General features: G+C 62.4%; 109 protein-coding genes, 21 tRNA genes and 1 pseudogene (1 of these 131 only partly in view). 52 read left to right on the top strand and 79 right to left on the bottom strand.

Annotated elements, in window-relative coordinates; all coding sequences use genetic code 11:
- Positions 1 to 37 precede the first annotated feature (37 nt).
- The 4 genes from ABIE49_RS39695 to ABIE49_RS39680 form a co-directional block, all read right to left on the bottom strand.
- Positions 38 to 883 carry a phosphatase PAP2 family protein gene (locus tag ABIE49_RS39695; protein ID WP_192735820.1) on the bottom strand — a complete coding sequence of 282 codons (846 nt, stop codon included), beginning with the start codon at positions 881 to 883 and terminating at the stop codon, positions 38 to 40.
- A gap of 1 nt (position 884) precedes the next feature.
- Complete coding sequence (locus ABIE49_RS39690) at positions 885 to 2627, bottom strand: ArnT family glycosyltransferase (RefSeq protein WP_192735819.1); 1743 nt, start codon at positions 2625 to 2627, stop codon at positions 885 to 887.
- A 96-nt stretch (positions 2628 to 2723) separates the two neighbouring features.
- Positions 2724 to 4787 carry a penicillin-binding protein 1C gene (gene pbpC / locus ABIE49_RS39685; RefSeq protein ID WP_502916017.1) on the bottom strand — a complete coding sequence of 688 codons (2064 nt, stop codon included), beginning with the start codon at positions 4785 to 4787 and terminating at the stop codon, positions 2724 to 2726.
- Positions 4788 to 4840: 53 nt separating this feature from the next.
- Complete coding sequence (locus ABIE49_RS39680) at positions 4841 to 10048, bottom strand: alpha-2-macroglobulin family protein (RefSeq protein WP_192735818.1); 5208 nt, start codon at positions 10046 to 10048, stop codon at positions 4841 to 4843.
- A gap of 290 nt (positions 10049 to 10338) precedes the next feature.
- Between ABIE49_RS39680 and ABIE49_RS39675 the strand changes: the two genes are divergently transcribed.
- A tRNA-Arg gene (locus tag ABIE49_RS39675) sits at positions 10339 to 10415 on the top strand.
- A 405-nt stretch (positions 10416 to 10820) separates the two neighbouring features.
- On the opposite strand, the gene ABIE49_RS39670 is transcribed toward ABIE49_RS39675, so the two are convergent.
- Complete coding sequence (locus ABIE49_RS39670) at positions 10821 to 11024, bottom strand: hypothetical protein (protein ID WP_192735817.1); 204 nt, start codon at positions 11022 to 11024, stop codon at positions 10821 to 10823.
- A 1052-nt stretch (positions 11025 to 12076) separates the two neighbouring features.
- On the opposite strand from ABIE49_RS39670, the gene ABIE49_RS39665 reads away from it, so the two are divergent.
- The 4 genes from ABIE49_RS39665 to dctP all read left to right on the top strand — a co-directional run bounded on the left by ABIE49_RS39665 (position 12077) and on the right by dctP (position 15112).
- A complete protein-coding gene (locus ABIE49_RS39665) occupies positions 12077 to 12445 on the top strand; it encodes a hypothetical protein (protein ID WP_192735816.1) in 369 nt (122 codons plus the stop codon).
- 270 nt (positions 12446 to 12715) lie between these two features.
- The gene (locus ABIE49_RS39660) at positions 12716 to 12940 is read left to right on the top strand and encodes a hypothetical protein (protein WP_192735815.1); all 225 of its coding nucleotides are present in this window, start codon (positions 12716 to 12718) and stop codon (positions 12938 to 12940) included.
- A 258-nt stretch (positions 12941 to 13198) separates the two neighbouring features.
- Positions 13199 to 13558: a DUF6481 family protein gene (locus ABIE49_RS39655; RefSeq protein WP_192735814.1), complete on the top strand. Its 360-nt coding sequence runs from the start codon at positions 13199 to 13201 to the stop codon at positions 13556 to 13558.
- 531 nt (positions 13559 to 14089) lie between these two features.
- A complete protein-coding gene (gene dctP / locus ABIE49_RS39650; protein WP_192735813.1) occupies positions 14090 to 15112 on the top strand; it encodes a TRAP transporter substrate-binding protein DctP in 1023 nt (340 codons plus the stop codon).
- A gap of 10 nt (positions 15113 to 15122) precedes the next feature.
- Here the strand turns inward: dctP and ABIE49_RS39645 are convergent, their stop codons facing one another.
- Positions 15123 to 15821 carry a GntR family transcriptional regulator gene (locus ABIE49_RS39645; protein WP_192735812.1) on the bottom strand — a complete coding sequence of 233 codons (699 nt, stop codon included), beginning with the start codon at positions 15819 to 15821 and terminating at the stop codon, positions 15123 to 15125.
- Between the two features lie 188 nt (positions 15822 to 16009).
- On the opposite strand from ABIE49_RS39645, the gene ABIE49_RS39640 reads away from it, so the two are divergent.
- The 4 genes from ABIE49_RS39640 (at position 16010) to ABIE49_RS39625 (ending at position 19911) form a co-directional block, all read left to right on the top strand.
- Positions 16010 to 16633: a TRAP transporter small permease gene (locus ABIE49_RS39640; RefSeq protein WP_192735811.1), complete on the top strand. Its 624-nt coding sequence runs from the start codon at positions 16010 to 16012 to the stop codon at positions 16631 to 16633.
- Complete coding sequence (locus tag ABIE49_RS39635) at positions 16633 to 17898, top strand: TRAP transporter large permease (protein WP_192735810.1); 1266 nt, start codon at positions 16633 to 16635, stop codon at positions 17896 to 17898. Before ABIE49_RS39640 ends, ABIE49_RS39635 begins: the two co-directional genes overlap by 1 nt.
- Before the next feature lie 26 nt (positions 17899 to 17924).
- The gene (locus ABIE49_RS39630) at positions 17925 to 18908 is read left to right on the top strand and encodes a TRAP transporter substrate-binding protein (protein WP_192735809.1); all 984 of its coding nucleotides are present in this window, start codon (positions 17925 to 17927) and stop codon (positions 18906 to 18908) included.
- A gap of 76 nt (positions 18909 to 18984) precedes the next feature.
- Positions 18985 to 19911, top strand: coding sequence for a dihydrodipicolinate synthase family protein (locus tag ABIE49_RS39625; protein ID WP_192735808.1), 927 nt, complete (start codon positions 18985 to 18987; stop codon positions 19909 to 19911).
- A gap of 5 nt (positions 19912 to 19916) precedes the next feature.
- Here the strand turns inward: ABIE49_RS39625 and ABIE49_RS39620 are convergent, their stop codons facing one another.
- Genes ABIE49_RS39620 through ABIE49_RS39610 form a run of 3 tightly spaced genes read right to left on the bottom strand, consistent with a single transcriptional unit; the run spans position 19917 to position 24458 of the window.
- Positions 19917 to 20825 (bottom strand): hydroxymethylglutaryl-CoA lyase, encoded by a 909-nt coding sequence (locus tag ABIE49_RS39620; protein WP_192735807.1) that lies wholly within the window; start codon positions 20823 to 20825, stop codon positions 19917 to 19919.
- Positions 20826 to 20832: 7 nt separating this feature from the next.
- Positions 20833 to 22839: an acetyl/propionyl/methylcrotonyl-CoA carboxylase subunit alpha gene (locus tag ABIE49_RS39615; RefSeq protein ID WP_192735806.1), complete on the bottom strand. Its 2007-nt coding sequence runs from the start codon at positions 22837 to 22839 to the stop codon at positions 20833 to 20835.
- A gap of 14 nt (positions 22840 to 22853) precedes the next feature.
- Complete coding sequence (locus ABIE49_RS39610; protein ID WP_192735805.1) at positions 22854 to 24458, bottom strand: carboxyl transferase domain-containing protein; 1605 nt, start codon at positions 24456 to 24458, stop codon at positions 22854 to 22856.
- 341 nt (positions 24459 to 24799) lie between these two features.
- Between ABIE49_RS39610 and ABIE49_RS39605 the strand changes: the two genes are divergently transcribed.
- Both ABIE49_RS39605 and ABIE49_RS39600 read left to right on the top strand, forming a co-directional pair.
- Positions 24800 to 25447: a TetR/AcrR family transcriptional regulator gene (locus ABIE49_RS39605; RefSeq protein ID WP_192735804.1), complete on the top strand. Its 648-nt coding sequence runs from the start codon at positions 24800 to 24802 to the stop codon at positions 25445 to 25447.
- A 33-nt stretch (positions 25448 to 25480) separates the two neighbouring features.
- Positions 25481 to 25975 (top strand): Lrp/AsnC family transcriptional regulator, encoded by a 495-nt coding sequence (locus ABIE49_RS39600; protein WP_192735803.1) that lies wholly within the window; start codon positions 25481 to 25483, stop codon positions 25973 to 25975.
- 13 nt (positions 25976 to 25988) lie between these two features.
- Here the strand turns inward: ABIE49_RS39600 and ABIE49_RS39595 are convergent, their stop codons facing one another.
- Complete coding sequence (locus ABIE49_RS39595; RefSeq protein ID WP_192735802.1) at positions 25989 to 26294, bottom strand: ETC complex I subunit; 306 nt, start codon at positions 26292 to 26294, stop codon at positions 25989 to 25991.
- A gap of 269 nt (positions 26295 to 26563) precedes the next feature.
- On the opposite strand from ABIE49_RS39595, the gene ABIE49_RS39590 reads away from it, so the two are divergent.
- Positions 26564 to 27712 carry an OpgC domain-containing protein gene (locus tag ABIE49_RS39590; protein WP_192735801.1) on the top strand — a complete coding sequence of 383 codons (1149 nt, stop codon included), beginning with the start codon at positions 26564 to 26566 and terminating at the stop codon, positions 27710 to 27712.
- 40 nt (positions 27713 to 27752) lie between these two features.
- Here the strand turns inward: ABIE49_RS39590 and ABIE49_RS39585 are convergent, their stop codons facing one another.
- Positions 27753 to 29561: a carbamoyltransferase family protein gene (locus ABIE49_RS39585; RefSeq protein ID WP_192735800.1), complete on the bottom strand. Its 1809-nt coding sequence runs from the start codon at positions 29559 to 29561 to the stop codon at positions 27753 to 27755.
- A gap of 381 nt (positions 29562 to 29942) precedes the next feature.
- On the opposite strand from ABIE49_RS39585, the gene ABIE49_RS39580 reads away from it, so the two are divergent.
- Positions 29943 to 30248, top strand: a complete 306-nt coding sequence (locus ABIE49_RS39580) for a hypothetical protein (RefSeq protein ID WP_192735799.1) — start codon at positions 29943 to 29945, stop codon at positions 30246 to 30248.
- A 344-nt stretch (positions 30249 to 30592) separates the two neighbouring features.
- Here ABIE49_RS39580 and ABIE49_RS39575 read toward each other — a convergent pair whose 3' ends face one another.
- Both ABIE49_RS39575 and ABIE49_RS39570 read right to left on the bottom strand, forming a co-directional pair.
- Positions 30593 to 31369 (bottom strand): cyclase family protein, encoded by a 777-nt coding sequence (locus ABIE49_RS39575; protein WP_192735798.1) that lies wholly within the window; start codon positions 31367 to 31369, stop codon positions 30593 to 30595.
- Positions 31370 to 31426: 57 nt separating this feature from the next.
- The gene (locus ABIE49_RS39570; protein WP_192735797.1) at positions 31427 to 32410 is read right to left on the bottom strand and encodes a fumarylacetoacetate hydrolase family protein; all 984 of its coding nucleotides are present in this window, start codon (positions 32408 to 32410) and stop codon (positions 31427 to 31429) included.
- Between the two features lie 97 nt (positions 32411 to 32507).
- On the opposite strand from ABIE49_RS39570, the gene ABIE49_RS39565 reads away from it, so the two are divergent.
- From ABIE49_RS39565 to ABIE49_RS39545, 5 genes are read left to right on the top strand one after another with little or no spacing between them, the layout of a single operon-like run.
- Positions 32508 to 33422, top strand: a complete 915-nt coding sequence (locus ABIE49_RS39565; RefSeq protein WP_354067727.1) for an ABC transporter substrate-binding protein — start codon at positions 32508 to 32510, stop codon at positions 33420 to 33422.
- A gap of 10 nt (positions 33423 to 33432) precedes the next feature.
- Complete coding sequence (locus ABIE49_RS39560) at positions 33433 to 34131, top strand: GntR family transcriptional regulator (RefSeq protein WP_192735795.1); 699 nt, start codon at positions 33433 to 33435, stop codon at positions 34129 to 34131.
- A 4-nt stretch (positions 34132 to 34135) separates the two neighbouring features.
- Positions 34136 to 34939 carry an ABC transporter ATP-binding protein gene (locus ABIE49_RS39555; protein ID WP_192735794.1) on the top strand — a complete coding sequence of 268 codons (804 nt, stop codon included), beginning with the start codon at positions 34136 to 34138 and terminating at the stop codon, positions 34937 to 34939.
- The gene (locus ABIE49_RS39550; RefSeq protein ID WP_192735793.1) at positions 34936 to 35712 is read left to right on the top strand and encodes an ABC transporter permease; all 777 of its coding nucleotides are present in this window, start codon (positions 34936 to 34938) and stop codon (positions 35710 to 35712) included. The genes ABIE49_RS39555 and ABIE49_RS39550 overlap by 4 nt, the downstream gene beginning before the upstream one ends.
- On the top strand, positions 35709 to 36482 hold the full coding sequence (locus tag ABIE49_RS39545; protein ID WP_192735792.1) for an ABC transporter permease: 774 nt from the start codon (positions 35709 to 35711) through the stop codon (positions 36480 to 36482). The genes ABIE49_RS39550 and ABIE49_RS39545 overlap by 4 nt, the downstream gene beginning before the upstream one ends.
- Before the next feature lie 116 nt (positions 36483 to 36598).
- Here ABIE49_RS39545 and ABIE49_RS39540 read toward each other — a convergent pair.
- The 5 genes from ABIE49_RS39540 to ABIE49_RS39520 form a co-directional block, all read right to left on the bottom strand.
- Positions 36599 to 36675: transfer RNA gene (locus tag ABIE49_RS39540), tRNA-Pro, on the bottom strand.
- 196 nt (positions 36676 to 36871) lie between these two features.
- Positions 36872 to 37366, bottom strand: a complete 495-nt coding sequence (locus ABIE49_RS39535; protein WP_502915972.1) for a DUF192 domain-containing protein — start codon at positions 37364 to 37366, stop codon at positions 36872 to 36874.
- Between the two features lie 165 nt (positions 37367 to 37531).
- On the bottom strand, positions 37532 to 38197 hold the full coding sequence (locus ABIE49_RS39530; RefSeq protein WP_192735791.1) for a cold-shock protein: 666 nt from the start codon (positions 38195 to 38197) through the stop codon (positions 37532 to 37534).
- Positions 38198 to 38396: 199 nt separating this feature from the next.
- Positions 38397 to 39158: an SIR2 family NAD-dependent protein deacylase gene (locus ABIE49_RS39525; protein ID WP_192735790.1), complete on the bottom strand. Its 762-nt coding sequence runs from the start codon at positions 39156 to 39158 to the stop codon at positions 38397 to 38399.
- Between the two features lie 164 nt (positions 39159 to 39322).
- Positions 39323 to 39559, bottom strand: a complete 237-nt coding sequence (locus tag ABIE49_RS39520) for a hypothetical protein (protein ID WP_192735789.1) — start codon at positions 39557 to 39559, stop codon at positions 39323 to 39325.
- A gap of 193 nt (positions 39560 to 39752) precedes the next feature.
- On the opposite strand from ABIE49_RS39520, the gene ABIE49_RS39515 reads away from it, so the two are divergent.
- A complete protein-coding gene (locus tag ABIE49_RS39515; protein WP_192735788.1) occupies positions 39753 to 39920 on the top strand; it encodes a hypothetical protein in 168 nt (55 codons plus the stop codon).
- Positions 39921 to 40352: 432 nt separating this feature from the next.
- Here ABIE49_RS39515 and ABIE49_RS39510 read toward each other — a convergent pair whose 3' ends face one another.
- The gene (locus ABIE49_RS39510) at positions 40353 to 40538 is read right to left on the bottom strand and encodes a hypothetical protein (protein WP_192736132.1); all 186 of its coding nucleotides are present in this window, start codon (positions 40536 to 40538) and stop codon (positions 40353 to 40355) included.
- Between the two features lie 605 nt (positions 40539 to 41143).
- On the opposite strand from ABIE49_RS39510, the gene ABIE49_RS39505 reads away from it, so the two are divergent.
- Positions 41144 to 41290, top strand: a complete 147-nt coding sequence (locus ABIE49_RS39505; protein ID WP_192735787.1) for a hypothetical protein — start codon at positions 41144 to 41146, stop codon at positions 41288 to 41290.
- Between the two features lie 48 nt (positions 41291 to 41338).
- Here ABIE49_RS39505 and ABIE49_RS39500 read toward each other — a convergent pair whose 3' ends face one another.
- Complete coding sequence (locus tag ABIE49_RS39500; protein WP_192735786.1) at positions 41339 to 41635, bottom strand: putative quinol monooxygenase; 297 nt, start codon at positions 41633 to 41635, stop codon at positions 41339 to 41341.
- A 137-nt stretch (positions 41636 to 41772) separates the two neighbouring features.
- Here ABIE49_RS39500 and ABIE49_RS39495 point away from each other — a divergent pair, with 137 nt between their 5' ends.
- A complete protein-coding gene (locus ABIE49_RS39495; protein ID WP_192735785.1) occupies positions 41773 to 41970 on the top strand; it encodes a hypothetical protein in 198 nt (65 codons plus the stop codon).
- Between the two features lie 202 nt (positions 41971 to 42172).
- Here ABIE49_RS39495 and ABIE49_RS39490 read toward each other — a convergent pair whose 3' ends face one another.
- On the bottom strand, positions 42173 to 42301 hold the full coding sequence (locus ABIE49_RS39490; protein WP_283815167.1) for a hypothetical protein: 129 nt from the start codon (positions 42299 to 42301) through the stop codon (positions 42173 to 42175).
- 173 nt (positions 42302 to 42474) lie between these two features.
- On the opposite strand from ABIE49_RS39490, the gene ABIE49_RS39485 reads away from it, so the two are divergent.
- Entirely contained in the window at positions 42475 to 42699 is a 225-nt protein-coding gene (locus tag ABIE49_RS39485) for a hypothetical protein (RefSeq protein WP_192735784.1), read from the top strand.
- Between the two features lie 69 nt (positions 42700 to 42768).
- Here the strand turns inward: ABIE49_RS39485 and ABIE49_RS39480 are convergent, their stop codons facing one another.
- Entirely contained in the window at positions 42769 to 42906 is a 138-nt protein-coding gene (locus ABIE49_RS39480; RefSeq protein ID WP_192735783.1) for a hypothetical protein, read from the bottom strand.
- Between the two features lie 899 nt (positions 42907 to 43805).
- A complete protein-coding gene (locus ABIE49_RS39475; RefSeq protein ID WP_192735782.1) occupies positions 43806 to 44303 on the bottom strand; it encodes a hypothetical protein in 498 nt (165 codons plus the stop codon).
- Here ABIE49_RS39475 and ABIE49_RS39470 point away from each other — a divergent pair.
- The 3 genes from ABIE49_RS39470 (at position 44302) to ABIE49_RS39460 (ending at position 46019) form a co-directional block, all read left to right on the top strand.
- Positions 44302 to 44754 carry a VOC family protein gene (locus ABIE49_RS39470; protein ID WP_192735781.1) on the top strand — a complete coding sequence of 151 codons (453 nt, stop codon included), beginning with the start codon at positions 44302 to 44304 and terminating at the stop codon, positions 44752 to 44754. The two genes, ABIE49_RS39475 and ABIE49_RS39470, sit on opposite strands and share 2 nt — an antisense overlap.
- Positions 44755 to 44907: 153 nt before the next feature.
- Complete coding sequence (locus tag ABIE49_RS39465) at positions 44908 to 45030, top strand: hypothetical protein (protein WP_354067328.1); 123 nt, start codon at positions 44908 to 44910, stop codon at positions 45028 to 45030.
- Positions 45031 to 45374: 344 nt separating this feature from the next.
- Positions 45375 to 46019, top strand: coding sequence for a glutathione S-transferase family protein (locus ABIE49_RS39460; protein ID WP_502915971.1), 645 nt, complete (start codon positions 45375 to 45377; stop codon positions 46017 to 46019).
- 3 nt (positions 46020 to 46022) lie between these two features.
- Here the strand turns inward: ABIE49_RS39460 and ABIE49_RS39455 are convergent, their stop codons facing one another.
- Positions 46023 to 46277: a hypothetical protein gene (locus tag ABIE49_RS39455; protein WP_192735779.1), complete on the bottom strand. Its 255-nt coding sequence runs from the start codon at positions 46275 to 46277 to the stop codon at positions 46023 to 46025.
- A gap of 31 nt (positions 46278 to 46308) precedes the next feature.
- Entirely contained in the window at positions 46309 to 46566 is a 258-nt protein-coding gene (locus ABIE49_RS39450) for a PilZ domain-containing protein (protein WP_192735778.1), read from the bottom strand.
- Between the two features lie 248 nt (positions 46567 to 46814).
- On the opposite strand from ABIE49_RS39450, the gene ABIE49_RS39445 reads away from it, so the two are divergent.
- Positions 46815 to 46889: transfer RNA gene (locus ABIE49_RS39445), tRNA-Glu, on the top strand.
- A 104-nt stretch (positions 46890 to 46993) separates the two neighbouring features.
- Here the strand turns inward: ABIE49_RS39445 and ABIE49_RS39440 are convergent.
- The 3 genes from ABIE49_RS39440 to ABIE49_RS39430 form a co-directional block, all read right to left on the bottom strand.
- A tRNA-Trp gene (locus tag ABIE49_RS39440) sits at positions 46994 to 47069 on the bottom strand.
- A gap of 165 nt (positions 47070 to 47234) precedes the next feature.
- Positions 47235 to 47312: transfer RNA gene (locus ABIE49_RS39435), tRNA-Gln, on the bottom strand.
- Between the two features lie 4 nt (positions 47313 to 47316).
- Positions 47317 to 47393 (bottom strand) — tRNA-Glu (locus ABIE49_RS39430).
- Positions 47394 to 47400: 7 nt separating this feature from the next.
- On the opposite strand from ABIE49_RS39430, the gene ABIE49_RS39425 reads away from it, so the two are divergent.
- The gene (locus ABIE49_RS39425) at positions 47401 to 47712 is read left to right on the top strand and encodes a hypothetical protein (RefSeq protein WP_192735777.1); all 312 of its coding nucleotides are present in this window, start codon (positions 47401 to 47403) and stop codon (positions 47710 to 47712) included.
- Position 47713: 1 nt separating this feature from the next.
- Here the strand turns inward: ABIE49_RS39425 and ABIE49_RS39420 are convergent.
- The 18 genes from ABIE49_RS39420 to ABIE49_RS39335 all read right to left on the bottom strand — a co-directional run bounded on the left by ABIE49_RS39420 (position 47714) and on the right by ABIE49_RS39335 (position 50585).
- Positions 47714 to 47787, bottom strand: a tRNA-Gly gene (locus ABIE49_RS39420).
- 70 nt (positions 47788 to 47857) lie between these two features.
- Positions 47858 to 47936 (bottom strand) — tRNA-Pro (locus ABIE49_RS39415).
- A 7-nt stretch (positions 47937 to 47943) separates the two neighbouring features.
- Positions 47944 to 48022 (bottom strand) — tRNA-Arg (locus ABIE49_RS39410).
- A 28-nt stretch (positions 48023 to 48050) separates the two neighbouring features.
- Positions 48051 to 48126, bottom strand: a tRNA-Asn gene (locus ABIE49_RS39405).
- 190 nt (positions 48127 to 48316) lie between these two features.
- Positions 48317 to 48390, bottom strand: a tRNA-Gly gene (locus tag ABIE49_RS39400).
- A gap of 15 nt (positions 48391 to 48405) precedes the next feature.
- Positions 48406 to 48490: transfer RNA gene (locus tag ABIE49_RS39395), tRNA-Tyr, on the bottom strand.
- A gap of 74 nt (positions 48491 to 48564) precedes the next feature.
- Positions 48565 to 48640: transfer RNA gene (locus ABIE49_RS39390), tRNA-Arg, on the bottom strand.
- A gap of 25 nt (positions 48641 to 48665) precedes the next feature.
- Positions 48666 to 49202, bottom strand: coding sequence for an HNH endonuclease (locus ABIE49_RS39385; protein ID WP_192735776.1), 537 nt, complete (start codon positions 49200 to 49202; stop codon positions 48666 to 48668).
- A gap of 55 nt (positions 49203 to 49257) precedes the next feature.
- Positions 49258 to 49333: transfer RNA gene (locus ABIE49_RS39380), tRNA-Asp, on the bottom strand.
- A gap of 40 nt (positions 49334 to 49373) precedes the next feature.
- Positions 49374 to 49456 (bottom strand) — tRNA-Leu (locus ABIE49_RS39375).
- A 48-nt stretch (positions 49457 to 49504) separates the two neighbouring features.
- A tRNA-Lys gene (locus ABIE49_RS39370) sits at positions 49505 to 49590 on the bottom strand.
- A gap of 43 nt (positions 49591 to 49633) precedes the next feature.
- The gene (locus ABIE49_RS39365) at positions 49634 to 49777 is read right to left on the bottom strand and encodes a hypothetical protein (protein WP_192735775.1); all 144 of its coding nucleotides are present in this window, start codon (positions 49775 to 49777) and stop codon (positions 49634 to 49636) included.
- A gap of 17 nt (positions 49778 to 49794) precedes the next feature.
- Positions 49795 to 49868: transfer RNA gene (locus ABIE49_RS39360), tRNA-Ile, on the bottom strand.
- A 6-nt stretch (positions 49869 to 49874) separates the two neighbouring features.
- A tRNA-Val gene (locus ABIE49_RS39355) sits at positions 49875 to 49949 on the bottom strand.
- Positions 49950 to 49954: 5 nt separating this feature from the next.
- Positions 49955 to 50029, bottom strand: a tRNA-Val gene (locus ABIE49_RS39350).
- A gap of 4 nt (positions 50030 to 50033) precedes the next feature.
- Positions 50034 to 50118, bottom strand: a tRNA-Leu gene (locus ABIE49_RS39345).
- Positions 50119 to 50149: 31 nt separating this feature from the next.
- Positions 50150 to 50224: transfer RNA gene (locus ABIE49_RS39340), tRNA-Thr, on the bottom strand.
- Positions 50225 to 50390: 166 nt separating this feature from the next.
- A complete protein-coding gene (locus ABIE49_RS39335) occupies positions 50391 to 50585 on the bottom strand; it encodes a hypothetical protein (protein ID WP_192735774.1) in 195 nt (64 codons plus the stop codon).
- Between the two features lie 118 nt (positions 50586 to 50703).
- Here ABIE49_RS39335 and ABIE49_RS39330 point away from each other — a divergent pair, with 118 nt between their 5' ends.
- From ABIE49_RS39330 to ABIE49_RS39320, 3 genes are read left to right on the top strand one after another with little or no spacing between them, the layout of a single operon-like run.
- Positions 50704 to 51054, top strand: a complete 351-nt coding sequence (locus tag ABIE49_RS39330; RefSeq protein ID WP_192735773.1) for a hypothetical protein — start codon at positions 50704 to 50706, stop codon at positions 51052 to 51054.
- Between the two features lie 5 nt (positions 51055 to 51059).
- The gene (locus ABIE49_RS39325) at positions 51060 to 51443 is read left to right on the top strand and encodes a nuclear transport factor 2 family protein (protein ID WP_354067323.1); all 384 of its coding nucleotides are present in this window, start codon (positions 51060 to 51062) and stop codon (positions 51441 to 51443) included.
- 24 nt (positions 51444 to 51467) lie between these two features.
- On the top strand, positions 51468 to 52700 hold the full coding sequence (locus ABIE49_RS39320) for a Zn-dependent hydrolase (protein ID WP_192735771.1): 1233 nt from the start codon (positions 51468 to 51470) through the stop codon (positions 52698 to 52700).
- Between the two features lie 184 nt (positions 52701 to 52884).
- Here ABIE49_RS39320 and ABIE49_RS39315 read toward each other — a convergent pair whose 3' ends face one another.
- A complete protein-coding gene (locus tag ABIE49_RS39315; protein ID WP_192735770.1) occupies positions 52885 to 53661 on the bottom strand; it encodes an outer membrane protein in 777 nt (258 codons plus the stop codon).
- A 279-nt stretch (positions 53662 to 53940) separates the two neighbouring features.
- Here ABIE49_RS39315 and ABIE49_RS39310 point away from each other — a divergent pair, with 279 nt between their 5' ends.
- On the top strand, positions 53941 to 54978 hold the full coding sequence (locus ABIE49_RS39310) for a PrsW family glutamic-type intramembrane protease (RefSeq protein WP_192735769.1): 1038 nt from the start codon (positions 53941 to 53943) through the stop codon (positions 54976 to 54978).
- A gap of 110 nt (positions 54979 to 55088) precedes the next feature.
- Positions 55089 to 55676, top strand: a complete 588-nt coding sequence (locus ABIE49_RS39305) for an HdeD family acid-resistance protein (RefSeq protein ID WP_192735768.1) — start codon at positions 55089 to 55091, stop codon at positions 55674 to 55676.
- 103 nt (positions 55677 to 55779) lie between these two features.
- Here the strand turns inward: ABIE49_RS39305 and ABIE49_RS39300 are convergent, their stop codons facing one another.
- A complete protein-coding gene (locus ABIE49_RS39300; protein WP_192735767.1) occupies positions 55780 to 55938 on the bottom strand; it encodes a hypothetical protein in 159 nt (52 codons plus the stop codon).
- Between ABIE49_RS39300 and ABIE49_RS39295 the strand changes: the two genes are divergently transcribed.
- A complete protein-coding gene (locus ABIE49_RS39295; RefSeq protein WP_192735766.1) occupies positions 55925 to 57010 on the top strand; it encodes a 3-deoxy-7-phosphoheptulonate synthase in 1086 nt (361 codons plus the stop codon). The two genes, ABIE49_RS39300 and ABIE49_RS39295, sit on opposite strands and share 14 nt — an antisense overlap.
- A gap of 112 nt (positions 57011 to 57122) precedes the next feature.
- Here ABIE49_RS39295 and ABIE49_RS39290 read toward each other — a convergent pair whose 3' ends face one another.
- From ABIE49_RS39290 to epmA, 4 genes are read right to left on the bottom strand one after another with little or no spacing between them, the layout of a single operon-like run.
- A complete protein-coding gene (locus tag ABIE49_RS39290) occupies positions 57123 to 57362 on the bottom strand; it encodes a hypothetical protein (RefSeq protein WP_192735765.1) in 240 nt (79 codons plus the stop codon).
- A 26-nt stretch (positions 57363 to 57388) separates the two neighbouring features.
- Complete coding sequence (locus ABIE49_RS39285; RefSeq protein ID WP_192736131.1) at positions 57389 to 57595, bottom strand: hypothetical protein; 207 nt, start codon at positions 57593 to 57595, stop codon at positions 57389 to 57391.
- A gap of 7 nt (positions 57596 to 57602) precedes the next feature.
- Positions 57603 to 58694, bottom strand: coding sequence for a lysine-2,3-aminomutase-like protein (locus tag ABIE49_RS39280; protein ID WP_192735764.1), 1092 nt, complete (start codon positions 58692 to 58694; stop codon positions 57603 to 57605).
- A complete protein-coding gene (epmA, locus tag ABIE49_RS39275; RefSeq protein WP_192735763.1) occupies positions 58691 to 59743 on the bottom strand; it encodes an EF-P lysine aminoacylase EpmA in 1053 nt (350 codons plus the stop codon). The genes ABIE49_RS39280 and epmA overlap by 4 nt, the downstream gene beginning before the upstream one ends.
- A gap of 248 nt (positions 59744 to 59991) precedes the next feature.
- Here epmA and ABIE49_RS39270 point away from each other — a divergent pair, with 248 nt between their 5' ends.
- From ABIE49_RS39270 to ABIE49_RS39260, 3 genes are all read left to right on the top strand, one after another.
- Positions 59992 to 60768 (top strand): hypothetical protein, encoded by a 777-nt coding sequence (locus tag ABIE49_RS39270; protein ID WP_354067317.1) that lies wholly within the window; start codon positions 59992 to 59994, stop codon positions 60766 to 60768.
- A 167-nt stretch (positions 60769 to 60935) separates the two neighbouring features.
- On the top strand, positions 60936 to 61502 hold the full coding sequence (efp, locus tag ABIE49_RS39265) for an elongation factor P (protein WP_192735762.1): 567 nt from the start codon (positions 60936 to 60938) through the stop codon (positions 61500 to 61502).
- 64 nt (positions 61503 to 61566) lie between these two features.
- Entirely contained in the window at positions 61567 to 63147 is a 1581-nt protein-coding gene (locus tag ABIE49_RS39260; RefSeq protein ID WP_354067315.1) for a M23 family peptidase, read from the top strand.
- Here ABIE49_RS39260 and ABIE49_RS39255 read toward each other — a convergent pair.
- Positions 63144 to 63623 (bottom strand): carboxymuconolactone decarboxylase family protein, encoded by a 480-nt coding sequence (locus ABIE49_RS39255; protein WP_192735760.1) that lies wholly within the window; start codon positions 63621 to 63623, stop codon positions 63144 to 63146. The two genes, ABIE49_RS39260 and ABIE49_RS39255, sit on opposite strands and share 4 nt — an antisense overlap.
- Positions 63624 to 63844: 221 nt before the next feature.
- Here ABIE49_RS39255 and ABIE49_RS39250 point away from each other — a divergent pair, with 221 nt between their 5' ends.
- Positions 63845 to 64312: a MarR family transcriptional regulator gene (locus tag ABIE49_RS39250; RefSeq protein WP_192735759.1), complete on the top strand. Its 468-nt coding sequence runs from the start codon at positions 63845 to 63847 to the stop codon at positions 64310 to 64312.
- A gap of 90 nt (positions 64313 to 64402) precedes the next feature.
- On the top strand, positions 64403 to 65638 hold the full coding sequence (locus ABIE49_RS39245) for a lytic murein transglycosylase (RefSeq protein WP_192735758.1): 1236 nt from the start codon (positions 64403 to 64405) through the stop codon (positions 65636 to 65638).
- Positions 65639 to 65660: 22 nt separating this feature from the next.
- On the opposite strand, the gene ABIE49_RS39240 is transcribed toward ABIE49_RS39245, so the two are convergent.
- From ABIE49_RS39240 to recJ, 3 genes are all read right to left on the bottom strand, one after another.
- Complete coding sequence (locus ABIE49_RS39240) at positions 65661 to 66458, bottom strand: transporter substrate-binding domain-containing protein (protein ID WP_192735757.1); 798 nt, start codon at positions 66456 to 66458, stop codon at positions 65661 to 65663.
- A gap of 69 nt (positions 66459 to 66527) precedes the next feature.
- On the bottom strand, positions 66528 to 67334 hold the full coding sequence (locus ABIE49_RS39235; protein WP_192735756.1) for a glucose 1-dehydrogenase: 807 nt from the start codon (positions 67332 to 67334) through the stop codon (positions 66528 to 66530).
- A 48-nt stretch (positions 67335 to 67382) separates the two neighbouring features.
- Positions 67383 to 69224, bottom strand: a complete 1842-nt coding sequence (recJ, locus tag ABIE49_RS39230; RefSeq protein WP_192735755.1) for a single-stranded-DNA-specific exonuclease RecJ — start codon at positions 69222 to 69224, stop codon at positions 67383 to 67385.
- An 895-nt stretch (positions 69225 to 70119) separates the two neighbouring features.
- On the opposite strand from recJ, the gene ABIE49_RS39225 reads away from it, so the two are divergent.
- The gene (locus tag ABIE49_RS39225) at positions 70120 to 70332 is read left to right on the top strand and encodes a dodecin (protein WP_192735754.1); all 213 of its coding nucleotides are present in this window, start codon (positions 70120 to 70122) and stop codon (positions 70330 to 70332) included.
- A gap of 49 nt (positions 70333 to 70381) precedes the next feature.
- On the opposite strand, the gene ABIE49_RS39220 is transcribed toward ABIE49_RS39225, so the two are convergent.
- The 3 genes from ABIE49_RS39220 to ABIE49_RS39210 form a co-directional block, all read right to left on the bottom strand.
- Positions 70382 to 70663, bottom strand: a complete 282-nt coding sequence (locus ABIE49_RS39220) for a hypothetical protein (protein WP_354067309.1) — start codon at positions 70661 to 70663, stop codon at positions 70382 to 70384.
- A 157-nt stretch (positions 70664 to 70820) separates the two neighbouring features.
- Entirely contained in the window at positions 70821 to 71681 is an 861-nt protein-coding gene (locus tag ABIE49_RS39215; RefSeq protein ID WP_354067307.1) for a hypothetical protein, read from the bottom strand.
- A 325-nt stretch (positions 71682 to 72006) separates the two neighbouring features.
- On the bottom strand, positions 72007 to 72936 hold the full coding sequence (locus ABIE49_RS39210) for a hypothetical protein (RefSeq protein ID WP_354067305.1): 930 nt from the start codon (positions 72934 to 72936) through the stop codon (positions 72007 to 72009).
- 536 nt (positions 72937 to 73472) lie between these two features.
- Between ABIE49_RS39210 and ABIE49_RS39205 the strand changes: the two genes are divergently transcribed.
- Positions 73473 to 74348, top strand: coding sequence for an ornithine carbamoyltransferase (locus ABIE49_RS39205; protein ID WP_192735751.1), 876 nt, complete (start codon positions 73473 to 73475; stop codon positions 74346 to 74348).
- Positions 74349 to 74490: 142 nt separating this feature from the next.
- Here the strand turns inward: ABIE49_RS39205 and ABIE49_RS39200 are convergent, their stop codons facing one another.
- The 3 genes from ABIE49_RS39200 to ABIE49_RS39190 form a co-directional block, all read right to left on the bottom strand.
- The gene (locus ABIE49_RS39200; RefSeq protein WP_192735750.1) at positions 74491 to 75597 is read right to left on the bottom strand and encodes a DUF2336 domain-containing protein; all 1107 of its coding nucleotides are present in this window, start codon (positions 75595 to 75597) and stop codon (positions 74491 to 74493) included.
- A gap of 76 nt (positions 75598 to 75673) precedes the next feature.
- Positions 75674 to 76714 carry an HD-GYP domain-containing protein gene (locus ABIE49_RS39195; RefSeq protein ID WP_192735749.1) on the bottom strand — a complete coding sequence of 347 codons (1041 nt, stop codon included), beginning with the start codon at positions 76712 to 76714 and terminating at the stop codon, positions 75674 to 75676.
- A 204-nt stretch (positions 76715 to 76918) separates the two neighbouring features.
- Positions 76919 to 77344 carry a hypothetical protein gene (locus tag ABIE49_RS39190; protein ID WP_192735748.1) on the bottom strand — a complete coding sequence of 142 codons (426 nt, stop codon included), beginning with the start codon at positions 77342 to 77344 and terminating at the stop codon, positions 76919 to 76921.
- A gap of 285 nt (positions 77345 to 77629) precedes the next feature.
- On the opposite strand from ABIE49_RS39190, the gene ABIE49_RS39185 reads away from it, so the two are divergent.
- The 3 genes from ABIE49_RS39185 (at position 77630) to ABIE49_RS39175 (ending at position 80326) form a co-directional block, all read left to right on the top strand.
- Positions 77630 to 77764, top strand: a complete 135-nt coding sequence (locus ABIE49_RS39185) for a hypothetical protein (RefSeq protein WP_354067302.1) — start codon at positions 77630 to 77632, stop codon at positions 77762 to 77764.
- Between the two features lie 249 nt (positions 77765 to 78013).
- Positions 78014 to 79096, top strand: a complete 1083-nt coding sequence (locus tag ABIE49_RS39180) for a methyl-accepting chemotaxis protein (RefSeq protein ID WP_192735747.1) — start codon at positions 78014 to 78016, stop codon at positions 79094 to 79096.
- A gap of 189 nt (positions 79097 to 79285) precedes the next feature.
- Entirely contained in the window at positions 79286 to 80326 is a 1041-nt protein-coding gene (locus ABIE49_RS39175; RefSeq protein ID WP_192740894.1) for an IS110 family RNA-guided transposase, read from the top strand.
- Positions 80327 to 80700: 374 nt separating this feature from the next.
- Here ABIE49_RS39175 and ABIE49_RS39170 read toward each other — a convergent pair whose 3' ends face one another.
- From ABIE49_RS39170 to ABIE49_RS39145, 6 genes are all read right to left on the bottom strand, one after another.
- Positions 80701 to 81420: a haloacid dehalogenase type II gene (locus ABIE49_RS39170; protein WP_192740847.1), complete on the bottom strand. Its 720-nt coding sequence runs from the start codon at positions 81418 to 81420 to the stop codon at positions 80701 to 80703.
- Between the two features lie 37 nt (positions 81421 to 81457).
- Complete coding sequence (locus tag ABIE49_RS39165; RefSeq protein WP_192740848.1) at positions 81458 to 81907, bottom strand: GNAT family N-acetyltransferase; 450 nt, start codon at positions 81905 to 81907, stop codon at positions 81458 to 81460.
- 11 nt (positions 81908 to 81918) lie between these two features.
- Complete coding sequence (gene glpX, locus ABIE49_RS39160; RefSeq protein WP_192740849.1) at positions 81919 to 82917, bottom strand: class II fructose-bisphosphatase; 999 nt, start codon at positions 82915 to 82917, stop codon at positions 81919 to 81921.
- Positions 82918 to 83024: 107 nt separating this feature from the next.
- Complete coding sequence (locus ABIE49_RS39155; RefSeq protein ID WP_192740850.1) at positions 83025 to 84344, bottom strand: homoserine dehydrogenase; 1320 nt, start codon at positions 84342 to 84344, stop codon at positions 83025 to 83027.
- Between the two features lie 79 nt (positions 84345 to 84423).
- On the bottom strand, positions 84424 to 85644 hold the full coding sequence (locus ABIE49_RS39150; RefSeq protein WP_192740851.1) for an LL-diaminopimelate aminotransferase: 1221 nt from the start codon (positions 85642 to 85644) through the stop codon (positions 84424 to 84426).
- 279 nt (positions 85645 to 85923) lie between these two features.
- Complete coding sequence (locus ABIE49_RS39145; RefSeq protein ID WP_192740852.1) at positions 85924 to 86217, bottom strand: hypothetical protein; 294 nt, start codon at positions 86215 to 86217, stop codon at positions 85924 to 85926.
- 297 nt (positions 86218 to 86514) lie between these two features.
- On the opposite strand from ABIE49_RS39145, the gene ABIE49_RS39140 reads away from it, so the two are divergent.
- Together ABIE49_RS39140 and ABIE49_RS39135 are read left to right on the top strand one after the other, a co-directional pair.
- Positions 86515 to 88320: a PHA/PHB synthase family protein gene (locus ABIE49_RS39140; protein WP_192740853.1), complete on the top strand. Its 1806-nt coding sequence runs from the start codon at positions 86515 to 86517 to the stop codon at positions 88318 to 88320.
- Between the two features lie 70 nt (positions 88321 to 88390).
- Positions 88391 to 88789 carry an MAPEG family protein gene (locus tag ABIE49_RS39135; RefSeq protein WP_192740854.1) on the top strand — a complete coding sequence of 133 codons (399 nt, stop codon included), beginning with the start codon at positions 88391 to 88393 and terminating at the stop codon, positions 88787 to 88789.
- Between the two features lie 24 nt (positions 88790 to 88813).
- Here ABIE49_RS39135 and ABIE49_RS39130 read toward each other — a convergent pair whose 3' ends face one another.
- The 6 genes from ABIE49_RS39130 to ABIE49_RS39105 form a co-directional block, all read right to left on the bottom strand.
- On the bottom strand, positions 88814 to 90022 hold the full coding sequence (locus ABIE49_RS39130; protein WP_502916016.1) for an MFS transporter: 1209 nt from the start codon (positions 90020 to 90022) through the stop codon (positions 88814 to 88816).
- 1 nt (position 90023) lies between these two features.
- Positions 90024 to 90617 (bottom strand): class I SAM-dependent methyltransferase, encoded by a 594-nt coding sequence (locus tag ABIE49_RS39125; RefSeq protein WP_192740856.1) that lies wholly within the window; start codon positions 90615 to 90617, stop codon positions 90024 to 90026.
- A 182-nt stretch (positions 90618 to 90799) separates the two neighbouring features.
- Entirely contained in the window at positions 90800 to 91849 is a 1050-nt protein-coding gene (gene argC / locus ABIE49_RS39120) for an N-acetyl-gamma-glutamyl-phosphate reductase (RefSeq protein WP_192740857.1), read from the bottom strand.
- Positions 91849 to 92532: an FMN-binding negative transcriptional regulator gene (locus tag ABIE49_RS39115; RefSeq protein ID WP_192740858.1), complete on the bottom strand. Its 684-nt coding sequence runs from the start codon at positions 92530 to 92532 to the stop codon at positions 91849 to 91851. The genes argC and ABIE49_RS39115 overlap by 1 nt, the downstream gene beginning before the upstream one ends.
- A 284-nt stretch (positions 92533 to 92816) precedes the next feature.
- Positions 92817 to 93806 carry an MBL fold metallo-hydrolase gene (locus ABIE49_RS39110; protein ID WP_192740859.1) on the bottom strand — a complete coding sequence of 330 codons (990 nt, stop codon included), beginning with the start codon at positions 93804 to 93806 and terminating at the stop codon, positions 92817 to 92819.
- A gap of 235 nt (positions 93807 to 94041) precedes the next feature.
- On the bottom strand, positions 94042 to 94572 hold the full coding sequence (locus tag ABIE49_RS39105; protein ID WP_192740860.1) for a DedA family protein: 531 nt from the start codon (positions 94570 to 94572) through the stop codon (positions 94042 to 94044).
- Between the two features lie 289 nt (positions 94573 to 94861).
- On the opposite strand from ABIE49_RS39105, the gene parE reads away from it, so the two are divergent.
- A complete protein-coding gene (gene parE / locus ABIE49_RS39100) occupies positions 94862 to 96919 on the top strand; it encodes a DNA topoisomerase IV subunit B (RefSeq protein WP_192740861.1) in 2058 nt (685 codons plus the stop codon).
- A gap of 37 nt (positions 96920 to 96956) precedes the next feature.
- Here parE and ABIE49_RS39095 read toward each other — a convergent pair.
- Positions 96957 to 97714 (bottom strand): annotated as a pseudogene (locus ABIE49_RS39095) (IS5 family transposase).
- A gap of 298 nt (positions 97715 to 98012) precedes the next feature.
- Between ABIE49_RS39095 and ABIE49_RS39090 the strand changes: the two are divergent.
- The 3 genes from ABIE49_RS39090 (at position 98013) to ABIE49_RS39080 (ending at position 100207) form a co-directional block, all read left to right on the top strand.
- A complete protein-coding gene (locus ABIE49_RS39090) occupies positions 98013 to 98837 on the top strand; it encodes an outer membrane protein (RefSeq protein ID WP_192739464.1) in 825 nt (274 codons plus the stop codon).
- A 294-nt stretch (positions 98838 to 99131) separates the two neighbouring features.
- A complete protein-coding gene (locus ABIE49_RS39085; RefSeq protein WP_192739465.1) occupies positions 99132 to 99317 on the top strand; it encodes a hypothetical protein in 186 nt (61 codons plus the stop codon).
- 119 nt (positions 99318 to 99436) lie between these two features.
- Positions 99437 to 100207 carry an SDR family NAD(P)-dependent oxidoreductase gene (locus ABIE49_RS39080; protein ID WP_192739466.1) on the top strand — a complete coding sequence of 257 codons (771 nt, stop codon included), beginning with the start codon at positions 99437 to 99439 and terminating at the stop codon, positions 100205 to 100207.
- 77 nt (positions 100208 to 100284) lie between these two features.
- Here the strand turns inward: ABIE49_RS39080 and ABIE49_RS39075 are convergent, their stop codons facing one another.
- From ABIE49_RS39075 to ABIE49_RS39060, 4 genes are all read right to left on the bottom strand, one after another.
- Positions 100285 to 101076 carry an outer membrane protein gene (locus ABIE49_RS39075; RefSeq protein ID WP_192739467.1) on the bottom strand — a complete coding sequence of 264 codons (792 nt, stop codon included), beginning with the start codon at positions 101074 to 101076 and terminating at the stop codon, positions 100285 to 100287.
- A gap of 200 nt (positions 101077 to 101276) precedes the next feature.
- Positions 101277 to 102536, bottom strand: a complete 1260-nt coding sequence (locus tag ABIE49_RS39070; RefSeq protein WP_192739468.1) for an FAD-dependent oxidoreductase — start codon at positions 102534 to 102536, stop codon at positions 101277 to 101279.
- Positions 102537 to 102684: 148 nt separating this feature from the next.
- On the bottom strand, positions 102685 to 104214 hold the full coding sequence (locus tag ABIE49_RS39065; protein ID WP_192739469.1) for a caspase family protein: 1530 nt from the start codon (positions 104212 to 104214) through the stop codon (positions 102685 to 102687).
- A 133-nt stretch (positions 104215 to 104347) separates the two neighbouring features.
- The gene (locus ABIE49_RS39060; RefSeq protein WP_192739470.1) at positions 104348 to 106225 is read right to left on the bottom strand and encodes a winged helix-turn-helix domain-containing protein; all 1878 of its coding nucleotides are present in this window, start codon (positions 106223 to 106225) and stop codon (positions 104348 to 104350) included.
- Positions 106226 to 106383: 158 nt separating this feature from the next.
- Between ABIE49_RS39060 and ABIE49_RS39055 the strand changes: the two genes are divergently transcribed.
- From ABIE49_RS39055 to ABIE49_RS39045, 3 genes are all read left to right on the top strand, one after another.
- Positions 106384 to 107421 carry an AraC family transcriptional regulator gene (locus ABIE49_RS39055; protein WP_354067292.1) on the top strand — a complete coding sequence of 346 codons (1038 nt, stop codon included), beginning with the start codon at positions 106384 to 106386 and terminating at the stop codon, positions 107419 to 107421.
- Between the two features lie 317 nt (positions 107422 to 107738).
- Positions 107739 to 109280: a DEAD/DEAH box helicase gene (locus ABIE49_RS39050; protein WP_192739471.1), complete on the top strand. Its 1542-nt coding sequence runs from the start codon at positions 107739 to 107741 to the stop codon at positions 109278 to 109280.
- Positions 109281 to 109422: 142 nt separating this feature from the next.
- Positions 109423 to 110176 carry the 5' portion of a GGDEF domain-containing protein gene (locus ABIE49_RS39045; protein WP_192739472.1) on the top strand. The gene runs 314 nt beyond the window's last position, so 754 of the gene's 1068 nt are visible here — the first part of the coding sequence; the start codon lies at positions 109423 to 109425; the stop codon falls past the right edge of the window.

The following is a 110176-nucleotide window of genomic DNA, read 5'->3' as shown; positions in this document are numbered from 1 at the left end:
CGGAACCGGTTCCATCGGGCCTTTGCGGCGTCCGCTTTTATGGGGCGAATGCGCCCCGGGCAACCCTTTTGAGGCGTCCCGAGGAAGGCCCTACCAGTGGCAGAATTGTGCCGTCGCGGTGGATTGCAAAGCCGAGCCGCCGCGCTGCGAACCAGTAGCGCACGAACATCGCGCCGATGGTGCCGACCAGCGCGCCCGCGACCACGTCGCTGGGATGATGGGCCAGCAGCACCAGGCGGGTTACACAGATGACGAGGGCATAAATGAGCATCGTGGTCCGCGCCTGCGGCCAAAGCGCCGACACGGCAAAGGCCAGCGCGAAAGCACAGGTCGCATGGCCCGAGGGGAAGCTCGAATACGCCCCTGTTCCGTTGAAGTGCGAGAAATGGAACACGTTGCCTTCGCCGCCGACGAACGGCCGGCCGCGGCCGACGGCCCATTTGATGACTTCGGTAATCAGTGCGGACACCATCACGGCGCAGAATAAAAACTGCAAACGGGTGCCGAGACCGAGCAACAGGGACCGCTGAATGCCTCGGAACGCGGGTGCTGCTATCGCAACCAGGATCAAGAGCGCGCCCAGCGCCGCCAGCACATATTCATCCTTGCCGAAATCGGTGACAATGCGCATCCACCACAGCGAGGGCGTGCCCCGCTTCGGCATCTGGCCGATCTCCCAGGCATCGAGCACGAACATCAACGCGATGATGGCGGCCCCGAGGCCGGCCGACAGCAGCAATGCGTGACGCGCCGCCCGGCGGCCCGCCTCGGCCCGCCGCGAGTGCGACGGCGTACGCACGAGTTGGACCAGCGAGCGCCACCCCAGCACCACAAAGCGCGAAAGATAGTTTTGGGATTCGGCGATGACGGTCGGCGCTGGCATCTTATTCTGTGCCTTCGGAGCGGAAGATTGCGATTGAAACCGCCTTGCCCTGCGAGATGTTATAACCCTCGACACGCGTCGCAACGTTATAGCGCAGCCCGATCGCTTCGGCGCGCTGGACAAAACCGCGCTCCGAGCGCGATTCCACCAACGCAAAGCGGCAGGTGCCCTGCCCCAGGAAATCCGCGGCGCCCGATCCGTCGGTCAACAGCGTACTGGTTCCGGTCATGAAGACGAGACTTGGTTCGTGGAAACCGGCAGCCGCGGCCTTCGGTCCGACGCAGACGACGTTGCGCAGCGCTCGTGCGATGCCTGCGCTAGGAAACAGCGTCGTCAGCGACGGCAACACGATGCCATAGACGGCGATCGCCAAGCACATCGCTGCAATCACGGCATGCAACAGCGAGCGCTCGGCGCGGCTTTCCTCGAACAGCCACCAGGCGATCAGGCCGAAGATCATCGCCGCCGCCAGCACCGGCCAGGCCGGAAACACCGGCTGATGCGTCAGCTTGATCGCCGCAACGATCGCGATCACGGCCGTACTCACGGGGATTATAAACCACCAGGCCGCGCCGCGCCTCAGCCAGGAGCGTGACAACACGCGGCGCTCCAGCGCCCCGACGGTCAGGATGGCGATGGCCGGATAGAGCGGCAGCACGTAGTGCGGAAGCTTGGTCATCACCAGTTCGAACACGATCCACGACGGAACCAGCCACGCCAGCAGGTACTGCGCGCCGGGCTCGCGCCGAGCCCGCCAAACAGCCGGGGCCGCCATCCCCGCCAGCGGCGCACCGGGCCAGAACGTCACCCAGAACAGCAGCAGATACAGGCCGGGAGGCGCGCCATGGGACTCCTGCGCGGCGAGCTTGCTCAGCATGTCGCCGCCGAGCGAGTTGGTGAAGAACGCATCGCCCGCGCGCCAGAAAATCGCGACGAACCACGGCAGGACCAGTACCAGCGTCCACATCAGGCCCCAGACCGGGCGCATGCGCCACAGCCAGACCGCCGAGCGGTCGAGGATCGCCAGCGCCGCGATGGTCAATCCCACGAACATCAGGATCAGCGGGCCCTTGAGCAGAATGCCGCCGGCCAGCGCCGTCCAGAAAATCGCGGGCGAACTCCACGGCGGCCGCGCCGGGTCCTCGCCGCGCTGCCAGGACAGATAGACCCGCGCCATCGCCCCCATCGCGGCGGTGACTGACAGCAGCAGCATCGCATCGGTCTTGGCCAGCCGCGCTTCGGCGCCGAGCAAGACGCAGCTGCACATCATCAACGCCGCCAGCGCGGCGCCGCTCCGGGTCACAAAGGCGAGCGCCGTCCAGTAGGTCAGCAGGACCGCGCCGATCGCGCCGATCAGGGAGGGAACGCGATAGAGCCAGATGCGCAATTCCGCCCGCGGCAGGCCGAGCTTTGAGGCGGTTTCGACCACGGCGGCCTGCATCCAGTAAATGCCGACCGGCTTCTTGTAGCGGACGTCATCCTGAAAGCGGATGTCAACATATTCGTCGCTTTCGACCATCTGCTTGGTCGCCTGCGCAAACCGCGCCTCATCGCGGTCGATGGCCGGAATCGTGAAGAAACCGGGCACGAAAAGCACGATGGCGCACAGCGTCAGGAAGATGATCGCGCGGAAATGGCTGGCCGTGGCGAAGTCAAACGCGGCGAGCAGCCTGCGGCTGGAATTCGCAGGTTTCACAGACTGTTGGCCTGCTCCAAATCGCCGGGGTTGCACGGTTTCAACCATCTTGTTCGCATACGATGAAACCGCACTGCAAACAACACCGCAGTTCCCGCTATCCGGCGGTGTCCCCGGGCGCCTGATCGGTCAAATTGTACCTGTTCATTGCACCCGGATCACCACCGTGTCGGCGGCGCCGGTCGCGTCGATGACGGTGAGGCGTGCAAAGCCCGGTCCGGGCGGCTCGACCAGGCGTTGACGCCGGCTGCCGATCTCGCCGACCGCGATACCGTTCACCAGCATGGTCAGCGGCAGCACACCGCCGGCGACCTTGACCGGCATCGCCGAGAATTGCCCATCGTTGGAACGGTCGACATCGATCCGTGAACCGTTCAGCGGAAACTGGATGCGCGGCGCCTGATCGCTGCCGGTGCGGACCAGTTCGCCGACGGGGCGAAAGCGCCGGAGCGGCACCGGAAGCTTGGCGTTACCAGCGATCAGCGCGCCCTTCGGCGGTTTCGGCAATGCCGCCGGTATCTTTCCGGTGCGGGCGAAAGCGTCGAACAGGATCGGCGCGGCGGCGGTACGGCCGGCCAGCCCGGCCACCGGCGCGCCGTCGGGACGCCCGACCCATACGCCGATGGTGATGCGGCCGTCGAAGCCGACCGACCAGGCGTCGCGATAGCCGTAGCTGGTGCCGGTCTTGAACGCGATGCGGTTGTGCACGCCGTTTTCCGGCGGCGGCGTGCCGATCAGGACGTTGCCGACCTGCCAGGCGGCGGCCTGATCCATCAGGCGCATCGGATCGCGCTCGTCCTTGTCGATCACGATCTCACGCAGCGGTTTGGTGGTGCCGAGCCGCGCCAGCCCTGCATAGAGTTGCGCCAGATCCTGCAGGGTAACGCCGACGCCGCCGAGTCCCATGGCAAGGCCCGGCGCTTCATCCTTTGGCAGCACCAGATTGCCGCCGGCCTGCTTCAGCCGCGACGACAGCCGGCTGGAGCCGACGCGGTCGAGCAGCGCGATCGCCGGCACGTTGAGGGACAGTTGCAGCGCCTTGCGCACGGGAACCGTGCCCTGAAACGTCATGTCGAAATTTTCGGGCGCGTAGGAGCCGAACCGGATCGGACGATCGTCGATCAGGCTCTCCGGATGCACAAAGCCGTCTTCGAAGGCGAGACCGTAGATGAAGGGCTTTAGCGTCGAACCCGGCGAGCGCACCGCGCGGGTCATGTCGACCTGTCCGGCGCGCCGCTCGTCGAAATAATCCGATGAGCCGACCCGCGCCAATACGTCGCCGCTTTCGTTGTCGACCGCGATCATCGCTACCGAAATGTTCGGTCCCTGCGCAATCGCGCGGTCGCGCGCCAGCGCTTCAAGGGTCTTCTGCAGGCCTGCATCCAGCGTCAGCTTGATGACCAGCGTATCCTTCACCGTCGCCATCGACTGATCGGAGGAATGCGGCGCCAAGATCGGCATCGGCTTGCGCAGCCGGGGCACGGCGACGGCCCTGGCCTGAACGGCATCCTCTTCGCTTACGCGCTGTTCATTCACCATGCGTTCCAGCACGCGATCGCGCGCGGCGCGGGCGACCTCGGGATGGCGGTCGAGGCGGCGCGTCTCCGGCGATTGCGGCAGCGCCACCAAGAGTGCCGCTTCCGCCAGCGACAGCCGCTTCGGCTCCTTGCCGAAATAGGCGATCGACGCGGCGCGGACGCCCTCGAGATTGCCGCCGAACGGCGCCAGCGCCAGATAGAGATCGAGGATCTGATCCTTGTTCAGTTGCCGTTCGATCTGGATCGCGCGCACCATCTGGCGCAGCTTGGCGTAAACCGAACGCTCGCGCCGCGGCTCCATCAGCCGCGCCAATTGCATCGTAATCGTCGAACCGCCGGACACGATGTGACCGCGCGTCACCAGTTGAAGCGCGGCACGGCCAAGCGCCAGCGGGTCGACGCCGCGATGCGCGTGGAAGCGGCGGTCTTCGTAGGCCAGCAGTAGCTTGAGATATCCGGGGTCGACACCGGTTTTGGCATCGACCGGCAACCGCCAGCGCCCGTCGGGCATCGCATAGGCGCGCAGCAATTTGCCGTTGCGGTCGATGATCGAGGTCGAGACCTTGCGCGCCTGCTCCAGCGGCAGCGGGCCGAGCGAGGCGACCCAGCCGGTGAACGCGCCGACCGTCATCAGGCTGACGACGGCCGATATCGCCGCTGCCTTCCTGATCCATCGCCAGCGGCCCTTCGGAGGGCTTGCCGGTGCTATGGGCCCCATCTCGCTCATTTGGCCGGACGCACCTCCACAGTGCCGGTGCCGGTGCGGCCGTAGCGCGAGGGGTTGTACATGTCCTCGACATAGGCCTGCGGCAGCACGTATTTGCCGGGGGAAACCGCGCGCACGACATAGGCGACGGTGAACACCGCCGTATCGTCGCTGGCGCGATCGATGGCCGCGGTGAAGCGGTCATCGCGGAACTCGGTATTCTCGGGCTCCTCACCGTCCTCGATCCAGTCCAGCGTGCCTTTGTCGCCGGAAGACACCAGGCGCGGGTTGTCGATCTCGAGGCCGGCCGGGAGATAATCGGCCACCATGATGTGCCCGTATTCCGGCTTGGCCTCGGTGATCTTCAGGACGACCGCGAAGCGATCGTTCTGCTTGGCCTTGCTGATATCGGCGGGCCTGCCGTCGAGCGTGAAGTAATTGCGCTCGACCTTGAAGCCGTTCGAAGCCGCGGGCTCCGGCGTGACCGGCGAACCCGAGACCGAGACCACGGCCTGCACCGGTGCGTCGCCGGTGTTGGTGATCTTGACCGGCTTGCCGACCATCTGCTCGGCCTTGTAGCTGCGATAGGCCGCCGTCTTGATCGGCGAACCATCGATATCGAGCGCCATCGTCTCCTTCGACAGCGCGCGCGAGGCCAAGACCAGCCAGGCGTTTTCCTGCGTCGAGGTGTAGGGCGAAAGGCCCCGCGCAACTTCGACCCGCTGCACCGCCTGCGTCAGCGTCGCCCGCGGGGCGTTGCCTTCGCTGGCGAGCGAGACCAGCGCTGCGGCATCGCGTAAAGCGCTGCCATAGTCGACGCGGCCGAACTCGATCACAGGCTTCGGCGCCAGTGCATCGAGCGCTGCGCCGTAGACGCGTTCCGCCCTCGCCTTGTCGCCGACCAACGCCAGCGCCGCCGCCAGTTGCGATTTTGCAATCGGCGTCGCCAGATTGTTCAGCTTGGTGTCGGCGAGATAGCGCAGATCGCCGATCGGGGCGGCGCCATTGCGGGCGAGCACGTAAAGGCCGTAGGCCAGATCGCGGCCGCCGTCCTTTTCGGGCTCGTTAGCGTTGACAACGGAGTTGCGGATCCGGTCGAGCGCGCTCTTGAACAGCACATCCGGCACCGCAAAGCCCTTTTCACGGGCGCGGGTCAGGAAATCAGTCACATAGGCATCGAGCCAGGCGTCATCGCCGCCCGCCGACCACAGGCCGAACGAGCCGTTCGAGCCCTGGCGTGCGAGCAGCCGCTCAATCGCGTCCCGGATGCGCTGATCGACCGCGGTATCCATCGCCAGATGGGCACCTGCGGCGAGATCGTTGACGTAGAGCAGCGGCAGCGCGCGGCTGGTGATCTGTTCGGAACAGCCGTGCGGATAGCGATCCAGCGCTTTGAGGATGGTCGCCGCATCGAGTGCGGTGGACAGGCTGACGGAGAGCGACACGCTGCCCGTTCCCGACACCAGGTCGGTGAACATGTCCGAGGTCAGCGTCAGGCTCTCGCCCTTGGCCAGGGTCCGGATCGAACGGCGCGCCAGCACCTGCGTCGCCGCCTTGACGTCGAGCGCATAATGCCGCGCCAGCGCCAGGCCGTTCGGACCCTTGATGTCGACGTCGAAATTGGCGGTGCCGGCGCCGCCGCCGTCGATCGCCAGCGACATCGAGGTCCGCTGCTTGGCGGCGAGCTTCACCGTGGTGCTCGGATTACCCGACACCCTCACCGGGCCCGTCGTCTTGACGCTGATGGTGTAATCGCCGGGTGCACCTTCAACGTTGTCGAGATCAAAGCTCATGGTGCCGCGGTCGCCATTGAGCAGGAAGCGCGGCAATGTTGCGGTCAGCACCACGGGATCACGCACGGTGACGTCTGTCGTGGCGCGGCCCAGCCGGGTCGAACTCCACGCTACCGCCATGACACGCGCGGTACCGGCGAACTCCGGAATGTCGAAGCTGATCTCGGCAGACCCGTCAGGGCCGACCGTGACGATGCCGGAATAGAGCGCGAGCGGTTTCTGGGTGGGCGGTGAGCCCTGCAGCTCGGCGCCGGCACCGTCACCGCCGGTCTTGAGCTGGCCACGGGTGCCCTGCATGCCGTCGATCAATTGCCCATAGAGGTCGCGGATCTCGGACGTGAGGCGGCGCTGGCCGAGATAGAAATCATCCGGCGCCGGCGGCTTGTAATTGGTCAGGTTGAGAATGCCGACATCGACGGCGGCGACGACGATCTTGGCGTCTTCGCCGGGGTTGAGCCCGCCGAGCTTGACCGGAATCTTCAGCGCGGTGCCGGGGCGGACCAGCGGCGGCGGCGAGAGCGCCACCTGCAGGGTGCGGGCCTTCTTGTCGATGCCGAACCATTTCAGGCCGATCGCCCGTCCGGGCATCCGCAAGGCTGCGGCGTCGAGCGGACGGCGCAGCGTCGCCAGCACATAGGCGCCGGTGCCCCAATCCTTGCCGACTGTCAGCTTGACCTGCTGGGTGCCTTCCTTGACGTCCACGGTCTGGGTGGTGAGCAGGCGGTCGCCCAGGACGTTGATGGTCAGCTTGCCGGCCGTGCGCGCGTTGACCGACACCACCATGGTATCGCCGGAGGCGTATTCCGGCTTGTCGATCGAGGTTTCGAGCAGATCGGGGGTGTCGGCGCTGCCGTCGGAATACCAGCCGACGTCGAACTGGACCGAGGTGACCGGCCCATCGGCCTCTGATGATTTGACGTCGAGGCGATAGCGGCCAGGCTGCGGCGCCAGCGACACGCGCGCCGCCTTGTCGGCTGACAGCCTCAGGTCGCCATCGGCGACGCGCGAGGTCGATTTGACCGGCTCATATTCCCAGGACGAATTCTGCCGGTACCACTGGTAGCGGGATTCCATCTTCAGGAGCTCGTAACGCAGGCCGTCGCGCGGCAATTGCTTGCCGTCGGGGGCGACGAACACCACGTCGAACTCGGCCTTGTCGCCCTCCGCGACGCTCTTCTCGCCAAACAGCGGCTTGATGCCGATCAAGGGCGTGGCGGGCGCCACCGGGAGCACCAGCTTACGCTCGACGGCGCGGCCACCGGCCTCCGCCATCCGGACGAAGATTTGCGCCTCCTGCGGGCGGGTCGAAGTTGGCGCCTTGGCCAGCGACACCGGGAACGTCGCCACGCCATTGGCGTCGGCCTCCGGCAGGTTCTCAATCGGGGTGCGCTCGTTGCTGGCGGTTTCCTCGTCGGCAACGCCGAACTGGTAGCCGGGATAGCCCGGCCGCCCGGAGGCTGCCGAGGTGACCAGCATGTCGCCTTCGAGCTGCAAACCGGAAGCCGGCGCACCGTAGAGGAAACGACCATCGACCTTAAGTTCAACTGGAACTTCAGCTTTGATCATCTTCTCCTTGCTGGAGATGTTGAATTCGATCCGTTCGGGGATGTAGTCCTCGACCATGAAGGTGGTCTCGCCGACCGCCGACCCCTTGGGGTCGGTGAAGGCGCGCACCCGCCAGGTCCCGGTCGGGACCGCGGAATTGAGCGGAACCACCATGCTCCGGCCGCCGGCTCCCTGGTCAGGCAGCACGGCGCGGCGGAATTCGACGCCATCGGGCCGCTCGATCACCAGCGTCAGCGGCCCGCCGGTCATCGCGTTGCCCTGCCCGTCGCGCAGCAGCGCGGTGAGGTAGACGGTCTCGGTGGAACGGTAGACGCCGCGCTCGGCATAGACGAAGGCGTCGGCACCTGATGGCACCATCCGGCCCGACACGCCGCGGTCGGTGAGGTCGAACGCGTTGGTCTTGAGGCTGAGGAAAGCGTAGTCCGACTTCTCGCTCATGACCGTCAGCAACGCCGGCGACAGCCCGCCCTCGCCGCGCGCCAGTCCCGCCTCGAACAGCACGTGGCCGGAATCGTCGGTCTTGCGGGTAGCCAGGATCTCGTTATTGCGCGCAATCAGCCGCACCTCGGCCTTGCCGACCGCCTCGGTGGATGCCAGCGAATTGACGAACACGTGGATGCCGTCATTGCCTGAAAACGCCGACAGGCCCATGTCGGAGACGATGAACCACTGCGTCGCCAGCCTTCCGTCATCATCGCTGCCGGGGCCTTTGGCTGACGCCGTCATCACATAGACGCCGGGCTGCAGGTCGCCCAGCGCCTGATCGACCGGGAACGCGGTAATGACATCCTGGTTGAGCGTGCTGGCGGTGGCGAGTTCGCCGGTCCAGACCTTGACGCCCTTCTCGTCACCGAGATCGCTCAATTGGTAGCTCGACAGCGTCTTCTGGAAGTCGCTGTCGATCACAGTATTGATCAGGTTGCGGTCGCCGATCCGGAACACGTTGACGTTCACCGCAGGCGTATTGACGCTGACCAGCGGGATGCCGCGCTGGCCGGTACGCGGCAGCACATAGGCGCGCCCGGTAAAGCGCACGAACGGCTTGCGGTCGCGGACATAGATGTTGAATTCGGCCGATTTCGGCAGGGTTTCCTTGACCGTGGACGGCAGGCCGGCACGCAGATTGATGTTGTAGCGCTCGCCGTGCTTCAGGCCATCGACGCAAAGCTGCTTGCCCTCGGCCGACAGCGCCGGCTTGTCGGTGCCGGCCAGCGCCAGGAACGGCGCAAAATCGACCCGTTTTGCCAGATCTTCAGAGAACTGGAAGCACGCCCGCGGTGACGCGCCGTCGGAGTCCACGGTGTAATCCAAAAGACGAAAACCGTGCTGATCGCGCATCTTCTCATATTGGCCGCGCACCTCGGCGACCTCGCGCATATCGAGCGACAGCCGCAGCGCATCCAGCGCCGGGCGCCAGAGCTTGCGGTCGGACATCGCCCGGCCCAGCACAGCCAGCGCATCGGCCTCCTCGGCGGCGTTGCCGGCGCGCTGATAGGCGATGTAGGCCGCGGTCGAGGCGCGCTCGAGCAGGAAGGTCTGTTCGCTCGAGCTTGCGGAACGGATCTGGAAGATGGTCTTGGCGAGTTTGAGCCAGTTGGCGCTGTCCTCGGGCGTGGTGGCCGCGATCTGTCCGAGGATTTGCAGGCCGGTGCGGAAGTCGGAACGCTTGAAGGCGGTATCCGCATCGGTTCGCAGCGTCGCGCTGGATTTGGCGACCGGCCCCGCCTCGCTCTTGATCTGGGCCTCCAGCTTGACCGCGGAATCCGCAAGATCGTCGCGTTTGAAGGCTTTATCTGCTGCCTGCGCTGCGACCAGGCCAAGCGCCATCGTGGCGCAAACGACTGCGGCGCGAACCAAACCGATCATGATGGAGCTCCTTGGGCGGACGACCGCCTCGCAACGGACGAAAAGTGCGCGAAAAGGTGACGGACTGATGGCGATGGTGGAGGCTTGCGAAAAAGTCGCATGCGGCATGGCTTTGGCAGTCCAAGGTCCCGGACCGCACCGGCGGGGGTTGCCGGCGCAGCATTGATTGATGGGCGGACCGATGGCAATGGTCCGCCGTCTGGCTTTGTCGCAGCCTGAAGGAAATCGGTTCGGAACGGACTTGGCTCCGAAGCGGATTTTTCATAATGGCAGTGCTAGAAAGACTCGACGGTCCCATAGCTCAACTGGATAGAGTAACGGATTTCTACTCCGTGGGTTGCAGGTTCGAATCCTGCTGGGATCGCCAATGATTTCAAAGGGGTAGACGGCACGCCCTCGAAAGAGTCGTGTCGCTTCTGTGTCGAAAAAGCTTCACGAGCATCTTGGCTACGAGATCGATATGGTCGCCGGAGCATTAGAGGCTATCGCGGCAGGCCATCCGGTTTGGTTTCGGAGGATGAGTGCCATTGCCGGAGTGAATGGCAGAGCATCAGTCGCATTTTGCCGCAAGGGAATCGGGCAAGAAAGAGCGCCAGTTGCTGTGCGCCGTTGATGTCGAGCGAGTATGGCGAACGGAGCGCGGTCTAACCGTGAGGCGGCTCACATACGATAAACCCGCCGGCGTGACCCGGCGGGCCTTTTTCAAAGACATCCAGTAGCGCACCGGGGTAGCGATGGATGGAGTTCGATCTAATGCGCTCGCCCGCGCGGATCAGATGCAACCGCCGCCGACGCCCTTCAGCACCCCACAGGCATACCTCCCGATCGCGACACCGCCAACACCGTTTATGTAGATGCCTAATGCGACACCGTTCTCGCCAATGTCGATACCAAGTCCACCGAGCTGCAACTTCAAGCCACCCGAGACCACGTCGAGTTCGAGTGCTGACAAGCTGCCGTCGTTTAGCTCACTCATTGAAATCTCCTGTTTCCTGAGAAGAGACCATTCCCTTCTCAAGCCGAGTAGTCGCAGGAGTGTCGGTCGTGCCCCTGTTCCCTAGGTGACAGATCACGAGTGCTAGTGTGAGCGAGATCACCTCACATGGACGAAACCAACCTGCGCGGCCACGCCCCAAGTGGTTAGCTACTGACCGGGTTGTGATTTGCGCGGCATGGCTTGAATGCCTCTTAATGGGCAGAACTCTGGCAGCTAGGTTGCATCAAAACATCATGACCACCCGAAAGTCTGTTAACGTCGCTGATGTTATCGCGAGGGAAGCGCTCCGCGCCCAGACTGAACGGCGTCGTTTCATCCATGTCGACCCTCTGGACAAGCCCCTTTTGAAGGAGGCTGAGCGTCGCTGGAAAAAAGCCCGAAGCGCACTGCTTGGTTTAGAGTGCAACGAGCCTACAAGCAAAGCGCGACGATAAGAAACCAGCCGCCTGATCATTGGCATGCACGCTTCGGTCTCGCTCGGTACTAATACCAAGTTTTCCCGAATCTACTTCCCGGCAATAAACTCCGCTGTTAGACTTTACGGTGGCGCTCATCAAAACGCCGCCGGGAGCGCTTTGGAATGACCCCGTCCGCGCTAGCCCCCCGGACGGGGTTTTTATTTGTCTACACTGCCATTTCAGTGTGACGTTGGGATCGGTTTACCGACTTGGGGTATGATCCACCGGATGAGCCAACCTGCCAAAGACCAACCATCGATGGTCGAGATACTGCACCGCATTAGCGAGCAGTACGCTGAGCAAGTCCGCGAAGCCGCGAACATACCGGAACATACCTACCCCTTTGGAGATACCCGCGCGCTCTAAACGGGAACGCTCGCGGATCATGGGTGGAACTTAAAGCGTCCTAAATTCGGCTTGCAAGTGTTCGAATTAGGACCGCACCAAACCCGCCGGCGTGAACCGGCGGGCGTCCGACGGGACAAACTCAGTTAGCCGGTTCTCAGATTTTTCGCGGACGTTTTGCCCGGTTCTCGGTTTCTTCGTAACCCGCCGGCGTGATCCGACAGGTTCATGGACCAGCAGCGCGGCCGCAACGCGCCCAATCGCCGCCCGGTGACGTCGCACCAGCATCGCGCCTACGTCCGGCTTCGCGTGCAGGCCGGTTCCCTCGTTACACGAACCGATGCAGATTTGGCGTGCGTCAGCCTCCTGCAGGTGGTCCAGACAAACGCCATCCGGCTGCACTGCCAATCCGGCCCGAGCGCGGCGCTGGACACCGGCTCCGGATACGCCAGTCCAACCGCGACACCGCCCGCGACGCAGGCGAACAAAACGATCGCTGCGGCAAGAACGACATTTTTAAGGGTGCACCAATTCGGGATCATGGCGGTCACTCCATTCAGGACCTGCCGCAACATAGGCTCGCGCCTGCCTTCCTAATGTGAGCGAACTCACAGATTTTCAGCATTCGGGTGCGACCGATTGCACCCGGCAGGTTCCGGCCCAGCCCGGACGGCGTTACCGATCGTATCGGGCTCCTCTCCTGACGTCCGACCGCGCCACAACCTGTGCGCTATCTGCCGGATCAATTCTGCAACACTCGCACGCCAAGATGCGCGGCAAGGGGGATAAGTCCCGCAAATGCGTTGCGCGCCTGGAGGGGTTAATCAACAGTGTTGGTTTGGGGAAAGCGCGTGTGCGGAGCGTGCCATGAGCAAGCAGGAAGTGGGCTACGACTACGATCGCTATCGAAAACTACTGGCTGAAGCGACCGACGATGCCAAGCGGCTCGAACTCATCGATCTCATGATCAAGGAGAGAGCTCGCGACAGGCTGGAAGCCCAGCGAACTTCCGATCGCGTGGCGATGACGGCCGTTACGGTTGCGAAAATTCTCGGCCCGGGCGGCCGCCGCGACCAATTCAGGGACGATTAGAACAGCCACTGCCTGGCCCGGCTCGGAACCGGTTTTAGCCGGCGCTGCTGTCGCTTGTGTCGAGGCACACGCCATCGGCGCTCCGGCCAGGGCAGCCAGCGCGCTCACTGGCATCGGCCGACCAACCGGGCCGTTCACGGAAATCTCCCTGTTTGCCCCCTTCGGCGCTGGCATTTTGTCGCCGGTTCACCTACTGAAGCGCAAACCGCCAATCCCCTGTGTTTCACAACCAATCAAGAAAACGACAAGGCCCCTTTTATGAGTGGATTCAAGGAACCCAGCTTCGCCGACCGCCAGAAGGCCGCCCAGCAAGCGAGACAGAACATCCTGAACAAGTTCAAGGCCCAGCCCGGCCCTGACGATCCGGAGGTGAAGCAGCGTCAGGCCGAGCGCGAAGCGCAGGCGGCCGCCCGCGCCAAGGCCAAGGAAGCCCGCGAAGCCGCCAAGGCCGAAGCCAAGGCGCGCGAGGAAGAAGCTGCAGCCGCGGCTGCCGCCCAGCTCGCCCGCGAAAAGGAAGAAGAGGCCGCCAGACAGGCAGCCCTCGAGGCCGAAGCGAAGGCCAAACGCGATGCGCGCTACGCGGCCCGCAAGAGCGGCGGCAAAGGCAAGAAGAAGTAACGCGCTCGTTCGGACGCGGGCATCCGCGCCGGAAATCGCAAGCCGCCGCGCGGGCGAGCCCGACTGAAAAAACAAACGACGGCCTGGCCATTGTTCATGCCGTCTTTCACCATCCCGCCGTCCTTTCATGGCGTCCGTCTTCCCGTCCCTACTCGTGGCACTCCTGGACGTATCGAACAGCGGCCGTTCTTCGTGAGTCGTCCCTGCGCTTATTGTCCTGAACGGCGGCAGGCGCGACCTAAAAGGGATATGCGTCATTACCGGCCATAGCGGATAATTGAAGCAGCCAGCGCACGCATCCCAGGAAACGGAGGCGGACGCATGGTTGACGAGTCCTTCGTAAAACACTCCCCCTTCCTACGTGTGCACTGCGGCAGACCTTGAAGTCTGGCTCTGGAATCAGCCACTGCTGCCTTGAGCGACAGGCTGGTTCGAACGATCAGAACAGAAAATCTACGCACGGCAGCCGGTTAAGCTGCGCTCAAGGCCGGCTTGGTCACGTCGATCAAGGATGGAATTCAGGGGAGAACCATGCTCACACGCCGCCATGTTCTCGGATCCGCGCTCGCCGCGCCTGCCATCCTTCGCTTCGGCACGGGTACCGCACACGCCGCAACGAGGCTGAAGATTTCGCATCAATTTCCGGGCGGCAGCATCGACAGGGGTGATTTCCGCGACCGCCTGTGCCGTACGTTCGCGCAGGAAGTCGCTAGGCGCAGCGGCGGCGAGATCGCGGCCGAGGTTTATCCGAACTCCTCACTGATCAAGGCCAACGCGCAATTCTCGGCGATGCGTAAAGGTGATCTTGATCTGAGCCTCTATCCCCTTCCCTATGCCGGCGACGAATTGCCGGAAACTAATATCGGCCTGATGCCTGGACTGGTTTCGACCTACGATCAGGGCTTGCGCTGGAAAACGCACCCCGTCGGCAAGGCGCTGACCGATTTCCTGGCCGACAAGGGCATCATCTTGCTGAGCTGGGTCTGGCAGGCCGGTGGCGTCGCCAGCCGTTCCAGGCCGATCGTCGCTCCGGAAGACGCCAAGGGCCTCAAGGTTCGCGGCGGTTCGCGCGAGATGGACATGGTGCTGCTGACCGCGGGCGCAGCGGTGCTTTCGGTACCGTCCAACGAACTCTATGCGGCGATGCAGAGCGGCGCCTGCGATGCCGGAATTACTTCGTCCACCAGTCTGATCTCGTTCCGTCTGGAGGAGGTCGCACAATCGCTGACCTCGGGCGCGGGCGCCTCCTACTGGTTCATGCTGGAGCCGCTGTTGATGTCGAAAGCGCGCTTCGACAAGCTGCCGAAGAACCAGCAGGACATCATTCGCGCGGTCGGCGCTGACCTCGAAGCCTTCGGCAAGACGGGTGCGCAGGACGACGATATCGAAGTCGCCAAGGTCTATGAGAAGGCCGGCGCCCAAGTCACCGCGCTCGATGCGGCAACCGTGGCCATGTGGCGCGACATCGCGCGCGATACCGCGTGGAAGGACTACAGTGCCGCGACGGCGACGTCGGCCAATCTGCTGAAGCTCGCAAGCGACGTCGCAGCCTGATGCGTTCGCACTACTCGCCTGCCCGCGTTCCCCGCTTGGAACGAACTGCGATCGAGCCGCCGCCGACGACGTGCAACAGATCCGCTCTCACGGATTCGATATGCTGCTCCAGAAACCGGCATGCCTCGTCGATTTGCTGTGCCCGGCACAGCGCGATCAGATGGGCGTGCTCCTTTTCAGCGATCCCCATTGCCTTGGTATTGGATAGTTGCAGGCGCGTGTAGCGGTCGCTGGTTTGCAGCAGCGCGATGACGATCGCCTTGGTCCGCGGCTGGCGTGCCTGCGCGTAGAGCGCCATGTGAAACTCGGCATTGAGCTGCCCCCATTCGCTGACGTTGCGTGCCTTGATCGCCTTCTCGAAGCGCTTCTGGATATCGTCCAACCCGTCGAGGTCCTTGGCGGCAAAGCAAGGTGCGGATTGCGCCAGCAGCCGCGGCTCCAGGATCCGGCGCAGATCGAACACGTCGTTGATTTCGTCGAGCGACAGTTCCGAAACGATCGCCCCCTTTTGCGGCACGATCCGTACCAGGCCTTCGGCTTCGAGCTGAAACAGCGCTTCACGAACCGGAATGCGGCTCACGCCATAAGCATCGCCCAGCGCGTCCTGCCGCAGTTGGGATCCCGCCGGATAGGTGCCGTCGAGAATCGATTGTCTGAGCTGGTCGACGATCGCAGCCGACAAGGTCCGGTGCTTTAGCGGGACTTTCATTTGATCTTCCGTCTTCATCGCCGGCCCTCCAGTCGAGGCGGTCTTGTTTCGCACGTTGAAGTGGTCCGCCCCAGCACAAAGCCGGTGCGAGGTCCACGATTCACCCCGCAATCTCCATTGACAGCAAGATTGTATAAATTATACATTTTGCGAATGCACGGCAAATTTCGCGGGCTGCGGGGCTCCCCATGATCGAACAAACGGCTTCCGATGCGCCGGCGTTCAGCGCCCGCAGCGTCGCGGTCTGGGCCTCCGGCGCCCTGCTCGCATGCGAGCGCCTTGCCCTGATGGGCTTGATGTATCTGCTGACGGCCCTGATCCTGGTGAACGTCGTCACCCGCTATTCGCATTTTCCGATCTACTGGATCGATGAATCGGCCGTCTATTGCGTGGTCTGGCTGACATTTATCGGCGCCTCCGCGATGACCCGGCTGAGACTCGATTTTGCCGTCACCATGCTCACCGAACGGCTTTCGGCACGAACTCAGAAGCTTGCCAAGGTGATCGCAACCGGCATGGTCGTGGTGTTCGGCGTGTCGCTGATCGCCACCTGCTGGCTCTGGATGGACCCGGTTGGCCTCGCCCGTGCCGGCTTCGACGCCCGCAAATTTGCCGGCGAGACCTTCAACTTCCTCTACACCGAGCGCACCCAGACGCTGAATTGGCCGACCTGGGTGGTGTATCTGACGCTGCCGATCTTTGCCGTGTCGATCACGATCCACGGCATCGCCAATCTGCTCGAGGACCTCGAACTCGTGCCACGAACGGCCTTGAAGGGCTTCCAGCTCTCCGAGCTCGACGGGGTCAACTGATGATCACGTCGGCGGCCTTCATGGTGATCATGCTGGTCGGCGTGCCGATCGGTCTATGTCTCTGTCTCGCCGGCTTCGTCTACATCATCGCGTCGGGCAATCCGGTGCTGTTTCAATCCTATCCGCTGCAATTGTTCGGCGGCGTCGACAGTTACGGACTGATCGCGATACCGCTGTTCATCCTGATCGGCGAAATCATGAATGGCGGCGGCATTACCCGGCGCATCGTCGACATGGCGATGGCGTTTGTCGGTTCGCTGAAGGGCGGGCTGGCCTACGTCAACATCCTCGCCAACATGTTCATCTCCTCCATCCTCGGTTCGGCGACCGCGCAGGTCGCGATCATGGCGCAGATCATGGTCCCGGAAATGGAGAAGAAGGGCTACGACCGGACCTTTGCAGCGGGCCTGACCGCCTATGGCGGCATGCTCGGGCCGATCATTCCGCCATCCGTGATGTTCGTGGTCTACAGCGTGCTGGCGCAGGTCTCGGTCAGCGACATGCTGATCGCCGGCATCGTGCCCGGCGTGATCCTCACGGTGATGTTCTGCCTCGTCATTGCGCTGATGGGTTACGTCTACAACTACCCGCGCGCCGAATATCAGACGCCGCGGCAGCGCGTGGCGACGATCCTGCGCACCTGTCCGACACTGCTGATTCCGATCGTCATCGTCGGCTCGATCCTTGGGGGCCTCGCCAATGCGACGGAGTCGGCGGCCGTCGGCGCAGTCGCGGCGGCCCTGATCGGAAAATACTGGACCAGGGAATTCGAATTCTCGCAGCTGCCGCAGATGATGCTGCGCTCCGGCATCTATTCGGCCATCGTGCTGTTTCTGGTGGCGGCCGCCGCCGTGTTCTCCTGGGTGCTGATCTTCGGCAAGGTGCCGCAGGAAACCGCGGCGTGGATCCAGTCGGTTGCCAAGGATCCGATCAGCTTCATGCTGCTTTGCAACGCCATCCTGCTGGTGATCGGCACGGTGATTGACGGAATTCCCGGACTGATCATGACGGTGCCGATCCTGCTGCCGGTCGCCACCGAGATCTATCACATCGATCCCCGGCATTTCGGCGTGGTGGTGGTCATCAATTTGGTGCTTGGCCTGTTGTCGCCGCCGGTGGGCCTTTGCTTCTTCGTCGCCGCCGCCGTCACCGGTGCCAAGCCGGGAAAGATGTTCATCGTGACGCTGCCTTTCTTTGGGATCTCCTGCGTCCTGCTGGTGCTGCTCTCGCTCTATCCCTCCCTGTCCCTCGTCCTCATCAAGTGAATCGCCCAACTTAACGGAGCCTTGTCATGACTATTTCACGTCGCCGATTTCTTGCCGCCAGCGCGGCCGTGCCGTTGTTCGCGCCCTCGCTCGCGCTGGCGCAGGCCAAGGAGTTTCGCCTCGGCCTCATCACGCCCAACGGGCACTCCTGGAACAAGGCCGCCCTCAAGCTCGGCGAGGACCTGAAGGCTGCCACCAGCGGCCGCCTGACCATGACCGTGTTTCACTCCGGGCAGCTCGGCAACGAGCCGGCCATGATGCAGCAGCTGCAATCCGGCGCGCTCGACATGGGCTTCATCCAGGCCGCCGAACTCGGTTCACGCGTGCCGCACATCGCCGCGATCAACGCGCCCTACATCGTGCGTTCGACGCCATCGGTGGCCAAGTTCGTCCGCCATCCCGCGGCGGTCAAACTGTTCGACGTGCTGCCGCAGGAAACCGGAACGATCGGTCTGGGCTGGGGCATCACCGGCATGCGCGCGATCTTCTCGGCCAAGGACCTGACTGGTCTGGCCGATATCAAAGGCATGAAGCTGCGCATCAATCCGACGCCGGTCTATCGCGACTTCTATTCTTCGCTGGGTGCTGCGCCGACACCGATCCCGACGCCGCAGGTGTTCGACGCCATGTCGAACGGCCAGGTCGATGGCCTCGAGGCCGACCTCGAATTCTCCTGGAACCAGCGCTTCGACAAGGTCGCCAAGGTCATCCTGCAGATGAACGCCGTCTTCATGCCGATGGCGGCCGTCGTCTCCGGCCGCGTGTGGCAGTCGCTGCCGGCAGCCGACAAGGAGCTGATCGCCAAGACCGTCAAATCGACGCTCGATGCCCAGATCGACGAACTCGCCGGCAACGAGCCCAAGCTGATCGAGAACTTCCGCAACGCGCCGATCCCGATCCGGCAGGTCGCGACGGCGGATACCGAGGCTGTCATTGCCGAGTTCGACAAGATCTGGCTGCCCAAGGCGCCGGTTCTCGCCGAGCTGCGCAAGGTCGGCGCGACGCTCTGACCCTTACCATCGTTCTTCCAGTCAAATCTCGGCGGATTCAGCGAATCCGCCGGAAAAACCCTATCGGAGCGAAACAATGAGCCCACGCATTTCCTGGGAAGGCGTCTTCCCGGCTGTTACCACGCAATTCCATGACGATCTGTCGCTCGACATCAACGCGACGGCGAAGGTGATGGACGGCCTGATCCGCGACGGGGTCTCCGGACTGATCATCTGCGGTTCGGTTGGCGAGAACACCTCGCTCGAGCGCAAGGAAAAGATCGCAATCATGGAGACGGCAAAGTCGGTTGCGGCCGGCCGCGTCCCTGTGTTGTGCGGCATCGCCGAGTTCACGACGGCCTTTGCGGTGGAAACCGCCAGGGAAGCCGCGCGGGTCGGGATCGACGGCATCATGGTGATGCCGGCGCTGGTCTATTCGTCCAAGCCGCACGAGACCGCCGCGCACTTCCGCTCGGTTGCTACCGCCACCGACCTGCCCGTGATGCTCTACAACAACCCGCCAATCTACAAGAACGACGTGACGCCGGATATTCTCGCCACGCTCGCGGACGTCGAGACGGTGGTGTGCTTCAAGGATTCTTCCGGAGACACACGGCGTTTCATCGACACCCGCAACATGGTCGGCGATCGCTTCGTGCTGTTTGCAGGGCTCGACGACGTCATAGTCGAGAGCGTGGCCATGGGCGCGGTCGGCTGGGTATCCGGTATGTCGAATGCCTTCCCGCGCGAGGGCGAGACCCTGTTCCGCCTCGCCAAGGCCGGCCGCTACGCCGAGGCGATGCCGCTTTACGAATGGTTCATGCCGCTGCTGCATCTCGATGCCCGCCCGGACCTTGTCCAGTGCATCAAGCTGTGCGAGCACATCATTGGCCGTGGCACCGCGCTGACCCGTCCGCCGCGGCTGGCCCTGCTGCCGCACGAAAAGGCGGAGGTCGAAGCCATCATGGCCACGGCGCTGAAGAACCGGCCGATGCTGCCGAATGTCGGCTTGAAGGCCGCCTAAGCGGTCTATTTCGCGGCGCGCATCTTTGCGTTCAATGCCGACGCAACGCGGCTGACCGGAGGCCTGCCAATCAAGCGGCTGACCTCATTGGTCGCAGCTAACAGCTTTGGCATGTCCACGCCGGTCGCGATCCCCAAGCCCTCGAGCATATAGACAACGTCCTCGGTCGCGACATTGCCGGTCGCGCCGGGGGCGTAGGGGCAGCCGCCGAGGCCGCCGGCGGCGGAATCGATCACGCGCGCGCCCTCCTCCATTCCAGCATAGAGATTGGCCAGCGCCTGCCCGTAGGTGTCATGGAAATGCATCGCGAGCTTTTCCATCGGCACGCTGCCGGCCACCGCACGCAGCAGCTGCCGGGCCTTCATCGGCGTACCGACGCCGATGGTATCGCCGAGCGACACCTCGTAGCAGCCGAGGTCCCACAGCGTTTTGGCGACGTCCACCACGGCCTGCGGCTTGACCTCGCCATCGAAGGGACAGCCGAGCACGCAGGAAATATAGCCGCGCACCCTGATGCCATCGGCCTTGGCGCGGGCGACCACCGGCTTGAAGCGCTCGATCGATTCCGCAACCGAGCAATTGATGTTGGCGCGGGAAAATCCTTCCGAGGCCGAGGCGAACACGGCAATGACCTTGGCGCCGGCGGCTTGCGAGGCCTCGTAACCCTTTTCGTTCGGCACCAGCACGTGGAATTCAGCGCCCGCGATATGGCTGACGCCGCGCAACACCTGGTCCGAACCGACCATCTGCGGGATCGCCTTGGGCGACACGAAAGCGCCGACCTCGACGGTGTGCAATCCTGCGCCGATCAACGCCTCGATGAAGGCAATCCGATCAGCCACACTGATCGGAGTCTTTTCGTTCTGCAGGCCGTCGCGCGGCCCGACTTCGACGATCCGGACAGCGTCGCTCATTTCGGCCTCACGAGGCTGCAGGTTCGACTTCGGCGAGTTCGACGCCTTCGCCGACGATATCGCCGACCTTGCATTTGATCTTCTTCAACACGCCGGCAAACGGCGCGCGCAGGGTCTGCTCCATCTTCATGACTTCCAGCGTCAGGATCGCAGCCCCCTTCTCCAGGGTCGCGCCCTCCTCGGCTAGCAACGCCACAACCGTGCCCGGCAACGGCGCCACGATCTTGTCCTCGCCGACATGTTCCTCGGTCTCGCCGCCGAACGGATCGACCCAATGCAGGTCAAAGCGCCCGTTGCGGGTGCGAAGATACAGTTCGTGACCCTCGATGACCGCGACGATATGGGATTTCATCCCGTCGAGCGTCAGATCAAAACCACCATCATCCGGCGGCGTCGTTGTGAAAACGAATTGGCGCTCGCCGATCGACAGCGTCGACGCCCCGTTGCCATAGTCCAGCGTGACCTTCTGCTCGGCGCCCTGGCCCTGGCGAAGCGCGAACACCCGCTGCCGCTGGCCGACCGGCTGCCAGCCAAAGGCCTGCCACGGCGAATGGGCCTCCTTGGCTGCGACCTTGCGCTCTTCGACGACGATAGCGGCGACCGCTGCACAGAGTTCAAGATGGCCGCACGCGTGTTTCGGGTCCGTCAGGCCCTTCAGTTCGCGTTCAATAAAACTGGTGTCGATGGTATTCGCCCGAACCTGCGGATGCGTCACCAGCGCCGACAGGAACGGGATGTTGGTCACGATGCCGCGGACGTCGGTCTCTTCCAGTCCGCGGTTGAGCCTCTCAATCGCGGCCTGCCGCGTCGGCGCCCACGCGATCACTTTGGCGAGCATGGCGTCGTAATAGGGCGATACCGCATCGCCGCTGCGATAGCCGGCGTCGATACGCAGGCCGTCAACGGCGTCGGGCGTGCGCCAGGTCTTGATCCGGCCGACCGATGGCATGAAGTTCTTCTGCGGATTTTCCGCGTAGACCCGCGCCTCGATGGCGTGGCCGTTCAGTTTGATCTCATTTTGAGCCAGCGGCAGCTTCTCGCCGAACGCCACCCGCAACTGCCATTCCACAAGGTCGACGCCGGTGATCAGTTCGGTCACGGGATGCTCGACCTGCAGGCGCGTGTTCATCTCGATAAAGAACACCTCCTTGCCGTCGGAGACGAATTCGATGGTGCCGGCGCCGACATAATTGACCGCCGCAGCCGCCTTGCGCGCGGCGGCACAGACCGCCTCGCGCTGGGTGGCGTCCAGCGTCGGCGACGGCGCTTCCTCGATCACCTTCTGATGGCGCCGCTGCAGCGTGCATTCGCGCTCGAACAGCGACAGCAGATTGCCGTGGCTGTCGCCGATGATCTGCACCTCGATGTGACGCGGGTTCAGGACGAATTTTTCTATCAGCATGCGGTCGTCGCCGAACGCCGCCTTGGCCTCGCGCTTGGCACTGACGATGGCCGCCGCCAGTTCACCGGCCGAATTGACCACACGCATGCCGCGCCCGCCGCCACCGGCGGAGGCCTTGACCAGCACCGGGAAGCCGATCTTGTCGGCGGCATTGGCCAGAACAGCCTCATCCTGGGCTTCGCCGTGATAGCCCGGCACCAGCGGCACGCCGGCCTTTTCCATCAAGGCCTTTGAGCCGGATTTGGAGCCCATTGCCGTCATCATCGCGGCGGTCGGACCGACGAACACCAGGCCGGCGTCGAGGCAGGCTTGCGCGAACTCGGCATTTTCGGACAGGAACCCGTAGCCGGGGTGCACCGCTTCGGCGCCGGTCTGGCGCGCAGCCTCAATGACCCGCTCGACGTTGAGGTAGCTGTCGCGGGCCCGCGCCGGCCCCAGCAGCACGGCCTCATCGGCCATGGCGACATGCATGGCGTCGCGGTCGGCCTCGGAATAGACGGCCACGGTGCGCAGCCCCATGGCGCGGGCGGAGCGGATCACGCGGCAGGCGATCTCGCCGCGGTTGGCGATCAAGAGCGTGCGAAAACGCCGGTATAGTTTCGAGCGGTCCATCATGAGTTCCTGCATCACATCCTGAACAGGCCGAATTTCGTCGGTTCGATCGGCGCGTTGGCAGCCGCGGACAATCCAAGGCCGAGCACCAGCCGCGTGTCGGCGGGATCGATCACCCCATCATCCCACAGCCGCGCGGTGGCATAATACGGACTGCCCTGGCTCTCATACTGAGCACGAATCGGCGCACGAAACTTCTCGTCGTCTTCGGCCGACCAGGTGTCGCCCTTCGCCTCGATACCGTCGCGCCGCACCTGGGCCAGAACCATCGACGCCTGCTCGCCGCCCATCACCGAAATGCGGGCGTTCGGCCACATCCAGAGGAAGCGCGGGCTGTAGGCCCGCCCCGACATGCCGTAATTGCCGGCGCCATAGGAGCCGCCGATCACGACCGTGAATTTCGGCACCCCGGCGGTCGCCACCGCCGTCACCAGCTTGGCGCCGTCGCGCGCGATGCCGCCGGCCTCGTATTTCTTGCCGACCATGAAGCCGGTGATGTTCTGCAGGAACACCAGCGGAATATTGCGCTGGCAGCACAATTCGATGAAGTGCGCGCCCTTCAGCGAGCTCTCGCTGAACAGGATGCCGTTATTGGCGATGATACCGACCGGATAGCCCCAGATATGGGCAAAGCCGCAGATCAGGGTCGTACCGTAAAGCTTCTTGAACTCATCGAACTCGGAACCATCGACGATCCGCGCGATGATGTCATGAACGTCGAACGGCTTGCGGCCGTCGGCGGAAACCACGCCGTAGATTTCCTCCGCCGGAAACAGCGGCTCGCGTGGCTCGCGCATGTTGAGCGTGGCGCGCGTCGGCGGCTTCAGCGTGGCGACGATCCGCCGCGCGATCCCGATCGCATGGGCGTCGTTCTGCGCGTAATGGTCGGTGACGCCGGATTGCCGCGAATGCACGTCGGCGCCGCCGAGCTCTTCGGCCGTGACCACCTCGCCGGTCGCGGCCTTCACCAGCGGCGGTCCGCCGAGAAAGATCGTGCCCTGGTTGCGCACGATGATGCTCTCGTCCGACATCGCGGGCACATAGGCGCCGCCGGCCGTGCAGGAGCCCATCACAATGGCGATCTGCGGAATGCCTTGCGCCGACATCTGCGCCTGGTTGTAGAAGATGCGGCCGAAATGCCGCTCGTCGGGAAAGATCTCGTCCTGCAGCGGCAGGAACGCGCCGCCGGAATCGACCATGTAGACGCAGGGCAGATTGTTCTGCCGCGCGATGTCCTGCGCGCGCAGATGCTTCTTCACGGTCATCGGATAATAGGTGCCTCCCTTGATGGTGGCGTCGTTGGCGACGATGACGCATTCGCGGCCCGAGATGCGCCCTACCCCGGTGATGACGCTGGCGGAATGGACGTCGCCGCCATAGAGGCCGTGGGCGGCCAGCGGCGACAATTCGAGGAACGCGGTCCCGGGATCGACCAGCAGGTCGACACGCTGGCGCGCCAGCATCTTCCCGCGCGAGGTATGCCGCGCGCGGGAGGTTTTGCCGCCGCCACCGGCAACCACCTTGAGTTTTTCTCTGAGGTCGGCGACGAGGCCGCGCATCACTTCGGCGTTGCGGGCAAAATCGGCGGATGTGGGATCGATCGTTGAATGAAGCGACATGGCCTATCGTTTCTTTGAGTGACGGGCGGTGGTGCGTGGCCTCTAGGACTGACGGGACAAGACCTCTCGCGAAACGGCGCGACAGGCTGTACCATCTTTGCGGCGAAGTGTCCCGGCAGCCGGGATCGCGGGCCCGCTTGCACGATCACGTCTCCTCCGAATTAAAAACGATCATACGTTTTTTTAATGGAGCCGCAAGAGGATGGTCATCATTTTCGATTTTCCGCCAGAATGGCACGTTATGCCGTTGAAATTCCTCACATCTCATGCAATAAACATACGGTCGTTTGTATCTTTATGCGCCAAAGTGAAGCGGCCCAATCCACCACCCCGAGGACCAGATGGCACGCACGATCGGCTCTTATGGCCCGAAGACGCTGGAAGCGATCCGCAAGGCCGGGCTGCGCCTGATCTTCGAACAGGGCTATTCGGCGATGAGCCTGCGCGACCTCGCCGCCGAGGTCGGGATCCAGGTGGGGTCGCTGTACAATCATATCAGCACCAAGCAGGAACTGCTGTTCGAGCTGGTGCAGGACCACGTCAACGAGCTCATTCGTCAGCTCGATCTCGCGCTGGAAGGAAAGCAAAGTCCGGAGGAAAAGCTCCGCGCCTTCGTCGCATTCCACGTCACCTACCACATGAGCCGCAAGCGCGAGGTCTTCATCGCCAATTCCGAGCTGCGCAGCCTTGAGCCGAAGAACTATGAGGCGATCGTCGCGCTGCGCAGCGCCTATGAGGCGCGGCTGGCGCGTATCCTCTCGGAGGGCGTTTCCGAAGGCGCCTTCGAAGTCGTTGACGTGAAGGTGGCGACGTTTGCGATCCTGGCGCTGCTGACCGGCCTTTGTACCTGGTACCGGCCGGGCGGACGCCTGACCAGGGACGCGATTATCGCCGCCCATGAGAAACTGGTACTGTCGGGCGTGTCGCCGCAGGCCGCGAGCGCCCCTGCCCGCAGCATCCGCAAGCCACGGCGCGTTGCAGCTGTCTAGCAGCGGCGAACTCTCGAGCGCGGACGAGCAGCCATGACAGCCAATCACAAGCTCGACGACATCGACCTGAAGATATTGTCCGAGCTTCAGAGGGATGGACGCATCCGGATCAACGAACTGGCCAGTCGTGTCGGCCTCTCCCTGCCGCCTTGCCTGCGCCGCGTGCGGTCCCTGCGCAGCCGCGGCGTGATCAAGGCGATCCGCGCGACGATCGACGAGAAGGTGCTCGGCTACGAGGTCGTGTCGTTCGTATCGATCCAGCTGGCGAGCCAGGCCAAGGCCACGCTGGAAGCGTTCGAAGCCTCGATCGCAGCCTTGCCGCTGATCCTGCAGAGCTGGCGCATTTCGGGAGAAGCGGACTTTTTACTCAAATGCGTCGCGCCTGATGTCGAGGGGATGCATCAGCAGCTGCTGCAGTTTGCCGCCATGCCCGAGGTCCGAACCATCAGGAGCTTGCCGGTCCTTGGCGTCGCGAAGGATGCGCCCTTGCCGATCCCGGGGGATCCGACGCCCCGAACCGATCCCTAGCGCTTCCCTAAGATTAGTGCGTCCAGGGCTCGCCGCGCCGAAACGCGAAATTGTCGGCATAGGCGACCTGGCGGTGCAGGGAGTCCTTGGGCTCTATCACCTGGTAGGGAATGCCCTTGCGCTCGCAATAGGCCACTGCGTCTTCCTTGGTGTCGAAGTGGAGCGTGAGCTGCTGCTTCATATCGCCGGACGATGTCCACCCCATCAGCGGTTCAATGGCCCGGGGCTGCTCGGGCTCGTAGTCGAGCTGCCATTCCCGGGTCTTGGCCCGGCCCGATTGCATCGCGTTTTTGGCGGGCTTAAAAATGCGTGCGGTCATGGATGGTCGGACCCTCAGAGATGTGCGACTTAAAGACACGAGACTTGGAGACGTTTGGCGCAGACGGCCGGGATAGTATAGAGACACCTTTCAGGGATTTGATCGGTGATTCCATAACCCCGGATGTACCATTTCCGGACCGGTATAGTCATTATGCTGCACTGTGACAATCTTCGTCCGCCCTGCGGCCAGCGTATGGTTCGAGGCCTGATTCAAGGCTTGGTCCGGCGGTGCGATCGTCCCGACAGCATCACATCGAAGCGGCTCCCATGAAAATCAACGCCACCCTGCCCGAAAAAGGACGCGACCTCCGGCTCGACCTGTTTCGCGGGGTTGCGAACTGGGCGATCTATCTGGATCACATCCCGGACAACGTGGTGAACTGGATCACGACCCGCAACTACGGCTTCAGCGACGCGGCCGACCTGTTCGTTTTCATTTCCGGATATACCGCCTCCTTCGTCTATGCGCGGATGATGCTCGACCGCGGCTTCATCGTCGGCGCCACGCGGCTGACCAAGCGCGTCTGGCAGCTCTACGTCGCCCATATCATCCTGTTCGTGATCTATATCGCATCGATCAGCTACCTCGCGCTGCGGTTTGGCGATTCCGAACTCGTCAACGAGTTCAACGTCGTCGGACTGGTCGACAACGCAACCGAAACGTTGCGCCAGGGCCTGTTCCTCAAGTTCAAGCCGGTCAATCTCGACGTGCTGCCGCTCTACATCGTGCTGATGGGGCTGTTCCCGCCGGTGCTGTGGATGATGCTGCGCCAGCCCAACTGGACCATGGTCGCCGCCATCGTGCTGTGGTTGGTGTCGCGGCAGACCGGCTGGAACCTGGCGGCCTATCCGAGCGGAACCTGGTACTTCAACCCGTTCGCCTGGCAGGTGCTGTTCGTGTTCGGCTCCTGGTGCGCGCTCGGCGGCGCCCGGCGGTCGGCGGCGGTGATCAACCACCCGCTGACGCTGTATTTCTGTATCGCCTATATGCTGTTGGCGCTGGTCATGACGATGGCCGGCCGGTTTCCTGATTTCGGAGCGATGTTCCCGCATTGGCTCTATTCGATGTTCAATCCGAACGACAAGACCAATCTGGCGCCCTATCGCTTCCTTCATTTCGTGGTGATCGTGATCCTGGTAATCCGTTTCATCCCGAAGGATTGGCCGGCGCTGGAATGGAAAATATTCGATCCGCTGATCGTCTGCGGTCAGCAGTCGCTCGCCGTGTTCTGCGTCGGAGTGTTCCTGTCGTTCGTTGGGCACTTCCAGCTGTCGCTGAGCTCCGGTTCGCTGTTCGCGCAGATCTTCGTCAGCGTAACCGGCATCGCGATCATGACCATCGTCGCCTATTACATTTCCTGGTCGAAACGGCAGGACAAGCCGCTACCCAAGCCGGCGGCGCCGAAAGTCGCCTGATCAAGGCGGCTTGATCAGGCGCCCTTCCCTCAACCGACCGTTAGGCCGGCCGGGCTGTCGCTGACACCAGGTTCCTCACGTCGTCGTAGGTATCGACCAGCGGTCCGACGATCTTGTGCATGGCGGTCTTCGATACCACCGTGTCGTGCATGATCAGATGATCGACCCCCGTGGTCAGGAAGCAGGCCACCGCATCGCGCGGCGTTTCCACGATCGGCTCGCCCTTGATGTTGTATGACGTGTTGATCAGCACGGGAACGCCGGTCAGCGCGTCGAACTCCTTCAGCAACTGGTACAGCCTCGGATTGGTCGCTTCGCGCACGGTCTGGACGCGCGCCGTGCCGTCGACATGCACGATCGCCGGAATCTTGTCGCGCCATTCAGGGCGAACCGGTTTGGCGAGCAGCATGAACGGGGAATCCGCATCGCCCTCGAAAATGTCCTTCATGCGCTCGGCCAATACGATTGGCGCGAACGGGCGGAACGCCTGGCGGTGCTTGACGCGGCTGTTCAGGATATCCTTCATCTCGGGCTTGCGGGGATCGCCGAGCAGGCTGCGGTTGCCGAGTGCCCGCGGGCCAAACTCCGAGCCGCCCTGAAACCATCCGATCACCCGCTGATCCGCGAGCAGCTTTGCGGTGTCGCGGCAAATATTGTCGCTGCGCCTTGCGTCGATCTGGATGCGCACCAAAAACCGCTGCAGCGCTGCCGCGACATCCGCATCGCTATAGGGCTTGCCGATATAGGAATGCTCCATGACGAAGTTGCGGCGCTGCTTCAGGATCTCGAGCCAGCCGTAATAGGCGCAGCCGATCGCAATGCCGTCATCGCCGGTCGCCGGTTGGATCCAGATATTGTCGAAACCGGCTTCACGGGCGAGCCGGCCATTGGCCACGCAGTTCAGCGCGACACCACCGGCCATCGTCAGGTTCTTGGCCCCGGTGGTTTCCCGCAGCCAGCGCGCGCGGGCGAGCAGCACGTTCTCGGTATCGTCCTGCACCCGCCAGGCCAGATCCTCCCAGTGCCGCATCGCCGGGCTCTTTTCCCAGTTGTTGCCGTCCTGGATGTAGGGCTGCTTGAGATCGGTGGTCCAGTGCGGCACCTGCAGCTTGCCGTCGGTCAGCCCCATCAGGCTCTTGACCTGGTTGTGGCGGCCATAGGGCGCGAGCCCCATCAGCTCGCCGCATTTATTCCAGTCGCCGAAGATGTAGGTCGATGCCCGGCTGTAGAGCGCGCCCATCCCCGGCATGTTGTAGAATTCATCGCTCAGGAAGCCGCGGTCCGGCTCCATGAAAACCTTCTTGAGGCATTCGAGCGTCGATCCCTTGAACTTGTAATAGCTCTCGGATTCGCGCGCGAGCGGCGTTGCGGTATCGCTCGAGGGATAGGACTCCATGACGTCGGACTGATAGCTGCCGACGCCATCGACGATCATCACCACGCCTTCCTCGAACGGCGATACCGCGAACGCGCTGTAAGCGTGCGCCAGATGGTGGGAGATCGTCACCACTTTGTCCTGACGCGAAAGGTACAACGGGTGCTTGGCCGCATCGTCTCGTTCAAATTCGGGAAGGAAGCCCGGCGCGTCAAAATAGACCAGCCGCTCTTCCATTTCTCCTACCGGCATGATGTAGCAATTGCGAACGATCAGATCGATGTCATCCAGCGTGATGCCTTCTGCCTCGAGGCAATAATCGATCACCTCCTTGTAGAAGCCGGACGCGTGCTTGACCCGCGTGATCCGCTCCTTGGCGATCGCGAATGCGATGGCGCCGTCGCGCAACAGGCAGGCGCTCACGTCATGGTCGTAGGTGTTCAGGCCGAGGACATAGGTGTGCTGTTTGGGCATGGATACTCTTTAAGGCGGGGGACCGTCGTGCGCGAGATCGTGTCGACTTCAAGTTGTTGGCTTGGGCTTTGCCTGGTTTTTCTTGCCTGGTTTTACGGCTGGTTTGTCTTGCCGAGTTTTCGTTTCGTAATTCTGCAGTGCACAATCGTCGTACAGAAAGATGAACGAAGATGAACAAAGATGAACGGCGCAACGCGAGAATTCGTCGCAAGCCGGAGTGTAACTTGACCTTATCTTTCCGTCTTAATAAAGTCCCGAATTGCCTGAAGAACCTTAGTAAAGATATTATCTTAGCTGATCTGAACCAAAAGCATTTTCGAGCGTCTAAGTTTGATAATGCGGAAGTCCAGGTGGTTTAGAAAGTGACCAGGAGATTCTAGAATGGCTAAACGCTACAATATCCTGACGCGTTGTCTTGCAGCGCTCACCTTGTTGTTCGTCTACGTCGCCAGCACGTCTGCCATTCTGGTAGGTGCAACGACCTCGCCGGCGGAAGCCCGCGGTGGACGAGGCCGTGGCGGCGGGTGGGGTCGCGGTGGCGGTCGTGGTTTCTATCGCGGCGGCGGCTGGGGTCGCGGCCGTGGTTATTATGGCCGGGGCTACGGCTTCTATGGCGTTCCGGTGGTGCGCGGCGGACCGCGCTGCTGGTGGAATGCTTACGGCGTTCGCGTCTGCAGGTATTACTGATACCCGACTGATCGGCGAAGATTTACGCACGGTCTAAACAACAATCAGGTGTGCCGGACAACCGGCGCGCCTTTTTCTTTGGCGCAAATTTGAAACTTCTAACGCGCAACAGGTGGCTTGGCTTGACCTCAGGTCCGGCATGAGCGCGCTGCGCTCAATCGACATGCGCAGTGTCGGCGTTGCGGCGCGCGACGGCTGTTGTCATTATCAGCGCGCCGACACCGAGGATGAAGCTGCGGCGGTTTGAGATCGACGAAGCGGACTGATCCCGCAGAAGCATCTGCCAACGGGCTGGAGGCATTCCATCATGAAATTCCTCTCGGCCTTTCTCGCTGGCGATCGAGCTACTCGTCGAGAATAGCGACGGCCCGCGTCCAGCCCGCCGAGGCACGTTCGATCTTCACCGGGAAGCAGGACACCATGAATCCGGTCGATGGCAGTTGCTCTAGGTTGTGCAACTTCTCGATGTGGCAATAGCCGATGTGACGGCCGGCCTTGTGGCCTTCCCAGATCAGGCTGGCATCCTTGGTCTCGGCATATTTCTTGGCGGTGTAGACGAACGGCGCATCCCAACTCCAGCCGTCAATGCCGGTCAGCCGCACGCCGCGCTCCAGAAGATACATGGTCGCCTCATAGCCCATGCCGCAGCCCGAGGTGACGTAATCCTGCCGGCCGTATTTGACGCCGGCGCTGGTATTGACCACCACGATTTCCAGCGGCGACAGCGTGTGACCGATACGCTTGAGCTCGTTCTCCACGTCCTTGGCGGTCGCCACATAGCCGTCGGAAAAATGCCGGAAGTCGAGCTTCACCCCCGGCTGCAGGCACCATTCCAGCGGCACTTCGTCGATGGTCCAGGATCGCTCACCGCGGTTCATGGTGGGATGGAAGTGCCAGGGCGCATCCAGATGCGTGCCGTTGTGGGTCGAGAGCTGCACCTGCTCGACCGCCCAGCCCTGCCCGTCCGGCAGGTCTTCGGCCTTCAGCCCGTCAAAGAACTGCAGCACGCGCGGCAGGCCCTGCTGATGGTCGATGTACTGGATGGTCGGATGACCGCCCGGCGGATCGGCGGGTACATCGTTTTGCAGGGGAACGGAGATATCGATCAACTTGCGCGCCATTGGCGTTTCCTCGCTGAATGTTTTTGGTTCTTGTTGTGCTGGCGTGGTCGCGGCAGCCTATTGCCGTTCGACCCGGTTCTTCAGGATACCGATCTTTTCGACTTCAAGCTCGACGCTGTCGCCATGTTCGAGATACCAGCCGAGTTCCAGTCCGCAGCCATTGCCGACCGTGCCGGAACCGATGAATTCGCCGGGCATCAGGGTCTCGTCCTTGGTGACATGGGCGATGATCTCCTCGAATGAAAACAGCATTCCATCGGAAACCCCTTGCGAGCGCATCTCGCCGTTGACGCGCACTTCCATCTTGAGCTTGTAGGGATCTCCGATTTCGTCCGGCGTGATGATCCACGGTCCCATCACATTGCCGCCATCGAAACTCTTGCCTTTTGCGGGACCGAGCCGCCCCTCCATTTCGATACGCTGGGCGTCGCGCGCAGAAAAATCGTTGAAGATCGTATAACCGAAGATGTGATCCTTGGCTTTCGCGGCGGAAATGTTGGCACCTTTGTTTTTGGTGATGATGCCGAATTCGCATTCATAATCCATCACCTGGCTGTAGCGCGGCCACTTTACGGTGGTGTTGGTGCCGCGGACGCTGAAGCGGTTGGTGATGTAATAGATCGGCTGCTTGCGATAAACCTCGGGCAATTCGCCGAGCGGCTCGGCCTCGATCCGCGCCAGTTCCGCCATGTCATTCCTGGCGCGTGCGGCGAGCTTGAGCTGGCCGCGCGGGGCCTGGAGAATGTGCAGCGGGAATGACATGCCGTCCCGCATCTGCCGTGGCTCCGGGATCGGCGCGAGAATCTCGGCCGTTGCAGCTGATACCGACAAGGTTTCGTCCTTGCCGTGCTTGTCGAACACGGCCGACGCCTGTTCGAGCGCGCCTTCGCCGGCATCGATCAGGGCAAGCATGGAAGCGAAGGCCGGATTGGCGGCGCCGTTCCGGCTGGCTGCCGCGGCGAGATCAAACAATTTGCCGTCGCCGGCATGCACGATCCCGACTTTTTCCTGACCGCCGGATTTGAATGTTGCGAGTTTCATTGTGTGCGCCCTCTTGCTTTTGGATGAAATATATGATCAAAAAAAATATCGATAATCAAGCACCAAAAATGTAAACCGGGAGATGGCGGTGAAAACGATCCTTGCAACCTTTGCGGTCAGCCTCGCGCTGACGGGAGCTGCCCTCGCGCAGGCCAAGATTCAGGTCGGTTGCACGGCGACGTCGGATTGCGCCTCCGCCATGGTGGCGATCGACGAAGGCATCTTCAAAAAGCACGGGCTTGAAGTCGAGATGACGCCGATCGGCATCAATTCGAACATCCCGGCAGCGATCCTTTCCAACTCGATCCAGATCGGTGGGCCGACCTCGACCGTGTTCCTGCAGGCCGTCGACGGTGGCCTCGATCTCGTCGCCATCGCCGGCGCGACCGTGATGAGTCCGGTGAACCAGGACAGCATCGCCGCCTTCGTCCGCAACGGCATTACCATCAAGGAGCCGAAGGATTTCGTCGGCAAGAAGGTCGGCGCGCCCGGCCTCAACGCCTTCCTGCATGTGCTGTTCGTAAAGTGGCTGGTGGACAAAGGTGTCGATCCCAGACGCGTCAATTTCGTCGAGGTCACCTTCCCGACCATGGCCGACATCATCAAATCAGGCGGCGTCGATGCCGTGCTCACGGCCGAGCCGTTCGTGACGCGCATGCTGAACGCGGGATTGGGCTCGGTCGGCGCGCGTTATGCAGCCGAGCTCGCGCGCACCGAGCCGATCATTTTCTACGCGGCATCCCGCGAATGGGCCGACAAGAACGCCGTCGCGATCAAGAAATTTCGCGATGCGATCGCTGAATCTGCGTTGATCGTCAATGGCGATCGCGAAAAGGCCTCCGCATCGATCTCCAAATTCACCAAACAGCCGATCGAATTGGTCAAGGCGACGCCCCCGAACCAATCCGAGCCGGTGCTCAAGCCCGAGCAGTTGAGCTGGTGGATCGAGGTAATGTCGTCGCAGAAAATGCTGCAATCCAAGCTCGATACCGCCAAACTGGTCCTGAAATGAGGCTGTTGCAATGTCGACTACCGAGCGCAATGCGACCCAACCCGCGACTGAGGCCGCAACCTTAAGCGAGCGCGCGGCCACGCTGGTCGAGCACGACATACTGGCCGGGCATCTCGCGCCGGGATCGCGGCTTGGGATCATCGATCTGGTTCAGCGCTATGAGATCGGCGCGACGCCGCTGCGCGAAGGATTGTCGCGGCTGATGTCGCGCGGCCTGATCGTCGGAACCGGACAGCGCGGCTTTCGCGTCGCCGACGTCAGCCGCGAGGATCTGAACGATATCACCGTGATGCGGACCGCGGTCGAGATCGAGGCGATCAAGTTGGCGATTACCCATGGCGACGATGCCTGGGAGGCCGGCATCGTCAGTACGTTGCACCAGATGCGCCGGCACATCGAGCGGACCGGCGATGAATTCCGCGAAGGCGCCGAGGATTTCGACCGGCTGCACAAGGGTTTCCACACCGCGCTACTGACCGGCTGCGGCTCCAGGCGGCTGCTGGCCGCGCATTCCGATCTCTACGACCAAGCCTACCGCTATCGCCGCGTGATGATGCGCTCCCTCGATAGCGGCAAGAAATTCGTACGCGTCCACCAATTGCTTGCCGACCGCGTTCTATCGCGCGATATCGCCGGCGCGCAGGCGATGCTGGAGGCGCATCTGCGTTCGACGATCGACATCGTCTACCCCAATGGAAGCGAGAGCTGACGCAATGGCAAATGCCGCAAAACGCTTCGAAGTCATTCCCGGCCAACCGAGACCGCAGATTGCGTTCACGGACGTTACGCTCCAGCTCGGCGGCAAGACCATCATCGAGAATTTGAGCCTTGGCGTCCGGGCCGGCGAATTCCTCTGCGTCGTCGGTGCGTCGGGTTGCGGCAAGACCACCGCGCTGCGGCTGGCGGCGGGGCTCTATCAGCCGACCAGCGGCAGGGTGGATTTCGACGGTGAGCTGATGTTGCATCCGCGGCGCGAGATCGCCATCGTCTTCCAGGACTACGGCAAGGCGCTGCTGCCGTGGCGCACCGCGGCCGGCAATGTGTCGCTGGCGCTCGAAGCGGGCGGGATGCCCTCCGCCGAGCGCCCTGCCCGCATCGATGAATTGCTGCGCACGGTGGGCCTGCCCGACCACGCCGGAAAATATCCCGCCGAAATGTCCGGCGGCATGCAGCAGCGGCTGCAGATCGCACGCTGTCTCGCGCAGGAGCCGAAGACGCTGCTGATGGACGAGCCGTTCGGCGCGCTCGATGCGATGACACGGCAGGGCTTGCAGGACGAGGTGCTGGCGCTGGTGGCCGCAAGCGGCGCCACCGTGATCTTCGTGACGCATGATCTGGACGAGGCCATCTATCTCGGCGACCGCGTCATCGGCCTGTTGCCGCATCCCGGACGGATCGGCATTGAGCTTGCGGTCAATCTGCCGCGGCCGCGCGATCAGCTTTCGACCCGCGAACACCCGGAATTCCTGCGGCTGCGGCGGCAGCTGTTCGACTTCATCAAGGCGACCGAACAGTGACGACGGACCAAGCCAAGGAAAAGGCCAAGGCGCTGCTACTGCCACTGACGGTGTTGCTCGCCTTCGAGGCCTGGGCGCGCGCGACGCATCTGCGAAGCGACAGTCTCGCGCCACCAAGCGAGATCGCGATGGCGCTCGCCGGCGCCTTTGCAGACTTCTCCATCCTCACAGCAACGCGCGACACGCTGTTCTCGGCCTTTGCTGGCCTCGCGATCGGCACCGTCATCGGGCTGGCGCTCGGCATTGCCTTCGGTATCTCAGACACGCTCAACCGACTGATGGAGGTGACGGTCGAGGCAATCCGGCCGATCCCGTCGATCGCCTTGCTGCCGATCGCGCTGATCGCACTCGGTTTCGGTTATCGCATGGAAATCGTGATCGTCGCGTTCGCCTGCGTCTGGCCGATCCTGATCCTGAGCCGGGCGGCGGTACGCAGTATCGAACCACGGCTGATGGAAGTATCGCGGGCGCTGCGGCTACCCGCTGCGCAGCGGGTCTGGAAGATCATCGTCCCCGCCGCACTGCCGCGGATCTTCGTGGCCTTCCGGCTGTCGGCCGGTATCGCGCTGATCGTCGCCGTCACGGTCGAAATCGCGATCAATCCGCTGGGGCTGGGCGCCGGGATCATGCTGGCGCAACAGGCGCTGCGGCCCGACCTGATGCTGGCTTATCTGGTCTGGATCGGGGTCATCGGTTACGCGCTGAACATCCTGCTGGTGGTGGCGCAGCACCGCCTGTTCGGCCGCGCCGCGTTGAGCGGAGACAGCGCATGAACCGCATCGCGACGATCTGGCTCTGGCGCGCCGCAAGCTTTGCGGTCGCCGCCTCCTTCATTGCGCTGTGGCAATTGATCGCCAATCTGAAGCTGGTCTCGCCGGTGTTCCTGCCGGGCCCGGACCGGGCCTGGGCCTCGCTGGTGCGCGGATTTTCCAACGGCGATCTCTGGAGCAAGCTCGCCGGCACGCTCGAGCACATGGCCTATGGCTGGCTCGCCGCATCGATCGCCGGTATCGCGATCGGCGCGATCATCGGCTCGTCGCGGATAATGCGCACCTATGTGGCGCCGTCGCTGGAGTTTTTGCGGCCGTTGCCGGTATCGGCGATCATCCCGGTTGCGATTGCGATGCTGGGGCTGACGCAGGCGATGGCGCTGTTCGTGATCGCCTTCGGCGCGATCTGGCCGATCATGCTGGCAACCATTCATGGTTTTGCCGCAGTCGAGCCGCGGCTCTACGAGGTGGCGCGGTCACTGCAGCTGTCCAGACTGGCGGTGATATTCAAGGTCGCGCTGCCGTCGGCCAGTCCCGACATTCTGGCCGGCATGCGCCTCAGCCTGACGGTGGCGCTGATCCTGTCGGTGGTCTGCGAAATCCTCGCCGGCCTCGACGGTCTCGGCCACTGGGTGCTGCTCTCGGCTAGAGCCTTCCGCTCGGCTGATCTTTTCGCCGGCGTCATCCTGCTCGGTGTGACCGGCTACGTGACGTCGGTGGCGATGTCGATGGCCGAACATCGCCTGCTGGCGTGGCAGGCCGTACAGCGGTAACCGCTGCCTCTCCCCCGCGATTACGACGCTCGACCAGCGAGATGCGCGTTTGAGCGTTTGGCAGGCGCGGCGGGCTTGGGAGCCAGTAAAATACCAAGCCAAATCAATATCTTGTTTGGTCGGGGCAGCTGGATTCGAACCAACGACCTGCAGTACCCAAAACTGCCGCGCTACCAGGCTGCGCTATACCCCGTTTGGTGCTGGGAATGGACACGTCGATACACGCTTGGACCGCCGCCAGCAAGGCGCTGGGCGGCCTGGCGTCGGCTCATTGCCGGGGCCCGTTCTAACTTTGCATGGGGTTGTTTTCGATATTTTGTGTCCGGGCCATGAGCGGACCGCACATGGCGCGCCGAACGGGCGCAGGAACGCGCTGGCGGCTCAATGCCCTATCGGCCGTTGAACAGGGGGTGCGCCACCCTGTCGCCAGGCCTGATCCCGTATTTCTGTGCCGTGCCGGCGATCACCTCCAGCACGCCCTTGGCGAGGCCGCCCGACGAGATGATCTTGGTCGACATCGGCTCGGTATTTTCCGCGATCCGCAGGATGCGGCCGTCGGCGCCGATGAAGATCATGTCGAGCGAGATGTAGGTGTTCTTCATCCACATCGATATCTGCTGTTCGGGCGAGAAATCGAACAGCATGCCTTTGCCGTCGGGCAACTCCTTGCGGTGCATCAGCCCGGTTTCCTTCTCCTTCTCGGTCGTCGCCATCTCGACCGAGAACACCTGCACGCCGGATTTGGTGACGATCTCGAGCGGCTGAAAGCTGGCGGCTTGCGCGATTGGGCTTGCGCCGAGGCTGACAAGCAGGCCCAGCGTTGCAAGCAGCGACGTCGTCAGTCGCCCGCGCAGGACGGGCGCAACCATCGAAACCAAATTCATCACAACACTCACGCCGGACATCAGGATGATCCAGGGGGATTTAGGGGCTATTGCCGGGAAATCCTAACCCGATGATTGCGGCAAAGGCCAGAGGCCGGCGCACGCACACGCTCCGTCCGGCTCACGATTCCGTCAGGTGACAGGCCGGACAGCGGATATGGGCAGCTAGTGCGACGACAGCGCCGACGGCCCGGTCTCGGGGTGGATCTCGGCGGCCATCATGCCCTTGGAGCCGGGCCCGAACCGCACCAGCACGTACTGGCCAGGCCGCAACTCGGTCATGCCGAAGCGGCGCAGCGTTTCCATATGCACGAAGATGTCAGGCGTCCCTTCGCCGCAGGTCAGGAAGCCGAAACCGCGCAGCCGGTTGAACCATTTGACCTGCGCGCGCTCCAGACCTGAGGTCGGCGTAACGCTGACATGGGTCCGCGGCGGCAGCATCTGCGCCGGATGGATCGCAGTGGACTCATCCATCGAGACGATGCGGAAGGCCTGATAGCCCTTGGCGCGTTGCACGCATTCGACCACCAGCCGCGCACCTTCATACGCGGTCTGATAGCCATCGCGGCGCAGCACCGTGACGTGCAGCAGCACGTCGGGCCAGCCATTGTCGGGAACGATGAAGCCGTAGCCTTTCGAGGCGTCGAACCATTTGATGACGCCGGAAATTTCGACCAGGTTCGCAGCAGCTTCACCGAGACCAGAAAGAGCATCCATTCCCGGATCGCGCTCGGCGCCGGCAGAATATTCACCTGGTCCAAGCCTGTTCTGCCCTGTCCCGCCTGACGGCGGCCCCCCGAGCTTCTTGGACTCAAATCCGTCCGACCCCATGACCCCGGACCTCACACATTCAAATGCGGCTCGCTATCGCCGTAGCGGACCGGAACACGCGCCCATCCATGACCACTCATGACAACGCCGCGCGAATCTCTCGAATCAAAAGATAACACTCCCGCATGCGGCGCATAGCTAAAAAAACAATTCAGGCGGGAACTATGAACAGGCTTGCAAGCCTCGAATCAATTGCAGTTCAATTGCCTACAAACGGTCCAAGCGTCTCTCCGATGTCGTGCCGGATCACGAGATCGGCGACATCGTCCTGTTCCGTCGGCTCGTTATTGATGATGACGAGCTTGGCGCCGCAGTTCTTGGCCATCAGCGGAAAACCTGCGGCCGGCCAAACCACTAGCGAGGATCCGATGGCGAGGAACAGGTTGCAATGCTGGGCCAGTTCCGTGGCACGGCGCATCGCGTCTTCCGGCATTGCCTGTCCAAACGAAATGGTCGCGGTCTTGACCGGTTCGTCGCAAACCGTGCAATCGGGCGCTCCGCCGGTCTCGTCAAAGCGCGCTTTGACCCAGGGCAGATCGTAGGCCTGCCCGCAGCCAATGCAGCGGGCGTAGGTGGTGTTGCCGTGCAGCTCGACCACGTCGTCGGCCTTGAAACCGGACGTCTGGTGCAGATTGTCGATGTTCTGGGTGATGATCGCGGGGATTTTGCCGGCCTTGTAGAGCGAGGCCAGCGCCCGATGTCCGCGACCGGGCTTCGCCGCAGCAAAGGTCGGCTCCATCGCAAAGCGCCGCCGCCAAGCCTCGTCACGGGCGTTGGAACTGGCGACGAACTCGTCGAAGGGAATCGGACGATTGCGAGTCCACAATCCACCAGGCGAGCGGAAATCGGGAATGCCGCATTCGGTCGAGATGCCGGCGCCGGTAAAGGGAACGATGGACGATGCCTCGGCGATCATGTTGCCGAGCTGTTCGACGCCGCTGCGAAGGTCTGGTGCGATCACGTGAGCATCCGATTTTCAAAGCGTTTCCAAGCGGAAGCCTGCCCCGCAACGGAAAACACGTCAAACAAAATTGGCCGCGCCGACGATAGCGGGGCTAATCGGATCGGCTGTTCAGTGAGCCCCGCACAACCGAACATCAGCCGCGCGCCACCAGGCAGGCATCATCAAGCGGCTTTGGCGACAGGTTCCTTGGGTTCCCGCACCTCTTCGGTCTTCTTGACCTTGGCGACGGGCGCGCTCTCCGTTTTCTTCGCAGGCTTGCCGTATTGTGCGAGTTTTTCCATTTCCGCCTCGAGCTCGGCGCGGCGTGCGGCGACCTTCTCGAACAGCTTGTCGGTGGCGTGCTCGCGCAGTGCGGCGAGCTCTTCGATGCTCAGTGAATCCAGATCGATCTTTGCCATTGGAACCTCCGGTTTGCTTGTCGCTACCGGGTAGGTGCGCAAGCAACAAGCGGCGCGCGGGCCTTATCCACCGCCATCGCTTTGCAAACAGACGACCACAATCCCGCAACGCGGCTTCCCAATTCACGCCCCAATCGCAACCGTCAATGGCAACCGGGACGACTCAAAAACACGACTCCAAAAAGGATGGGCAATGAACGAACAGGACGACAGGCTCGCGCGTGCGCGCGAGGAAATCGCAGCACGCGTCGCGAGCTTCAAGGCCACACAGGAAAAATTCGAACGCGAGCGCGAGGAATATTACGCCGCCACGCTCGGCAAAGCCTGGAGCGGATTTAACCGCCCTTCGTTCTGGAGATAGCGCTAAAATCCCAGCAGCAAAAAGCCCGGGGCGATGCTCCGGGCTTTTTCCTTATCAAGGCCGCTGCCAGACGGAACCGGCAAGCAATTTCGTCAAAAAAATCTGCAGAGCGCCGGGAACGAACCCTGCGGATGCGCGTTCTCAGCCCAAGTGCAGCAACCTTGCCAGAGGTGAAAGCATGAAAGACCCCGTCAGCATCTTAGGAGGCTGGCGGGGTTTTCATTTCGCGGCTGGCCTCTGCCATCCAGAGCGGCCACGCCAGACCAGGCGCGAAGGAACCAATCGCAGCCCCGGGAATTTGTTCCCGAAAGAGGTGCAACGATGCCCCCATGGCTGGAAGTTCTGCTGAACGTGATCGCGTTTGCCGGCTTTATCGGCATCGCCAAATATCACAAGCCGCGCGGCGAAAAATTGCCGGACCGCTAGAGGACACTAGTTCGCCTTGTGCGGCTCTCCCGCCGTCCGGACCAGCCTGTCAGCTTTCACCAGCACATGTCCGGTTTCCGGTTGCGACCGCAGTGAAAAACTGATGACGACGAAGGCCAGGCAAAACAGCAGCCCGACCACCATCACGCGTCGGTAGGTCGGCTTGTCAGCGTTATGAAACGAAGGGACCATGGCTGCTTCCTCGAGCCATCCCTAGCGCAACCTCTGATAAGCACAACGCAATCCCGGTCTTAACCTAACTGAATAGGGTTATTGGATCTCCGGAAAGGGATCGTTGACCTCGCCGGTTCACGCGCACCCGCACCGAGCGTGTGCGCATGCACTTGTCCGCAGCAAATCCACAGGCAAATCACAGGCCGCAAAACGGGTTTTCCGGCGTTGCGCCCGGTACTTGCTGCGCACCCGTCCACACCCCCGGCGGACAAGACCGCATCGAGCTTTCTCTTCGAGCGGCATACGCATCGGCACAGCTTGGACTAGCCCAACATGGTCAAACGGATCTGCCCACACGTGAAGCGCTGCGCCAGCGATTCCGAAATGTCGGAAGCAAGACTCCTTTTGTTCTTCGAAGAACGAACAGGGGGCACGCTCTCTGGACCGGCTGCCCCTTAAGATCGGGTTACCTCGCGAGCGCTCGCCGACAGTAAACCGCATCGTGTCCCTCGCCGCCTCCCGCCAGACCGGCCTGATCGGAGCGCTCCGGGCACGATCGCTGTTCGCATCGTCGTGATCGAACCTTTTTGACGCGATTTGCACCTATCCGAAAAGGTGCTGATATGACCCAGGCAGATCACTACCGCGACCAGTCGATCCGAGCCAAGCGTTTGGCGCGCGCCGTCAAGGATCCCGAGGCCTCGAAGAAGCTTATCGAGATGGCCGAGGAATTCCGGCTCTATGCCGAACGGTTGGAAAGGATCCTCTAAGGCCCATAGGCGACATGACGCGTTGCGCGTTCGCGGCTTGCAGCGCGGCTATCGCGGAATTGATTCCGCGCGATAGATCCTGGTCCCGGTGGTTTCGACGATCCGGCCCTTGAGCGATCTGACGAAGGCCTTCGAACCTTCAACGGCGAAGTGGGTGCGCAGGGCATCCTCGTCCGCCCATTGCTCGAAGAAAAACAGGCGCATCGGATTCTGGCAGTCGAAATGGACGTCATGCGAGATGCATCCGGGCTCTGTGCGCGAGCGCTCGACATGGTCAAGGCAGGCGGCCAGCACCTCCTCAAAACTGTCCTCACGCGCCAGAATACTGCCTGTCACCAAAATCATTTCGGCTTCCCTGCCCTTGTTCGTTTGGGCGTACCGTCCCTTGCTCCGCTCGGCAATTAACCCAATTCGCCGTTAACCCCATCTCTTTACAAAGTGTAAACGAGCGCCTGCCAGCTTTTGGCCAGGAGGATAATCTCATGCTTGTTTATCCCGTACCTGTTGAAGTGACGCAGGCCAGAATCCAGCTCCTTGTCGACCAAACCGCCAAGGCGCCGCCCAATACGATCAACGAAGACCTCAAGGCTGTCTACGACGCCAAGGCGCAGGCGCAGCAAGCGCAGATCGAACAACACGCCCAGGCCGAGCCAACCCCATTGGTCGACGTCAAGGTCTAGCCCATCGGAAGTGAGCCAGGTCCCTCGCGTTGCCGGCGACATGCCTGCCGCAGGGCGACAGGCCCGTGCGACCGACAATTTCTTTTTCTGCGTTTAATGCGGAACGATGGCGATCGCCGACCCGCGCTCTGTGCTGGGATACTGCGTCCGCCATTCGACAATCCGGCGGCCTTTCCGTCCCGATGAGGCCCCTGCTTGCAGCCTATTTGGGCGGCTGAAGGCCCGGGCTCGTGGCCCATTTGTCCAGGTTTTCGATCACCCTCTCATAGCTCGGGCGCTTGGGAGGTTTTGAGTCCTTCGGAAGTTTCGGAAGCTTGATTTCCTTGTCCATGACCGCACTCCTTGTCACGGAATCTACTCCCAAGCATGCCTGATATCAACACTTAACCTATTGATTTTATTTTCATATTTTACTCAACTGACTTTCTCTTGGCAACTGAAGGAACCAAAGCGAACTGCTCCGAGTTAGGCACTTACTCATTTGTCTAAGGTTGAGGCAGGCACATGACCGACATGCGGGGCGAACGCTTACAAATCATGCTCTCTCCCGAAGAAATGACCGTTCTCGACGACTTCCGCTTCAAGCACCGGATGCCAACCCGCGCGGCGGCGGTGCGCGAACTGTTGCGGCTCGGACTGACGGTCGCACCGACGGATGGCGACGGCCAGAAGTCGAGCCATTACGGCGTGTTTAACCGCGGCTCTGACGGGCACCGGGAAGAAGCGTAACTGCGACCTGAGGTCGACGCATCCAACTAGGTTGCGCTTTAACGCCGTGGCGACGCGCGCGACCAAACCTCAGGCCGCGCGTTTCGGACGGTCCTGCTGCGCAAAATACTCGAGTATCTGAATGCGGATTTCTTCGGCGATCGGGCCTTCGACCCGGCGCATGCGGTTCCAGAGCCTGATGATTTCGCGTTGTCTCTCGATGTCCATGAATCAACCTCCAAGGAATGGTTGAGTAGAACATAACAAGAACATCTTCGCAAGTGCCCCGTGCATCAGCTGCACGCGAAAATCGGTTTGAACCATTTGCGCGGTGCGGTGACTTATGGATGAGTAGTCCCCCAGACACTCATCCCCATCAGAAAGCCCTGCTTCCCCCGAGCGGGGCTTTCGCTTGTGTAGCTAACCCCGCGTGCGCTTCTCGCTAATCGTGGACGCTGGCCACCGAATAGAGTTCTGGCTCGAATTTTTCCGCGAGCCTGCCTGCCGCCATCATGTGCTCTTTGCATTCGGGATTGCGCTGCGTTCCTTGAGAAAGCCCGCGCAGCCCACGCAGACCTGGTCACGCCCGGCGCAAGAAGCAAAACGGGTCAGCAGGCCCCGCAACATCGAGGAGAGGTTCTCGCATCGAGCATACGCGCCCAACCTTCAAGAGGGAGGTCTCGGCTCCGCTTTGTTCCCGGAGAACGAACAGAGTCCGCAATTTTGCGGACGAGCAATCGTAAATAATTGGAAAACAAAAGGCCACGCGGGCGTTACGCCGCGTGGCCTTCAGCGAGACTGTCCCCCTAGGCCCTCCAGAGATTCCATCTCGCGACGCATAATGTGCGGACGGGATTGCCTGTCCAGCCCACGGGCGAATTACCCACAGTTCAGACACACGTCGGGGGCGTAGGCCGTACTCGGGGAAAAAACCAGCAGTCCCGAGATCAGAACTCGCTTTCCGTCAATTTCCATTGCTCATTCATCATTGAACCTTTGATGGCCTCGCGTGTCTACCTATCGAAGCGTCGAGATTTGTCCCCATCTCCGCTTCTCTCAGAGAGCCCCGCTTCCCCCGAGCGGGGCTTTCGCTTGTGTCGCAGCGAAGCCGCCCGCTTCGGGTCCACTCATCGTGCGCCTCCGTTTTGCTTTTCACACCGAACATAGATCTCTCCCTTGGCCTGAAGCTTGTTCGGATCAATCAGCTTAAGCGTGATTGAATCGTTGGACCGACCATCGTCCGCAAAACCATATCCTGTACCCTTTAGTGAGCCGTCCCTTAGCCGGGTAATGCGCTTGATTTGGTAGCCATGCTCGTAAAACAGCACTGTCCGGGGTTCGACCGTCATCCCGAGTTCGCTGGACTGCTGTCCGCACGCAGCGGCGTCAGAGGCCCACTTCCCCAGCATGCTGTCGGGGAGTTGGTCGGCTGCATGAGCCGTGCCGGAGATGAGAAGAGCGCCAAGCAGGTATTTCATGCTGCCATCACTTTCCCAGCCACGCCGCCATGTAAAGGACCCAGGGTAGCGCCCAAACAGCATCATGCCCCCTGCCCCGTGGCGAATTTTGCTGCTATTCAAGCCCCGAACCAAAAACCAAGCCTCGCAAAGGGAGCCAAGAAACATGCGTTTTCTCCACACCATGCTGCGCGTCCGCAATCTCGATGCCGCGATGAAATTCTATTCTGATGCGCTGGGGCTGAAGGAAGTGCGCCGGATCGACAACGACAAGGGCCGCTTCACGCTGGTGTTCCTGTGCGCCGCCGAAGACGAAGGTCTGCTCAAGGCCTCGCCGGCCACCCGCGGCGCGCCGCTGGTCGAACTGACGTACAATTGGGACGAAGAGAAATACGGCGAAGACCGCTATTTCGGTCACCTCGCCTATGAGGTCGACGACATCTACGCCACCTGCGACCGGCTGATGAAGATGGGCATCACCATCAACCGACCGCCGCGCGACGGCAACATGGCGTTCGTCCGCTCGCCAGATCTGCATTCGATCGAGCTCTTGCAGAAGGGTGACCCGAAGCCGCCGGCCGAGCCGTGGACCTCGATGCCGAACACCGGCCACTGGTAGGCGTTTTGTTTTGACGCGTTTTCTTGACGCAAACCGGAATCCACTTCGCTTGAAAACGCTATCGTACAAATTCTTCGTGCACGTCCGCCATCCCAGCTACCGCCTGGTGACACGCGCGGACGTGCCTTTTCCCTTGGGCACATCTGAAGACGAATGAAGTTGACGCGCAGCCGCGAGGCTGGCGACGTCAATGCTGAAGTGCGCGAAGCCGTCGATCAAAACGGCTACTCGCTGTTTCGTATCGGACTGTCGCTGTCAGAGATTCCAAAAGCATAACGCTTGACAACGCGCGCGGTTTCGACTTCACGCGCAGGAACCATCGATCCGCCCGCACGTTCTCTCCTCGATTGATATTTTGGAGGAAACGAGGATGGGACGAGGAATTTTGTTGTGGCTGTTGGGCGTGCCGATACCGATAATCCTTCTGTTGTGGTTGTTCTTCGGCCGCTGACGGCAAGCGTAGGTGAAATCAGGCTCCGTCGCGATGCGGCGGAGCCTGTTTTTTGTTTGGTCCAAGTTTTGTTTGGTCCAGGCCAAGGCGGCCCGCGCTTTTTTGCTGATCTTCCGCTATGAACCGGTTGCACGAAGATCACCGCAGGAAAAACGCTGGGAGCAAAGACGTGGCTGACAACAAACAACAACTCACCATCTGGGGCCGGGCCAATTCGGTGAATGTTCAAAAAGTGCTGTGGTGCCTGTGCGAGCTCGATCTCGGCTATGACCGGATCGATGCCGGCATGCAGTTCGGCAAGAATAATGAAGCGCCCTACCTTGCGATGAATCCCAATGGCCGCGTGCCGACGCTGATCGACGGCGATTTCGTGCTGTGGGAATCCAATTCGGTGATGCGCTATCTCTGTCTCGCCTACGGCCAGAATTCGCCGATCTATCCGCAAAGTCCGCAGGCCCGCGCGGCCGTCGACCGCTGGCTGGACTGGACGCTGTCGACCCTGCAACCGGTGGACCGGCCGGTGTTCTGGGCGCTGGTGCGCACGGCGCCGGAAAAACGCGACATGGTCCAGGTCCAGAAGGACGCCGACGCCGAGGCCGTGCAATGGCGGATCGTCGACGCACAAGTGGCAACGCGCCGCTATATCGAAGGCGATCAGTTCACGATCGCCGATATCGCGCTCGGCGCTTTTGCGCGGCGCTGGTTCGGCGTCGAGGGCGTCACCAAGCCGAAGCTTCCGAACCTCGAGCGCTGGTTCGCGCAGATCTCGGAGCGTCCCGGATTTATCCAGTTCATCGCACCGCCGATGACGTGACGCTCAGCGCGACCGAGCCGATGTGCCGGCCTCGATACTGATGGCACCGCCGACCTTCGCGCAGGTCTCGGTGCCCTCGACCCTGACGAATCCCGCCCCATATCCCGCGCATGGATTGCTTGATGTCGCTCCCTTCAGCGGAAGCAGCTTGCCCGTAGGGGCGGTCTTGCCGGACTTCTGATGGCCGGATGGTTCGGCGGCCAACGCCGCCACGCCAGTCAGCACCAGAACAGGGATCGCAAGGAAGGATTTTCGCATCCCGCCTTTTATCGTCCTGCGCCGCGGGGCGCTAGCGGACGAACTTGATGCCGACCGACTTGCCGCGGCGCCAGACGACTTCGCAGTTTCGCCCCGTGCGGGCGTCGCGCGAAAACGCCAGCTTCAGTTTGGCGGGCAGCGTGTTGGGATCGTCGATCGTGACCTTGGCGCCCGTCGTGGACATGTCCTGCACCACGCATGGGCGCGCCGCGAAGCCGCCGTCCAGCGTGATCCACCCGGATTGATGCAGTGATTTGCGCGACTCGCGCTTTTTTGTGCCCAAGGCCATGTCAGAAGTTCCCCTGCCACCAGCCTAGTCCAGGCGGCTTTAAAATCCGTTGCAAAACACCGGATGTTTTGGCCGGTCCGCCCTTGCCGGCGCAGGCCGGAAGCGCCCGGAAAAAGGCGGTTTCAGGCCGCTTGCCCGCCCGGCAAAACGCCACTATACGTTCGCCGGTCGCCGGCCTGATCCAACCTGATTATCGGCGACCAACACGGCGCATCATGCTGTAAAGCACTGATTTTCCGGTTGTTTTTGCTCCCTTCGTCTATCGGTTAGGACGCCACCCTTTCACGGTGGAGAGAGCGGTTCGATTCCGCTAGGGAGCGCCATCCCGTTTTTCGGCCTTTGAAATCACTGGAAGCCGTGAGCGCCTACCGCGCGCAAACTAATTCATTTCCGGACCCGGCAATCATTCCTCACTGCCGCGGAAAAATGGCGGGAGAACCAGGCCTCGAACCTGGAGCCTCTGGTTTTGGAGACCAGCGCTCGTCCGCTTGAGCTTCACTCCCCGGCCTGTCCCCGACCCACGGTGCTGCCCCGCGTTTTCCTGCGCCACAAGCAAGCGTCCTCGCTGATAGACGAGGTCGGAAGGCAATGGGTGGCTCGTAACGGTTTCGAACCGTCCTGTTCGCCGTTATGAGCAGCAAACCCTCCCAGAGGCCGAGCGATGGATTTGGTGAGCGCGGCTGGATTCGGACCAGCGGTCACCGGAATCAAAGTCCGGCGCCTTGGACCAACCTGGCGACGCGCCCGCAATGGCACTCCCTACCGGATTCGAACGGGTGATCTTCACCGTGAATGGGTGTTATCCTGGACCGCCAGACGAAGGGAGCGGCTACAGTGATAAAGAAAGCGAAGAAGACCAAAAGGGCGATCGCGAAAAAGTGGAGACCGAAATCGGCAAAGAAACGGCCGCTAACGCAACGGGAAAAGTCGGTCGCTGCACGGCTTGACGAGCTTGGTGTCACCCATGAGGCCGCCGAGCAAATGCGTGAGATAACCTCGGAGATCGACCGGCTATTTGGAGCCGGACCGAAGCTGCAACTGAACCGAAGGCTCACCGCAGCGCGAATCGCATTCGAAGATGGGATTCTCAACTCCAATGGTATCAAGGACAGCGTCGCGGCAGCCAGGAAGGCGGCTGACTTGTGATTGGCGCGGGCTGCCGGACTCGAACCGACTTTGCCTGGCTGGAAACCAGGTGATCAGCCTATGACCCAAGCCCGCGTTGAAAGAACCAGCGTGCGCGTGTCGCTATTCTGGTGCGCTACGCGAGCGCCCCGGCTAGTCGATGATGTGGTCAGTCTGGCTGGATTCGAACCAGCGATCCCCTGCTTCCAAGGCAGGTAGGGACGGCCAGGCTCCCCTACAGACTGTCAACTTTGGCCGACCTGGAGGGACTCGAACCCCCGCCCTCCGCGTTCGTAGCGCGGCGCTCTGAATCCAACTGAGCTACAGGTCAACGATGGTAATCGGCCGACAAACGGCATTGGCTCCCGCCCACGGTTTCGAACCGCGCTACCCCGGTTAACAGCCGGGCGCCCTCACCGAGACGGCTCGACGGGAATGAGATGGTGGAGAGTGCGGTACCGCCCCGGCCGCTTCGATCTTGCAAGGATCAAATGCACCCTTGTGCACTCCCCGTGATGGTGTTCAGAGTCAGTGCCGCCCTGACCTCCTCGGCATTTCAAACCGATGCTTTCACTGGATTAGCTTTCTGGACGGCGAGCTGCGTAAGGCACGCAGTTTCGCAAGATGGCGCGGACCAGCGGAATCGAACCGCTATCAATGCGCGGGCAGCGCATGGCACTCCCAATATACCAGGTCCGCGAAGCTCCCGAAGGATGGTGGGTAACCGCGGAATTGAACCGCGCGTGCGCAAAGGCGCAGGCTTTACAGGCCCGCTCAGTCACCTGACTTGGCGTTACCCCAAAATGTCTCGAAGGCCTGCCGTAGAAGCGAAACCGTGCGCTGGCAGTAACCGCACGTTCTGGAAATCAATCCTGGCCACCACGATAGGACTCGAACCTACATCCTCGACCTTCGGATGGTCGTGCTCATCCGGTTGAGCTACGTGGTGGTGACCGCCGGCCGTGGCCGGCGGCTTATTTCTCGAGTTCGACATCCCAGTACAGGAAGTCGCGCCAGGTCTCGTGCAGGAAGTTCGGCGGGAAATGCCGCTGCGCCGCCATCAGTTGATGCACCGTGGGCTCGAACGGCTTCCGGCGGGGCTTCTCCAGCCGCGAGTCCTTGCGCATATTGCAGGGGCTGCATGCCGTTGCGATGTTCTCCCATGACGTCATGCCGCCGGCGGCGCGCGGCAAGACATGGTCGAAGGTAAGATCGTTCGGGCGGTGCGGAACGCTGCAATATTGGCAAACGAAGTGATCCCGGAGAAACACGTTGAACCGGGTGAAGGCAACCCTGGTCGGCGGCCGCACATAACAGCGCAGCGCGATCACCGACGGCAACTTCATCTGAATCGACGGGCTCCGGGCGACCTCGTCGTATTCAGCGACGACGACGTGAGATCCCTTGACGACCGCCTTGATGGCGTCTTCCCAGCCGAACAGGCTGAGTGGAAAGTAACTCAGCGGCTGGAAATCCGCGTTGAGCACGAGCGCGGAGCAATTCTGGAACATGAAAACCTCCTCGCGTTGATGCTGATGACGGAATTCTTTCAATGTGAATTCGCAGTGGCGCTCCTGACGAGGATCGAACTCGCCACAACTCGATCGACAGTCGAGCCCCGTCACCAGCTGGGTCCAGGAGCATTTTGAGAGCAGTTTGAGCGCATTTTGAGTTCTGCAAAATGGTGCGGCCGCCGAGACTCGAACTCGGATGCACAAGGCGCGCGCCCCTCAAGCGCGGGTGTCTACCGTTCCACCACGGCCGCAGCGTTGATCTTGTGTGATCCTGACCCGGTCAGGAATCTCTTTCGAAGTGGAGGACCAGGTCGGACTCGAACCGACGGTGACTTGCGTCGACGGATTAAGAATCCGTTCCCTTGGCCGCTGGGGGCACTGGTCCTTGATTGGAGGATCCGGGTGGTTTCGAACCACTTGCGCACGGCTTAAAAGGCCGCTCCATCTCCAGTCAGGTTTAACGCTCCGGATCCATCGTTGTGATGGTTTGCGGCGGCCAGCCGCGCCGGTTTCGCAGAACGTGCCTTGATTGCATCGCTGCGTTCCGTCACAGGCGAAAAAGCGATGGTCATGTCGGCTTCCTTTCGATTGGTGCTCCAGTCAGGAATCGAACCTGCATCAACCGCTTATCGAGCGGCCGCACTGCCATTGTGCTACAAGAGCGTGAGTTGGTGCGCTTTCACGGAATCGAACCGCGGACAACCGCCATGTCGCGGCGATACTCTGCCACTGAGCTAAAAGCGCATGATTGGTACCCCCGGCTCGGATCGAACGAGCGTATGTCGGTGCGTAAAACCAATGCCTTACCGCTTGGCTACGGGAGCGTGATGGTGCGAGCGGAGGGAATTGAACCCCCACGGGCAAGCCCGTCGCAGTCTGAGTGCGGTGCGTCTACCAGTTTCGCGACGCTCGCATTACGTATTGAAGATCACACTCGACGATTTTGGTGCTGACGGGAGGGCTCGAGTCTCCGCGCTTCGGTTTACAAAACCGCTGCTCTCCATCTGAGCTACGCCAGCCTGAAAAAAATTTACAAACGGCCGGGACAACCCCGGCCAATAGAAATTGCTTCGCTGCCTGAAACCACCGTTTGCCGCCCCACCAAAGGGGACCAGTACCGGATCAGCGGGCCATCTTATGTCCTTGCAGGGACGGCCATCCTGAATTCGAAATCGCTTCATGTGATCAAGCGTCCTCACGACGCCGGCAATTATCCGCCGGCTGCGCTCGGTTGATGTAATCGAGATAGACTTGCTCGGCCTCGGCCTCGGAAATGCCCCGGCGCTGCGTCACGATGCGTACGAAGGCATGCGCCACCGGCGAGGATAAAATCCTCTGGCGGTCACGGTCCTCGAGTCCTGTGGTGCTGTCGCGGGTCATCTTCGCTCTCTGCCTTGAGGCAGAGGGTAGATTCCCGCTGCCGATTTACGCTCTTGCTGTCCTGGTGGTCCCGAGATTTTGGGGCGCCAGATAGCTCGGACCTTGCTTCGCCACGCACATGCGCGACCAATCGCACGGCCGAATAAACGGCAGCGCGGCGGCGGCTTTCGCGACGATATGTGAGCGTAGGCTCAACATGGCTTCGGTCCTTAAGAGCGCCGGCGGATTCCGGCGAAGGGGCGTTGGTATGCGCAGAAGATTTAAAATTCGTCAAGAGATCGAAGTGAATATTTTTCTGAACGGCATCGCGCTTGTTGAACCATTCCGCCGCGTCGTCGCGGGACAACCGCCTCAAAATAATAGCGATTTGACTCGTTCGCGCCGGTTCGCTTTGCTCTCGCACGTGATCGAAAAAATCCTCATCAGCCGGTACACTTTCTCACTCCAGGGATTGTTGGAGCGTGAATAAAAATCATGGCGCCCTCCTCCGCCGAACGCGATGAGCTGCTCAAAGGCTTCGCGCGCGCCCTGTTCAAGGGCGACATGGTTGCGCTCTATTCCGTAGTGACGCCTGACTTTCTCTGGACCTTTCACGATGGTCTTGCGGTGACCAAATCCCTCGCCGGCGCCGCCGCGATTGCCGAGCATCTCGCCGAGCAAAAGGCCCTGTTCTCGGCGCAACGCTTCCATGAAGCGGCCTATCATCACGCCGGTGATATGACCTTCATGACGTTCCGTGTCAGCGAAACCGTGCGCGCCACCGGCGAGCAGCGCGAACAACGCGGCGTCGAGTGTTATACGTTTCGCGGTGGAAGGCTCGCGACCAAGGATGTTTATCGCAAGCCGGCCGGCCCCTGACTGCCCATCAAGGAGAGGCACCTGATGCCCGACAAGACCCTGCCCTTCGACGGCGCCCGCGTCCTCGCCGACCTCAATACGTTGCGTGGCATCGGCGCCTACAAGACCGGTGTCCACAAGCCGACCTTCTCGGAGCCGCATATGCGCTCGCTGGAATGGCTGGTGCAGCGGCTCCCCGAGGCGGGACTGGCGGCCGAGATCGATGGCATCGGCAATGTGCTGGGCACCAGCACGAAACCGGGCCCGAAGCTGTTGGCGGGCTCGCATCTCGAAAGCCAGAATTACGCGGGCTGGCTCGATGGCCCGCTGGGCGTCATCTATGCGTTGGAAGCCGCCCGCGTCATCAATTCCGACCCTGATATCAGGGGCGCCGTCGAGGTCGCATCCTGGTGCGATGAGGAAGGCCATTTCGGCAGTTTCCTCGGCAGCCGTTCCTATGTCGGCGCGCTCACCGAGGCTGACGTCGACGCCGCGCGCGACCGCAACAGCGATCGCACCATGCGCGAAGCGCTACGCGAAGTCGGCCTCGCCGGCCGCCCGCGCGCTACCGCCGAACGCGGGCGCCACATCGGATATCTCGAGGCACATATCGAACAGGGTCAGACCCTCGAGGGCGGCGCGCTCAATATCGGCGTCGTCACCTCCATCGTCGGTATCTGGCAATACCGAATCACATTCACCGGCGAGCAAAATCACGCCGGCACGACGCGGATGGCCGTGCGCAAGGACGCCGGCCTCGCGCTGGCGAAATTCTGCGTCGATATCGACGAACGATTTCCGAAAGCCTGCGGGCCGCGCACGGTTTGGACCACCGGTTCGATCAGGCTCGATCCGGGTGCGCCGAGCATCATCCCGGGATCTGCGGAAATGCTGTTCCAGATGCGCGACGACGACCCCGCTGTGATCGATCGCCTGGAGGATCTGCTGCGAAGCATGGCCGCCGACGTCAGCGCGCGCGGCCCCTGCGCGGTTGCGGTGGAGCGCATTCGCACCGGCGCGCCCGCGATGATGGACGCCTCGTTCCAGCAAGCGATCGAAGCTGCGAGCAAGGCGCTTGCCGGCGGCAGGTCGATCCGCATGCCCAGCGCCGCCGGGCACGACGCCCAGATTCTCTCGACAATCATGCCGTCAGGCATGCTGTTCGTGCCCTCGATCGGCGGCATCAGCCATCACTGGACCGAGAACACTGACGACGCCGACATCGTCACCGGCGCCGAGGTGTTTGTCGACGCCTGCCGGCGCCTCTTGGCGGGCTAAGCGCGCCTACGCTCATGGCGCCTGCGGGTCGAAAACGGCCTCGCTGCGCGCCAAGCCGGCCGCACGATGGTCATCTCGGTACGTCGTCCACGCTTTGTCAAAAAAAAGCCCCGGACGATGCCGGGGCTTTTAATTAGTCTCGGGAAGAACTCAGTACCTGGTACCAGGCTCAGTCCTTCAAGGCTCAATACCTTGCGACGACCGGGCCACCCCAGTTGAACTTGTAGTTCACGCCAACCAGTGCCGTGGAAACTTCCAGCTTCGTCCGCACGATGTCGGGATTTCCGACGGCGGCGGGCGCAGTCGCAAACACGACGTCCTTGTGACCGAAATCCATGTAGTTGTATTCGCCGAACACCGACCAGCCCGGAGCGAACATCCATTCGAGGCCGCCGCCGATGGTCCAGCCACTGCGGCTGACGCCGTAAGCGGTTTCGGACAGCAGCACGCCACCCGGCTGGAAGATCTCATAGTCAGACTTGGTCCAGGCGCCACCACCCTTGATGTAGCCGAGCAACTGGGGCGTGAACAGGTAGCCCAAGCGGCCCGTTACCGTGAAGATGTCCTTGGTGGTGACATCCGACCTGAACGTCGGGAAGGCCGTCAGGAAATGCGAGTGATCGATGCGGGCGTAGTTGTACATGCCCTGGATGCCGAGCACCCAATTGCCAGCAAACTGGTAGTCGCAGCCGATCTGAGCGCCGCCGACAAAATCGCTGCCATCGCTCCCACCGTAATTGGTGGCCGGAACAACCGGTCCGACGTTGACGATGCCGACGCGATCCTGCGTGGTCCGTGCCCAGCCACCGCCGATGTTGCCGCCGATGTAGCAGCCGGTCCAGTTGTACACCACGACCGGAGCCGGAGGCGGCGCCTTGGCGTAACGGGGAGCCATATCGGCCGCGACAGCCGATCCAGTCATTGCAACCGCAGCAAGCATTCCCAGTGCAAATTTCTTCATGTTGATTCCCCTTGGGCCAATATTGCTGCCAATGGTTGTAGAGGAATTAGGCAGCTAATGCTGTGGCGCGGCGGTCACAGTCAGGAGGAAAGAGTCGAGCTCGAAGTTCCCCCGATCAACGCCCTTGCTGGCTCCCGTATTGGTGGGAAACCCACCTCCAAAAGCTCGGGGTTAGCCGGCCCGTACCCTCGCCTTTTGGCGACAACAAGTCGCGTTTGCCTTCCTTGCAAAGCGCTGAATTTACGGCCATTTTCGATCCATCCGAACAAAGCTCCCTAAATGCTCCTGCTACAATCCCTCCCGACTGTCATCGGCGTCGCCGCGATCGCGCCCGCGTTGCTTTTGCTGTGGCTGGTCGTCGCCGCTGACGAGCGCCCCGGCCCGCCGGCGCAGGTGTGGATCGCGTTCGTCCTGGGCGCGGCCAGCATTTCGCTGTTGGGAATCGCTCGGGCGCCGTTCGCCGCGATTCTCGCCGTGCCCGGAAATCCCTGGATGACCCAGGGGCTCCGCTCGGTGTTCGGCGTTGCCGCGCCCGAGGAGATCGTCAAGGTGCTGGTGATCATCGGCGTGTCGTGGAAGCGCCGCACCTATGCCGATCCGATGGACACTGTCGTTTACGGCGCCGCCGCGGGCCTTGGATTCGCAGCCTACGAAAACCTCGCTTACCTCGTGCAGCACGCCGACATGTGGCGATCGCTGGCGGCATTGCGTAGCGTCCTCACCGTGCCGTTCCACGGTGCGCTCGGCATTATCGCCGGCGCCTATATCGCGATCGCACGTGCCGGCACCGCACTCGGTGCCAACCGGCACAACCGCGACCTCGCCCGCATATCGAGCTGGATGCTGGCTTTGTTTGCGCCCGTCGCGCTGCATGCGGCGTTCGATTTTCCGCTGCTGATTCTGCAAAAGCATCCTGATCTCGGCTCCACCACGCGGATGATGCTGGGAACGGCCAGCCTGATCATCGGCTTCAGCTCGATCGGATTTGCGGCGCGACTGGTGCGGCGCGTCGGCCGCCATCACGCGCCGCGCACCGAGATTGCGCGCGAGCGGCTGAGCCAGCTGCGGCGGATGTGGGCGCTGCTGGTCGTGGGCGGCGGTGCCGGCTTTGCGGGCGTGTCGTTCCTGCTGACCTCGCTGCACCACTGGTTCATCAACCCGGAACGCAACGCCCCGCTGGTGCTGATCCCGATCGGCTTCACATCTATCCTGCTCGGCCTCGCGCTGCTGGTCGCAACCACGGCTGTCTACGTCTTGGGCCGTAACCGGATGCGCACGACGTCGGAAGGCTTTTCGTCGGCGAGCGAGGCTGGTTAGCACGACAGCTAAAGTTGGACGCGTTTTCCTTGCGCCAATTCCTTGCGCCAACCATTCCTGTTCGCTCGAAAACGCTCTAGTATCGGCCCGTGCGTAGCGGGAGAGCTGTGATGACCCTTCCCCAAGATAGGCTTCCCAAGGACATCGCCAAATTGCAGTCCGACATGGGCGCCGCCGTGAAGACGCATTGGAAAGCCTTCCTGTTCGAAGGCATTCTACTTGCGGTGCTCGGCCTGGCCGCAATGATCGTGCCGCCGCTGGCAAGCCTGGCGGTTGCAATCTTCTTGGGCTGGATGTTCCTGATCAGCGGCATCGCCGGGCTGGTCGTCACCTACTGGGCCCGGCAGATGCCGGGCTTCTGGTGGTCGCTGTTTTCCGCCGCGCTGGCCGTGCTTGCCGGCCTCGTGCTGTTGGCGCGGCCGATGCAGGGCGTGCTGACGCTGACCATCATCGTCGGCGCCTACTTTCTGATCGAAGGCGTCACCACCATCATGTACGCGCTGGAGCACCGCCGCGAATTGTCCGGGCGCTGGTCCTGGCTGCTGGTCTCCGGACTGATGGACATCCTGATCTCGTTCCTGATCATTGCTGGCCTTCCGGGTTCAGCGGAATGGGCGATCGGTCTCCTGGTCGGGATCAACCTGGTGCTTGGCGGCGCGTCGCTGGTCGGCATGGCGCTCGCCGCGCGCAAGGCCTGACACGGGCTGGCGCTGCGCGAGCCAATTCCCTCGCCGATTAGGGGATGACAAGTCCCGATGCGTAAGCTATAGAGCCCGCCATGATCATGATCGCCGCCAGCAACTATTGGTATTTTAGCTTCGACAGCTCGCTGGCGGTGGGAGGATCACGCGCAATCTGAATAATTGCAGCAAAAAGTCCGAACAGCCGCCAAATCCTGGCGGCTTTTTTATTGGCCGGCAGGTTCTTCAGAACAGGAGCCAGAGCCGTGTTGAGCACCACCGACGATCTTCGAATAAGCGAACTGAAAGAGCTGACGACGCCGCAAGAGGTCATGCGCGAGATACCTCGCACCTTGACCGCCACGCGCATCGTGATGGCAGCGCGCAACGCCATCCACGCGATCCTGAACGGAACCGATGACCGGCTTCTGGTCGTTGTCGGCCCCTGCTCCGTGCACGATCCCGCCGCGGCCGTGGAATATGCCGAACGCCTCGTCGCCCTGCGCGAGCGGCTGGCCGACCGCCTCGAGATCGTGATGCGCGTCTATTTCGAGAAGCCGCGCACGACGGTCGGCTGGAAGGGATTGATCAACGATCCCGGCCTCGACGGCAGCTTCGATATCAACCGGGGCCTGCGTCTCGCCCGCAACGTGCTTTCGGCGGTGAACAATCTTGGTTTGCCGGCCGGCACCGAATTCCTCGACATGACGACGCCGCAATACATCGCCGACCTGGTGGCGTGGGCGGCGATCGGCGCGCGAACCACGGAAAGCCAGATCCATCGCGAGCTCGCGTCCGGACTTTCCTGCGCGGTCGGCTTCAAGAACGGAACCGACGGCAATGTGCGCATCGCGGCCGAGGCCGTGAAGTCGGCGTCGCATCCCCACCATTTCATGGCGGTCACCAAGGGCGGACGCTCGGCGATCGCCGCTACGACCGGCAATGATGACTGCCACATCATCCTGCGCGGCGGCAGCAAGCCGAACTATGACGCTGGCAGCGTCGATGCCGCTTCGGCCGAACTCACCCGTTCAGGCGTGACACCGCGGATCATGATCGACACCAGCCACGCCAACAGCAGCAAGAAGCCCGAGAACCAGCCATTGGTTGCGGCCGACATCGCGCAGCAGATATCCGCTGGTGAAACACGCATCACAGGCGTGATGATGGAGAGCAATCTCGTCGCGGGCCGCCAGGATGTCGTGCCGGGCAAGCCGCTCACCTATGGTCAGAGCATCACGGACGGCTGCATCGACTGGGAAACCACCGTGCAGGCGCTCAACGTCCTGGCCGACGCCGTCGAGGCGAGACGGAGCTTGGCACGCCGGCCGCTCAATGAACGGTCGGCTTAAGAAGTCGTATTCGAACAAAACGTTACGGCCAGAGTCTGCTCAAGTTCATTAAGCGGACTCTGGCCGGTCAAGCCGTGGACCATGGTTTTGGGCGCGATCTTTGCACCGCCGCCTAGCAGCCGCGGCAGATGCTCTTGATCTTGCGATCCAGCAAGGCATTTTCCTTGCTCAGGGGATCGTTCGGATCGTTCATGTTCTTCGATTCGGGAACGTCGCTGGCGCGTGGCTGGCGATGACCAATCGGCGCCTGGATCACTTTGTCCGAATTTTTCGGCACCGTTGAGCCTTGCGCGAACACCTCCGGACTACCGGTCAGAACCAGAAGCGCCACCGACAGGATTATTTTTCGCATTTTGGTTCTCCCGTTCTCATTTCCGGTTATCGCGCCGGAACATCAATCGTTCCGCAATTGCGACGCCCTTGGGCCGCGCAATCCTGCGCCTTTCGTACATCGGCCATGGTGCTGAGCAACCAGATACCGGCTGCTACCAGCACCGCGAAGAAAGCCAGCATTACCGCGTTTTCGATCGCACGGCTGCTCTCGTTTTCCGGCGGCTTCTGCCCTCCCTCATCCCCATCCGTCATCGCCGGTTCACGGCTTCGGCGGATAGAGGTGAACCTCACCGCAATAATCGACGACACGATAACGCGCTTCCGAGGATAGTTCACGTTCCCTGGAATTTGGATGCGACAAATAATGCGGGCCGATCGGCGCCTTGCCATGGCCGCCGGGAATATCGAGCACGTAATCGGGCTGACATAGCCCGGAAACGCGTCCGCGCAGGCCCCGCATCAATTCCTGCCCCTGCTCGATCGTAGTGCGAAGATGCGCGGTTCCCGGCGCGAGATCGCCATGGTGCAGGTAATACGGCTTGATCCGGCATTCGACGAAGGACCGCATCAGGGCTTCCAGCGTCGCCGCATCGTCATTGACACCGCGGAGCAGCACCGACTGGCTCACCAGGGGGATGCCGGCATCGGCAAACCGGGCGCAAGCGGCGCGGGCCTCCGCCGTCAACTCGCGCGGATGGTTGGCGTGAACCGCGACCCAGGTCGTGGCGCCACCAACCCTCAATGCTGCGACCATCTCGTCGCTGATTCGCGCGGGAGCCGCGACCGGCACGCGGGTGTGAAGGCGGATGATCTTGACGTGATCGATGGCGGCGATATCGGCCATGATCTCGGCCAACCGGCGCGGCGACAGCATCAGGGGATCGCCGCCGGTCAGGATGACTTCCCAGATCTCCGGGTGACCACCGATATAATCGAGCGCGTCACGATAGGCACTGTCCGACAGCGCCGTTGCCTTGCCGGGGCCCACCATCTCGCGGCGAAAACAGAAGCGGCAATACACTGCGCAAACGTGAACCAGTTTGAACAGCACACGATCCGGATAGCGATGAACGATGCCCGCGACCGGCGAATGGGCGTCATCGCCGATCGGATCGGCGCGCTCGCCGGCCTCCTGCACCAGTTCCAGCGTGCTTGGAACAAACTGCCGCGCGATCGGGTCGTTTGGATCCTCGGTATCGATCAGCGCGGCGATATCCGGCGTCACCGCAATCGCGTAGCGTGCAGCCACCTGTTCGAGATCGGCCAGTTCAGCCGCAGGCGCCAGCCCGCAATCGACGAGTTCCGCCGGTTGCCGCAACGTCGCCGCCAATTTCGGATCGATCCTGTTCATGCTTCTCCCGCCGGTGGTGTCCATACCACCTGATCCACCCTAAGCGCACCGCTTGCCAGCATCACCAGCCGGTCAAAACCGAGCGCGACACCGCTGGCTTGCGGCATCACGGCGACCGCCTGCAGAAAATCCTCGTCGAGCGGATAGCGCTCGCCGTAACGCCGCGCTTTCTCGTCCATCGCCTGCGCAAAACGGCGACGCTGTTCGGCAGCAACGGTCAATTCGCCAAACCCGTTCGCAAGCTCAACGCCGCAAGCGTAGATCTCGAACCGCTCGGCCACACGCGGATCGGACGCCTTCGCGCGCGCCAGCGCTGCCTCCGGCACCGGATACTCAAACAGTACCGTCAAACAACCCTGCCCGAGATTTGGTTCGATATGCTCGACCAGGACCTTGCTGAAGATATCGGACCACGTGTCGTCGTCCGCAATCCGCACCCGCGATTTTGACGCCTCGGCGAGGGCCCTGCGATCCCCTTCGCCATCCGCCACCGTCGCCAGCAAGTCGATCCCGGCGAACCGCTCGAACGCGGTCGCGACCGTCAGTAATTCAGGCTCAGCGAAGGGATCGGCGATGCGGCCGCGAAACGAGAATTGCCCGATGCCGGTCGCCTGCGCCGCATGGGCGACGACCACAATCGTGTCGGCCATAATGGCGTCATACGCCGCGTTGGCGCGGTACCATTCCAGCATGGTGAATTCAGGCAAATGAAGATCGCCGCGCTCGCGATCGCGGAACACGCGTGCAAACTCGAATATCTTGTCTTCGCCCGCCGCGAGCAGTTTCTTGGCCGCGAACTCCGGTGACGTCCGCAAATAGCGCGGCGCGCGGGTTCCGTCTGCACCGGTCAGTTCGGTCCGGGGCGCGTGCAGATGTGTCTCATTGCCCGGCGAGACCTGCAGGATGCCCGTCTCCGCCTCGGCGAATCCCTGCTCGTCGAACCAGGCCCTCAAGCCCTTCGTGATCGCGGCCCGCGCCATCAGGAACGGTTTCCGGTCGGCGTGCCGCGCCGGCGACCACCATGGCGATGGCTGGTCGATCCCGGCCATCAGCAACCAGCCGGAGTGACGCGCGCGCCTGCAACGGCGTACGAACCGATGAAAAAGTTCAGGATACCGCCGGATACCATTGACACTACTCAATTTTCTCCACTGGAAAGCAGCCGTGCTGGGAATACCCGGGATACCCCGCTTCCAGTCCGTCTGTCATGTCGAAAGACGCACGTCTTGTCCATTCGCGCGATCGGCGCCGCGAACATGAAGTTGCGCCCTGAACCTCGCGGCCATTGGCGAGTCCAATGGGCAGCAAAATGGAACGGAATGCACGCATGTCAGGCGGTTGGTTACGACGAACAGGGCTTCTGCTGGCAGGTATGCTGTTGCTCGTCGTCACCACGCCAGCGCCCGCCAGCGCGACCGGCCCCGGGCCTGAGTTCAATCTGAAGACGGATGCCGATGACATTTTCACCTCACCCGACAGGCAAATTCGGGTTGAGCAATATGCCGCTGATAAGGGCGATGAAGGTTTTCTGTTCCAGTTCTGGACCTTCGACAAGGGGCGTCAACACCCCTCGCTGCTGAACGCCGGCGAAGGCATCGATCTTGCGGGCTACCCCGCAGGCTTTCGCTTTACCCCGAACAGCCAGTGGCTGGTACGCATGCAGAAAACCGGTGCCGGTTTCCAGACGCTGTTTCTGTACCGGCGGAACGGATTTCAATTTTCGTCCGCCACGCCGAAGCCGCTGAGCGAGATGGCCTGGGACTATTTCTGGGGCTCGCCGGCAGCCAAAAAGCTGCGTCGCAACCCCAAGGACCGCGATTCGCTCAGTCACGTCTTTGCTGCCCTCGTCAAAGGAACCGACGACAATTACGCTGGGTTGGGCCTGCATTGGCCGGATAGCCGCTACGTCGTGATCAGCCTCTCCTTCGACGCCCAGGGCGAAGACAAGCCGCGGCCCTACATCGAGGACTGGTGGTGCGCCTATGACCTGAAATCCGGGACATTTACGGTGCCCGCCGCCTTTGCCGAGCACAACGCCCAGGCCTTCACGTCCCCTCGCCCCAAGCGGAAATAGCCGCGGCACGGCCCCTCGATCCGGCCAGTCCGTAACCTGCCGGAACGGACCGCAAAAGGCTGGTATCTGGGGGGCAAATCAGTATGTTGCAGCCCGAAACCGCCTCAGGCGGCCGCCGGACACAATTGTCCTGACCGGTCGGAGGCCAGAAATTCAGGAAAACCGCTTTGAAAGTCATCGCCAGTTCAATTCGCAAGGGCAACGTCATCGAGCAAGACGGCAAGCTCTATGTGGTTCTGACCGCCGAGAACATCCATCCCGGCAAGGGAACTCCGGTCAGTCAGATCGAAATGCGCCGGATCGGCGACGGCGTGAAGATTTCGGAACGATACAAGACCACCGACCAGGTCGAGAAGGCGACGATCGAGGACCACAATTTCAACTACCTCTACGAGGACGCCGACGGATTCCATTTCATGAACGGCGAGACCTACGACCAGGTCCAGGTGTCCAAGGAAATCATCGGTTCCGCCGCGCCCTATCTGCAGGAGAACATGTCGGTGAAGCTCTCGCTGCACGACATGGTTCCGGTGGCGATCCAGATGCCGCAGCGCGCAACGCTGGAAGTTGTCGAAACCGAGCCGGTCACCAAGGGCCAGACCGCGTCTTCGTCCTACAAACCTGCTATCCTTTCCAACGGCGTACGCACCAACGTGCCGCCGCACGTCGGAACGGGAACGCGGATCGTGGTCATGACCGAGGACGGCTCCTACGTCGAGCGCGCCAAGGACTAGGCGCCAAAGTTAGACATCGGGGCATGCGCCGGGGGGCGATGCATTGGGTACGAAGGCTGTCCGCTTGCTGCCCCGTTGGCTGGCAGCCTTCTGTCTGCTTGCCGCCTGCGCCGTCGGCGCTTTCGCCGACGAGTTCCGGACCCCTTCGATCTCGGCCATCCGCGTCGAATGGCGCGCGGTGCTGGATCAGCTCCGCTCCGAGATCAATACCCAGCAGCCCGCGGTTGCGTCCGCCTTCACCTTTGCCAGCCAGCGGCGGGCGCCCCGCTGGGACCCGCGCTCGATGCCGGCGCTGGTGCAACTGAACGCGATCACTTCCCCCGTCTTCCCGGGGATCGGACGCAGTCCGGTTCCGGTGCTGTTGCCGTTCGACACCGCAAGCTATCTCGACGCCCGCCAGAACGGCGTCCCCGACACAATCTCGGTATCGCGCTATCAGGCCGACTTCCGCCCGGCCGATCTGTTCCACGCCGGCGCCGCCGGCTACGACGCAATGTTTTCGTTCGAGCCGGGCGCGGGCGACGGCATGCCGCAGCGGACTTACGCCAAGCCCGTCGAGGTGCAGATCACGGGCTCGATCCTGACCTACGACCTCGCCGATCCGCTCGCCGGCAAGGGCGAGCCGGTCAAGGCGCTGGCGGCGCAATTCCCGGACCTGCGGCGCTTCATCCGCGAAGGCTATGTGCGCTACGCCTTCACGCGCTTCGGCGTGCCCTATGTGGTGTCGATCCAGTGCCTCGACTCGACGCCGCGCCCGCGGCGGCTGGCCTGCCGCGAGGCCTATCCGGTCGCCGAACGTTTCCTCAAGGCGCTGCGCATCGCCGGCGGCCAGCCGTCGCGGCCGCGCCGGGATATTTCGTCGGAGATTGCGGAGCGGCCGATCGTGCCCTCGCCTGACTTCACCTATCGCCCGAGCGGCGACATCGTCGCCAACAGCGGCACGCGCAAGCGCGGCGGCCGCACCGATCTCACCACCTATTCGCAGATTCGGTTTCCGCTGGAAAAGGCGCCCGCCTTCGCGCGCTCGCAATCCTTCGGCAAACGCAAACCCGATGAACGCGGATATCCCTGGCAGGACAATTTCTGCGAGGCACGCAGTTTCGAGGTCGGCCAATGCGCCGCCGGTTTCGGCCATCAGGGGCAGGACATCCGTCCCGGCGCGTGCATGACGCAGAACAGCGAAAGCCCGGGCAGCTGCGATCCGAAGCAGCAGGCGGTCGTCGCGGTCCGTGACGGCGTCCTGATCCGTTCGCTGAAACAGCAGGCGGCGACCCTGCAGGTCAACACCCGCAACGAACATATCCGCTTTCGCTACATGCACATGAATCCGTCCAGCCTGGACGCGGACGGCATCCTCAACGGCCGCCAGGTCACCGAGGGTGAAAAAATCGGCGTCGCCTCGAACTATCTCGACTTTCCCAACGGCACCTCGCTGCACCTGCATTTCGACGTGCAGGTGTTCACGCGGGACGGCTGGATCTGGGTCAATCCCTACACCACGCTGATCTCGGCCTATGAGCGCCTGCTGCGCGGCCGCGGACGCGAGCTCGGCACCGACCCTGTCGCGCCGGCCGCTGTCGCCCATGCCCAGCCGCACGACGTGATCCGGCCCGACCCGCAGGAAGGTGGCGAGGGCGACAACTAGGACGCGGCAGCACCGACCGGCTTCTGCCGCGCCGGCGGGGTCCAGCGGAAGGCGGCGCCGAACCGGTTCCAGACGTTGATCGAGGCAATCGCCGAGGTAAGATAGGCCAGTTCCTTTTCCGAGAACTCGGCGCTCGCCTGCGCATAGACCTCGTCACTGACGCCGCCGCTGAGCAACGTCAGCGCTTCCGTCCACGCCAAGGCGGCGCGTTCGCGGGGCGAGAATTGCGGCGCCTCGCGCCACACCACGACCAGGTTGAGCTTGTCGGCTGGCACGCCGAGGCTCTCGCTTTGCAGGATGTGATACTGCACGCAAAACGCACAGCCGTTGATCTGCGAGGCGCGCAGCTTGATCAGTTCGAGCAGTTGCTTGTCGATGCCCGCCGCGGCCGCGACCTTGCCGAGCGCCAGTACGACCTCATAGGCCTCGGGCGCCAGCGCCATGAAATCCTTATATTCCTTGCGGGCATGTGACATGTTCATTGCCTTCTGTTATCAGTGTACTGATTTATTATAAGAGCCCTTATATGGTGCGCAAGATCAGAGCTTCGGTAAAATCCAGACTGCGTCGGCCACAAAAAACGGCGTCGAAAAAATCCAGAAAATCCGTCGCGGCACAAAATCCTTTGCGCCGGAAATCCTCTCGCAAAAACCCTCTCCAGCGCCGGAAAAAATCCGCCGCCGATCCCGTGCTCGCGATGATCCGCCCGCCGCCGCCCGGCGAAGGCAAGCGCGGCGAGCAAGGCCACCTCGCCTATTTGCTGCGGCAGGCCCAGGCCGCGACCCGGCTGACGCTGGAGCGGGCGCTCACCGAACTCGGCGTCACCACGCCGCAATTCGTGGTGCTGACGATGCTGCGGGCCTATCCGGGCCTGTCCGGCGCCGATCTCGCGCGGGTCGCCCTGCTGACGCCGCAAACCGTCGGCGTCATCATCCGCAATCTGGAACGCGACGGCGCGATCCGGAAGACCCCGCACCCGATCCACGGCCGGGTGCTGCAATGGACACTGACCCGGCGCGGCACTGTCCTGCTCGACAAATGCCGCCGTCACGTCCAGGCGGTGGAACGGCGGCTGGCGGCCGGGCTCTCGGCCTCCGCGCAGGCGACGGTCCGGCGCTGGCTCGCACGGGTTGCCGCGGAGTTTCAGCAGGCCCAGGGCAGCTAAGCTACCTTCCGGAGTTCCGCGTTCCGGCTGCGACGACGGCGCCACGCAAATGCGCTTTGGTGAGCGCACCCTGCCCCGTACAATACCGCCATGGAACCCTTCGATTCTCTGAGATCGCCGACCCGCCGCGCCCTGCTGCAAGCCGGTATCGGCGCCGCAGCTGTGCTCGTCCATCCGCTTGCCGCGTTGGCCGCGGCGCCGCCCGGCTTCGACGCGTGGCGCGATACCTTCCGCGCTCGCGCACTGGCGAAGGGCATATCGGACGCGACCTGGAGCCGCGTGATGGGCCGGATCGAGCCCGACATGTCCGTGTTCCGGCAGATGCAGAAGCAGCCGGAATTCCACGAGCAGATCTGGCAATACGTCAATCGCCGCGCCTCCGACTGGCGCATCACGGCGGGCAAGGAAGCGCTGCGGAAGAACGAGGCGCTGTTCACTCGGATCGAGCAGGACTTTGGCGTCGAGCGCGGCACGTTGCTGGCGCTGTGGGGCGTTGAATCCGCCTATGGCGATCCCTTGGTGCAGCAGAACCATATGCGCCCGATCTTTCCCTCGCTCGCCGCGCTGGCCTGGAACGAGCCGCGCCGCCGAGCCTATTGGGAAACAGAACTGATCAACGCGCTGAAGATCGTCGACCGCGGTTGGGGCACGCCGGAGGAAATGCGGGGCTCCTGGGCCGGCGCGATGGGGCATACCCAGTGGATGCCGGAAGTCTGGCTCAATGTCGGCATGGACTACGACAAGGACGGCCGCGTCTCGCCGTTCGGCAAGCCGGACGACGCGCTGGGCTCCAGCGCGCGCTATCTGGTCAATCGCGGCAAGTACCACCGCGGCGAACATTGGGGTTATGAGGTCCGTGCCGGCGGCGCGTCCGGCAGCGGCAACCGCACCTATGCGGCGTGGGCCAGCGCCGGCGTCACCCGCGCCGACGGCAAGCCGTTTCCGCAGCCGAATGCGTCCGCGCAATTGTGGGTGCCGGTCGCCGGCGGACCTTCGTTCCTGCTGGGGCCGAATTTCTATGCGGTCCGCAGCTACAATCCATCGATGAACTACGCGCTGGCAATCTGCCATCTCGGCGATCGCATTCTCGGCGCGCCGCCGTTCATTCACCCCTTCCCGGGCTCCGAACGCGCGCTGACGCTGGCCGAGGTGCAGGAGATGCAGACGCGGCTGACAAAAGCCGGCTTCGACACCGGCGGCACCGACGGTCGCGTCGGGAATGACACCATGAAGGCGGTCCGGGATTACCAGACCAAGATGGGCCTGTTGCCCGCCGATGGCTATGGCGGGCTCAAGGTGCTGGCGCGGTTGCGGCAAGGCGGTTAGCCAATTTAGTTGAACTCCAACGCTAAAGTGGTGGACGAACACCGCGAAGCCCGGCGCGCGTAATAAATTGGGCGATTGAGCCGTCGCGTTTTGCATCGCGAACGAAGTCATTCACTGTGGGCAACGCAGCAGCGCTGCTTTTTGGTACCGCGATCGACATTAGCACCACGTTGAAGCGCCCATCGAGAACTGTTGCTCCTGGAAGATCAGCTGCAATTTGATATGCCAAATGGACGTTTTCGCCATAGACGTCCGCGCGCCCCGCAGCCAGCGCCTCTCTTGCCGGTACCAGCCCGCCAGGCACTCGCACAATTTCCGCATTCTTGATCGTACGCGTCAGGAACCCGTCTGGCGCCGAGCCTTGAGCCACCGCGACCTTGATGCCGGGGCGATCGACTTCCTCGGCTGTTTTCAACGCCAGGCCGGGACGACCGACGTAGCCGTTATCGACCTCCATGAATACGTCGCTGAACGCGAGATGTTCAGCACGCGAGGGATCGCGCGCCGCGAGCCCGACATCCCATTCATTCTTGCCGAGACTCTCATTATAGCGAGCAGGATTTTCATAAGGGATCAAGCGAACCGGGACATTGAGCTTTGCCGCCAGGGCGCGAGCAAGTTCAACCGATATACCGCCGAGTTGACCGTCTGCTCCTCGGATTACCAGAACCGGATTGGAGACGATCAAGGCCGCTCGAAGTTCGCCCTTGGATGCCAGTTGCGACGTGGCTTCGGTCTGCGCCTGCGCTTGGCTCCCGAAAAGCGCGCAAAAAGCCAAACTAAACGCGGCGCAAAGGAGCGTTCTGCAAAAACTGATCATGGAACTCCTCCTGTCTAATGCCAATTGCAATATGACAGCACGTGCAACTCATCGGCTATGTTCCCAACCCTATCCTCGCACCACCCCGCCCGCGTTCATGCCACCGTCGATCACCAACTCCGTCCCGGTCACGTAGCTTGACGCATCGGAGGCGAGATACAAAACGCCTTTCGCGATGTCCATGGCATGACCGGCGCGGGCCAGTGGCGTGGCGAACCTCGCGCGTTCCTCGGGATCGATCGGTGCGTTCTGTCCGTGCCCCGCGGCTCCCGTCGGGATCTTGCCCCAGATCGGCGTGTCGATGATCCCGGGATGCACCGAGTTGACCCGGATGCCGTCGCCGAATGTCGCGCATTCCATCGCGATCGCTTTCGCAAACAGCCGGACGCCGCCCTTGGTGGCGCAATAGCCGGATAGGTTGGCCGAGCCGCGCAGGCCCGCCAGCGAAGACATCATGATGACGGAGCCTCCGCCGGTCTTGCGCATCGCCGGCAGGCAATGCTTCACCGACAGGAACACGCCGTCGAGATTGATCGCGGTCTGCCGCCGCCAGTCCTCGAGCGACATCTCGGTGATCGACGGCACCCCGATGCCGATGCCGGCGTTGGACACCAGCACGTCGAGCCGGCCATAGCGCTTCATGACATCGGCCACGACTTCGATCCAGCGCGCTTCGCTGGTGACGTCCTGATGCAGGAAGACAGCCTCGTTGCCGGCCTTCCTGATCCCGGCGACAACCTCCGGCCCCCTCAGCTCATCGACGTCGGTGACCGCAACCGAAGCGCCTTCGCGCGCCAGCAATTCTGCGCACGCCGCGCCGATGCCGGATGCGCCGCCGGTCACGAGCGCGACTTTTCCCTGAACCTGTCCTGCCATTTTCTGCTCCCGTTTTTGGTTGTTGGTTTTGTCGCCTGGTGGATGAACCTACCTGATCAGGGCCGGTCCCTGATCCGGCACGGCAACGTCGATCACGCGCAATTGCACGCGCTCGGTGCCTTGATAGCGGTCGACCGCCAGCGATCCTGCGACATGAAGGGGCTGGCCGCGGTTTTGCGTCAGTGCGTGGCCGAGCTTTTGCCCGACGGACCGGAAGGCGATGCCGTTGACGATGACGCCGTCGCCGGACTTGAAGCGCACGCGCAGATGCGCCTGCCCCACTTCGTCGGCATAGACCAGCTGATGCGCCGGCAGTGCGATCACAGGCTCCGGATTGCCGGCGCCGAACGGCCCGGCGCGGTTCAGGATGCCTGCGAACTCCGGTGTCACGCTGCGGGCGCTCACCGCGCCGTCGATGAACAGCTCGTTTTCGTGACGGGAGCTGGCGACGTCTTCGGCGAGCGCGCTTTCCATATAGGCGCGAAACTCCGCGAGCTTTTCCTTGCGCAGCGTCACGCCCGCGGCCATGGCGTGGCCGCCGCCTTTCATCAGCAGTTTTTCCTTCACGGCCTGCCGCACCGCCTTGCCGAGGTCGACGCCCGAAATCGAGCGGCCCGAACCGGTGCCGATGCCGCCGGGCTCCAGCGCGATTGCAAACGCCGGCCGCGCGAATTTCTCCTTCAGCCGCGAGGCGACGAGGCCGACGACGCCGGGATGCCAGCCTTCGGAGGCCGTGACGATGACGGATCCCTTATCCTCGAGCCCGAGCGAAGCCAGCGCCTCGGCTTCGGCCTGCGCTTCGGCCGCCTGCTCGATGATGCGGCGCTCGGAGTTCAGCCGATCGAGTTCGGCGGCGATCCGCGCGGCCTCGGAGATATCGCCTTCCAGCAACAGCCGTACGCCCAAATCAGCCCGGCCGATGCGGCCGCCGGCATTGATGCGCGGCCCCAGCATGAAGCCGAGATGCCAGGCCTCGGGCGGCCCGTTGAGCCGCGATACGTCCATCAGCGCGGTATGCCCGACATGGTCGCGGCGGCGCATCGCAATCAGGCCCTTGGCGACGAACGCACGGTTGAGCCCGGTCAAGGGTGCGACATCGGCCACGGTGCCGAGCGCCACGTGATGCAGCATCCCCAGAAGGTCCGGCTCCGGCCGTTCGCTGTTCCAGAAGCCGCGACCGCGCAATTCCCTGTTAACGGCGACCAGCGTCACCAGCACGAGGCCGACGGCGGCGAGATAACCGAGGCCCGAAAGATCATCGGCGCGGTTCGGGTTAACCAGCGCATCGACCTCGGGCAGTTCGTCTCCGGTCTGATGGTGATCGATGACGACGACGGACATGCCGAGCTTTCGCGCTTCCGCCAGTGGCTCGATGCTGGTGGTGCCGCAGTCGACCGTCACCAGCAATGTCGCGCCCTTGCCCGAAAGCGCGCGCACGGCCTCCACATTGGGCCCGTAGCCTTCAAAAATGCGGTCGGGAATATGGATCAAGGGATCGAGCCCGCAGTGGCGCAAATGCCAGGTCAGCAGCGCCGCGGAGGTCGCGCCGTCGACGTCGTAATCGCCGAAGATCGCGACCTTCTCGCCGCGCGTGGCCGCGTCCGCGATACGCTTGGCCGCGGTTTCCATCTGCGTCACGGTGTGGGGGTCGGGCATCAGTTTGCGGATGGTCGGATCGAGGAAATCCTCGACCGCGTCGATCTCGACATCGCGGCCCGCGATCACCCGCGCCAGCATCTCCGGCAGCTGGTAGCGCTGCACGATCGCCAGCGCCTTCGCCGCGCCCCTGGCATCGAGCCGGTCGCGCCACAATTTTCCCGTCGCCGATTGCGACACGCCGAGAAACGCCAGCGGCAATTCAACGGGCAAAACGGTTGCGGGAGGCGTCATGGGGCTTTCGGTCTAGCGGGCCTGGGGTCAGCCCGCCATATCTGCGCAGTTCCGGATTCAATGTCAAAGCAAAGCAGACGTGCGTCAACCGCTCGCGGCGCTGGGCGCCCGAGTCTTGCGGGAGTTTTCGCCCCTCGAAGTCAGAGGGCGCAGGGAATGCCGGATGCGCGCTGCACCCGCGGTCTCATGTGCGATTGTGCATAAGAATGCTGCACATGAGCATACAGGGCAGCGGAGAACATCCGACATTCCCTGCGCAATGGCTTTACGGCTTATGACGCGCTCTCCCCGGTGAGACGGCCTCTATTGCCACCGTCGCCTCTCGGAAGCGTTAGCTTCTTCAGAGCTTGACGCCGTTACGGGCGCCAGGACCACACGCTTTCGCCGTACGCGTCAGCCGCGACCGTCAATCGCAACCTCGGCGTCCACCGCATCCCCGTCCCTCGTCGTGACGACGGCCGACGCCCCTCTGAGTGGGACGGGATGGCGATAGATGCACACTGATTTGGGTCGGATGGAAAGAGAAATATTTTTGATTTACAGAAATTTTGTACTTGACATGATTTCCGTAAATCGGAACTGATTTGCCCGACGGGTTGTTTTGTCGCACTCAGCCGCCATTGCAAGCGGAGCGAAGCAATCCAGCCACAGCCTGGGCGAGATGGATTGCTTCCGCCTTCGCTCGTTGAGCTACGGCGGACAAGTCGCTCCGCTCGCAATGACGGGATAGGACGATATCCGATTTAGACCGCTAGATGCGCCTGCATGGGAACCACTCCGGTTGCATCTGGTTATTGTTTGCGAAGCCGCGACATCCCTTGTTGTTGTCGCATCGTCGCCTTCGGTCGGGGCGAAGGGATGCATCAAGGGGCGCAATCGGCCGGGAGGGTCCAAAATGAAAAATCACGTTTACAAGATTCTTGAGATCGTCGGCTCGTCTCAAACCAGCATCGAGGACGCCATCAATACGGCAGTCGAACTGGCCGGCAAGACGATCCGAAACATGGACTGGTTTGAAGTCGTCGAAACCCGGGGGCACATCAAGGACGGCAAGATTGCCCACTATCAGGTGACCCTCAAAATCGGGTTTACGCTGGAGACGCAATAGCTGGCGGCAAGAGCGGATTACGCCTCCGGCTCAATCCGCTCCACGGCCTTCATTGCATCCTCGCGAGTTCATGCGTCAGCGGGAACTCGTTTTTGAGCCAGAGATATTCGTCCCGCTCAACGATGACGGCGCCCGGGGCCATGGTTTTTGCTTCCGGCCAGATTCCCATCAGTTTGCCGTCGATAAAGATGCGATGATCAGCCGCTCGTATTTCTCCACCCGGCGGCCGGGAGAAGTAGTAGCCAAACATGTCGCGGTAGCAGTAGGCAAAACCCTGGTCAGCGCCGTTCGCGGTGTCGGCGTGAAGGTCGAACGCGCCTTGTGTCTTCATCCGCTCGGTTGCCCAAGGAAAACCTGTCTCAACGCGAACCGGGATTCGTAACCCCTGACCGGACGCTAACGATTTTGGGTCGCGCTCGATATGACCCACCCCCGAGCGGCGGTTGACTCCCTTGCCTTCATAGAAGGTGGCAAGACCGCGCGGCTCCTCACGATCCAGGAGTCCCCGCCGCCTGGCCTCGGCACGAAATTTCTCCCAGTAATGCGTGACGTCCGGCTTTTCCTCGAACAGGATCGGCCACGCGATTGGCCACCCAAGCAGCCAATAATGGGGATGAGCCGGCGGCCATTGCGCCCTGATCAGTTCCTGCAGATCGGAGGGAATGGGGACCCGGAGAAAGGAATAGCAAGACATGCGCAACAACAGTTTGTTGCGCGGATCTTCCCTTGGGGAAAAACCCTTCGCCACGGAAGTAGCTTCGCCCGTTGACGTGATCCTCACGCCGACTTCCGATCGGGACAATGTTGTCCTTCCACTTGGTCTCGCGCCACGCCCTGTAATCGGCTTCGGTTGCTTCTGTAATAGTGGCGCGATGAAATTTCAGCTTCGAGACCGGCTGCTCGTAGGCGCTCTCGTGAAGATAAGCGACGAGAAACTCCAGGTTGCCAGCATCCGGCGCCCAGAACACGACGGGAAGGAAATCGGCAGGAATCGGCTCCTTCGCGAAATCGCGGTCGCAAACGTTCGGGCTCTGCACCAGCACGCCCTCGCCGTTCTTCGTGCGAACGCCGAAAATATAGGGCGCCCAGATCGCGCGAACGCTTCGGCCCTCGCCGAGGATCTGTCTTTCCTGCGAGCCGCAGCCGATAATGACTTCGATATTGAGCGGCTCGCCGCCATGCGACAGTTCGACGACCATCCGGTAAAACCAGCCGAGCTTGATGCCTTCGGACGTAGCGGGCTGGCAGCCTGCCAGTGCTGCCAAAAGGAACAGCGACGAAGAAGCAAGTACGACGCCCTTACGGACGAGATTCGCAGCTGCAGTCGACATGACACCGGCATTCGCCATTGAGGAACCGCCTCAGGGAAACCGGAACAGCCATGCGATTGTTCGCTCGGGCCCCGAATCTATTAGAGACACTCAAGCCCAAGTTGTAAACATGCCCGTAAAGGGTTGGAGCCGAAGACGTAATAGTCAACTGTAGGATGGGTGGAGTGAAGCGATACCCATCACCTCTCGTCGTTGATGAACTATGATGGGTTTCGCTGCGCTCTACCCATCCTACGAACTCTCATTGTATAAAGTAACCACAAGCAACCGGGACCGCTTCCATGGTGAACGTTCGCCCGCTTCAATCGCGCGATCCCCATTGGCACATCCGGGCTACGCTTGTTCATTGCATCCTCGCAAGTTCGTGCGTCAGCGGAAACGGGGAAAGATCTCTCAGCCACAGATACCGGTCGTTCTCGACGATCGCCGCGCCAGGCGCGACGGCAGTGGCATTCGGTAATGTTGCAACGAGTTGCCCGTCGATGAAGAAACGCTGCTCCACGGCACGCGCTCGACCGTTGGGAACATGCTCAACGAGATAGTGGCTCCACATATCGCGGAAGCAGTATGCAAAACCGTGGTCCGCGCCATTTGCCGTGTCGATGTTGATATCGAGCGTCGTTTGCGATAACAGGCGATCGCTTGCCCACGGATATCCAGTCTCCACGCGATAGGGGATTCGCAATCCCTGTCCGGAAGCGACCTCGGACGGAACGAGTTCGATGTGGCCGACTCCCGACGGGCGGTTGACCCCTGTGCCCCGGAAGAAGCTCGGCTGAGACCCTGGTATTTCGCGATTCCATCGCGCTGCCGACCGAACGCCGCCGCCCAGCTGATCCGGATACTGATTCTGCATCGTGAAGATGGTCGATCCATCGATTAGCCAATAACGCGGCTTGTCCGCCGGCCATCGTTCGCGGATCTTGTCCTGGAGCATCCCTGTGATCGGCACGCGCAACATCGCGTGACAGGACGGCCTGCGTGTCTCGACGTTCCTGGGATCGCCCTTCGGAAAGAAGCCGAAGCCACGAAAAAAGCTTTGTCCTTTGTTGTATTCATCGTCGCGGTCGCCGAGCGGGACGATGTTGTCTTTCCATTTGGTCTGAACCCAAGCTTCATAATCGGCCTTGGTTACCTCGGTGAAAGCAGCCTTATGGAATTTGAGCTTTGCGACCGGCTGCGCGTAGGCCTGTTCGTGCAGGTAGGCGATCATGAATTCGAGGTTGCCGGCGTCGGGGGCCCAGAACACCACTGGCAGGAAATCCGCCGGCATCGGCTGCTTGGCGAGTTCCCGGTCGCAGATATTCGGGCTCTGCACCAAAACGCCCTCGCCGTTTCTTGTGCGAACTCCGTAGATGTAAGGCGCCCAAATCGCGCGCGCGCTTCGCCCTTCGCCGGGGATTTGCCTGACCTGCGAGCCGCAGCCGATAATGACTTCTATATTGAGCGGCTCGCCGCCATGCGACAGTTCGACGACCATCCGGTAAAACCAGCCGAACTTGATGCCTTCGGACGTAGCGGGCTGGCAGCCTGCCAGGACGGCCAATAACAACAACGAAGAGGCAAGTACGACGGCCTTACGGACGAGATTTGCGGCCGCAGTCGACATCACACCAGCATTCGCCATTGAGGAACCGCCTCAGGGAAACCGGAACAACAATGCGATTGTTCGCTTGAGCCCCGAATCCATTAGAGACACTCAAGCCAAGGTTGTAAACAAGCCCGTAGGATTGGAGCCGAAGAAGTAGTTCCACGCCGAGCGCACATCCGGATGGGACGCCGTTAATTGAAACTAAGAGCAAGAGAGCAATGAGCGAGAAAATCCGCGAGCTTCTGGCGATAAGCGATCTCAATGCCTCCGACGCGATGGCGATCATCGAGCGCGCCCAGGAGATGGCGGCGCTTTGGCGCCAGCGACGGATGGTTCAAAGCCTGGCCGGCCGTCGAATCGTGCTGGTGGTGAACGACTCCGGCTGGAGGAACACGACGGCTTTTGACCTAGGCATCCAGGCCATGGGCGGCATTTGCGTCCATGCGCCATTGCAATGGGATACGCGGGAGGACTTGCAGGATCTCGCCGCCTATCTCGACAATTGGTTCGACGGAATTGTAACCCGTGCGCCGGATCTGGCCGTCATGCGAAGTCTCGCACATTTTGCGCGGGCACCTGTCATCAACGCCCGGACCCGGCAAAACCATCCCTGCGAAACGCTCGGCGATCTGGCCTTTCAGCTCCACCGGCACGGCCGTATCGAGGGGATCAAGGTCGGGGTTGTCGCTCCAAAATCCAATATTCTGGGATCGTGGATCGAGGCTGCGGCGGTCCTGCCGATCAACGTCGTCCAGGTCCATCCCGACAAGTGGCTCGACCGCGATGCTGCGGCTTCCACGCCGCGCTTTCGTGCCAGCGCCGATATGAACGAACTCGCTGATGCCGACCTTGTCGTCACCGATTGCTGGGCAGCCGATGCTGAGCCCGAGGAGTTGGTTGATTATCAGGTCACGCCCACAGTGCTGGACAGGCTCCACCCGGAGGCCGACTTCGTGCCCTGCCCTCCGGTATCGCGTGGCAAGGAAGTGTCCGCTGAGGCGATGACGCATCGGGCATGTCGCGTTATCGAAGCCAAAGCATTTCTGCTCCACGCCCAAAATGCAGTTCTGGAGTGGGCATTCGACGTCTCCTGACGTCAGCGCAAATTTCTAGAGCCTTTTCCGTTCCGATGGAATCGGAACGGGGCTCTGGATTCTTGTTTTGACGCGTTTTCTTTACGCGAACCGGTGTCCACCCCCGGATCAAGTCCGAGGGCATGCTTCGCTGGAAAACGCTCTACTGCCGCGGTGCAGCAGCACAATCGATCTTTTTCGCCGCCATTCGATCGGCTCCAAACCGCGCCGTCCATTGCGCCACGGACAGCAACAAGGTGTCAAATACCTCGTGAGCTTGATCGAGCTCCCGTTGCGTCGGCGGCGCGCAACCGGGCCGATTGCGGATGATCATCGTCATGGTCGACCAGCTTAACCTGCTGGCTCTGCACGCCACGATCAGTCCATACAACCGCTCCGGTTCGATCAACGGCTCAATTGCCTCGATCTTCACCTCGGACAACAATGAGAGTGCGGCCACCACGTGGACGTATTCGCTCCGAACCGCAAACCGGTTCACCGTTGAATCGTTGAGCTTGCCGGCGCGATTGAGCGCCAGGACCTCGCTCTGCGCCTGTGTGTAGTCAATCTTCTTTTGCGGGGCGGCGCTGATCGGTTTGGCGTTCGTCCCACGCGCCTGCACAGCCGGTCGCGGTGCCGTCAAAAATCGCGCCCGTACGATGTCGGTCGCCTTTGTCAGCAGCTCGCGCAGCAAATTCGCAGGAATGTCCAGGCGGAGGCCGAGCTTTTCGGCGAGGCTTTCGTCACGCTCGGCCCTTCCGACAAGCGTCGCGTAGCCGCATTCGGAGAACCGTGCTCCCGCATTTCGAGCGAGCGCGTTGGAGACGTTGACGTCGCCAAGCCTCATCAGCGCATCGGTCAGCGTTTCGCTGAGCGCATTTCTGCCGGAGATCGCCAACAAATGCTGCTGGCTGCGGCTCTTGACGATCTCAACAAGGTCCGCTTCCGACAGGCGATTGGAGTTTCGCAGAACGGGCGCGGCCACCAGGGGGTCATCGTGAAACGCGAGTTTGCGGATGGTCTCGCACGGCGCTAGATCCGTCGTGGACAGGGCTTCGCTCAGATGGACCAGGGTTGACGCCTCGATCCGCCCGATCAGGGGCACAAGGACGCCATCGAACGCAGCTATCTGGGATTCACGGAGGCGATCGACATTGGACAAGAACAAGGCCGCCACCTGCTTCAGGATTCGGACATCCCGCTGAGCCGACTGATCCTTTGCGGCGCCGGTCAGTTCCGCGATTGAATCCGGCGATGCTGCGGCAACCATGGCTAGTCTAGCTCCATATAAGAAGTCCGGGCTGAAATTGCAGGAAACGGCGCAAACCTCGTTTCGCAGTTTTGGATCATGTCGTTAGCGCCACGCTCTGAAACGCCTTGACGAGCGACCGCTCCAGCTTTCCATCCATGGCGCACAGGATCTTGTAAGCATCCTGCCGGGACATTGCCGGTCGGTACGGCCGCGACTCGATGAGCGCGGCGAAGATGTCGGATATCGTCAGCAATCGTACGAGGTCGGAAATCTCCGGCGCGGTCAGCGCATCGGGATAACCGGAACCATCCAGAAACTCGTGGTGGTGCCTCACGCCATCAAGGGTCTCCGGGCTAATTCCCGGCAGAGCCTTCAACAATTCATATCCGATAATCGGATGGCGCTTCATGATCTCTTCTTCGCCCGGGTCAAGACGTCCGGGCTTGTCGAGAATAGCCAGGGGAATGCGTGCCTTGCCGACATCGTGCAGCGTGGCGGCCAGTCCGAGCCGCCTTATGTCTGCGTTGGAGAACTTGATACTGAGGGCGAAGCCGACCGCCACTCCAGTCACCAGCAGGCAGTGCTGGAACGTGCCCTGGTGATAGCGGCGCACGTCGTCAAGCCAGACGCCAAGTCCGTTTTGCTCGATACCGTTGATGATCTCCGATGTGGCGTCCTCGGCACTCGAAAGCGTTATCGGTTTGCCCTCGCGTATCGCCGAAAACATGGATGCGAAGGCCACCGCAGCACCGGTGATCTCGGTTGATGCGACGGCGATGCCGGCCTGCGCCGCCTTCTGGGCGACGTCGATTTGCTCCAGTTTCGATATGATTTCTTTTGGACGCGAAACCACGGCTGTCGCGCCAAGGGCATACGCCTGGGCCACCATGTGGTGCAGATGGCTTTGAACGACGAACAGCCTTTCCGAAGCGCAGCGCAGCTCCTGCAGGACGCGCTTGATCTGTTCTACCGGGGCTGGCTTGCGCAGGTCGGCGTCAATCATCAATACGCCGCCTGAGCTGATCTTCGCGTTGCCGGTCCCCAGCAGCTGGGACTGAACGTCATATTGCGGTTCCAGCATCGCGCGGATGGCTGGAATTTTCGCAGGCTCATCCGTAACGAAATGCACAAGCATTTTGGTGCCACCTGTGAAAGCCGCTCTGCGGTCTTTCCGGTTCAGCGAAGGTAACGGCGTACAATTATTCCGAGCAATGCAATCAATAACGCGCAATTGTACGCAAACCTCCCTAACGGGAGATTGCCGCGAAGCCGGCTTCTCTCCGGACTTCTACGTAACCTTGTTGGGTGATGTAACGGTGGAACCGCCTTGCGGCCCTGATCAAGCCGGCGTGACGACAACGTAGGGAATGCTGATCAAGATAACGGCGAGTTCTACCGCATTGCACAGCATGCCACCCCAATGCAGCCGCCGCAGCCGGCGTACCGCCTCGGCGTCACCGGCGTCCCTGGCCTGGAGCTGCGCATCCCACCGCTGCAGAAACCAGCGGCGCGTCCAGACCGCGAACGCCGCGATCAAGGCAATAGCAAGGGCGACAAACAGCCGGCCCGTCAGGGCAACGGCGACCGTCCCGACGGCGCCGGCAATGGCCACCATCAGGAAATAGGAACTGAACATGCCGCGCAACAGCTGGGTGACCGGCGGGATGTCGAGCGACACCAGCAGAAAGGCCGGCGCCGCCAAAAGGAAATATCCCATCGGAAACAGCAGGACGACGGTGGCGAACAAGGCGACGGGATCTGGCATTATCGATCACCCTTTCTTGCCCAGCGGGCGCGGGTTTTTCCGGCGAAAGCTTACCGCAATATCCGCCGGAAGACAGCTGCCGCACTATTGGGCTTTCGTCGGAGTGGCACGCAGCGCGGATTGCGCCTTCTGCGAGCGACGCCGGACACATGTCGGCTCCAATCCGCCTTGCGGGCTGTTGCCGTTTCGGTTGTCACCCAGGGAACAGCGCCGCCGTAGCCGATCCGTCATTGTCCTGATCAGGCCGATGCAATGTTGCACCGGGACAGCAACAGGAGAAGCAACATGGAACGCGCGAACGAAAAGCCGATCGAACTGACCGCAAAAGAACTGGACGCGGTGACCGGCGGCAAGCTGGGCAACGGCACCCTGCCCTTCAACCCCTTTTCCCCGCCCTCGGTCCCGAAGAAGACCTACTGACCAGCGCCGGCGAACCCCGACCTCTCCCGTCGGGGTTCGCGCCGCTGCGCAGCGGAGCCCAGCCGCTGCCTAAAAAATGACCTGCACAAACAACGTGCAACTTGCCTCCGTACAACTACGCAAGCCGGCCCGGAAAATAAACCCGCCATTAGGCAAGACTCGCGACAACGGATGGAACGTGCGCCCACCTAAATCCCGATTCGCTCTGCAGGAGATCGATCGAGGGGGCGAAGGCAGAGGAAGTTCCAGATGTCCGTCGCGCTTGCAAGATCGACCGCCAAAACCGCGGCCCGTTCAGCAACCGACGAGGATGAATCCGACATCTCCGCGCTGATCTCCCGGCTCACCGCCGAGGTCAACCAGGTCGCCTGCGACAAGACCAAATCGATCCAGAAGATCACCAACCAGATGAAGATGCTGGCGCTGAACGCGCTGATCGAAAGCTCGCGCGCCGGCGCGCAGGGCGCCGGCTTCGCCGTGGTCGCGCAGGAAGTCCGCAATGTCGGCCAGCAGGTCGAGACCATCGCGCGGGAGCTCGAAAGCCAGCTCACCAACCGCACCGGCGATCTGATGAACTCGATCGCGCGGATGAGCGACCGGTCGCGCGGCGAGCGCATGGTGGATCTGTCGCTGAACGCCATCGAGCTGATCGACCGTAACCTCTATGAGCGCACCTGCGACGTGCGCTGGTGGGCCACCGATTCGGCCGTCGTCGACTGCGCGGCCTCTCCTGATGCGGCGGCCGTAACCCATGTGTCGGAGCGGCTGGCCGTGATCCTCGGCGCCTACACCGTGTATCTGGATTTGTGGCTCTGCGATCTCGACGGCAACGTGCTGGCCAACGGCCGGGCGGATCGCTATGGCGTCGTCGGCCAGAACGTGGCGTCGACCAAATGGTTTCGCGACGCGCGGGCTTTGCGAACGGGCGACGACTATGTCGCGGGTGACGTCGAATCCCAGCCCCTGCTCGGCCATGCCCAGGTCGCCACCTATTGCGCCAGCGTCCGCGCCGGCGGCAAGGCGAACGCCGCCGCGACCGGCATTTTGGCGATCCACTTCGACTGGGAAGCGCAGGCCCGCGCCATCGTCCAGGGCGTGCGCGTCGGCGCCGCCGACAAGGCCCGCGTGCTGCTGGTCGATTCGCAATTCCGCGTCATCGCGGCCTCCGACGGCCAGGGCATCCTCACCGAGCGCGTGCAGCTTTCACTGGATGGACGGCGCAGCGGTTTCTACCAGGACCGATCAGGCACGCTGGTCGCGTTTCACGCGACGCCGGGATACGAGACGTATCGGGGGCTTGGCTGGTACGGGGTGATATTGAGCGCGGCGTAGCTGCGGAGTTTTCCTGCGTAGATGGGGTAACGGGCCCCGGTCTGCCTTCCAAGCAAGCCGCGCTTGCTACGGCGCTGTTGGGTGCGCGCTTCGCGCGGCTTGCTTGGAAGGCGGGCGGTCGTCCCTCACATGGATGGTGTTTACGGAGTCGAGGATGGACCTCGCTCCAAGCATCAAGGAGAGACGACCATGGAGTATTATGCAGGAATCGACGTGTCATTGGAATGCTCAAGCGTGTGCGTTGTTGATGGGAACGGCAAGATTTTCCGCGAGAGCAAGGTGGCAAGCGAGCCGGCGGCGCTGATCGGTTGGTTCACCTCGCTCGGGATCGGGCTGGGCCGGATCGGGCTGGAAGCTGGGCCGCTGTCGCAATGGCTGTACGCGGTGATGAAGCAGGCTGGGCTCGCAGTTGAGCTGTTGGAGACGCGGCACGTGCACGACGCGTTCAAGGCGATGCCAGTGAAGTCGGACCGCAATGACGCACGGGGGATCGCGCAACTGATGCGGCTGGGCTGGTTCCGGCCGGTTCACTGCAAGTCGGTGGCGGCGCAGGAAGTGAGAGCCTTGCTGACGGCGCGCAAGCTGGTTCAGAGCAAGCTTCTGGACGTCGAGAACAGCCTGCGCGGGATCTTGCGCGGCTTTGGGCTGAAGGTCGGCAAAACGACGGGAACAGATTTTGCTGGACGGATCAACGAGTTGGTGAAGGGGCATCCCAACCTGGAAGTGATCGCAGAAGCGCTGCTCAAGGTGCGGACCGTCCTGCTGAGCGAGTTCAAGGCCTTCGAGAAGCGGGCAGGCAGGATGTCGCTGATGAATGCCAAGGCCAGGTTGTTGATGTCGACGCCTGCGGTGGGGCCAATCATCTCACTGACCTATGCCGCAGCGATCGATGATCCCGCGCGGTTCACATCCTCCAAGCAAGCCGGGTCGCATTTTGGGTTGACGCCGAAGAAGCACCAGTCCGGCGAGACCGACCGATCGGGCCGGATCAGCAAGATCGGCGACGCTTCCGTGCGCGAGGCGCTCTACCAGGCCGCTCACATCATGCTGACGAAGCCGATCAAGGGATGTTCGCAGCTCAAGAGCTGGGCGATGCGGATCGCCAAACGGGCCGGCATGAACAAGGCTAAGGTCGCGCTGGCCCGCAAGCTCGCCGTGATCATGCATCGCATACTCAAGGACGGTGCGCCCTTCAATCCGGCCACCAAGGCTAACGCTGCAACGGCTTAGGAGCAAAAACGACAGGTTTTCGGGCGGGTCACGACACCAGCCTTCCCGAAGCGAAGTCCCTTCGCCGGGACGATGGATCAGGTCAGGCCGACATCCGGGATGTCGACACATCGAACGATGTGATCACGCTTCCGTAGATTGGCCGACCTATCCTCTTACGAACCCCATCAGGCGACGGCCCTTGCGCCGATCCCGTACAGAAGCAAGTTCCCGGCGAGCGGATGACGCAAAAGGGATTGACTAATCGAGGCCCGTTACAGAAGCCCGGATGAGCCAACGGGTCGCGCGAACGCGCGCCCGATGATAAACTCCGCGACATCCGGGAGCCTCTCGTTCTGATGCCCGCCTATCGCTCCGCTCATGCGGGCTACTGGTTAGCACCCCATCCTGTCCGCGATTCCGCCAAAATCCTTCGCAACAATGTCCCAGTCGCCCTTGGCTTCGAAATCGTATTTCTGCAGGGGGCCGTATTCGGTCGGGCGCGCGACGAAGGCGGTCTTCAAACCGTATTTCTGCGCGGCTTTCAAATCCTGGTTATGCGCGGCGACCATCATCACCTGCTCCGGTGGCAGGCACAGCAATTTTGCCGCGCCGAGATAGGTTTCTGGGTCGGGCTTGTAGTGCTCGAACAGTTCGGCCGACATGATCAGGTCCCACGGCAGCCCGCCGAATTTTGCCATGTTGGTCAAGAGTGCGACGTTGCCGTTGGAGAGCGGCGAGATGATGTATTTTGTCTTCAGCCGCGCGAGACCTGCGACGCTGTCCGGCCAGGGATGCAGGCGGTGCCAGCCCATGGTGAGGTAATGCAAATCGGCGTCGTTGAGCCCTGATATTCCGAGTTGCACAACCAGCTTTTCCAGCGATTGCCGGTGCAGCGTGTCGAGGATCATGTAGCCGCGTTCGGGGTGTTTTCTCACTTCATCCATCGAGGCCGAATAGACCGCGCGCCAGCCGTCAACGAGCGCGGTCCAGTCCGCCTTGATGTCGCGTTTCTCGGACCACTTTGTAAAATCCGCGATCAGGCTGCTGCGCCAGTCGACGACGGTGCCGAACACATCGAACACCAACGCTTTCACCGCCGAAATATCAGACATACTCTCTCCCTGTTTCTTGTTCTTGATTGGACGAAAACTAAATCACCTTTCGGTACTGGATGAATCCGAGATTGTCGGCAACCTTGTCGTAGAGCGCACGCGCCTGCGCGTTGCTCGATTGGGTCAGCCAATAGACCCGGCTTGCCCCCGCCGCCTCGGCCTTCTGGTACACCGCCTCGATCAGCGCGCGCCCCAGCCCGTGGCCGCGCGCGCCGTCCGCGACGTACAGATCTTCGAGGTAACAGTATCGCTTCGGCGCCCAGGTCGAGCGATGGAACAGGTAATGCGCGAACCCGGCGAGCCGGCCATCGACATAACCGCCGAGCGCAAACATCGTCTCGTCCGGATCGTGAAACCGCGACCAGGCAAGATCGCTGACGTCCTGCGTCAGCGCCGTCTTGTAGAAGGCGAGATAGCCGTCCCACAGCGGATTCCATGCCGCGCGCTCGTCTTCGCCGATCGGCCGGATGATGATTTCTCCAGCCATATTCAAACCTCTCAATCGAGGTGGAACTTGTCCAGCTGCCGGTGCTCGGCCTTGATGTAGCGGACAGTACCAGTGACCGAACGCATCACGACGGTTTCGGTTTCGATGACGTCCTTGCGGAACTTGACACCGGACAGCAGGGAACCGGTGGTAACGCCGGTCGCCGCGAACAGGCAGTCGCCCCGCGCCATGTCCTCGATGCCGTAGATCATCTTGGGATCGGTGACGCCCATCTTGTGGGCGCGCTCGCGCTTTTCCTCGGAGTCGAGGATCAGGCGGCACTGCATCTGGCCGCCGATGCAGCGCAACGCGGCCGCCGCCAGCACGCCCTCGGGCGCACCGCCGGTGCCGATATACATGTCGACGCCGGTGTTGTCAGGATCGGCGCAATGGATCACGCCGGCAACGTCGCCGTCGGTGATCAGGCGAACCGCGGCGCCCGTGCTGCGAACGCCGGCAATGATGTCGGCGTGGCGCGGACGATCAAGCACCAGCACGGTGATTGCTGCGGGGTCGACGCCTTTTGCCTTGGCAAGCCGGCGCACATTGTCGGCGGGCGAAGCGTCGAGTTCGACCACGCCCTTGGCGTAACCGGGGCCGACCGCGAGCTTTTGCATGTAGACGTCGGGCGCGTGCAGCAGCGTGCCGCCATCGGCCATCGCCATGGTCGCGATCGCGCCCGGCATGTTCTTGGCGCACAGCGTGGTGCCTTCGAGCGGATCGACGGCGATATCGACCTGCGGGCCGGCGTTGAGGCCGACCTTCTCGCCGATGAACAGCATCGGCGCCTCGTCGCGCTCGCCCTCGCCGATCACGATGGTGCCTTCGATCGGCAGCTTGTTGAGTTCGCGCCGCATCGCGTCGACCGCAGCCTGATCGGCCGCCTTTTCCTGACCGTGGCCGCGCAAACGCGCGGCCGAAACCGCGGCGCGTTCCGTTACCCGCACGATTTCAAGCGTGAGAATGCGCTCGAGCAACAGCTGCGGCGGGACGGAAATATGGGTCGACATACCAAGCACTCCTTTGAGTCTTCACAGCGGACCATACGGTCCGCCTATTCGTTTCTTTGTGGCGCACAATCCGTGGATTGCGCGTACGCGCGATCACCGGAATCGCGCTAGTTCTTCTCGATCCGTATTACCTGCGGCCGGCCGCTGATCACCTTGTCGCGCTGCACCGCTTCCAGCGCACGATAGACCGCATCTTCCGACGTTGCATAGGTAATCAGAATAACCGGAACAGGTGACGCTTTCTTGGTCGACCCGTTGGCGTCAACGCCGTCGGGATGACGCTGCACGATCGATTCCAGCGATATCTTCTGTTCCGCCAGACGGGTCGCGATGGTGGCAGCGGTTCCAGCGAGGTCGCGCGCCATCAGGCGAATATAATAGCCGCCCTCATGGCGTTCCATCGGCGCTTTTGTGGTCGCGCGCAGGCGCTCAACCGGGCGTCCGAACGGCTTGGCGCGAATCCCGCGCGCCACATCGGCGATGTCGGCAACGACGGCGGACGCGGTGGCCGCGCCTCCGGCGCCCGGGCCGACCAGCGTGATCGGCGGGATGCCCTCGCCGTCGATGGTGACGGCGTTGGTGACGCCCATGACTTGCGCAATCGAGGATGATTTCGGCACCATGGTCGGATGCACGCGCTGTTCAATTCCCTTCGCCGTCCGCACCGCGACCCCAAGCAATTTGACCCGATAGCCGAGTTCCTCAGCGGCGCGCAGATCTTCCGGCGCGATCGAGGAGATTCCTTCGACGTAGACCGCGCTCTGTGCAACCTTCGTGCCGAACGCGAGGCTGGCCAGGATAGCAAGCTTCTGGGCGGTGTCGTGGCCATCGACGTCGAACGACGGATTGGCCTCGGCATAGCCGAGCCGCTGCGCGTCCTTCAGGCATTCGGCGAACGACAGGCCCTCCTGTTCCATCCGGGTCAGGATGTAATTGCAGGTGCCGTTGAGGATGCCGTAGACGCGATTGACTGACGTGCCGGCCAGCCCCTCGCGCAGGGTCTTGATGACGGGGATCGCCGCCCCCACCGCCGCCTCGTAGTTCAGCGCGCCGCCATGCTTCTCGGCGGCCTTGGCCAGCCGCACGCCGTGCTTGGCGATCAGCGCCTTGTTGGCAGTCACCACCGACTTGCCCGATTTGAGCGCCGCCTCGATCGCCGACAGCGCCGGATCGCCGGAACCGCCCATCAGCTCGACGAAGCAATCGATGCCGGGGTGATTGGCCAGTGCCAGCGGGCTTTTGACCCATTCGATGCCGCGCAGATCGAGCTTGCGCTTCTTCACCTTGGAGCGCGCGGTGACGGCGACGACGCGCACCGCGCGTCCACTGCGCGCCGACAAGGTCCGCGCCTGCGCTTCGATGAGGCGGACGACTTCGGCGCCAACAGTGCCGAGCCCCGCGATGCCCACTTTCAGGGGTGCGACCATGACCAAAAAACCTGCCGAAGAGAGCTAACCAAGCACGATCTGGTTCCGAAAACCGGAAGTCCGCTTTTCGGGATCATGCCTACCGCCGGTTGGCGAGAGGAACCACGTTGTGCAACGTTTCAATGCCGCTTTCAAGGAAGCGCCGCACGCCGCGCGCGGCCTGGCGAATACGCTGCTCGTTTTCCACCATGGCGATGCGGACATAGCCCTCGCCGTGCTCGCCGAAGGCAACCCCGGGCGACACCACCACGCCCGATTTCTCCACCATCAGGGTGGCGAACTGCATGCTGCCGACGCCCTCAAAGGCTTTCGGCAGCGGCGCCCAGGCGAACATCGAGGCGGCCGGCGGCGGAATATCCCATCCCGCGCGGCCAAAACTTTCCACCAGCGCGTCGCGGCGCTTGCGGTAAGTGTCGCGCATCTCGCGAATGCAATCATCCGGTCCGTTCAAGGCCGCGGTGGCCGCGACCTGGACCGGCGTGAACGCGCCGTAGTCGAGATAGGATTTCACCCGCGCCAGCGCGGCGATGATGCGCTCGTTGCCGACGGCAAAGCCCATACGCCAGCCCGCCATCGAAAACGTCTTCGACATCGAGGTGAATTCGACCGTGACGTCGATCGCTCCGGGAACCTGCAACACCGAGGGCGGCGGGTTTTTGTCGTCGAAATAGACTTCGGCATAGGCCAGATCCGACAGGATGAAGATCTCGTGCTTCTTCGCGAACGCCACCAGATCCTTGTAGAAATCGAGGTCGGCGACATAGGCGGTCGGATTGGACGGATAGCAGACGATCAGCGCGATCGGCTTCGGGATCGAATGGATGATCGCGCGCTCCACCGCTTCGAAGAATTGCGGCGTCGGCTCCGACGGCACTGAGCGGATCACCCCGCCCGCCATCAGGAAGCCGAAGGCGTGAATGGGATAGCTCGGATTGGGACACAGCACGACATCGCCGGGCGCGGTGATCGCCTGCGCCACATTGGCGAAGCCTTCCTTGGAGCCCAGGGTCGCTACGACCTGGGTTTCCGGATCGAGCTTGACGCCGAACCGGCGCGCGTAATAGGCGGCCTGCGCCTTGCGCAGCCCGGTGATGCCGCGCGAGGCCGAATAACGGTCGGTCCGCGGCTTGCCCAGCGTATCCTTCAGCTTCTCGATCACGTGGGCCGGCGTCGGCAAATCCGGGTTGCCCATGCCGAGGTCGATGATGTCGGCACCCGCGTTCCGCGCGGCCGCCTTGGCCCGGTTGACCTGTTCGAACACGTAAGGCGGCAGACGGCGGATGCGGTAGAAATCTTCCATGGGACCCTTGCTCCGACGACCAGCGGGACAGAATCGGTAGAATCTGCGGTTTTCGAAGCCGAATTCGGCTTCGTCCAAAACTCGCGCTCAATCAATGATTTAGAGCGAATTCAGGCGCAAGATCCTGTGTGCCGGACCGTGATGCGGTTGAATTAAGGCTCTTTTAGCACGGGTGCCCCGTAGCGCCAGAGACTATAGCGTTCTCAAGCGAAAGCCTGCCGGGACTTCATTTGGGGCGGCAGCCGGATCGCGGTCACGAACGCGTCAAAAACAGGCAGCTTATTTGGCGGCAGGATTTGCTGCGGCCGCGGCCGCCTGACGATCCCGCGCGGCACGCAGTTCGGCCTCGATCTTGGCCTGCTCCGCCGGCTTGATGACAGCCTCGTCGCGCTCCGGCGGCAGGTCGTGGACCGGCAGATAGCCCCCGGCGGCTTCCTTCGGACGCGCGGGCGCGTCGCCCGGCACGCCGACGCCTGGCAAATCCGCGATCGAGGTCGAGCAGCCGCTGACCGCGAGCGCGGTTGCGAACAGCGCGGCCATCGACCACAGCCTTATCATCCGATCCACCGGCATCCGTGCGGAAGTCCCCAATACCTGTCCCGTTGCCTTAGATCGTTTGCACTGTGCGCGTTGGCAAGGGCTGTTGGTATGCGCCTTGCAGCGCTGGATCGTCGAGCTGCGTCAAATTCTCCGCAACCCTTCAAACCATTGTCGCCCGAAACGATTAAAGCCAGAACAGGTAACTCAAACGGTGCGGCTTCAATGTGTCCGAACGGAGAAATCTTATCGCAGTGCAACAGGATTAACCCAAACCTACCGCCGCCGTCAGGCGCGGTGACGAACTCGAAATGAAGCTATAGTGTCCCAGACATGACCGACGTTAACACCGAAATCCACGCTGCGAAATCCTTCAACGCTGAAGCCTTCGCCATGAATATCGCCAGGGCCATGGAGAGCAGTGGCCAGGCGCTCGCGGCCTACCTGAAGCCGCGCGAAAACGGTGAGCCGAAGGACAAACCGCCGAATGAGATCGCCGAGGTGATCAAGACCTTCAGCACGGTCGCCGAATACTGGCTTTCGGACAAGGAGCGGGCGTCCGATCTGCAGGTCAAGATGGCCAAAGCCTACCTCGATCTCTGGGGCTCGACGGTGCGCCGCATGGCCGGCGAAGAGGCCCCGCCCGCGATCGAGCCGTCGCCGCGCGACAAGCGATTCAAGGATCCGGAGTGGAAGACCAACAAGTTCTTCGACTTCGTGATGCAGCTTTACCTGCTCACCACGCAATGGGCGCAGGAACTGGTGAAGAACGCCGAAGGCATCGATCCGCACACGCGCAAGAAGGCCGAATTCTACGTCCAGCAGATCAGCAATGCGATCTCGCCGTCGAACTTCGTTTTCACCAACCCCGAAGTGCTGCGCGAGACGCTGGCCTCGAACGGCGACAATCTGGTGCGCGGCATGAAGATGCTGGCCGAGGACATCGAAACCGGCCGCGGCACGCTGCGTATCCGCCAGTCCGATCCCACCAACCTCGTGGTCGGCGTCAACATGGCGACGACGCCGGGCAAGGTGATCTTCCAGAACGAGCTGATGCAGCTGATCCAGTACACGCCCACCACGGAGACCGTGCTGCGCACGCCGCTGCTGATCGTGCCGCCCTGGATCAACAAGTTCTACATCCTCGATCTGAAGCCGGAAAAATCCTACATCAAATGGTGCGTCGATCAGGGCATCACCGTGTTCGTGATCTCCTGGGTCAATCCGGACAAGGAACTCGGCAAGAAGACGTTCGACGACTACATGAGGCAGGGACCGCTGACCGCGATGGACGTCATCGAAAAGGTCACGGGCGAGATGAAGGTTCATACCGCGGGCTATTGCGTCGGCGGCACCCTGCTCGCCTCGACCCTGGCGTGGCTCGCCGAAAAGCGCCGCGTGCGCGTCACCTCGGCGACGTTCTTTGCAGCCCAGGTCGACTTCACCCATGCCGGCGATCTCCTTGTTTTCGTCGACGAAGACCAGATCTCGGCGCTCGAACGCGACATGGCGTCGGCCGGCGTGCTCGAAGGCAGCAAGATGGCGATGGCCTTCAACATGCTGCGCTCGAACGACCTGATCTGGTCGTACGTCATCAGCAACTATTTGAAGGGGCAGCCGCCCTCCTCCTTCGACCTGCTGCACTGGAATTCCGACGCGACGCGGATGCCGGCAGCCAACCATTCCTTCTACTTGCGCAACTGCTACCTGGAGAACCGGCTGTCCACCGGCAGCATGGTGCTTGATAACACGCTGCTCGACCTCTCGAAGGTGAAGGTGCCGGTCTATAATCTGGCGACGCGCGAAGATCACATCGCGCCCGCGGATTCGGTGCTGTACGGCTCGCAGTTCTTCGGCGGGCCGGTCAAATACGTGCTGTCCGGATCCGGCCACATTGCCGGCGTGGTCAACCCGCCGGCGTCTGGAAAATATCAGTACTGGACCAACGACAACATCAAGGACGTCACGCTGGCCGACTGGCTCAAGAACGCCACCGAGCACAAGGGATCGTGGTGGCCGGACTGGCGTCAATGGCTGGAGGGCCTCGACGCCGAGATGGTGCCCGCGCGCGCGGTCGGCTCCGAGGCGATGCCGCCGATCGAGGATGCGCCCGGCAGCTACGTTCGCGTCCGCGCGTAGCGCAAGCCCGCGGGGTTGGCTATAAGCTGATATCCCGTATCGGGAATCGAAATCGAGCGAGGGGGAAACGATGACGCGTGAACTGTTCTGGCTGACGCTGACCGTGATTTTGACCGGTCTGCTGTGGGTCCCCTACATCATCAACCGCTGTCAGATCCGCGGCCTTTCCGGCGCCATGGCCAATCCCTCGCGCAACGACAAGCCGCATGCCGAATGGGCCAACCGGCTGATGTTCGCGCATGACAACGCGGTCGAGAACCTCATCATCTTCGCCCCCCTGGTGCTGATCCTCAACGCGGCCGACTATTCCACCAAATGGACCGTGATGGCCTGCATGGTCTATTTCTGGTCCCGCGTCGCGCACCTGATCGTCTATACGCTCGGCCTGCCGGTGTTCCGGACGCTCGCCTTCACCGTCGGCTTCCTCGCGCAGGCCGTGCTGGCGCTGGCGATCTTCCAGGTGCTCTGAGCGACGCGAGCCTCTGCATCGCGATCAGTCTGCGGCCATCGCCCCGATCGTCGGACGCAATTTCCTGAGCCAGAGCAGGATCAGGAGCGCCCCGCAAGAACATGCCATCGCAAGGCCAAGCAGCGCGTTGCTGCCGAACTGCGTCAGCAAGCCAACGAGAACCGGAGGCGACGCTGCGGAAATGAGATTGAGCGGCAGCGCAATGCGCGAGGTCGCCTTGGCGAATTCGGCCTGGTCGTAGAACACCAGTGGTATGGTCGCACGGGCGACCGCGAACGCGCCGCTGCCCATACCATACAGCAGAATGAAGGCCGCGATCGCCCAATGCGATCCGCCGCCGATCAGCAGAAGAAACATCGCCACAGGAATCGCCGAGCCGGCAAACAGCCCCGTCGTAATCCCATCCCACCGCCCGCCGCCAAGAAAATCCAATCCCCTCGCGCTGACCTGAATCACGCCCAGCATCGAGCCGAAGGTTACGGCCGTGGCCGCCGACAGGCCCTCCACCTTCAGAAGCTCGATCAGCACGGCGCTGAATCCGAAGGCGACGAATGCATTGAGCGCGAGCGCGGCCAGAATCAGCAGGAACGTGCTTTTTTTCACGATGGGCGACTTGCTGGCCGGCTGCGCCGCGAAAATCGCCTCATCTTTTGGTTCGGTTCGGCGCGGCAATCCGAAATAATAGAGCGGCAGGCACAGAAGCAGCAGCATCCCGCAATAGACCAGACAGGTTCCACGCCAGCCCACAACGTCTGACAGAAACGACGTGGTAGGCCAAAAAACACTGCTGGAAAGCCCGGTCACCAGCATCATGGCGCCGATGCCACGCTTCGCGTCTCGGCCGGCGATCTCGTTGAGCAGGATGTAGGCGGCCGTGGCCAGCGTGGCGCTGCCGGCCGCGCCGAGCATCACCCACGCAGCGAAAAACTGTATCGGGCCGTGAGCGAACGACAGCAAAACGAAGCCTGGCGCACCGATGACGGTCCCCGCGATCATCACCCGGCGGGCACCAAATTGCGTGAACGGCTTTGCCAGGATCGGAGCGCACAGACCCATCAGGACATAGAAGATCGAGTTGCCGGCAAACACCGCCGAGATGTCCATGTGAAGATCGGCGGCGACCTGCCCGCCCACGACCGCAAGAAGTCCGATCGTGCCCCATCCGATGACCTGCGTAATCGCCAGAACGACCAGGACGCGGAAAATTGTCTTGCCGGACTGAAGGACCATCAGATCAGGGGCTTTTCCGGGCCACGACAAACAGCATCGGGGCCCACTGGTTGTCGAAGCCGATGACCTCGCCGGTCTCGATTTCAAGCGAATTCCAGTTGCCCGCGCTGGCGTAGGTTTCGCGCAGCCAGTCAGGCGACGGGTAATTGTAGTAGCGGCCTAGCGTGTCGCGACCTTCGGCGTCGCCGGTCTTGAAGCTGGCAAAGAAAGCGCCGCCGGGTTTTTGCGCGCGCCAGATCAGCGACAGCACCTGCGCCAGTTCATCGCGCTGAACGTGCAGCAGGCAGGCATTGGCCCACACGCCGTCATAGGTCCCGACCGCGTCGATGTCATGAAACAGCAGCGTCCCGACCGGGCGGCCGAGACGGCGCGACGCCACCTCAGCCATTTCCGGCGATCCGTCCGTCGGAGATACGTCGAAGCCCCGCGCCAGCATTTCCGCGGTGTCGCCGCCGGCGCCGCATCCGAGTTCGAGGATGGCAGCGCCAGGTGGAAGCAGCGAGAGGAACGCCTCCAGCCTTGCCCGACGCGAGGTGATCTCGCGCGCCGCGTAAGCCTCGGCATGGCCGCGGTAGAATTGAAGCGTCGCCTCGTCCACGAATTCCTCTCGCTGTCGGCGAGACTCAGCATCAGCCGCATGTTGCGGCAAAACAGTAGACGCGCCTTCGCTGGACGCAACTGTGGATTCTGCGGTTCTGGGATGCGCTCGCAAGCCCCGACGGCCGAACGGGCGGCCGCGCCAGCATCGCGCTGATAGCGTGATGCCGGCTTAGGCCCAAGTTACGGAAACAGCGCGATCTGCTCCAGTCCGGCGGTCTCGGGAAATCCAAACATCAGGTTCATGTTCTGGATCGCCTGACCGGCCGAGCCCTTCACCAGATTGTCGAGCGTCGAGATCACGATGGCGCGGTTCTTGATCCGGTCGGCGATCACGCCGATCTGGACGTAGTTCGAACCGCGCACGTTCTGGGTCTGCGGCAGCACGCCCTTCTTGACCACATGCACGAACGGTTCGTTCTGGTAGGCTTTTTCCAGCGCGCCCCGCAGATCGTCCGGCGTAGCCCCGTTGAGCTTGACGTAGGAGGTGCAGAGTTCGCCCCGCGCCATCGGAATGAGATGCGGCGTGAAGTTGATCGTCACCGTCGAACCGGCAGCGACGCCGATCTCCTGCTCGATCTCCGGCGCATGCCGGTGCGTGCCGACCGAATAGGGCGACAGCCCCTCGCCGGCCTCGCTGAACAGCGTGTTCTGCTTGAGGCCGCGCCCGGCGCCGGTGACGCCGGATTTGGCGTCGATGATGATGTCGTCGACGTCGATCAGCTTGGCCTTGGCGAGCGGCACCAGCGCCAGCAGCGCTGCCGTCGGATAGCAGCCCGGACAGGCGACCAGCCGCGCCGAGGTGATCTTCTCTCGGTAGAATTCGGTCAGGCCGTAGACCGCTTCGCCCTGCAATTCGAGCGCCCGGTGCTCATGGCCGTACCATTGCGCGTAGGTCTCCTTGTTGCGCAGCCGGAAGTCGGCCGACATGTCGAGGACCTTGATTTTCGGATTGGCCTTCAGCACCGCGGCGATGATTTCCTGCGTGGTGCCGTGCGGCAGCCCGCAGAGCACCGCGTCGAGCTGGCTCCAGTCGACCTTTTCCCATTCCACGAGCTTGGGCAGATCCAGCATGAAGAAATGCGGGAACACGTCGTTCATCGACTTGCCGGCATGGGTATTGGCGGTCAGTGCGGTGATTTCGGCATTGGGATGCCGCGCCAGCAGGCGCACCGCGTCGGCGCCGGTGTAGCCTGACGCGCCCAGAATACCGATTTTCTTCTTCGTGCTCATCACACATTCCTTTCAAGCGTCGTCGCTTCGTTCGTTGCTGCTGTGTCTGACATAAAAGCCTGCGGGCGCGCCTCGCGCATCAGTCCTGCGATCTCGGCTGCGTCGGCGTCCCCCTGTGACGCCAGCGCATTGCTGATGGCTGAGTAGTCGGCGTCGGATTTGTGCTGGTTCAACTTGAAGCTGCCCTCGATCTCGTCAACCGTCATCACCAGTCCCACGATCGCCTTCTTCATGGCATCCAGCCGCCCGGCCGTCATTTTCGACGACAACCAGGGCTTCTTCGGCAGCAGCCGGTTTTCGAACTTGGCGCTGAGCGTCTCGATCTGCTCGGCCAGTTCGTCGTCGGACAGTGCCCGTACCGTGCCCGTCAGGTGCACGGCCTGGTAGAGCCAGGTCGGCACTTGATCGGGCGAGACGTACCAGTCGGGCGACACATAGGCATCCGCGCCGTTCACGGCCAGCAGCCAGGACGAGGTCCCGCCGGCGAGCTTTACCAGCGGATTATGACGGGCAACATGAAACAGCGCGCGCGGCGTCCCGTCATCGGCAAAGCCGAGATAGAACGGCAGCGGCGAGGCAATCGGCTTGGCGCCATCCCACGCGCAGACGAGGCCAAAGCCGCGCGCTTCCGCAAACGCCAGGCTGGCGGCACGGTCGGGCTTGAACGGAGGCGGCGTATACATTTCAAACTCCTGCTTGACGTAGGAGCCGCCAGATCAAACCGCGTGTCTTGAAGGGAAAGAGCCGCGGATCATATCCGGCGGCAGAGGCGATGATCTTAAACGCAGACAACCGCCCATACCGCGACAATGCGGCGGCGGCGGGCGATGATGCTGGTCGAAGCGTTGATCATGGGCCGGGGCTATAAGGCCGCTCGGTTCCACCGTCAAGCCAAAACACCGGGCCAGAACACGAAGGCCGCCCCGAAGGGCGGCCCATTGCTCGGATTTCGACGATGACCGATTGGTCAGATCACCGGATTCCACGGCGCCGGAACCAGCCGGTAACCGGTACCGTCCTTCTCGACAAAGCCATTGGCCGGGAATGGAAAATGGAAGCCCTGGACCCGCATCTTGTCGGCCACCAGCATGTCATAGACCTTGCGGCGGGTGGCTTCCGCCATCGCCGGGTCCTGATCGAACATCAGATGCCAGCCTGGATTGGTGACGAACAACGCCGGCAGGTTGGTGACGTCGGACTGGATGAAAACCTTGTCCGAACCGGACGACAGGACATACGAGGTGTGGCCCGGCGTGTGACCGTGGGAAGCCACCGCCTGCAGCCCGGGAGCGACGTCCTTGCCCATTTCGTAAGGCGTGACCTTCTTCTTCAGTCCGGCGTCGAACACGCGGCGCGCATTGGCGAACACGCCCTTCATCCGCTCCGTGGTCTGCTTGCCCATCTCGCCGTCATCCATGAAGTACTTCCACTCGGCGGCCGGCACCAGCACCTCGGCATTCGGGAATGCCAGCACGTTGTCGGCGGTCAAGAGGCCGTTGATGTGGTCGCCGTGGAAGTGCGAGATCACCACCATGTCGACGGCTTTGGGATCGATCCCGGCGGCGACCAAGTTGCTGGCGAACTGTCCGACATTGCCCTTGCTCGACGCGAAAGCGCCCGGGCCGTTGCCGGTGTCGACGACGACAAGCTTGCCGCCAGTATGGATGACGAGCGGCGCGAACTGGATGCTCATCTTGTCTTTCGGCATGAACGCCTTTTCGAGCGCGGCGTTGACTTCGTCCTTCTTGACGTTGAGCACGAAAGTATCGCCCAGCGCGAAGTTGTTGATGCCGTCGGAGATGACGTTCACCTGGGCGTCGCCGACCTTGTAACGATAGAAACTCGGAGCCTGCTTCTCGGCGGCCGGCGCGGCCGCCCTGGCCGGCATGCCGGGCAACAGAGGTGAAGCGGCGAGAGCCGCGGCTCCGGCGAGTGCGTGACGTCGTGTCAGTTCCATGTGATGTCCTCCCAGTGAGACGATGAATGCGGTTCGCGGGATTTCCCGCTTTATCGACGTGTCCGTGTGACGTGTTCTCGGTGACGTGTTCTCGGCCCTGGTTGCCGCCGCTTCTACCAGCCCTTCAGTGCTGGCGCGATGACGCCGGTGCGACGGCAGGCAAGCGCGGTGTTCTCCATCATGAGAGCTAACCCCTGCCCCCGGCGGCTTATTCCGGCAGCGCGAGCGCCTTGCGTCACAACAACCGCCACACCCATTCGATTATGTGAGCGATCACGTCGCCAAACAGCAACAACGCTGCCGACCACACCAACGCGGAGACGAAATTGGCGATCTGGAACGGCCAATACGGCATCTCGAAAATGCCGGCGGCGAGCGGCACCGACGCCCGCAACGGCCCGAAGAACCGCCCGATGAAAATCGAGGGCACGCCCCACTTTTTTACAAAAGCCTCGCCGCGCGGCAGGATTTCCGGATAGCGCGACAGCGGCCAGATCTGGGCCACCTGCTCCTTGTATTTGAAGCCGACCCAGTAGGAGACCCAATCGCCGAGGCCCGCGCCAATGCCGCCGGCGATCCAGATCGGCCAGAAGTTGATGCCGCTGACGCCCATCAGGGCGCCGATCGCGACCAGAGCCCCCCAGGCCGGAACGACCAGTGAAACGAACGCCAGCGATTCGCCGAACGCCAGCAGCAGCACAATCGGTGCTGCCCAGGCCTGATGATCGCGCACGAAATCAGCCAGGGCGCGCGCAAAATCTTGCATCCCTTAAACGCCTTCCAGCCCCAAATCCGGCCATTGAATCAAACCCGCGAGCCCATGGCCTTGGAACAGGTACGCCAGCCCGTTGCGTGACTTCAAGTCACAAAGGCGGACACCGGGCGTGATTTAGCCGCTCTCCCGTGTTCCGCGCCTGACAACAGCACTTATCTCGTGGTACGGCCGGCCCGAGTGGTTGCAGCGTTCGGCCCGGCCGTCACTTTTTGAGCCCATCCGTGGCATAGTCAGACAGACCGATTCGCTGCGCCAGATTGCGCGCACCACATGAAGAACCATGCCCAAGCCATTGAAAACAGCTGCCAAAACCAAATCCGCCAGCGACTTGTTCGGCGCCGATGAACCGAAGGGCCGCGCCTCGCTGAAGGTCGCCGCCAAATCCAGCAGCGCCGAAGCCGGCTATACTGCGGCGGATATCGAGGTGCTGGAGGGGCTGGAGCCGGTGCGGCGCCGGCCCGGCATGTATATCGGCGGCACCGATGAAAAGGCGCTGCACCACCTGTTCGCCGAAGTCATCGACAACTCCATGGACGAGGCGCTGGCAGGCCACGCCTCTTTCATCGAGGTTACGCTGAGCGCGGACGGATTCCTGACTGTGACCGACAATGGCCGCGGCATTCCAATCGATCCGCATCCGAAGTTTCCGAAGAAGTCCGCGCTCGAAGTCATCATGTGCACGCTGCATTCCGGCGGCAAGTTCGACTCCAAGGTCTACGAGACCTCGGGCGGCCTGCACGGCGTCGGCGTCTCCGTCGTCAACGCCCTCTCCTCGCTCCTCGAGGTCGAGGTCGCGCGCGAACAAAAGCTCTACAAGATGACCTTCGAGCGTGGTCATCCCAAGGGCAAGCTGCAGGAACTCGGCAAGATCAACAACCGCCGGGGCACCACCATCCGCTTCAAGCCCGACACCGAGATTTTCGGCGCCAAGGCCGCCTTCAAGCCGCAACGCTTGTTCAAGATGGCGCGCTCGAAGGCGTACCTGTTCGGCGGCGTGAAGATTCGCTGGCGCTGCGATCCGGAACTGCTGCGCGGCATCGACGAGGTGCCGGCCGAGGACGAATTCCATTTCCCCGGGGGATTGAAGGATTATCTCGGCGCCGCGATCCACGCCGACACGCTGGTGCACCCGGATATCTTCTCCGGCAAATCGGGGCGCAACGGCGCCCACGGCGCCTGCGAATGGGCGGTGGCCTGGACGGCGGACGCCGACGGCTTCCTCTCCTCCTATTGCAACACCGTGCCGACGCCCGACGGCGGCACCCATGAATCCGGCATGCGCAGCGCCATGCTGCGCGGCCTGAAGGACCACGCCGAGCGCATCGGCCAGGGCAAGCGCGCCGCTCCGATCACCTCGGAAGACGTCATGGTGGGCGCGGCCGTGATGCTCTCGGTGTTCGTGCGCGAACCTGAATTCCAGGGCCAGACCAAGGACCGCCTCGCCACCGCCGAGGCGCAGAAGATCGTCGAACAGGCGATCAAGGACCCGTTCGACCACTGGCTGTCCGGCAATCCGCTGCAGGCCAACAAACTGCTGGATTTCGTCGTCGAGCGTGCCGACGAGCGGCTGCGCCGCCGCGCCGAGAAGGAAACCTCGCGCAAGACCGCGGTGAAGAAGCTGCGCCTGCCCGGCAAGCTCGCCGACTGCACCAACACCGCGACCGAAGGCTCGGAGCTGTTCATTGTCGAAGGCGACTCGGCCGGGGGCAGCGCCAAGCAGGCGCGCGACCGCAAGACCCAGGCCGTGCTGCCCTTGCGCGGAAAAATCCTCAACGTCGCCTCCGCCGGCAAGGACAAGCTCACCGCCAACGCCCAGCTCTCCGACCTGATGCAGGCGATCGGCTGCGGCACGCTCGCGCATTACCGCGAGGAAGACCTGCGCTATTCCCGCATCATCATCATGACCGACGCCGACGTCGACGGCGCCCACATCGCCTCGCTTCTGATCACCTTCTTCTACCGGCAGACGCCGCGGCTGATCGATGAGGGCCATCTCTATCTTGCGGTGCCGCCGCTCTATCGGCTCACCCACGGTGCCAAGACGGTTTACGCCCGCGACGACGCCCACAAGGACGCGCTGCTGAAGAGCGAATTCAACGCCAACGCCAAGGTCGATGTCGGCCGCTTTAAAGGGCTCGGCGAGATGATGCCGGCGCAGCTCAAGGAAACCACGATGGACCCGGCCAAGCGCACCCTGCTGCGCGTGGTGCTGCTGGCCGACGACCGCGAAGGCACTGCCGATTCGGTGGAACGGCTGATGGGAACCAAGGCCGAGGCCAGATTCGCCTTCATCACCGACAAGGCGGAGTTTGCCAGCGAAGACTTGCTGGACGTCTGACCTCCGGGGGCGATCTCGCCCTAGGGCCGATCGACATTCATTGCCCCCAAATCATTGCTGCGGCGAGGTGGATGAAGCCGGCAAAGTGGGAAGATCGTCTGTCGTAGCGTGTGGCCAAGCGCCGGAAGTGCTTGAGGCGACAGAAGCAGCGCTCGATGCGATTGCGCTGTTTGTAGGCCATGGTGTCGTGCGGGATGATGATCCTGCGGGTTCGGTTGGACGGGATGACCGCTGTTGCGCCCATATCAGCGATGATCGCGCGCATGGCGTTGCTGTCATAGGCTTTGTCGGCGAGCACGGCATCGCCGTTCTGACCGTGAAGTAAGGCAGGCGCCTGGGTGACGTCGCCAGTCTGGCCGGCCGTAATGACGAAGCGGAGCGGGCGACCGAGCGCGTCGGCCAGCATGTGGATCTTCGTCGTCAGTCCACCTCGGGAGCGCCCCAGCGCCTGATCTTTGGCCCCCCTTTTCCGCTCGCTGCCTGCTGATGGGCACGAACGATGGTGCTGTCGATCATCAGATACTGATTGTCACGGTCCGCCGTCAGGGCTGTGAACACACGTTCCCAGACGCCCGCATGGCACCAGCGGCTGAACCGCCGGTGCACCGATTTCCACTTGCCGTACCGCTCCGGCAGGTCGCACCAATGCGCCCCAGAGCGCAGAACCCACAAACATCCGTTCACGAACAGACGGTTATCCGCGGCCGTCCGGCCAGGGTCGCCACCCTTGCCCGGCAGCAGTGGTGAAATCTTTACCCACTGCGCCTCGTTCAGCTCGTATCTTCTCGTCGCCATCATCCGCTCCGTGCAAATCACGGAACCCTATGAATCAGCGATTACACCTCTTGGGAATCCTGAATGTCGATCGGCCCTAAGGCACGCGATTGTTGGGTTTGCCAGCCTTTCGGCTTGTTTGCCTGATCGTGCCTATTTTTGAGGCGCTTTCCCGGAGTTCCTTTTCGGGCGGATGTGCTCTCCCCGCAACAGCATTTTAGGTAGAACCGCGTATATTCCAGACACTGGGTTTAGGGAATCGGTGCAAGCGCACCATTTGGGCGGTCGGTTACGACGCTTAATTTTGAGGGTTTGGACAATGAAGAAATTGGTGCTCGCTCTGACCGCGATGGCAGCCTTGACTGCCCCGGCTCTCGCGGCCGACATGGCTCCCCGTTACGCCAAGGCTCCGGTCGCGGTTGCCCCGGCCGTAAGCTGGACCGGCTGCTGGATCAGCGGCGGTGGCGGCTACGGCATCTCCCGCACCAACCGCGACTCGCGCGATTTTCTTGCGCCCAACGCCATCAACGTCCTCAACGCCACGTCCGGTTCGGACGGTTGGCTGGCAACGGCTGGCGTCGGCTGTGACTACCAGTTCAGCGGCCGCTGGGTTGTCGGCGCCTTCGTCGACGGCACCTACTCCGACATCAAGGGTGACCACGCCTGGCGCGTGTTCACCCCCGGCGAAACCTTTGTCGGCGAAAACAAGTTGGATTGGTCCTGGGCTGTTGGCGGCCGGATCGGTTATCTCGTGAACCCGTCATTCCTGACCTACTTCAACGCCGGCTACACGCAGGCTCATACCGATGCCTACAATATTCGCTCGATCCTTCCTGGTGCCGCCGCAGTATCCGGCCTTCAGGTTCCGGGCCAAACCTTTGATGGCTTCTTCATCGGCAGCGGTTTCGAATATCAGCTCGACTTCCTGCCGGGCCTGTTCGTGAAGACCGAAGGTCGCGCCGCCTGGTACGATCGCAAGGACTCGCGTCTCACCTGCGTGACTGTTGGAGCGAACTGCGTCGCTGGCGCCGTTGGTACCGATCCGTTCGGCAACATCGACTCGCGCAAGATGGTCACCTACATCGCGAAGACCGAGCTGGTCTACCGCTTCAACTGGGGTGGCCCGGTCGTCGCCAAGTACTGATCGACACACTGATCTCTGCCCCAATCGGCAGCTCAAAAGCCCCGGCATCGTCCGGGGCTTTTTTGTGTCTGGTTAGGTGAAGCCGTTATCGCGCCCGAATGCTGCTAGCTCGAGTTGCCGTCTTGAGCCGTTGGTAAGCGCGGCGCAGCCTGCCCCGGATCACCAATCCCCTGATCATTTCCGCCCTTGCCGAAGCCGCCCGCATTGTATTCGATCGACAGCTACGGTCGGTCCCGGCAATGGTTTCCGGGGACGCCCGTCAAGCCGTTCGAAAGCGGCAGCGGGGACGAATCCATGGCCAGATTGCTTTTGATCGTCGGCTTTCTGGCGCTCGCCGTCGGCCTGCTCTGGATCGGCCAGGGCACCGGCGCGATCACCTGGCCGCAATCGAGCTTCATGGTCAACCAGCTGCAATGGGCGGGCTATGGTGCCGTGCTCGGCGCGGTCGGCCTGATCCTGATCTGGCAAGGCAAGAACTGATGACGCGTCATGGCCGGGCTTGTCCCGGCCATCCACGTCTTCCTGCTTGATTCCTAACGAAGTAAGACGTGGATGCCCGGCACAAGGCCGGGCATGACGAGAAGTAAAGGACAACAACAATGAAAACAAAACTTTTCGATCTCAGCGGCAAGGTCGCCATCGTCACCGGCGGCAATGGCGGCATCGGGCTCGGCATGGCCCGCGGTTTGGCGGACGCCGGTGCCGCGATTGCGGTTGTCGGGCGCAATGAAGCCAAATCGGTTGCCGCAGCCGCCGAGCTCACGCGCAGCGGTGCAAAGGCCATTTCGGTGGTCGCAGATGTCACCGACAAGGCGGCGGTTGACGCCATGGCCGCGCGCGTCGCCGGCGAACTCGGGCGGATCGACATCCTCGTCAACAATGCCGGCATCAGCATCCGCAAACCGCCGCACGTGCTCGATCTCGCCGAATGGAACAGCGTGATCCAGACCAACCTCACCAGCGCCTTCCTGGTCTCGCAGGCGGTCTACCCTGCGATGAAACAAGCCGGCGGCGGCAAGGTCATCAATATCGGTTCGATGATGTCGATCTTCGGCGCCAGCTTTGCGTCGGCCTACGCGGCGAGCAAAGGCGGCATCGTGCAGTTCACGCGCGCCTGCGCGGTGGCCTGGGCCCCGGACAACATCCAGGTCAACGCGGTGCTGCCGGGCTGGATCGACACCGATCTCACCAGGGGCGCCCGCGCGCAGATCGACGGGCTGCACGACAAGGTGCTGGCGCGCACGCCGGCGGCGCGTTGGGGCGTGATCGACGATTTCGCCGGCATTGCCGTGTTTCTGTCTTCGCCCGCCTCCGATTTCACCACCGGCACCGCGATCCCGATCGACGGCGGGTTCTCGGTCATGGGCTAACGTCACGCTGACGCACTTCCGCAACGAAAAAAGCCCCGGACGATCCCGGGGCTTTTTAGTTGATCAGTCGGGAGATATCAGTACTTCGCGACCACCGAGCCACCCCAGTTGAAGCGGTAGACCAGCTCGCTACGAATGGTCTGGACATATCTTTGCGAATGGACCTCGACGCCAGACGCAGCGCCGGTTGCAACAAAGCGAATGGGGTTGCTCTTGGAATCCAAATCCGAAAGACGGTATTCCGTCTTCCAAAACAGACCGGGCAGGAAGTTCAGTCCATATTCATAACCGCCACCAATGAAGTAACCTTTATAGGTGGTCGCCCCAATGAAGACACCGGTCGGAAGGTTGATAAAGGGTACAACGGAATTCACCAGAGTTACGTTATCCCACCGAGCCTCGGTGTAACCGGCCGAGAAATAGGTCAACAAGTTCGGCGTCACCAACGCGCCGACGCGACCGCCGACCGACCACTGCGAACTCATCTTCTCGTGGCCATACGCTGCGATGTGCGGCACATTCACATCGCCCTTTATGCTTGCCCAATCGTAGTCACCGAACGCGCCGAATACGACATTCCAGTTGCCTACGGGGACTTGATAGTCGCAGCCGCCACCCAGCGTGCCGAAGTAGCCGCGGCCACCTCCTGTCGTCGAGGTACTCAACTGGATGTTGTTGACGACGTCGGAAGCATCGTTCTGCTGGTTCCAAAAGCCATAACCGCCGCCACCGGCAACGTAGCAACCGGTCCAAGATGGCGCATAGGTGACAGGTGCCGCCCTCATCGGAGCCTTGGCAGCCATGTCAGCTGAAATAGCCGGGGAGGAAAATGTCACGACCGCCGAAAGCGCAATAACCAGCTTCTTCATCTTAAGCTTCCCCGTGGACCGGTTTGAATCTGTGACGTGATTGTACCTAGATTCCAGGGAAGCATTTGTCCCGGCTGGCATCGGGCTTGTCGCCATGGGCACTGCGTGGGCTACAACGTCGCGAGCCGGGCGGATTGTCTCTTACTGTGGCGGGGCCGCTACAGAGTCACCGCGTGATGTCGTAGCCGCAGCCGGCTTGTTCAGTGTTCTGCAGATGCCGGCGACTGCACATGCTCGGGCCGGACGCCAAGCCCGATCAAACGCGCCGTGATGCCCTGCAGCCACGGCACCGCCGTGATCAGGCGCATCACCAGTGGCGCTTTCAGCGGATGATTGCCGCCCTTCAGCGCGGCGCTGACGATGTTGTCTTGCGCCACCACCTGCATCCGCTGCGTCATCCGCACCGGGAATTCGCGGCGCCGGCGCACCGCATCCAGTTCGTTCTCCGGCGGGCAGCCGTTCACGAGCTTGGCCGCGAGAAGATTGGCGGTCGCGACCGCGTCCTGAACCGCAAGATTGACGCCGACACCGCCCATCGGCGACATCGCATGCGCGGCATCGCCGATGCAAAGCAAGCCGGGCCGCGTCCAGCGCGTCAGACGGTTGATCGCTACCGTGAGCAGCTTGACGTCATTCCAGCTTTTGACGTCGGCAAGACCGGATTTGAGGATCGGCGCGATCCGCGCGACGTCGTCCAGGAGCGCCGGCAGGCCCCTCGCCCTGACGGCGTCGTACTGACCCTTGGCGATGATATAGGCGCATTGCCAGTAATCGCCGCGATCGAACGTCACCATCATCCTGCCGGGCTCGACGCGCGCAAACACGCTTTCGGTTTCGTCGTCCGTTTTTCCCGCGCGGAACCACAGCACGTCCATCGGCGCGCCGATCTCCTCGGTCGCAAGGCCCGCGCGCTCGCGCACCATCGAATGGCGGCCGTCGCAGGCGATGGTGAGATCCGCCTCGATGTCGATCGTGCCCTCCGGCGTGTTTGCTCGCACGCCCGCGACGCAGCCGCCGTCCTCAATGAGATCGGTCGCTTCGGTGCTCATCATCACCTTGAGCGAGGCAAACCGTTTGCCGCTTTCGCGCAGGAAATTCAGGAAATCCCATTGCGGCATGAAGGCGATGAAGGGGTATTTCACCTTGAGCCGGCTGAGATCGGCGATCCGCACCGTTGCGCCGCCGAACAACCCTTCCATCTTCTGCAGCCGCTGATGCGGCAGCTTCAGAAATCCTTCGATCAATCCGAGTTCGTCCATCACCTGAAGGGTCGAGGGATGCACCGTGTCGCCGCGAAAATCGCGAAAGAAGTCGGCGTGCTTTTCCAGCACCACGACATCGACCCCGGCGCGGCCCAGGAGATAGCCGAGCATCATGCCGGCGGGCCCGCCGCCAACGATGCAGCAGCGAACCTTCATCGTGCGCCCCGGGGGCTGCCGTGAAAAACTGCCTGCGTCCATGATCGACCTCCGAGCGGACTGTAGCTCAATCGGACGACGCTGGCTGGATTAGAGCCTTTTCCGTTCCGATGGAATCGGAACGGGGCTAGATTCTTGATTTGACGCGTTTTCTTGACGCGAACCGGTATCCACTTCGCTCGAAAACGCTTTAGCGTCGGAAACTCTTGATCTCGGACACGCTGCCGTCGCGGTAGACCAGTTCGACCGAAACCGACCTGGTCGCCGGGGCAAGCTTGAGGTAGGGCTGCGCCTCGCGCGGGATGACGCTGGGATCCCTGGGATCGCACGGCGGCATTTTCAGAACCTGGTCGGGCACGGCACTGTCGATGCCGACCCGCACCTCGCGGATCGCGCAGCGGTACGACATCAGATGGGTGTAATAGACCAGCAGCCCGTTGAATTCGCGAAACGACAGCCAGCTGGTTGCGGTCATGTCGAGGATCTTGCGCTGGTCGCGGATCAGCGCGGCTTCGGGATCGAAGCGGATCGGAAACGGCCCCTGCACTTCGCCATTGGTATCGACATAGCGCACCTGGATCGTGGCCGCCGGCGCATCGGCCGGAAGCTCGATCGACGGGTTCGGCATCCGCTTGCGGGTGCGCGGATCGAGCGTGTCGATGAAGCCGGTCTCGCGGAAATCGCCGGCCTCGCCCATCCGCCAGGAAATCCCGAGCGTCGGATCGGCGATCGAGAACACGACGGTCCATCCGCCATTATGGCGCGAGAACATCGCGATCGGTGCGTTGACGGAGTCGTTCGACGGCGCAAGCCGGTGCACCGGCGGCAACGCTGCAACCTTCTGCAATGGCTCCGCAGGCTTGGCGACGGCAACCTCGGGCGCGGCCTTCGCCGTGCCACTCAGGAATACGTCGTCGACCATCTGGTCGAAATAAACCGGGATCTGCTTGTGGCGCACGGTCTCCGCCAGTTCGGCGACCAGACGCCGCGTGCGCTGCGCGACCTGCACGAGGTTGACGCCGGGCTGCGTCAGTTCCTTGGTAAAGGTTCGGGTGAACACCGAATTGGGATTGGCATCGTCGTTCGACAGGCGATCCAGCGCGGTCTGCCGAGGACCCGCTGAAAATATCGAGAACACGCCTTCCGGCAATTGCGTCATCGGCGCGAGGCCGCCGCCACCGGCGACGGCGCGCGTGCCGGAGCGCTCGAACGGATTGTTGCGGCAGGCGTCAAACACCAGAATGGCGGTTCGCGCGCCCTTGTTCTGCAGGCGCTCGATGATGCGGTCCGCGAGGATGGACGCGTCGCGCACCAGTTCCTCCTGGCCTTCGGTCGCCGCCGGTACGTCGGTCGGCAGCAGGAAGTTCTGGCCGGCGATTTCAAAGCCGTGGCCCGCATAGAAGAAGAACGCGGTGTCGCCCTTGCCGACCGCCTTGTCGAACGCGAGCAGGCTCTGGCTGAATGCCTGGCGCGTCTGGTTCTCCGCTACCATGACGGTGAAACCGAGTTGCTTCAGCGTATCGCCCATGGTGCGGGCGTCGTTGACGGCCTTCTGCAGCTTCGGCACGTTCCGGTAGTCGTTATTGCCGATCACCAGCGCGACGCGTTTTTCGGCATAAGCGGGGGCAGCGAACGCCAGCAACGAGGCGACAATGCCGAATGCCAGTCCGGATAGCAGCCCGGCTTTGAACCGTGCCTTGGACAGTAACCAGCTCGTCATAACCAGTTCCCCGCAATGATCCGCGGCCGCGCGGGACCGCTTTTGTCGTAGTCGATAAAGCCGCGTCGGCGGTTCAATGCTGCAGGCAGGACCAGAGCCCCATTTCCGCCACGTTAAGTCAGATGCGAGACCGCTATTTCGCCGCCATACCAAGCGCCAGGAGAGTATCCTCCACACGCTTGGAAGCTTCGTTATACACGGGGCTGGCATTCCTGGGATCAAGCCTGATGTTGGCGATCGTGGAGCCGGGCCGCAGTTCCATGGTCTTGGCCAAGGCAGCTTTGGCCTCGTCCGTACGGCCGGTGCGGTGGTAGGCAATTGCCAGCACCGCATGCGATCGTCCGGTGGCCGGCGTGATCGCAATCGATCTCGTGAGATAAGGGATCGCCTCTTCGTTGCGGTCCATCACCACCAGGGTCAGCCCCGCTCCCAGCAGCCAGGTCCAGCGCGCCGTTCGCGGCGTATCGAATTGCTCGGCCAGTTTGAACGTCGCCAGCGCGTCCTCGAACCGCCCGAGCCGAAGCTGCCCGAGGCCCAGATTGTAGATCGCAAGCCCGTCCCAGGGATCGAAGGTCAACACCCTGCCACAAGCCACCAGGCTTTCGATGAACTGGTTTGTCGTGTTGAGAAGGCGGCAATACGCCTCCAGCACGGGGATGTAGGTCGGCTTCGCCCGCAGCGCCTGCTCGAGCATCGACTGCGCGGCACGTTGAGTCTCGGCGACATCGGCCTTGTTGTACCAGGTCATCTGGATGCCGCGCAGCAAATGCGCGGCCAACGCGGCGGCGAGATCGACATTGCCGGGATCGGCCGCGATGGCTTTCTCCAGCATGGTTTGCGCGGCCTTGAAACGCTCCAGCGTCGTCTGGTTGATCGAGGCCATCGCCTGCTCGATCACGACCTTGGCGGTGCCGCCAGCCAGGTCGTCGTCGGTCGCGGCCGGGCCGGCATTGATCATCGCATTGATGCGAAGCGCCAGCGGATGGCCGACGCCCGCGGCGAGCCGGATCTGCTGCAGCGTCATGTCCGACTTCTCGATGCCGACCGAAACCGAGTTGGTCCAGCGTACCTCGCCAGTGGCGCCATTGCTCATGCGCGCCTGGATGGTCCAGGCCCCGCCTTCCAACCGCAACTCGCCGCTCACCACGAAGTCGGCTTCCGGGTGCGCGGCGACGGGCTGGGGCACCGCCGAAGCTGTTTGAGACCGCGGCGCCAGCACGCGCAACTTGTCGATCCGGGCCAAGCCGTCGGTGAGCCGGTCGGTCACGTCCCCCGCCATCTCGGCAACCAACTGGCTGTCACCGACGCCGACGATCGGCATCATGGCGATGGTCGGCGACTTTCGTGGAAACATGGAATCGGGCGTGAGCACCGGTGCGGCGGCGGCAACGCTGACGGCCGCGCTGAGGCGGTCAGCCACGCTCGCCGCCAACTCGGCAAGTTTCTGGCCCTCACCCACCCCAACGAGCTGCTCTGCGGCAACGGCCGGGGGTTTTCGCGCGAAGATGAAATCGGGCACGAAGATCGGCGCGGCGACGGCCAGGCCGATGACCGCACCGAGCCCGGCCGCCGTCGCAAGCGCGGCGCGCAAGCCGAACCGGAGCCGTTTCCGGGCGGGCTCCGCCGCCAGCGCCGGTGGCGCCACCGCGACCGCTTCGACGCCGGCTGTCGCGACCGGGGGCTGTGCTTCATCGCCAAGGCCGCCCGGCCCGACCGTCACTTGCCCGTCGAACAGGTAGCCACGGCCGGAAACCAGCTTGATCAATTGGCGCTGGTCGTCGCCAAGGGCGGCGCGGATTTCGCGGACACATTGGAAAAGGCTGTCGTCGCCGACATGGACATTCGGCCAAATCGCGTCAATCAGGTCCTGCTTGCTGAGAACGCGTCCGGCGTTGGTCACAAACAGCTGCAGCATGTCGAAGGATTTCGGGCGCAGCCGGATCGCTTCGCCACCGGGTCCGCGGAGCCTGGCGCGTTGCGGGTCAAGTTCAAATCCGGCGAAACAGAGCAACTTGTGACCGCAATCTTCTCGGGGCTGGGCTGCGCACAGCGAATATCAGAGAAATTTCAGAAAGTCACCGCCGTCCCATCAGGACCGGGATACCCCACCGTGGCATGATTCCCGAGTGATTTGCCGCTCCGCGGCATATCCTGAGGAGGAATGCTGGGGTGGTTATTTCGGCTTTAAGAGGAGCGGCACGTCTGGCGACGGTCGCCTATGCCCCTCCTGGAGATCAGGGTGCCTCTACCTTTAGATGGTCCACCGATCAGGTCGATCCGAAGGACCGCTTCGACTATTGGCGCGAGGTGCGCTCCAAGGGGCTTTTTGGGGCGACCGCCGAACTCGACCGGGAGCACCGCCCAAAGTTCACCGGGGAATTCTCGCTTCGAAAGATCGGCTCCGCGGGCCTGATCGGACTGCGCGCCTCCAGCTATCATGTCGAGCGCAGTGCGACCGATATCGCCAGCGCACCCAGCGACAGCCTCTGCATCTGCCAGCAGCTTGGCGGCGGCGGCTGGTTCAGGGTCCGGAATGTCGATGACTTCCAGGTCGCCGGCGGAGCGTTTGCGACCAGCTATTCGGACCTGCCCTACCACACGGTCCCGATCGCCGCTGAAGGCTTCGATCTTCGCATTCTGAAGGTGCCGGTGGCCGACATTCTGCTGCCGCTACCCGGCCTGCACGAGCTCGTCCCGAAACCGCTTATCGACCGCCCCGTCCTCATTCCGCTGCTGGAATCCTGTTTCACCGACCTGACCGAAACGGCTGACGACAGCGATCCATCGACAACGAAGGCGCTGGTGCAGACGCTCACGCACCTCACGCTGATCGAACGCGGCGTTGTCCGGCCGACCAGCCGGGTGGCGCAGTACGCGGTTCGGGCCGGCCGGCTGTCCCTGGCCCGGCGACTGATGGCCCGCCACATCGCGGAGCCGCAACTGTCGCCGGCGTTCATCGCCAGCATGCTCGCGATCTCGGTTCGTCATCTGCACGTGCTGTTCGAAGAATCCAGCAGCTTCTCGCAAACCGTCACCGCGCTGCGCATCGCACGAAGCCGCCGCCTGCTCCGCGAGGCGCCGGCCATGACCATTGCCGAGATCGCGTTCGCCAGCGGCTTCGACAGCCTCGCAACGTTTTATCGCGTTTTTCGCGCGGTTCAGGGCATCACGCCCGGTGACTTCCGGGAAGCGGCGACAAGGAAATAGGGTATGAGCGCGCGACCGGTCGCGTGGCAGCAGGCTCGGCAAGCTCGACGCATTTGACCGCCGAATGACGGTTTGGCCGTTATTTGTGCGAAAACATTAAGCTTTTTCGGCCTTTTCGCCGGTTCCCAGATTGACTTTGGCCGTTTCGCGCCTATGTTCCGGCTCAACGCGGCCTAGGATCGACACGCGATTCCCTAAGGTTAGCCGCTCGTCTGCGTAAGTCAGAACCCCCAGCTTCTTAAAGCGCGCCGTTTCGGGGTTGAACGCGACAGCCTTATTACCCTCGATTCCGAACGGCGGTGTCGACTAGAGGCTCAATGTCTTTTTCCCATCTCGGACTTTCCGACAAGGTTCTCGCCGCTGTTGCGGCCACCGGCTACACCACCCCTACGCCCATTCAGGAACAGGCGATCCCCCACGTTCTGGCCCGCCGCGACGTTCTCGGCATCGCCCAGACCGGCACCGGCAAGACCGCCGCCTTCGTCCTGCCCATGCTTACCATGCTGGAAAAGGGCCGCGCCCGGGCACGAATGCCCCGCACCCTGATCCTGGAGCCGACCCGCGAACTTGCGGCCCAGGTCAAAGAGAATTTCGACAAATACGGCATTGGCCAGAAACTCAATGTCGCGCTGCTGATCGGCGGCGTCTCGTTCGGCGATCAGGACACCAAATTGACCCGCGGCGTCGACGTCTTGATCGCGACCCCGGGCCGGCTGCTCGACCATACCGAGCGCGGCGGGCTGCTGCTCACCGGCGTTGAACTTCTGGTCATCGACGAAGCCGACCGCATGCTGGACATGGGCTTCATTCCCGACATCGAACGGGTCTGCAAGCTGGTCCCGTTCACGCGACAGACCCTGTTCTTTACCGCGACGATGCCGCCCGAAATCAGCCGCATCAGCGAAGCCTTCCTGCACAATCCCGAGCGCATCGAAGTCTCCAAGCCGGCGACGACAGCTGTGGGCGTGTCTCAATTCCAGGTCGCCTGCGGGCGCGAGGTGCACGAGAAGCGCGAGATCCTGCGCCGCCTGCTGCGCGACGCCAAGGACCTCCAGAACGCGCTCATCTTCTGCAACCGCAAGCGCGAAGTCGCCGTCGTCTACAAGTCGCTGCAAAAGCACGGCTTCAGTGTCGGTGCCCTGCATGGCGATATGGATCAGTCGGCCCGCACTGCCGCCCTCGACCAATTCCGCTCCGGCGAAATCCCGATACTGGTGGCCTCCGATGTCGCCGCCCGCGGCCTCGATATTCCCACCGTCAGCCACGTCTTCAATTTCGACGTGCCGCATCATGCCGACGACTATGTCCACCGCATCGGCCGCACCGGTCGCGCCGGCCGCGCCGGCACCGCGATCTCGATCGTCACATCGCTCGACACCAAATCGCTGGCCGCGATCGAACGGCTGATCGGAAAATCCATTCCGCGTGCGGAAGGCGACTATTCCGTGCGATCGGAAGCGTCAGGCGATATCGACCCGCCGCGCGAGGCGCGCGGCCGAGAAGGTTCTCGCGGAGGCTCACGCCACGGTGCGAGAGAAGGCTCCAGGGAAAGCGTCAAGGAAGGTTCGAAGGAAGGATCCCGGGAAGGTTCACGCGGCGGACGCAAGCCGCGACGTGAGCGCGAACCGCGCCACGGTGAGCGCGAACCGCGCCACGCCAAGGGAGGCGAGCGCAACTCCGGCCCGCAGCCGCAGGCCGCGACCGAAGCGTTCACGCCGCCAGCGCCCGCACCGACCTCCCGCGTGCCCTCGATCGGCCGGGCCGAGCCGCGGCGCGCCCAGCGCGAGGTCGAATCCGAGCCTGCCGATCACTCGCATCTTCCGGCGTTTTTGCTGCGTCCCGTGCGCGCCCGCGTCTAACACTTTCAACGCCGTCCACGCGGTGAACAGGGTACACCCCTGTTTACCGGGCGTTCATTCTCCTCCCTTAACTTCACGGCGATAATTTTAGTCATTGCCTGCTGGGCGGCGCGAAGCGTTGCTCGCTATTAGGGACGGATCAGTGGTGAAACTGCTGGACGAACACGAACGCACGCTGGCCTTCGCCGAAGTCGCGATGGGGCAGATCAAGTCGCTTCGGCAGACTGCCGTGCCCCGCAATTATGAAATCTGGTACGTCTACGCCACCGGTTACAACGCCCCCCTCAACAAGATCATCAACGAGACGCTGGCGCGCAACGGCAGGCTCAGCGAAGCCGACCTCGAACAGATCTACGAAACCTACCTCTCCCACATCAAGACCTCCGACCGCATCGACAAGGTCGGCGCGCGCGTGATCGGCGAGATCGACGACGTGATGAGGCTGCTCACCGAAGCACTCGGCATGTCGGCGAGCTACGACGCCAGCCTGAGCGGCGCCAGCCAGAAACTGTCGACCGCACAGAGCCGCGACCAGATCAAGGCGGTGGTCGACCAGCTGGTGAAATCCACCCGCGAGATGCGCGACACCAACAAGGCGCTGGAGAACCGGCTGTCGCTGTCCAAGAGCGAGATCAGCAACCTCCAGCACAGCCTGGAAGCCATCCGCGCCGAGAGCCTGACCGATCCGCTCACTGGCCTTGGCAATCGCAAGTATTTCGACCGCTCAATCGAGATGGCGGTACAGGCGGCGCTGGCCAACGGCGAGCCGCTGTCGCTATTGATGTTCGACATCGATCATTTCAAATCGTTCAACGATTCCTACGGCCACCTCACCGGCGATCAGGTGCTGCGTCTCGTCGGCATGTCCTTGAAGCAGACCATCAAGGGACAGGACA

Source organism: Bradyrhizobium sp. OAE829 (assembly GCF_040546575.1).
GTDB lineage: Bacteria > Pseudomonadota > Alphaproteobacteria > Rhizobiales > Xanthobacteraceae > Bradyrhizobium.
This window is presented reverse-complemented; position numbering and strand designations above follow the sequence as displayed.

Excerpts from the sequence above, each read along its gene's own strand:
- ABIE49_RS39505 (WP_192735787.1), top strand. The coding sequence starts at position 41,144 with ATGACCCAGGCAGATCACTACCGCGACCAGTCGATCCGAGCCAAGCGT.
- ABIE49_RS39365 (WP_192735775.1), bottom strand. The coding sequence starts at position 49,777 with ATGACCATCGCTTTTTCGCCTGTGACGGAACGCAGCGATGCAATCAAG.
- ABIE49_RS39470 (WP_192735781.1), top strand. The coding sequence starts at position 44,302 with ATGCGTTTTCTCCACACCATGCTGCGCGTCCGCAATCTCGATGCCGCG.
- ABIE49_RS39200 (WP_192735750.1), bottom strand. The coding sequence starts at position 75,597 with ATGGTTGCCGCAGCATCGCCGGATTCAATCGCGGAACTGACCGGCGCC.
- ABIE49_RS39580 (WP_192735799.1), top strand. The coding sequence starts at position 29,943 with ATGGCTAAACGCTACAATATCCTGACGCGTTGTCTTGCAGCGCTCACC.
- ABIE49_RS39455 (WP_192735779.1), bottom strand. The coding sequence starts at position 46,277 with ATGCGAAAATCCTTCCTTGCGATCCCTGTTCTGGTGCTGACTGGCGTG.
- ABIE49_RS39085 (WP_192739465.1), top strand. The coding sequence starts at position 99,132 with ATGGCCAGATTGCTTTTGATCGTCGGCTTTCTGGCGCTCGCCGTCGGC.
- ABIE49_RS39645 (WP_192735812.1), bottom strand. The coding sequence starts at position 15,821 with ATGAAAGTCCCGCTAAAGCACCGGACCTTGTCGGCTGCGATCGTCGAC.
- ABIE49_RS39570 (WP_192735797.1), bottom strand. The coding sequence starts at position 32,410 with ATGAAACTCGCAACATTCAAATCCGGCGGTCAGGAAAAAGTCGGGATC.
- ABIE49_RS39205 (WP_192735751.1), top strand. The coding sequence starts at position 73,473 with ATGAGCGAGAAAATCCGCGAGCTTCTGGCGATAAGCGATCTCAATGCC.
- ABIE49_RS39330 (WP_192735773.1), top strand. The coding sequence starts at position 50,704 with ATGCGCGACCAATCGCACGGCCGAATAAACGGCAGCGCGGCGGCGGCT.
- ABIE49_RS39490 (WP_283815167.1), bottom strand. The coding sequence starts at position 42,301 with ATGGACAAGGAAATCAAGCTTCCGAAACTTCCGAAGGACTCAAAACCT.
- ABIE49_RS39285 (WP_192736131.1), bottom strand. The coding sequence starts at position 57,595 with ATGACGGATGGGGATGAGGGAGGGCAGAAGCCGCCGGAAAACGAGAGC.
- ABIE49_RS39690 (WP_192735819.1), bottom strand. The coding sequence starts at position 2,627 with ATGGTTGAAACCGTGCAACCCCGGCGATTTGGAGCAGGCCAACAGTCT.
- ABIE49_RS39515 (WP_192735788.1), top strand. The coding sequence starts at position 39,753 with ATGAACGAACAGGACGACAGGCTCGCGCGTGCGCGCGAGGAAATCGCA.
- ABIE49_RS39480 (WP_192735783.1), bottom strand. The coding sequence starts at position 42,906 with ATGGACATCGAGAGACAACGCGAAATCATCAGGCTCTGGAACCGCATG.
- ABIE49_RS39175 (WP_192740894.1), top strand. The coding sequence starts at position 79,286 with ATGGAGTATTATGCAGGAATCGACGTGTCATTGGAATGCTCAAGCGTG.
- ABIE49_RS39560 (WP_192735795.1), top strand. The coding sequence starts at position 33,433 with ATGTCGACTACCGAGCGCAATGCGACCCAACCCGCGACTGAGGCCGCA.
- ABIE49_RS39335 (WP_192735774.1), bottom strand. The coding sequence starts at position 50,585 with ATGACCCGCGACAGCACCACAGGACTCGAGGACCGTGACCGCCAGAGG.
- ABIE49_RS39115 (WP_192740858.1), bottom strand. The coding sequence starts at position 92,532 with ATGTATACGCCGCCTCCGTTCAAGCCCGACCGTGCCGCCAGCCTGGCG.
- ABIE49_RS39695 (WP_192735820.1), bottom strand. The coding sequence starts at position 883 with ATGCCAGCGCCGACCGTCATCGCCGAATCCCAAAACTATCTTTCGCGC.
- ABIE49_RS39325 (WP_354067323.1), top strand. The coding sequence starts at position 51,060 with ATGGCGCCCTCCTCCGCCGAACGCGATGAGCTGCTCAAAGGCTTCGCG.
- ABIE49_RS39600 (WP_192735803.1), top strand. The coding sequence starts at position 25,481 with ATGACAGCCAATCACAAGCTCGACGACATCGACCTGAAGATATTGTCC.
- ABIE49_RS39465 (WP_354067328.1), top strand. The coding sequence starts at position 44,908 with ATGAAGTTGACGCGCAGCCGCGAGGCTGGCGACGTCAATGCTGAAGTG.
- ABIE49_RS39180 (WP_192735747.1), top strand. The coding sequence starts at position 78,014 with ATGTCCGTCGCGCTTGCAAGATCGACCGCCAAAACCGCGGCCCGTTCA.
- ABIE49_RS39610 (WP_192735805.1), bottom strand. The coding sequence starts at position 24,458 with ATGTCGCTTCATTCAACGATCGATCCCACATCCGCCGATTTTGCCCGC.
- ABIE49_RS39640 (WP_192735811.1), top strand. The coding sequence starts at position 16,010 with ATGATCGAACAAACGGCTTCCGATGCGCCGGCGTTCAGCGCCCGCAGC.
- ABIE49_RS39170 (WP_192740847.1), bottom strand. The coding sequence starts at position 81,420 with ATGTCTGATATTTCGGCGGTGAAAGCGTTGGTGTTCGATGTGTTCGGC.
- ABIE49_RS39190 (WP_192735748.1), bottom strand. The coding sequence starts at position 77,344 with ATGCCAGATCCCGTCGCCTTGTTCGCCACCGTCGTCCTGCTGTTTCCG.
- ABIE49_RS39545 (WP_192735792.1), top strand. The coding sequence starts at position 35,709 with ATGAACCGCATCGCGACGATCTGGCTCTGGCGCGCCGCAAGCTTTGCG.
- ABIE49_RS39240 (WP_192735757.1), bottom strand. The coding sequence starts at position 66,458 with ATGATCAGTTTTTGCAGAACGCTCCTTTGCGCCGCGTTTAGTTTGGCT.
- ABIE49_RS39595 (WP_192735802.1), bottom strand. The coding sequence starts at position 26,294 with ATGACCGCACGCATTTTTAAGCCCGCCAAAAACGCGATGCAATCGGGC.
- dctP (WP_192735813.1), top strand. The coding sequence starts at position 14,090 with ATGCTCACACGCCGCCATGTTCTCGGATCCGCGCTCGCCGCGCCTGCC.
- ABIE49_RS39385 (WP_192735776.1), bottom strand. The coding sequence starts at position 49,202 with ATGTTCCAGAATTGCTCCGCGCTCGTGCTCAACGCGGATTTCCAGCCG.
- ABIE49_RS39165 (WP_192740848.1), bottom strand. The coding sequence starts at position 81,907 with ATGGCTGGAGAAATCATCATCCGGCCGATCGGCGAAGACGAGCGCGCG.
- ABIE49_RS39630 (WP_192735809.1), top strand. The coding sequence starts at position 17,925 with ATGACTATTTCACGTCGCCGATTTCTTGCCGCCAGCGCGGCCGTGCCG.
- ABIE49_RS39070 (WP_192739468.1), bottom strand. The coding sequence starts at position 102,536 with ATGGACGCAGGCAGTTTTTCACGGCAGCCCCCGGGGCGCACGATGAAG.
- ABIE49_RS39660 (WP_192735815.1), top strand. The coding sequence starts at position 12,716 with ATGAGCAAGCAGGAAGTGGGCTACGACTACGATCGCTATCGAAAACTA.
- ABIE49_RS39585 (WP_192735800.1), bottom strand. The coding sequence starts at position 29,561 with ATGCCCAAACAGCACACCTATGTCCTCGGCCTGAACACCTACGACCAT.
- ABIE49_RS39145 (WP_192740852.1), bottom strand. The coding sequence starts at position 86,217 with ATGCCGGTGGATCGGATGATAAGGCTGTGGTCGATGGCCGCGCTGTTC.
- ABIE49_RS39520 (WP_192735789.1), bottom strand. The coding sequence starts at position 39,559 with ATGGCAAAGATCGATCTGGATTCACTGAGCATCGAAGAGCTCGCCGCA.
- ABIE49_RS39450 (WP_192735778.1), bottom strand. The coding sequence starts at position 46,566 with ATGGCCTTGGGCACAAAAAAGCGCGAGTCGCGCAAATCACTGCATCAA.
- ABIE49_RS39245 (WP_192735758.1), top strand. The coding sequence starts at position 64,403 with ATGGAACCCTTCGATTCTCTGAGATCGCCGACCCGCCGCGCCCTGCTG.
- ABIE49_RS39250 (WP_192735759.1), top strand. The coding sequence starts at position 63,845 with ATGATCCGCCCGCCGCCGCCCGGCGAAGGCAAGCGCGGCGAGCAAGGC.
- ABIE49_RS39620 (WP_192735807.1), bottom strand. The coding sequence starts at position 20,825 with ATGAGCGACGCTGTCCGGATCGTCGAAGTCGGGCCGCGCGACGGCCTG.
- ABIE49_RS39075 (WP_192739467.1), bottom strand. The coding sequence starts at position 101,076 with ATGAAGAAGCTGGTTATTGCGCTTTCGGCGGTCGTGACATTTTCCTCC.
- ABIE49_RS39220 (WP_354067309.1), bottom strand. The coding sequence starts at position 70,663 with ATGAAGACACAAGGCGCGTTCGACCTTCACGCCGACACCGCGAACGGC.
- ABIE49_RS39290 (WP_192735765.1), bottom strand. The coding sequence starts at position 57,362 with ATGCGAAAAATAATCCTGTCGGTGGCGCTTCTGGTTCTGACCGGTAGT.
- ABIE49_RS39500 (WP_192735786.1), bottom strand. The coding sequence starts at position 41,635 with ATGATTTTGGTGACAGGCAGTATTCTGGCGCGTGAGGACAGTTTTGAG.
- ABIE49_RS39590 (WP_192735801.1), top strand. The coding sequence starts at position 26,564 with ATGAAAATCAACGCCACCCTGCCCGAAAAAGGACGCGACCTCCGGCTC.
- ABIE49_RS39155 (WP_192740850.1), bottom strand. The coding sequence starts at position 84,344 with ATGGTCGCACCCCTGAAAGTGGGCATCGCGGGGCTCGGCACTGTTGGC.
- ABIE49_RS39635 (WP_192735810.1), top strand. The coding sequence starts at position 16,633 with ATGATCACGTCGGCGGCCTTCATGGTGATCATGCTGGTCGGCGTGCCG.
- ABIE49_RS39270 (WP_354067317.1), top strand. The coding sequence starts at position 59,992 with ATGGGCAGCAAAATGGAACGGAATGCACGCATGTCAGGCGGTTGGTTA.
- ABIE49_RS39320 (WP_192735771.1), top strand. The coding sequence starts at position 51,468 with ATGCCCGACAAGACCCTGCCCTTCGACGGCGCCCGCGTCCTCGCCGAC.
- glpX (WP_192740849.1), bottom strand. The coding sequence starts at position 82,917 with ATGTCGACCCATATTTCCGTCCCGCCGCAGCTGTTGCTCGAGCGCATT.
- ABIE49_RS39680 (WP_192735818.1), bottom strand. The coding sequence starts at position 10,048 with ATGATCGGTTTGGTTCGCGCCGCAGTCGTTTGCGCCACGATGGCGCTT.
- ABIE49_RS39215 (WP_354067307.1), bottom strand. The coding sequence starts at position 71,681 with ATGGCGAATGCCGGTGTCATGTCGACTGCAGCTGCGAATCTCGTCCGT.
- ABIE49_RS39475 (WP_192735782.1), bottom strand. The coding sequence starts at position 44,303 with ATGTTTCTTGGCTCCCTTTGCGAGGCTTGGTTTTTGGTTCGGGGCTTG.
- ABIE49_RS39110 (WP_192740859.1), bottom strand. The coding sequence starts at position 93,806 with ATGGAACTGACACGACGTCACGCACTCGCCGGAGCCGCGGCTCTCGCC.
- ABIE49_RS39105 (WP_192740860.1), bottom strand. The coding sequence starts at position 94,572 with ATGCAAGATTTTGCGCGCGCCCTGGCTGATTTCGTGCGCGATCATCAG.
- ABIE49_RS39615 (WP_192735806.1), bottom strand. The coding sequence starts at position 22,839 with ATGGACCGCTCGAAACTATACCGGCGTTTTCGCACGCTCTTGATCGCC.
- ABIE49_RS39485 (WP_192735784.1), top strand. The coding sequence starts at position 42,475 with ATGACCGACATGCGGGGCGAACGCTTACAAATCATGCTCTCTCCCGAA.
- ABIE49_RS39210 (WP_354067305.1), bottom strand. The coding sequence starts at position 72,936 with ATGCCGGCGGATTTCCTGCCAGTGGTGTTCTGGGCCCCCGACGCCGGC.
- ABIE49_RS39235 (WP_192735756.1), bottom strand. The coding sequence starts at position 67,334 with ATGGCAGGACAGGTTCAGGGAAAAGTCGCGCTCGTGACCGGCGGCGCA.
- ABIE49_RS39530 (WP_192735791.1), bottom strand. The coding sequence starts at position 38,197 with ATGGGGTCGGACGGATTTGAGTCCAAGAAGCTCGGGGGGCCGCCGTCA.
- ABIE49_RS39135 (WP_192740854.1), top strand. The coding sequence starts at position 88,391 with ATGACGCGTGAACTGTTCTGGCTGACGCTGACCGTGATTTTGACCGGT.
- ABIE49_RS39225 (WP_192735754.1), top strand. The coding sequence starts at position 70,120 with ATGAAAAATCACGTTTACAAGATTCTTGAGATCGTCGGCTCGTCTCAA.
- ABIE49_RS39090 (WP_192739464.1), top strand. The coding sequence starts at position 98,013 with ATGAAGAAATTGGTGCTCGCTCTGACCGCGATGGCAGCCTTGACTGCC.
- ABIE49_RS39305 (WP_192735768.1), top strand. The coding sequence starts at position 55,089 with ATGACCCTTCCCCAAGATAGGCTTCCCAAGGACATCGCCAAATTGCAG.
- ABIE49_RS39555 (WP_192735794.1), top strand. The coding sequence starts at position 34,136 with ATGGCAAATGCCGCAAAACGCTTCGAAGTCATTCCCGGCCAACCGAGA.
- ABIE49_RS39510 (WP_192736132.1), bottom strand. The coding sequence starts at position 40,538 with ATGGTCCCTTCGTTTCATAACGCTGACAAGCCGACCTACCGACGCGTG.
- parE (WP_192740861.1), top strand. The coding sequence starts at position 94,862 with ATGCCCAAGCCATTGAAAACAGCTGCCAAAACCAAATCCGCCAGCGAC.
- epmA (WP_192735763.1), bottom strand. The coding sequence starts at position 59,743 with ATGGCCGGGATCGACCAGCCATCGCCATGGTGGTCGCCGGCGCGGCAC.
- ABIE49_RS39065 (WP_192739469.1), bottom strand. The coding sequence starts at position 104,214 with ATGACGAGCTGGTTACTGTCCAAGGCACGGTTCAAAGCCGGGCTGCTA.
- ABIE49_RS39310 (WP_192735769.1), top strand. The coding sequence starts at position 53,941 with ATGCTCCTGCTACAATCCCTCCCGACTGTCATCGGCGTCGCCGCGATC.
- ABIE49_RS39535 (WP_502915972.1), bottom strand. The coding sequence starts at position 37,366 with ATGAATTTGGTTTCGATGGTTGCGCCCGTCCTGCGCGGGCGACTGACG.
- ABIE49_RS39140 (WP_192740853.1), top strand. The coding sequence starts at position 86,515 with ATGACCGACGTTAACACCGAAATCCACGCTGCGAAATCCTTCAACGCT.
- ABIE49_RS39050 (WP_192739471.1), top strand. The coding sequence starts at position 107,739 with ATGTCTTTTTCCCATCTCGGACTTTCCGACAAGGTTCTCGCCGCTGTT.
- ABIE49_RS39625 (WP_192735808.1), top strand. The coding sequence starts at position 18,985 with ATGAGCCCACGCATTTCCTGGGAAGGCGTCTTCCCGGCTGTTACCACG.
- ABIE49_RS39655 (WP_192735814.1), top strand. The coding sequence starts at position 13,199 with ATGAGTGGATTCAAGGAACCCAGCTTCGCCGACCGCCAGAAGGCCGCC.
- ABIE49_RS39195 (WP_192735749.1), bottom strand. The coding sequence starts at position 76,714 with ATGCTTGTGCATTTCGTTACGGATGAGCCTGCGAAAATTCCAGCCATC.
- ABIE49_RS39575 (WP_192735798.1), bottom strand. The coding sequence starts at position 31,369 with ATGGCGCGCAAGTTGATCGATATCTCCGTTCCCCTGCAAAACGATGTA.
- ABIE49_RS39080 (WP_192739466.1), top strand. The coding sequence starts at position 99,437 with ATGAAAACAAAACTTTTCGATCTCAGCGGCAAGGTCGCCATCGTCACC.
- ABIE49_RS39665 (WP_192735816.1), top strand. The coding sequence starts at position 12,077 with ATGGACCAGCAGCGCGGCCGCAACGCGCCCAATCGCCGCCCGGTGACG.
- ABIE49_RS39495 (WP_192735785.1), top strand. The coding sequence starts at position 41,773 with ATGCTTGTTTATCCCGTACCTGTTGAAGTGACGCAGGCCAGAATCCAG.
- ABIE49_RS39185 (WP_354067302.1), top strand. The coding sequence starts at position 77,630 with ATGGAACGCGCGAACGAAAAGCCGATCGAACTGACCGCAAAAGAACTG.
- ABIE49_RS39670 (WP_192735817.1), bottom strand. The coding sequence starts at position 11,024 with ATGAGTGAGCTAAACGACGGCAGCTTGTCAGCACTCGAACTCGACGTG.
- recJ (WP_192735755.1), bottom strand. The coding sequence starts at position 69,224 with ATGACGCCTCCCGCAACCGTTTTGCCCGTTGAATTGCCGCTGGCGTTT.
- ABIE49_RS39280 (WP_192735764.1), bottom strand. The coding sequence starts at position 58,694 with ATGAACAGGATCGATCCGAAATTGGCGGCGACGTTGCGGCAACCGGCG.
- ABIE49_RS39605 (WP_192735804.1), top strand. The coding sequence starts at position 24,800 with ATGGCACGCACGATCGGCTCTTATGGCCCGAAGACGCTGGAAGCGATC.
- ABIE49_RS39315 (WP_192735770.1), bottom strand. The coding sequence starts at position 53,661 with ATGAAGAAATTTGCACTGGGAATGCTTGCTGCGGTTGCAATGACTGGA.
- ABIE49_RS39150 (WP_192740851.1), bottom strand. The coding sequence starts at position 85,644 with ATGGAAGATTTCTACCGCATCCGCCGTCTGCCGCCTTACGTGTTCGAA.
- argC (WP_192740857.1), bottom strand. The coding sequence starts at position 91,849 with ATGAGCACGAAGAAGAAAATCGGTATTCTGGGCGCGTCAGGCTACACC.
- ABIE49_RS39255 (WP_192735760.1), bottom strand. The coding sequence starts at position 63,623 with ATGTCACATGCCCGCAAGGAATATAAGGATTTCATGGCGCTGGCGCCC.